The organism is Pseudomonas sp. 5Vm1k, assembly GCF_056161485.1.
In genome coordinates this window covers 1-115,343 of record NZ_JBSPCZ010000016.1, presented here as the reverse complement: position 1 = coordinate 115,343, position 115,343 = coordinate 1, and the positions used below count along the sequence as shown (strand labels likewise).

The 115,343-nt window shown below is 58.2% G+C and carries 97 protein-coding genes, 1 tRNA gene, 1 rRNA gene, 1 other RNA gene and 1 pseudogene (1 of these 101 running past the window's edge); 43 read left to right on the top strand and 58 right to left on the bottom strand.

Going from position 1 to position 115,343, the window contains the following annotated elements:
• From folP to rlmE, 3 genes are all read right to left on the bottom strand, one after another.
• Nucleotides 1-394: the 5' portion of a dihydropteroate synthase gene (gene folP, locus ACWIKB_RS26245; protein WP_475270395.1), read on the bottom strand. 458 nt of this gene lie to the left of the window's left edge; 394 of the gene's 852 nt are visible here — the first part of the coding sequence; its start codon is at nucleotides 392-394; the stop codon falls past the left edge of the window.
• A gap of 8 nt (nucleotides 395-402) precedes the next feature.
• A complete protein-coding gene (gene ftsH, locus ACWIKB_RS26240; RefSeq protein ID WP_054050044.1) occupies nucleotides 403-2,316 on the bottom strand; it encodes an ATP-dependent zinc metalloprotease FtsH in 1,914 nt (637 codons plus the stop codon).
• 202 nt (nucleotides 2,317-2,518) lie between these two features.
• Nucleotides 2,519-3,148, bottom strand: coding sequence for a 23S rRNA (uridine(2552)-2'-O)-methyltransferase RlmE (gene rlmE / locus ACWIKB_RS26235; protein WP_020299918.1), 630 nt, complete (start codon nucleotides 3,146-3,148; stop codon nucleotides 2,519-2,521).
• 105 nt (nucleotides 3,149-3,253) lie between these two features.
• On the opposite strand from rlmE, the gene ACWIKB_RS26230 reads away from it, so the two are divergent.
• Nucleotides 3,254-3,562 carry a YhbY family RNA-binding protein gene (locus tag ACWIKB_RS26230; protein ID WP_008005472.1) on the top strand — a complete coding sequence of 103 codons (309 nt, stop codon included), beginning with the start codon at nucleotides 3,254-3,256 and terminating at the stop codon, nucleotides 3,560-3,562.
• 9 nt (nucleotides 3,563-3,571) lie between these two features.
• Here ACWIKB_RS26230 and ACWIKB_RS26225 read toward each other — a convergent pair whose 3' ends face one another.
• The 8 genes from ACWIKB_RS26225 to grpE all read right to left on the bottom strand — a co-directional run bounded on the left by ACWIKB_RS26225 (nucleotide 3,572) and on the right by grpE (nucleotide 14,036).
• On the bottom strand, nucleotides 3,572-3,976 hold the full coding sequence (locus ACWIKB_RS26225) for an MFS transporter (RefSeq protein WP_475270393.1): 405 nt from the start codon (nucleotides 3,974-3,976) through the stop codon (nucleotides 3,572-3,574).
• A gap of 28 nt (nucleotides 3,977-4,004) precedes the next feature.
• Nucleotides 4,005-4,481, bottom strand: coding sequence for a transcription elongation factor GreA (greA, locus tag ACWIKB_RS26220; protein ID WP_054050053.1), 477 nt, complete (start codon nucleotides 4,479-4,481; stop codon nucleotides 4,005-4,007).
• Nucleotides 4,478-7,699, bottom strand: coding sequence for a carbamoyl-phosphate synthase large subunit (carB, locus tag ACWIKB_RS26215; RefSeq protein WP_475270392.1), 3,222 nt, complete (start codon nucleotides 7,697-7,699; stop codon nucleotides 4,478-4,480). Before carB ends, greA begins: the two co-directional genes overlap by 4 nt.
• A gap of 118 nt (nucleotides 7,700-7,817) precedes the next feature.
• A complete protein-coding gene (gene carA / locus ACWIKB_RS26210; protein ID WP_463259374.1) occupies nucleotides 7,818-8,954 on the bottom strand; it encodes a glutamine-hydrolyzing carbamoyl-phosphate synthase small subunit in 1,137 nt (378 codons plus the stop codon).
• Between the two features lie 258 nt (nucleotides 8,955-9,212).
• Nucleotides 9,213-10,019 carry a 4-hydroxy-tetrahydrodipicolinate reductase gene (dapB, locus tag ACWIKB_RS26205; protein WP_475270391.1) on the bottom strand — a complete coding sequence of 269 codons (807 nt, stop codon included), beginning with the start codon at nucleotides 10,017-10,019 and terminating at the stop codon, nucleotides 9,213-9,215.
• Nucleotides 10,020-10,028: 9 nt separating this feature from the next.
• A complete protein-coding gene (gene dnaJ / locus ACWIKB_RS26200) occupies nucleotides 10,029-11,153 on the bottom strand; it encodes a molecular chaperone DnaJ (RefSeq protein WP_007933514.1) in 1,125 nt (374 codons plus the stop codon).
• A 297-nt stretch (nucleotides 11,154-11,450) separates the two neighbouring features.
• The gene (gene dnaK / locus ACWIKB_RS26195; RefSeq protein ID WP_475270389.1) at nucleotides 11,451-13,367 is read right to left on the bottom strand and encodes a molecular chaperone DnaK; all 1,917 of its coding nucleotides are present in this window, start codon (nucleotides 13,365-13,367) and stop codon (nucleotides 11,451-11,453) included.
• 102 nt (nucleotides 13,368-13,469) lie between these two features.
• Nucleotides 13,470-14,036, bottom strand: coding sequence for a nucleotide exchange factor GrpE (gene grpE / locus ACWIKB_RS26190; protein ID WP_149657647.1), 567 nt, complete (start codon nucleotides 14,034-14,036; stop codon nucleotides 13,470-13,472).
• A gap of 241 nt (nucleotides 14,037-14,277) precedes the next feature.
• Between grpE and recN the strand changes: the two genes are divergently transcribed.
• Nucleotides 14,278-15,951, top strand: a complete 1,674-nt coding sequence (gene recN, locus ACWIKB_RS26185) for a DNA repair protein RecN (protein WP_475270388.1) — start codon at nucleotides 14,278-14,280, stop codon at nucleotides 15,949-15,951.
• A 75-nt stretch (nucleotides 15,952-16,026) separates the two neighbouring features.
• On the opposite strand, the gene fur is transcribed toward recN, so the two are convergent.
• Nucleotides 16,027-16,431 (bottom strand): ferric iron uptake transcriptional regulator, encoded by a 405-nt coding sequence (gene fur, locus ACWIKB_RS26180; protein WP_003197684.1) that lies wholly within the window; start codon nucleotides 16,429-16,431, stop codon nucleotides 16,027-16,029.
• 97 nt (nucleotides 16,432-16,528) lie between these two features.
• Between fur and ACWIKB_RS26175 the strand changes: the two genes are divergently transcribed.
• Nucleotides 16,529-17,056 carry an outer membrane protein assembly factor BamE gene (locus ACWIKB_RS26175; protein WP_475270387.1) on the top strand — a complete coding sequence of 176 codons (528 nt, stop codon included), beginning with the start codon at nucleotides 16,529-16,531 and terminating at the stop codon, nucleotides 17,054-17,056.
• A 61-nt stretch (nucleotides 17,057-17,117) separates the two neighbouring features.
• On the opposite strand, the gene ACWIKB_RS26170 is transcribed toward ACWIKB_RS26175, so the two are convergent.
• From ACWIKB_RS26170 to ACWIKB_RS26160, 3 genes are read right to left on the bottom strand one after another with little or no spacing between them, the layout of a single operon-like run.
• The gene (locus tag ACWIKB_RS26170; RefSeq protein ID WP_475270386.1) at nucleotides 17,118-17,432 is read right to left on the bottom strand and encodes an RnfH family protein; all 315 of its coding nucleotides are present in this window, start codon (nucleotides 17,430-17,432) and stop codon (nucleotides 17,118-17,120) included.
• Nucleotides 17,425-17,859, bottom strand: coding sequence for a type II toxin-antitoxin system RatA family toxin (locus ACWIKB_RS26165; protein WP_054050071.1), 435 nt, complete (start codon nucleotides 17,857-17,859; stop codon nucleotides 17,425-17,427). The genes ACWIKB_RS26170 and ACWIKB_RS26165 overlap by 8 nt, the downstream gene beginning before the upstream one ends.
• Nucleotides 17,860-17,866: 7 nt before the next feature.
• The gene (locus ACWIKB_RS26160) at nucleotides 17,867-19,270 is read right to left on the bottom strand and encodes a sodium-dependent transporter (RefSeq protein ID WP_475270385.1); all 1,404 of its coding nucleotides are present in this window, start codon (nucleotides 19,268-19,270) and stop codon (nucleotides 17,867-17,869) included.
• A 118-nt stretch (nucleotides 19,271-19,388) separates the two neighbouring features.
• Here ACWIKB_RS26160 and smpB point away from each other — a divergent pair, with 118 nt between their 5' ends.
• Complete coding sequence (smpB, locus tag ACWIKB_RS26155) at nucleotides 19,389-19,871, top strand: SsrA-binding protein SmpB (protein WP_007900551.1); 483 nt, start codon at nucleotides 19,389-19,391, stop codon at nucleotides 19,869-19,871.
• Nucleotides 19,872-20,026: 155 nt separating this feature from the next.
• Here the strand turns inward: smpB and ACWIKB_RS26150 are convergent, their stop codons facing one another.
• Nucleotides 20,027-20,794: an FCD domain-containing protein gene (locus tag ACWIKB_RS26150; RefSeq protein ID WP_475270384.1), complete on the bottom strand. Its 768-nt coding sequence runs from the start codon at nucleotides 20,792-20,794 to the stop codon at nucleotides 20,027-20,029.
• 261 nt (nucleotides 20,795-21,055) lie between these two features.
• On the opposite strand from ACWIKB_RS26150, the gene ACWIKB_RS26145 reads away from it, so the two are divergent.
• The 17 genes from ACWIKB_RS26145 (at nucleotide 21,056) to ACWIKB_RS26065 (ending at nucleotide 41,316) form a co-directional block, all read left to right on the top strand.
• A complete protein-coding gene (locus ACWIKB_RS26145) occupies nucleotides 21,056-22,750 on the top strand; it encodes a lactate permease LctP family transporter (RefSeq protein ID WP_475270383.1) in 1,695 nt (564 codons plus the stop codon).
• 150 nt (nucleotides 22,751-22,900) lie between these two features.
• The gene (locus ACWIKB_RS26140; protein WP_475270382.1) at nucleotides 22,901-23,725 is read left to right on the top strand and encodes a (Fe-S)-binding protein; all 825 of its coding nucleotides are present in this window, start codon (nucleotides 22,901-22,903) and stop codon (nucleotides 23,723-23,725) included.
• Complete coding sequence (locus ACWIKB_RS26135; protein ID WP_475270381.1) at nucleotides 23,722-25,176, top strand: LutB/LldF family L-lactate oxidation iron-sulfur protein; 1,455 nt, start codon at nucleotides 23,722-23,724, stop codon at nucleotides 25,174-25,176. The genes ACWIKB_RS26140 and ACWIKB_RS26135 overlap by 4 nt, the downstream gene beginning before the upstream one ends.
• The gene (locus ACWIKB_RS26130; protein ID WP_475270380.1) at nucleotides 25,176-25,847 is read left to right on the top strand and encodes a LutC/YkgG family protein; all 672 of its coding nucleotides are present in this window, start codon (nucleotides 25,176-25,178) and stop codon (nucleotides 25,845-25,847) included. The genes ACWIKB_RS26135 and ACWIKB_RS26130 overlap by 1 nt, the downstream gene beginning before the upstream one ends.
• Nucleotides 25,844-28,654: an FAD-binding and (Fe-S)-binding domain-containing protein gene (locus ACWIKB_RS26125; protein WP_475270379.1), complete on the top strand. Its 2,811-nt coding sequence runs from the start codon at nucleotides 25,844-25,846 to the stop codon at nucleotides 28,652-28,654. Before ACWIKB_RS26130 ends, ACWIKB_RS26125 begins: the two co-directional genes overlap by 4 nt.
• 214 nt (nucleotides 28,655-28,868) lie before the next feature.
• Entirely contained in the window at nucleotides 28,869-29,147 is a 279-nt protein-coding gene (locus ACWIKB_RS26120; RefSeq protein ID WP_475270378.1) for a hypothetical protein, read from the top strand.
• A gap of 95 nt (nucleotides 29,148-29,242) precedes the next feature.
• Nucleotides 29,243-29,636: a transfer-messenger RNA gene (gene ssrA, locus ACWIKB_RS26115) on the top strand.
• A gap of 187 nt (nucleotides 29,637-29,823) precedes the next feature.
• Nucleotides 29,824-31,080 carry an integrase domain-containing protein gene (locus ACWIKB_RS26110; RefSeq protein WP_475270438.1) on the top strand — a complete coding sequence of 419 codons (1,257 nt, stop codon included), beginning with the start codon at nucleotides 29,824-29,826 and terminating at the stop codon, nucleotides 31,078-31,080.
• 283 nt (nucleotides 31,081-31,363) lie between these two features.
• Nucleotides 31,364-31,864, top strand: coding sequence for a nucleotidyl transferase AbiEii/AbiGii toxin family protein (locus ACWIKB_RS26105; RefSeq protein ID WP_475270437.1), 501 nt, complete (start codon nucleotides 31,364-31,366; stop codon nucleotides 31,862-31,864).
• Between the two features lie 122 nt (nucleotides 31,865-31,986).
• Nucleotides 31,987-33,681 carry a DUF262 domain-containing protein gene (locus ACWIKB_RS26100; protein ID WP_224796872.1) on the top strand — a complete coding sequence of 565 codons (1,695 nt, stop codon included), beginning with the start codon at nucleotides 31,987-31,989 and terminating at the stop codon, nucleotides 33,679-33,681.
• 121 nt (nucleotides 33,682-33,802) lie between these two features.
• The gene (locus ACWIKB_RS26095; RefSeq protein WP_150705874.1) at nucleotides 33,803-34,342 is read left to right on the top strand and encodes a hypothetical protein; all 540 of its coding nucleotides are present in this window, start codon (nucleotides 33,803-33,805) and stop codon (nucleotides 34,340-34,342) included.
• Nucleotides 34,343-35,659: 1,317 nt separating this feature from the next.
• Nucleotides 35,660-37,060 carry a YfjI family protein gene (locus tag ACWIKB_RS26090; RefSeq protein WP_475270376.1) on the top strand — a complete coding sequence of 467 codons (1,401 nt, stop codon included), beginning with the start codon at nucleotides 35,660-35,662 and terminating at the stop codon, nucleotides 37,058-37,060.
• Nucleotides 37,044-37,403 carry a hypothetical protein gene (locus ACWIKB_RS26085; protein WP_475270375.1) on the top strand — a complete coding sequence of 120 codons (360 nt, stop codon included), beginning with the start codon at nucleotides 37,044-37,046 and terminating at the stop codon, nucleotides 37,401-37,403. The genes ACWIKB_RS26090 and ACWIKB_RS26085 overlap by 17 nt, the downstream gene beginning before the upstream one ends.
• On the top strand, nucleotides 37,381-38,361 hold the full coding sequence (locus ACWIKB_RS26080; RefSeq protein WP_475270436.1) for an integrase domain-containing protein: 981 nt from the start codon (nucleotides 37,381-37,383) through the stop codon (nucleotides 38,359-38,361). The genes ACWIKB_RS26085 and ACWIKB_RS26080 overlap by 23 nt, the downstream gene beginning before the upstream one ends.
• Nucleotides 38,358-38,633 (top strand): hypothetical protein, encoded by a 276-nt coding sequence (locus tag ACWIKB_RS26075; RefSeq protein ID WP_475270374.1) that lies wholly within the window; start codon nucleotides 38,358-38,360, stop codon nucleotides 38,631-38,633. The genes ACWIKB_RS26080 and ACWIKB_RS26075 overlap by 4 nt, the downstream gene beginning before the upstream one ends.
• Before the next feature lie 367 nt (nucleotides 38,634-39,000).
• A complete protein-coding gene (locus ACWIKB_RS26070; RefSeq protein WP_475270373.1) occupies nucleotides 39,001-40,113 on the top strand; it encodes a hypothetical protein in 1,113 nt (370 codons plus the stop codon).
• An 81-nt stretch (nucleotides 40,114-40,194) separates the two neighbouring features.
• Nucleotides 40,195-41,316, top strand: coding sequence for a hypothetical protein (locus ACWIKB_RS26065; RefSeq protein WP_475270372.1), 1,122 nt, complete (start codon nucleotides 40,195-40,197; stop codon nucleotides 41,314-41,316).
• Between the two features lie 175 nt (nucleotides 41,317-41,491).
• Here ACWIKB_RS26065 and ACWIKB_RS26060 read toward each other — a convergent pair.
• From ACWIKB_RS26060 to ACWIKB_RS26035, 6 genes are all read right to left on the bottom strand, one after another.
• Nucleotides 41,492-41,595 (bottom strand) — tRNA-OTHER (locus tag ACWIKB_RS26060).
• On the bottom strand, nucleotides 41,574-42,371 hold the full coding sequence (locus tag ACWIKB_RS26055; RefSeq protein ID WP_475270370.1) for a hypothetical protein: 798 nt from the start codon (nucleotides 42,369-42,371) through the stop codon (nucleotides 41,574-41,576). The genes ACWIKB_RS26060 and ACWIKB_RS26055 overlap by 22 nt, the downstream gene beginning before the upstream one ends.
• Nucleotides 42,372-42,405: 34 nt before the next feature.
• On the bottom strand, nucleotides 42,406-42,693 hold the full coding sequence (locus ACWIKB_RS26050; RefSeq protein WP_475270368.1) for a hypothetical protein: 288 nt from the start codon (nucleotides 42,691-42,693) through the stop codon (nucleotides 42,406-42,408).
• A 506-nt stretch (nucleotides 42,694-43,199) separates the two neighbouring features.
• Complete coding sequence (locus tag ACWIKB_RS26045; RefSeq protein ID WP_082343507.1) at nucleotides 43,200-44,372, bottom strand: reverse transcriptase family protein; 1,173 nt, start codon at nucleotides 44,370-44,372, stop codon at nucleotides 43,200-43,202.
• 187 nt (nucleotides 44,373-44,559) lie between these two features.
• Nucleotides 44,560-45,864, bottom strand: coding sequence for a phosphoribosyltransferase-like protein (locus tag ACWIKB_RS26040; RefSeq protein WP_475270367.1), 1,305 nt, complete (start codon nucleotides 45,862-45,864; stop codon nucleotides 44,560-44,562).
• Nucleotides 45,861-46,442: a hypothetical protein gene (locus ACWIKB_RS26035; protein ID WP_053118293.1), complete on the bottom strand. Its 582-nt coding sequence runs from the start codon at nucleotides 46,440-46,442 to the stop codon at nucleotides 45,861-45,863. Before ACWIKB_RS26035 ends, ACWIKB_RS26040 begins: the two co-directional genes overlap by 4 nt.
• A 166-nt stretch (nucleotides 46,443-46,608) precedes the next feature.
• Between ACWIKB_RS26035 and ACWIKB_RS26030 the strand changes: the two genes are divergently transcribed.
• The 3 genes from ACWIKB_RS26030 to ACWIKB_RS26020 all read left to right on the top strand — a co-directional run bounded on the left by ACWIKB_RS26030 (nucleotide 46,609) and on the right by ACWIKB_RS26020 (nucleotide 49,393).
• Nucleotides 46,609-47,793 carry a DUF5710 domain-containing protein gene (locus tag ACWIKB_RS26030; RefSeq protein ID WP_475270366.1) on the top strand — a complete coding sequence of 395 codons (1,185 nt, stop codon included), beginning with the start codon at nucleotides 46,609-46,611 and terminating at the stop codon, nucleotides 47,791-47,793.
• Nucleotides 47,794-48,249: 456 nt separating this feature from the next.
• On the top strand, nucleotides 48,250-48,786 hold the full coding sequence (locus ACWIKB_RS26025) for a sterol desaturase family protein (RefSeq protein WP_475270365.1): 537 nt from the start codon (nucleotides 48,250-48,252) through the stop codon (nucleotides 48,784-48,786).
• 145 nt (nucleotides 48,787-48,931) lie between these two features.
• The gene (locus ACWIKB_RS26020) at nucleotides 48,932-49,393 is read left to right on the top strand and encodes a cysteine hydrolase family protein (RefSeq protein WP_475270364.1); all 462 of its coding nucleotides are present in this window, start codon (nucleotides 48,932-48,934) and stop codon (nucleotides 49,391-49,393) included.
• Between the two features lie 153 nt (nucleotides 49,394-49,546).
• Here the strand turns inward: ACWIKB_RS26020 and ACWIKB_RS26015 are convergent, their stop codons facing one another.
• On the bottom strand, nucleotides 49,547-49,906 hold the full coding sequence (locus ACWIKB_RS26015; protein WP_475270363.1) for a hypothetical protein: 360 nt from the start codon (nucleotides 49,904-49,906) through the stop codon (nucleotides 49,547-49,549).
• A 215-nt stretch (nucleotides 49,907-50,121) separates the two neighbouring features.
• Here ACWIKB_RS26015 and ACWIKB_RS26010 point away from each other — a divergent pair, with 215 nt between their 5' ends.
• On the top strand, nucleotides 50,122-51,528 hold the full coding sequence (locus ACWIKB_RS26010) for a DUF2252 domain-containing protein (protein ID WP_475270362.1): 1,407 nt from the start codon (nucleotides 50,122-50,124) through the stop codon (nucleotides 51,526-51,528).
• A 174-nt stretch (nucleotides 51,529-51,702) separates the two neighbouring features.
• Here the strand turns inward: ACWIKB_RS26010 and ACWIKB_RS26005 are convergent, their stop codons facing one another.
• Complete coding sequence (locus ACWIKB_RS26005; RefSeq protein WP_475270361.1) at nucleotides 51,703-52,233, bottom strand: GNAT family N-acetyltransferase; 531 nt, start codon at nucleotides 52,231-52,233, stop codon at nucleotides 51,703-51,705.
• 190 nt (nucleotides 52,234-52,423) lie between these two features.
• On the opposite strand from ACWIKB_RS26005, the gene ACWIKB_RS26000 reads away from it, so the two are divergent.
• From ACWIKB_RS26000 to rimJ, 4 genes are read left to right on the top strand one after another with little or no spacing between them, the layout of a single operon-like run.
• Nucleotides 52,424-52,858 carry a hypothetical protein gene (locus ACWIKB_RS26000; protein WP_475270360.1) on the top strand — a complete coding sequence of 145 codons (435 nt, stop codon included), beginning with the start codon at nucleotides 52,424-52,426 and terminating at the stop codon, nucleotides 52,856-52,858.
• Nucleotides 52,855-54,315, top strand: a complete 1,461-nt coding sequence (locus ACWIKB_RS25995) for an ATPase domain-containing protein (protein ID WP_475270359.1) — start codon at nucleotides 52,855-52,857, stop codon at nucleotides 54,313-54,315. The genes ACWIKB_RS26000 and ACWIKB_RS25995 overlap by 4 nt, the downstream gene beginning before the upstream one ends.
• Nucleotides 54,316-54,324: 9 nt before the next feature.
• Nucleotides 54,325-55,347 carry a sensor histidine kinase gene (locus ACWIKB_RS25990; RefSeq protein ID WP_475270358.1) on the top strand — a complete coding sequence of 341 codons (1,023 nt, stop codon included), beginning with the start codon at nucleotides 54,325-54,327 and terminating at the stop codon, nucleotides 55,345-55,347.
• Between the two features lie 55 nt (nucleotides 55,348-55,402).
• Nucleotides 55,403-55,969 (top strand): ribosomal protein S5-alanine N-acetyltransferase, encoded by a 567-nt coding sequence (rimJ, locus tag ACWIKB_RS25985; RefSeq protein WP_475270357.1) that lies wholly within the window; start codon nucleotides 55,403-55,405, stop codon nucleotides 55,967-55,969.
• A 12-nt stretch (nucleotides 55,970-55,981) separates the two neighbouring features.
• On the opposite strand, the gene ACWIKB_RS25980 is transcribed toward rimJ, so the two are convergent.
• Nucleotides 55,982-56,956, bottom strand: a complete 975-nt coding sequence (locus tag ACWIKB_RS25980) for a metallophosphoesterase (protein ID WP_475270356.1) — start codon at nucleotides 56,954-56,956, stop codon at nucleotides 55,982-55,984.
• Nucleotides 56,957-57,200: 244 nt separating this feature from the next.
• On the opposite strand from ACWIKB_RS25980, the gene ACWIKB_RS25975 reads away from it, so the two are divergent.
• Entirely contained in the window at nucleotides 57,201-58,640 is a 1,440-nt protein-coding gene (locus ACWIKB_RS25975) for an ArnT family glycosyltransferase (protein WP_475270354.1), read from the top strand.
• Between the two features lie 175 nt (nucleotides 58,641-58,815).
• Here ACWIKB_RS25975 and ACWIKB_RS25970 read toward each other — a convergent pair whose 3' ends face one another.
• Nucleotides 58,816-59,649: a phosphatase PAP2 family protein gene (locus tag ACWIKB_RS25970; RefSeq protein WP_475270353.1), complete on the bottom strand. Its 834-nt coding sequence runs from the start codon at nucleotides 59,647-59,649 to the stop codon at nucleotides 58,816-58,818.
• A gap of 37 nt (nucleotides 59,650-59,686) precedes the next feature.
• Nucleotides 59,687-60,358 carry a lipopolysaccharide core heptose(II)-phosphate phosphatase PmrG gene (pmrG, locus tag ACWIKB_RS25965; protein WP_475270352.1) on the bottom strand — a complete coding sequence of 224 codons (672 nt, stop codon included), beginning with the start codon at nucleotides 60,356-60,358 and terminating at the stop codon, nucleotides 59,687-59,689.
• A gap of 260 nt (nucleotides 60,359-60,618) precedes the next feature.
• On the opposite strand from pmrG, the pseudogene ACWIKB_RS25960 reads away from it, so the two are divergent.
• From ACWIKB_RS25960 to ACWIKB_RS25950, 3 genes and pseudogenes are all read left to right on the top strand, one after another.
• Nucleotides 60,619-61,632: pseudogene (locus ACWIKB_RS25960) on the top strand (methyl-accepting chemotaxis protein); the annotation flags it as partial.
• A 42-nt stretch (nucleotides 61,633-61,674) separates the two neighbouring features.
• Nucleotides 61,675-62,538 (top strand): methyl-accepting chemotaxis protein, encoded by an 864-nt coding sequence (locus tag ACWIKB_RS25955; protein WP_475270434.1) that lies wholly within the window; start codon nucleotides 61,675-61,677, stop codon nucleotides 62,536-62,538.
• A gap of 189 nt (nucleotides 62,539-62,727) precedes the next feature.
• Nucleotides 62,728-63,192 carry a hypothetical protein gene (locus ACWIKB_RS25950; RefSeq protein WP_475270351.1) on the top strand — a complete coding sequence of 155 codons (465 nt, stop codon included), beginning with the start codon at nucleotides 62,728-62,730 and terminating at the stop codon, nucleotides 63,190-63,192.
• A gap of 96 nt (nucleotides 63,193-63,288) precedes the next feature.
• On the opposite strand, the gene ACWIKB_RS25945 is transcribed toward ACWIKB_RS25950, so the two are convergent.
• From ACWIKB_RS25945 to ACWIKB_RS25920, 6 genes are all read right to left on the bottom strand, one after another.
• Nucleotides 63,289-64,662 carry a DUF1329 domain-containing protein gene (locus tag ACWIKB_RS25945; protein ID WP_475270350.1) on the bottom strand — a complete coding sequence of 458 codons (1,374 nt, stop codon included), beginning with the start codon at nucleotides 64,660-64,662 and terminating at the stop codon, nucleotides 63,289-63,291.
• 187 nt (nucleotides 64,663-64,849) lie between these two features.
• On the bottom strand, nucleotides 64,850-66,805 hold the full coding sequence (locus tag ACWIKB_RS25940) for a DUF1302 domain-containing protein (protein ID WP_475270349.1): 1,956 nt from the start codon (nucleotides 66,803-66,805) through the stop codon (nucleotides 64,850-64,852).
• A 59-nt stretch (nucleotides 66,806-66,864) separates the two neighbouring features.
• Nucleotides 66,865-68,154 (bottom strand): phospholipase, encoded by a 1,290-nt coding sequence (locus tag ACWIKB_RS25935; RefSeq protein ID WP_475270348.1) that lies wholly within the window; start codon nucleotides 68,152-68,154, stop codon nucleotides 66,865-66,867.
• A gap of 276 nt (nucleotides 68,155-68,430) precedes the next feature.
• A complete protein-coding gene (locus tag ACWIKB_RS25930; RefSeq protein WP_475270433.1) occupies nucleotides 68,431-69,999 on the bottom strand; it encodes an FGGY-family carbohydrate kinase in 1,569 nt (522 codons plus the stop codon).
• 204 nt (nucleotides 70,000-70,203) lie between these two features.
• Entirely contained in the window at nucleotides 70,204-71,787 is a 1,584-nt protein-coding gene (locus ACWIKB_RS25925; RefSeq protein ID WP_475270347.1) for a glycerol-3-phosphate dehydrogenase/oxidase, read from the bottom strand.
• A 5-nt stretch (nucleotides 71,788-71,792) separates the two neighbouring features.
• Nucleotides 71,793-73,388, bottom strand: coding sequence for an FAD-binding oxidoreductase (locus ACWIKB_RS25920; RefSeq protein ID WP_475270346.1), 1,596 nt, complete (start codon nucleotides 73,386-73,388; stop codon nucleotides 71,793-71,795).
• A 210-nt stretch (nucleotides 73,389-73,598) separates the two neighbouring features.
• On the opposite strand from ACWIKB_RS25920, the gene gliR reads away from it, so the two are divergent.
• On the top strand, nucleotides 73,599-74,627 hold the full coding sequence (gene gliR / locus ACWIKB_RS25915) for an AraC family transcriptional regulator GliR (protein WP_475270345.1): 1,029 nt from the start codon (nucleotides 73,599-73,601) through the stop codon (nucleotides 74,625-74,627).
• A gap of 3 nt (nucleotides 74,628-74,630) precedes the next feature.
• Here the strand turns inward: gliR and ACWIKB_RS25910 are convergent, their stop codons facing one another.
• The 10 genes from ACWIKB_RS25910 to mdaB form a co-directional block, all read right to left on the bottom strand.
• Nucleotides 74,631-74,999 carry a glyoxalase superfamily protein gene (locus ACWIKB_RS25910; RefSeq protein WP_475270344.1) on the bottom strand — a complete coding sequence of 123 codons (369 nt, stop codon included), beginning with the start codon at nucleotides 74,997-74,999 and terminating at the stop codon, nucleotides 74,631-74,633.
• A 66-nt stretch (nucleotides 75,000-75,065) separates the two neighbouring features.
• Nucleotides 75,066-76,478, bottom strand: coding sequence for a hypothetical protein (locus tag ACWIKB_RS25905; RefSeq protein WP_475270343.1), 1,413 nt, complete (start codon nucleotides 76,476-76,478; stop codon nucleotides 75,066-75,068).
• 168 nt (nucleotides 76,479-76,646) lie between these two features.
• On the bottom strand, nucleotides 76,647-78,101 hold the full coding sequence (locus ACWIKB_RS25900; protein WP_475270341.1) for an N-acyl-D-amino-acid deacylase family protein: 1,455 nt from the start codon (nucleotides 78,099-78,101) through the stop codon (nucleotides 76,647-76,649).
• 26 nt (nucleotides 78,102-78,127) lie between these two features.
• Entirely contained in the window at nucleotides 78,128-78,766 is a 639-nt protein-coding gene (locus ACWIKB_RS25895) for a YdcF family protein (RefSeq protein WP_475270339.1), read from the bottom strand.
• Nucleotides 78,763-79,437 (bottom strand): HAD family hydrolase, encoded by a 675-nt coding sequence (locus ACWIKB_RS25890; RefSeq protein ID WP_475270432.1) that lies wholly within the window; start codon nucleotides 79,435-79,437, stop codon nucleotides 78,763-78,765. The genes ACWIKB_RS25895 and ACWIKB_RS25890 overlap by 4 nt, the downstream gene beginning before the upstream one ends.
• Before the next feature lies 1 nt (nucleotide 79,438).
• On the bottom strand, nucleotides 79,439-80,614 hold the full coding sequence (locus ACWIKB_RS25885) for an MFS transporter (protein WP_475270338.1): 1,176 nt from the start codon (nucleotides 80,612-80,614) through the stop codon (nucleotides 79,439-79,441).
• Nucleotides 80,615-80,692: 78 nt separating this feature from the next.
• Nucleotides 80,693-82,414, bottom strand: coding sequence for a carbamoyltransferase family protein (locus tag ACWIKB_RS25880; protein WP_475270337.1), 1,722 nt, complete (start codon nucleotides 82,412-82,414; stop codon nucleotides 80,693-80,695).
• Between the two features lie 517 nt (nucleotides 82,415-82,931).
• Nucleotides 82,932-83,825 carry an NAD-dependent epimerase/dehydratase family protein gene (locus tag ACWIKB_RS25875; protein WP_475270336.1) on the bottom strand — a complete coding sequence of 298 codons (894 nt, stop codon included), beginning with the start codon at nucleotides 83,823-83,825 and terminating at the stop codon, nucleotides 82,932-82,934.
• A gap of 103 nt (nucleotides 83,826-83,928) precedes the next feature.
• Nucleotides 83,929-84,840, bottom strand: coding sequence for a LysR substrate-binding domain-containing protein (locus tag ACWIKB_RS25870; protein WP_475270335.1), 912 nt, complete (start codon nucleotides 84,838-84,840; stop codon nucleotides 83,929-83,931).
• A gap of 213 nt (nucleotides 84,841-85,053) precedes the next feature.
• Nucleotides 85,054-85,644, bottom strand: coding sequence for an NADPH:quinone oxidoreductase MdaB (mdaB, locus tag ACWIKB_RS25865; RefSeq protein ID WP_475270334.1), 591 nt, complete (start codon nucleotides 85,642-85,644; stop codon nucleotides 85,054-85,056).
• A gap of 161 nt (nucleotides 85,645-85,805) precedes the next feature.
• On the opposite strand from mdaB, the gene ACWIKB_RS25860 reads away from it, so the two are divergent.
• Nucleotides 85,806-86,120: a putative quinol monooxygenase gene (locus ACWIKB_RS25860; RefSeq protein WP_475270333.1), complete on the top strand. Its 315-nt coding sequence runs from the start codon at nucleotides 85,806-85,808 to the stop codon at nucleotides 86,118-86,120.
• Here the strand turns inward: ACWIKB_RS25860 and ACWIKB_RS25855 are convergent.
• Complete coding sequence (locus ACWIKB_RS25855; protein WP_475270331.1) at nucleotides 86,110-86,874, bottom strand: sulfite exporter TauE/SafE family protein; 765 nt, start codon at nucleotides 86,872-86,874, stop codon at nucleotides 86,110-86,112. The genes ACWIKB_RS25860 and ACWIKB_RS25855 overlap by 11 nt on opposite strands.
• A gap of 208 nt (nucleotides 86,875-87,082) precedes the next feature.
• Between ACWIKB_RS25855 and ACWIKB_RS25850 the strand changes: the two genes are divergently transcribed.
• The gene (locus tag ACWIKB_RS25850; protein WP_475270330.1) at nucleotides 87,083-87,967 is read left to right on the top strand and encodes a LysR family transcriptional regulator; all 885 of its coding nucleotides are present in this window, start codon (nucleotides 87,083-87,085) and stop codon (nucleotides 87,965-87,967) included.
• Here the strand turns inward: ACWIKB_RS25850 and ACWIKB_RS25845 are convergent.
• Both ACWIKB_RS25845 and kynU read right to left on the bottom strand, forming a co-directional pair.
• A complete protein-coding gene (locus ACWIKB_RS25845; RefSeq protein ID WP_475270329.1) occupies nucleotides 87,908-89,347 on the bottom strand; it encodes an amino acid permease in 1,440 nt (479 codons plus the stop codon). The two genes, ACWIKB_RS25850 and ACWIKB_RS25845, sit on opposite strands and share 60 nt — an antisense overlap.
• A gap of 67 nt (nucleotides 89,348-89,414) precedes the next feature.
• Complete coding sequence (kynU, locus tag ACWIKB_RS25840; RefSeq protein ID WP_475270328.1) at nucleotides 89,415-90,665, bottom strand: kynureninase; 1,251 nt, start codon at nucleotides 90,663-90,665, stop codon at nucleotides 89,415-89,417.
• Nucleotides 90,666-90,839: 174 nt separating this feature from the next.
• Here kynU and ACWIKB_RS25835 point away from each other — a divergent pair, with 174 nt between their 5' ends.
• Entirely contained in the window at nucleotides 90,840-91,313 is a 474-nt protein-coding gene (locus ACWIKB_RS25835) for an Lrp/AsnC family transcriptional regulator (protein WP_475270327.1), read from the top strand.
• A 14-nt stretch (nucleotides 91,314-91,327) separates the two neighbouring features.
• Here ACWIKB_RS25835 and ACWIKB_RS25830 read toward each other — a convergent pair whose 3' ends face one another.
• Nucleotides 91,328-92,341: an AraC family transcriptional regulator gene (locus ACWIKB_RS25830; RefSeq protein WP_475270326.1), complete on the bottom strand. Its 1,014-nt coding sequence runs from the start codon at nucleotides 92,339-92,341 to the stop codon at nucleotides 91,328-91,330.
• A 500-nt stretch (nucleotides 92,342-92,841) separates the two neighbouring features.
• Between ACWIKB_RS25830 and antA the strand changes: the two genes are divergently transcribed.
• From antA to ACWIKB_RS25810, 4 genes are read left to right on the top strand one after another with little or no spacing between them, the layout of a single operon-like run.
• Nucleotides 92,842-94,230: an anthranilate 1,2-dioxygenase large subunit gene (antA, locus tag ACWIKB_RS25825; RefSeq protein ID WP_475270325.1), complete on the top strand. Its 1,389-nt coding sequence runs from the start codon at nucleotides 92,842-92,844 to the stop codon at nucleotides 94,228-94,230.
• Nucleotides 94,231-94,232: 2 nt separating this feature from the next.
• Nucleotides 94,233-94,724 carry an anthranilate 1,2-dioxygenase small subunit gene (antB, locus tag ACWIKB_RS25820; RefSeq protein WP_475270324.1) on the top strand — a complete coding sequence of 164 codons (492 nt, stop codon included), beginning with the start codon at nucleotides 94,233-94,235 and terminating at the stop codon, nucleotides 94,722-94,724.
• A 16-nt stretch (nucleotides 94,725-94,740) separates the two neighbouring features.
• Nucleotides 94,741-95,754: an anthranilate 1,2-dioxygenase electron transfer component AntC gene (gene antC, locus ACWIKB_RS25815; RefSeq protein ID WP_475270323.1), complete on the top strand. Its 1,014-nt coding sequence runs from the start codon at nucleotides 94,741-94,743 to the stop codon at nucleotides 95,752-95,754.
• Nucleotides 95,755-95,797: 43 nt separating this feature from the next.
• Nucleotides 95,798-97,201 (top strand): amino acid permease, encoded by a 1,404-nt coding sequence (locus ACWIKB_RS25810; RefSeq protein ID WP_475270321.1) that lies wholly within the window; start codon nucleotides 95,798-95,800, stop codon nucleotides 97,199-97,201.
• Between the two features lie 171 nt (nucleotides 97,202-97,372).
• Here ACWIKB_RS25810 and kynA read toward each other — a convergent pair whose 3' ends face one another.
• Together kynA and kynB are read right to left on the bottom strand one after the other, a co-directional pair.
• On the bottom strand, nucleotides 97,373-98,227 hold the full coding sequence (kynA, locus tag ACWIKB_RS25805; RefSeq protein WP_475270319.1) for a tryptophan 2,3-dioxygenase: 855 nt from the start codon (nucleotides 98,225-98,227) through the stop codon (nucleotides 97,373-97,375).
• Nucleotides 98,224-98,889, bottom strand: coding sequence for an arylformamidase (kynB, locus tag ACWIKB_RS25800; protein WP_475270317.1), 666 nt, complete (start codon nucleotides 98,887-98,889; stop codon nucleotides 98,224-98,226). The genes kynA and kynB overlap by 4 nt, the downstream gene beginning before the upstream one ends.
• A gap of 293 nt (nucleotides 98,890-99,182) precedes the next feature.
• Here kynB and ACWIKB_RS25795 point away from each other — a divergent pair, with 293 nt between their 5' ends.
• Nucleotides 99,183-99,527 (top strand): cupin domain-containing protein, encoded by a 345-nt coding sequence (locus ACWIKB_RS25795; RefSeq protein ID WP_007946320.1) that lies wholly within the window; start codon nucleotides 99,183-99,185, stop codon nucleotides 99,525-99,527.
• Between the two features lie 180 nt (nucleotides 99,528-99,707).
• On the opposite strand, the gene mmsB is transcribed toward ACWIKB_RS25795, so the two are convergent.
• Nucleotides 99,708-100,595 carry a 3-hydroxyisobutyrate dehydrogenase gene (gene mmsB, locus ACWIKB_RS25790; RefSeq protein ID WP_475270315.1) on the bottom strand — a complete coding sequence of 296 codons (888 nt, stop codon included), beginning with the start codon at nucleotides 100,593-100,595 and terminating at the stop codon, nucleotides 99,708-99,710.
• Nucleotides 100,596-100,605: 10 nt separating this feature from the next.
• Nucleotides 100,606-102,132 carry a CoA-acylating methylmalonate-semialdehyde dehydrogenase gene (locus ACWIKB_RS25785; protein WP_475270314.1) on the bottom strand — a complete coding sequence of 509 codons (1,527 nt, stop codon included), beginning with the start codon at nucleotides 102,130-102,132 and terminating at the stop codon, nucleotides 100,606-100,608.
• 149 nt (nucleotides 102,133-102,281) lie between these two features.
• Here ACWIKB_RS25785 and ACWIKB_RS25780 point away from each other — a divergent pair, with 149 nt between their 5' ends.
• Complete coding sequence (locus ACWIKB_RS25780; RefSeq protein ID WP_475270313.1) at nucleotides 102,282-103,229, top strand: LysR family transcriptional regulator; 948 nt, start codon at nucleotides 102,282-102,284, stop codon at nucleotides 103,227-103,229.
• Here ACWIKB_RS25780 and yfiB read toward each other — a convergent pair.
• From yfiB to rrf, 7 genes are all read right to left on the bottom strand, one after another.
• The gene (gene yfiB / locus ACWIKB_RS25775) at nucleotides 103,226-103,729 is read right to left on the bottom strand and encodes an outer membrane lipoprotein YfiB (RefSeq protein WP_475270312.1); all 504 of its coding nucleotides are present in this window, start codon (nucleotides 103,727-103,729) and stop codon (nucleotides 103,226-103,228) included. The two genes, ACWIKB_RS25780 and yfiB, sit on opposite strands and share 4 nt — an antisense overlap.
• A gap of 5 nt (nucleotides 103,730-103,734) precedes the next feature.
• Nucleotides 103,735-105,003 carry a diguanylate cyclase DgcN/YfiN gene (gene dgcN, locus ACWIKB_RS25770; protein ID WP_475270311.1) on the bottom strand — a complete coding sequence of 423 codons (1,269 nt, stop codon included), beginning with the start codon at nucleotides 105,001-105,003 and terminating at the stop codon, nucleotides 103,735-103,737.
• Nucleotides 105,000-105,575: a regulatory sequestration protein YfiR gene (yfiR, locus tag ACWIKB_RS25765; protein WP_475270310.1), complete on the bottom strand. Its 576-nt coding sequence runs from the start codon at nucleotides 105,573-105,575 to the stop codon at nucleotides 105,000-105,002. Before yfiR ends, dgcN begins: the two co-directional genes overlap by 4 nt.
• Nucleotides 105,576-105,695: 120 nt before the next feature.
• On the bottom strand, nucleotides 105,696-107,804 hold the full coding sequence (gene recD / locus ACWIKB_RS25760) for an exodeoxyribonuclease V subunit alpha (RefSeq protein ID WP_475270309.1): 2,109 nt from the start codon (nucleotides 107,802-107,804) through the stop codon (nucleotides 105,696-105,698).
• Nucleotides 107,801-111,490, bottom strand: coding sequence for an exodeoxyribonuclease V subunit beta (recB, locus tag ACWIKB_RS25755; protein WP_475270308.1), 3,690 nt, complete (start codon nucleotides 111,488-111,490; stop codon nucleotides 107,801-107,803). The genes recD and recB overlap by 4 nt, the downstream gene beginning before the upstream one ends.
• Nucleotides 111,487-114,939, bottom strand: coding sequence for an exodeoxyribonuclease V subunit gamma (gene recC / locus ACWIKB_RS25750; protein WP_475270307.1), 3,453 nt, complete (start codon nucleotides 114,937-114,939; stop codon nucleotides 111,487-111,489). The genes recB and recC overlap by 4 nt, the downstream gene beginning before the upstream one ends.
• Before the next feature lie 157 nt (nucleotides 114,940-115,096).
• Nucleotides 115,097-115,212: ribosomal RNA gene (gene rrf / locus ACWIKB_RS25745) — 5S ribosomal RNA — on the bottom strand.
• Nucleotides 115,213-115,343 lie beyond the last annotated feature (131 nt).

The following is a 115,343-nucleotide window of genomic DNA, read 5'->3' as shown; positions in this document are numbered from 1 at the left end:
CACCGTCACGCCGCAATGAGCGCACATCATTGATCAACCCCGCGCCCAGTCGTGCAGTTTCACGCATAACGGCTGGCGTGGAGGTATCAACAGAAATAATGACATCCAGCTCTTGATTAATTCGCTCGACGATCGGCGCAACACGCTCAAGCTCTTCGAGCGGCGAAACCGCCCTGGCGCCGGGCCGGGTGGACTCACCACCGACATCAATCAGCGTCGCGCCAGCCGCCACCATCGCTTCGGCGTGGCGTAATGCCGCATCGAGCTGACTGTAACGGCCGCCGTCAGAAAAGGAATCAGGAGTGACGTTGAGAATGCCCATGACATGCGTCTGGGCCAAATCAAGAACCCGGTTGCCGCAAGGCAACCGGGTCAGGGACTGAACAGAAGTCATTTCAAACCTTAAACGTCAGCAGCCGGGCCGCCGATCGGTGTTTCCGGACGCGGGTCCTGCGCCACCGGAGGTGTTCCGGAGGTACCAGCACCACCGCCCGACCAGTCGCGAGGTTCGCGAGGCGTACGGCCTGCCATGATGTCATCGATCTGATCAGCATCGATCGTCTCGTACTTCATCAAGGCATCAGCCATGGCGTCAAGCTTGTCACGGTTGTCCGTGAGGATCTGCTTAGCCGTGCCGTAGCACTGGTCAATGATGCTGCGCACCTCGGAATCGATCAGCTTGGCAGTCTCACCGGAGAAGCTTGCACTCTGACCGCCACCGCCACGACCGAGGAACACTTCACCCTCTTCTTCGGCATACATCAACGGACCGAGTTTTTCCGACAGGCCCCACTTGGTCACCATGTTCCGCGCAATCTGACTCGCACGCATGATGTCGTTCGACGCACCCGTGGTAACGCCATCAAAGCCCAACGTCATCTCTTCAGCAATACGACCGCCGTACAGCGAGCAGATCTGGCTGATCAACGCACGCTTGGACAGGCTGTAGCGATCTTCTTCCGGCAAGAACATGGTCACACCCAGCGCACGACCGCGCGGAATGATCGACACCTTGTAGACCGGATCATGCTCAGGCACGACGCGACCGACGATAGCGTGGCCAGCTTCATGGTAAGCAGTGTTCTGTTTTTCTTTCTCGGACATGACCATCGATTTGCGCTCGGCGCCCATCATGATCTTGTCTTTGGCCAGTTCGAATTCTTTCATCTCGACGATGCGCTTACCGGTACGGGCAGCGAACAACGACGCTTCGTTCACCAGGTTAGCAAGGTCAGCACCGGAGAACCCAGGCGTACCACGAGCGATCACAGCCGGAGCAACATCGTCACCCATTGGCACTTTGCGCATGTGGACCTTGAGAATCTGCTCACGACCACGGATGTCCGGCAGACCGACCACAACCTGACGGTCGAAACGGCCTGGACGTAGCAATGCAGGGTCCAGCACGTCAGGACGGTTGGTTGCGGCGATGACGATGATGCCGTCATTCATCTCGAAGCCGTCCATCTCTACCAGCAACTGGTTGAGAGTCTGCTCGCGCTCATCGTGACCACCGCCCATGCCGGCGCCACGATGGCGACCAACGGCGTCGATTTCATCGATGAAGATGATGCATGGCGCGTGCTTCTTGGCTTGTTCGAACATGTCGCGAACACGGCTGGCACCGACACCGACGAACATTTCGACGAAATCGGAACCGGAGATGGTGAAGAACGGCACCTTGGCTTCGCCGGCAATTGCCTTGGCGAGCAAGGTTTTACCGGTACCCGGAGGACCGACCATCAGCACGCCGCGAGGAATGCGGCCACCCAGGCGCTGGAACTTGCCCGGGTCACGCAGGAACTCGACCAGCTCACCAACTTCTTCCTTGGCTTCGTCGCAACCGGCAACGTCACCCAGGGTGGTTTTCACCTGATCTTCGGAGAGCAGACGTGCCTTGCTCTTGCCGAAGCTCATCGGCCCGCCCTTGCCACCGGCACCGCCCTGCATCTGCCGCATGAAGAACATGAACACGGCGATGATTACCAGGATCGGGAAGCTTGCGACCAGGAGTTGAGTCCAGATGCTTTGCTGTTCAGGCTGCTTGCCTTCGACTACGACGTGGTTATCCACCAGGTCGCCGATCAGGCCATTGTCCTGGATTGCCGGACGGATGGTCTTGAAGCTATCGCCATCGTTGCGCTTGCCGGTAATCACATAGCCGTCTACGGCTACGCGCTCGACCTTGCCATCCTTGACCTGCTGGATGAAGTCGGAATAGTTGAGGGTCTGCGGCTCGTTAGGGCTGGAGAAGTTGTTCATCACCGTCACGAGGACAGCCGCGATGATCAACCACAGGATCAGATTCTTTGCCATATCGTTCAATTAACTACCCTCTGAAGCAAGCTCCGCTACTGGCGCGCGCTTCGCATGATATTCACCGGCCTAACTTACTACATTACCTACGGCTCTGGCAGGCGCCGTCTGTAACCCTTTGTGAAACACTTTCTACACAATATTCGCTAATGCTCACGGGGCGAAATACGAAAAACCTATCGACCCGCTGAAAAACCTCGATTTACTCACTACGGCCGCGGTAGCCCCAAGCCAGCATGTATTGCTCGCGGGAGCTGCCACGGGAAGAGTCCGGCTTGATCATCTGAACCTTGTCGAATTTCTGACGAGCGTCCTTCACGTAAGCATCAAACCCTTCGCCTTGAAACACCTTGATCACGAAATTACCACCTGGCTTGAGTATGCGAGCTGCCAGATCAAGAGCCAGCTCACATAGAAACATGGCTTTTGGCATGTCCACCTCAGGCGTACCACTCATATTGGGGGCCATATCGGAAATCACAAGGTCCACCTGCGAATTACCCACGGCTTCTAGGATCTGAGCGAGCACGTCGTCCCGGGTGAAGTCACCCTGGATGAAAGTCACGTCCGGAATGCTGTCCATTTCCAGGATGTCCGAGGCGATCAGACGCCCCTGACCACCGATCAGCCGACTAGTGACCTGCGACCAGCCGCCGGGCGCCGCTCCCAGGTCGACAACGCTCATACCCGGACGGATCAGTTTGTATTTCTCCTGGACCTCCAGAAGCTTGTAACTCGCACGCGAACGGTAACCATCCTTCTGCGCCTGCTTCACATAGGGATCATTGACATGTCTTTGCAGCCACTTAAGGCTTGTCTTGGAACGGGCCACGGGCCACCTCAAAAATAAATCGGGTCGTGATTAACTGGGCGGTCCCGGACTCGCTCGGGTAAACTGGCCGCCGCTTTTTACAAGATCAGACGCAGGGGTCAGATTATGCCGCTCACTCAAGAGCAGAAGAAACAGTACAAATCCATTGGCCACCATCTGAAACCAGTTTTGACTGTGGCTGACAACGGTTTGACTGAAGGTGTGTTAGCCGAACTTGAACGCGCTTTGGCGGATCACGAGCTGATTAAAATCAAGCTCAACATCCTCGATCGCGAGTCTCGCCTGGCAAATATTGCAGAACTGTGCAAGGTCGGCAAAGCGGACCTTGTTCAGGTCATCGGCAAGATGGCACTGATTTACCGCAAGAACTTCAGCGTCAACAAGCAGCTGTCGAACGTCCATCGCTTCAAGTGATGGCAAGGGTCAAGGGTGTGCTTCGCGCACCCTGCCACTCCATCCAGGCACCGGCTGCAACACCAGCACCAGCCCGGAAAACCCCAGGACCAGATAGCTGAACGTTTCCCAGCGCACTGCCTGCGGCCAGCCAGAGCGTACGATGAAAAACATCGCGCAAGCATACAGCGCCATCATCAGCAGTTGCCCGCGAATATCGCGCCATAGACTGGCAAGGCCCTCAGCCTGAACCAGCACCAAAGCCTGAAAAATCACACACGCTGTGGCGAATCCCACCATCAGCGCATCCAGCATGCCTTCGATTTCGTCGATCAGCAGCGGCGCCAGGCCAATCTTGCCCAGCACCGGCAGCAGACCGATATGCAACAGCCACAGGCCGCCGACCCACAACATCTGAGTCAGTTGCCAAAGCATGGCGCCCGCACGGAGCGGGCGCCTTCTTTCAGATATGGCGGACTTCGACAATCTCATACTCGATAACGCCGCTAGGCGTTTTGACCGCAACCACGTCACCCTCTTCCTTGGCGATCAAGGCGCGAGCCAGTGGCGAACCCACCGAGATCTTGCCCAGTTTGAAGTCTGCCTCGTCCTCACCCACGATGTGGTAAGTGACAGTTTCGTCGGTTTCGACGTTGGCGATTTCAACGGTGGTGCCGAAAATCACTTTACCGGTGTGAGGGATGGTCGTGACATCGATGATCACCGCATTCTGCATGCGGCCTTCGATATCACGGATCCGCGCCTCGACCATACCCTGCTGCTCGCGAGCGGCGTGGTATTCGGCGTTTTCCTTCAGGTCACCCAACTCGCGGGCCGTACCAATGTCCTGGCTGAGCTTCGGACGGACGACCTTGGTCAGGTGAGCGTGTTCTTCTTCCAGGGCTTTTGCGCCCTGGACGGTCATTGGGTATTTGATCATGCCTTCAATCCTGCGTGTAGGTCCTGCAAGCGGCGCACGGTCTTCTCGGGACCGAACTTCAGCGCTTCGCAGATAGCTTCGCCAGCAGCAATGGTCGTGGTGCAGTAGATCTTGTGCTGCAAGGCATTACGACGAATGGAGTAGGAATCAGCGATCGACTGGCGACCTTCGGTGGTGTTGATGATCAGAGTGACTTCGTCATTCTTGATCATGTCGACCACGTGCGGACGACCTTCGGTCACCTTGTTCACACGACGCACTTTCAGGCCTGCGGCTTCGATCAGCTTGGCAGTGCCGGCAGTGGCGACCACTTCGAAGCCCAAGTTGATCAGATCACGGGCCACACCTGCAACCAGTGGTTTATCGTCGTCACGCACGCTGATGAACGCGGTACCACCGGTCGGCAGCACTTCGCTGGCACCCATCTGGGCCTTGGCAAAGGCTTCGCCGAAGGTGTCACCCACGCCCATCACTTCACCGGTGGACTTCATCTCTGGGCCCAGGATCGGGTCCACGCCAGGGAATTTGGCGAATGGGAACACCGCCTCTTTCACGCTGTAGAAGTTCGGAATGATTTCCTTGGTGAAGCCAATTTCTTTCAAGGTTTTACCGGCCATCACGCGAGCCGCGATCATGGCAAGGGAAACACCGATGCACTTGGACACGAACGGTACGGTACGGGAAGCGCGCGGGTTGACCTCAATGACGTAGATGTCTTCGCCTTGCAGCGCCAACTGCACGTTCATCAGGCCGACAACGCCCAGTTCCAGGGCCATTTTCTTGACCTGTTCGCGCATCTCGTCCTGGATATGCCCAGGCAGCGAGTACGGCGGCAGGGAGCACGCGGAGTCACCGGAGTGAACGCCAGCCTGCTCGATGTGCTGCATGATTGCGCCGATAACCACGTCGGTGCCGTCGCAAACTGCGTCCACGTCCATTTCGATGGCGCAGTTGAGGAAGTGGTCGAGCAGCACCGGGCTGTCGTTGGACACTTTCACCGCGTCACGCAGGTAGCGTTTCAGTTCTTCTTCTTCGTAGACGATTTCCATCGCGCGGCCGCCCAGTACGTAGGACGGACGAACCACCAGCGGGTAACCGATCTTGGCAGCGGCACGAATCGCTTCGTCTTCACTGCGCACAGTGGCGTTTGGCGGCTGACGCAGGTTCAGGCGCTCGACCATTTGCTGGAAGCGCTCACGGTCTTCCGCACGGTCGATGGCGTCAGGGCTGGTGCCGATGATCGGCACGCCGGCTTCTTCCAGGGCGCGAGCCAGTTTCAGCGGGGTTTGGCCGCCGTACTGGACGATCACGCCTTTTGGCTTCTCGACGCGGACGATTTCCAGCACGTCTTCCAGGGTCACTGGTTCGAAGTACAGGCGATCGGAGGTGTCGTAGTCGGTGGACACGGTTTCCGGGTTGCAGTTGACCATGATGGTCTCGTACCCGTCGGCGCGCAGGGCCAGTGCCGCGTGTACGCAGCAGTAGTCGAACTCGATGCCTTGGCCGATACGGTTAGGACCGCCGCCCAGGATCATGATCTTGTCGCGGCCCGACGGCGCAGCTTCGCACTCTTCCTCGTAGGTCGAGTACATGTAGGCGGTGTCAGTGGCGAATTCGGCCGCGCAGGTGTCAACGCGCTTGTAGACCGGGAACACTTCTAGCTTGTGGCGATGGCGACGCAGAGCCTTCTCGGTCACGCCCAGCAGCTTGGCCAGACGCATGTCGGAGAAGCCTTTGCGCTTGAGCTTGAACATCAGGTCGCGGTCGATGCTGGCCAGACCCAGGGTCTTGACCTTCTCTTCTTCCTTGATCAGATCTTCGATCTGCACCAGGAACCACGGGTCGATCATGTTCATGCCGAAGATGTCTTCGACCGACAGACCGGCGCGGAAGGCGTCAGCCACGTACCAGATGCGCTCGGCGCCCGGCACGGTCAGTTCGCGCTTGAGGATGCTCATGCTTTCCGGGTTGCTCAGGTCGAGCTTCTCGTCCAGGCCGCAAACGCCCACTTCCAGACCGCGCAAAGCTTTCTGCAGGGACTCCTGGAAGGTCCGGCCGATGGCCATGACTTCACCAACCGACTTCATTTGAGTAGTCAGGCGTGCGTCGGCTTTCGGGAATTTCTCGAAGGCGAAGCGCGGCAGCTTGGTCACGACGTAGTCGATGGACGGCTCGAAGGACGCAGGAGTAGCGCCGCCGGTGATTTCGTTCTGCAATTCGTCCAGGGTGTAGCCGATCGCCAGCTTGGCAGCGATACGCGCAATCGGGAAACCAGTGGCTTTCGAGGCCAGTGCCGAAGAGCGGGATACACGCGGGTTCATCTCGATCACGACCATACGGCCAGTGTCCGGGCAGATGCCGAACTGGACGTTGGAGCCACCGGTTTCAACGCCGATCTCACGCAGTACCGCCAGGGAGGCGTTACGCATGATCTGGTATTCCTTGTCCGTCAGGGTCTGTGCTGGCGCAACAGTGATCGAGTCACCGGTGTGCACACCCATCGGGTCAAAGTTTTCGATGGAGCAGACGATGATGCAGTTGTCCTTCTTATCGCGGACAACCTCCATCTCGTACTCTTTCCAGCCGATCAGGGATTCGTCGATCAGCAGCTCTTTAGTCGGCGACAGGTCCAGACCACGGGCGCAGATTTCTTCGAACTCTTCACGGTTGTAAGCGATACCGCCGCCAGTGCCGCCCATGGTGAAGGACGGACGGATGATGCACGGGAAGCCAAGCTTCTCGAGCACTGCGTTGGCCTCTTCCATGCTGTGGGCGATACCCGAACGCGGGCAGTCCAGGCCGATGGATTTCATCGCCTTGTCGAAACGCGAACGGTCTTCAGCCTTGTCGATGGTGTCAGCGTTGGCGCCGATCATCTCTACGCCGAACTTCTCCAGAACGCCTTCGCGCTCCAGGTCCAGTGCACAGTTCAGAGCGGTCTGGCCGCCCATCGTCGGCAGCAGCGCGTCCGGACGCTCTTTCTCGATGATCTTGGCAACGGTCTGCCACTTGATCGGCTCGATGTACGTGGCGTCAGCCATGTCCGGGTCGGTCATGATGGTCGCCGGGTTGGAGTTCACCAGGATGACGCGGTAACCCTCCTCGCGCAGGGCTTTGCAGGCCTGGGCGCCGGAGTAGTCGAATTCGCAGGCCTGGCCGATAACGATCGGGCCAGCGCCGAGAATCAGGATGCTTTTTATGTCTGTACGTTTTGGCATGGGTTTGTCACTCAAATCCGCAGGTCAGTCGGCAAGCCGTCTTGTTCAATCTGTGAAGCCTTGAGGGGGCCGCCGGTGTCGGGACCACCCTCAAGCTTTGCTGCATCAGGGCTAGCGATCAGCGTCGCTTGGCCATTTCGTTGATGAAGCGATCAAACAGAGGCGCTACGTCGTTCGGGCCAGGGCTGGCTTCAGGGTGACCCTGGAAGCTGAAGGCGCTCTTGTCGGTACGCTCGATCCCTTGCAGGGTGCCGTCGAACAGCGATTTGTGGATCGCCCGAACGTTGGCTGGCAGGGTCGCATCATCTACCGCAAAACCGTGGTTCTGGCTGGTGATCATCACAACGCCGGTGTCCAGATCCTGGACCGGGTGGTTGGCACCGTGGTGGCCGTGCCCCATTTTCAGGGTCTTGGCACCGGAGGCCAGGGCCAGCAGTTGGTGACCGAGGCAGATGCCAAATACCGGAATCTCGGTTTCGAGTACGTCCTTGATCGCCTGGATCGCATAGTCGCAAGGCTCTGGGTCACCCGGGCCGTTGGACAGGAACACACCGTCCGGCTTCAGCGCCAGAACGTCGGCGGCTGGCGTTTGAGCCGGCACCACGGTCACGCGGCAACCGCGCGCGACCAGCATGCGCAGGATGTTCAGCTTGACGCCGTAGTCGTAGGCAACCACATGGTACGGCAACTCGGAAGCGTCGATGGTCGCGTGGCTGTCGGTCTTCAAGTCCCAGACAGTCGAGCGCCACTCGTACTTCTCTTTGGTGCTGACGACTTTCGCCAAGTCCATGCCTTTGAGGCCAGGGAAGCCTTGCGCTGCGGCGATGGCAGCTTCTTCGGAGATGTTGTCGCCGGCCATGATGCAGCCGTTCTGCGCGCCTTTCTCACGCAGGATGCGTGTCAGGCGGCGAGTGTCGATACCCGCGATCGCCACAACGTTGTTGGCTTTCAGGTAGTCGGACAGGGACATCGTGTTACGCCAGTTACTCGCAACCAGAGGCAGGTCGCGGATGACCAGGCCAGCGGACCAGACGCGGTCGGACTCGGCGTCTTCCGGTGTAGTACCGGTGTTACCGATGTGCGGGTAAGTCAGGGTAACGATCTGTTGGGCGTAGGAAGGATCGGTAAGGATTTCCTGATAGCCGGTCATGGCGGTGTTGAACACCACCTCACCAACGGTTTGACCGTCGGCTCCAATTGCTTCGCCGCGAAAAATGCTGCCATCAGCAAGGGCGAGTATGGCTGGCTTAGTCAAGAAGACCTCCCGTAAATAAAGCCTGAAAGGGCGATCGCAGGTGTAAAAAAGCGGAGTGACGTATGGACACGTCACCCCGCTCATTCACTGAATTATTCTGCGCGCTTTTAGTGAACACACTAAAGCTGTAGCTTACAGAAAAAGGCTTTTTTGGTCTACCGCCAATGAGCCTGAAAGGCTATGGAATGCGACAGGACGTCGCTTGGCGGTGTAAAACCGGGCTCAAACACGCTGTTTGAACCCGATTTCGGGCGCATCTTAACGCAGGTCGAGCACGTCTTGCATGTCGTAGAGGCCAGCCTCGCGCCCATCAAGCCACAACGCAGCACGTACCGCGCCCTTGGCGAAGGTCATGCGACTGGATGCCTTGTGCGTGATCTCCAGGCGCTCACCCTCGCAGGCGAACAGCACCGTATGATCGCCCACCACATCACCACCACGAACAGTGGCGAAGCCGATGGTTTCGCGCTCGCGCACACCGGTATGGCCTTCACGACCGTAGACCGCGACCTTCTGCAGATCACGACCCAAAGCACCGGCGATCACTTCGCCCATACGCAGCGCTGTACCTGAAGGCGCATCGATCTTGTGCCGATGATGGGCCTCGATGATTTCGATATCCGCCTCATCGCCCAGCACCCGAGCAGCCATGTCGAGCAGCTTCAGCGACAGGTTCACACCCACACTGAAATTGGCCGCGAACACGATCGGAATATCCTTGCCCGCCTCGGCCAGCAACTGCTTCTGCGCAGCGTCCAACCCGGTAGTGCCGATCACCATGGCCTTGCCTGCCTTACGACAGAACGCCAGGTTTTTCAGCATGACTTCCGGGAGAGTGAAGTCGATCAACACATCGAACTCTTCAGCCACCGCTTCCACATGACCGGACAGCGGCACGCCAATTCGCCCCAGCGAAGCCAGCTCACCTGCATCCACGCCAATCAGCGTGCTGCCAGGGCGCACGATGGCCGCTGTCAGACCGGTCTGCGGCGCGCGTTGCTGCACCGCCTCAACCAGGATCTTGCCCATGCGCCCGGCAGCGCCCATCACCGCAATACGTCGCATGTTCACTCCTTACAAATCGCCGAAGAAGCGCTTCACGCCTTCGAACCAACCAGTGGTTTTCGGCGAATGGCTGTTGTCGTCCGCCAGGGAACTGCGGAACTCTTCGAGCAATTCGCGCTGACGACGCCCCAGATTAACCGGGGTTTCCACCGCGACACGACACATCAGGTCGCCAGCACCACCGCCACGCACGGGCGCAACACCCTTGCCGCGAACACGAAACTGCTTACCGGTCTGAGTCCCTTCCGGAATTTTCAGTTTGACCCGACCATCAAGGGTCGGAATCTCCAGCTCGCCGCCCAGCGCCGCATCGACAAAGCTGATCGGCACTTCGCAGAACAGGTGCTTGCCATCGCGCTGGAAGATCGCGTGCTCACGCACGTTGATCACCACGTACAAGTCGCCAGTTGGACCACCCTGGGCGCCCGCCTCGCCTTCGCCGGACAAGCGAATACGGTCACCGGTATCAACACCGGCCGGCACTTTCACGGATAGGGTTTTGTACTCTTCGACACGACCTTCGCCGTGGCACGAATCACACGGATCGGAAATGATCTTGCCCTGGCCATGGCAGCGCGGGCAGGTTTGCTGCACCGAGAAGAAGCCTTGCTGCATGCGAACCTGACCGATACCACCGCACGTTGGGCAAGTGATCGGCGAGGAGCCTTTCTTGGCACCCGAACCGTCGCACGGCTTGCAGTTGACCAGTGTCGGAACACGGATATTCACGGTCGTGCCGCGCACCGCTTCTTCCAGGTTCAGCTCCAGGGTGTAGCGCAGGTCGCTACCGCGCTGAGCGCCGCCACGGGAACCGCCGCGACCGCCACCGAAGAAGTCACTGAAGACATCACCAAAGATGTCGGAGAAGTTCTGACCGCCAAACCCGGCACCGCCGCCACCCATGCTCGGGTCGACACCGGCATGACCGTACTGGTCGTACGCCGCGCGCTTGCTGGAATCGGACAGCACCTCGTAGGCCTCGTTGGCCTCCTTGAACATCTCTTCCGACGCTTTGTCGTCAGGATTACGGTCCGGGTGATGCTTCATCGCCAGGCGCCGGTAGGCCTTTTTCAGGTCCGCTTCGCTTGAGCCGCGCTCAACACCCAACACTTCGTAATAGTCACGCTTTGCCATAAGTCTTTGCACTCTTAAGGACGTTCGGCAAACCCCTCCTGAGCTTTGCCAAACTCGTTGAGCCCCAATACAGGCCCGGACCCAACTCACGTCAATTCAACGATCCTGGTCTTTGATTCATTGCAGTACTTGCGGCTCGGAAAGCAGGAGCATTCCCGGCCATACCACCAACATCCGAACGCTGTCGCATGCTGTAAAAATTCGCTTACTCCAGACACGCCAACGCGGGAGCAAGCCCCCGCGCGGCGACATCCTACCAGTCACTGCCCAAAGGCAGTCAACTGGCCGACCAACAACTTACTTGTGGTCTTTGACTTCTTCGAACTCAGCATCGACAACGTCGTCAGCCTTTTCAGCTTTTTCGTCGTGCGGTGCAGCGCCTTCAGCTGGCTGAGCCTGCTCGGCGTACATTTTCTGAGCCACTGGCGCGGAGACTTTCGACAGCTCTTCAACCTTGGCGTCGATAGCAGCCTTGTCGTCGCCTTTGACGGCGGCTTCCAGGGCAACTACTGCAGCTTCGATTGCAGTCTTCTCTTCAGCGGTCACTTTGTCCCCAGCGTCAGCAACCATTTTGCGGGTCGAGTGAACCAGCGCATCACCCTGGTTACGGGCAGCGGCCAGCTCTTCGAACTGACGGTCAGCGTCGACGTTGGCTTCAGCATCGCGAATCATCTGCTGAATCTCTTCCTCGGACAGACCGGAGTTGGCCTTGATCACGATCGACTGAGTCTTGCCAGTAGCCTTGTCTTTGGCGCCTACGTGCAGGATGCCGTTGGCGTCGATGTCGAAGGTCACTTCAATTTGTGGCACGCCACGTGGTGCTGGTGGAATCTCGGCCAGGTCGAACTTGCCCAGGGACTTGTTCTGAGCCGCTTGCTTACGCTCACCTTGCAGCACGTGAATGGTCACAGCGCCTTGGTTGTCGTCGGCAGTCGAGAACACTTGCGATTTCTTGGTAGGAATCGTGGTGTTTTTCTCGATCAGCGCGGTCATCACGCCACCCATGGTTTCGATACCCAGGGTCAGCGGGCTAACGTCCAGCAGCAGAACGTCTTTCACGTCGCCGGCCAATACCGCGCCCTGGATAGCAGCACCCATGGCAACAGCTTCGTCTGGGTTCACGTCTTTACGAGCTTCTTTACCGAAGAACTCGGTGACCAGCTTCTGAACCAGTGGCATACGGGTCTGACCGCCAACCAGGATCACGTCGTTGATCGCGCCAACGTCGATACCGGAGTCTTTCAGAGCGATGCGGCAAGGTTCGATGGTGCGTTGAACCAGGTCTTCCACCAGCGCTTCAAGCTTGGCGCGGGAGATTTTCACGTTCAAGTGCTTAGGACCGGTAGCGTCTGCAGTGATGTACGGCAGGTTCACGTCGGTCGAATTGCTCGAAGACAGTTCGATCTTGGCTTTTTCAGCGGCTTCTTTCAGGCGCTGCATGGCCAGCGGGTCACCTTTAAGGTTCATGCCGCTTTCTTTCTTGAATTCGTCAACGAGGTAGTCGATCAGACGAATGTCAAAGTCTTCACCGCCCAGGAACGTGTCACCGTTGGTGGCCAACACTTCGAACTGGTGCTCGCCATCGACTTCAGCGATTTCGATCACGGAAACGTCGAAAGTACCGCCGCCCAAGTCGTAAACGATCACGGTGTGATCGCCCTTCGCCTTGTCCATACCGTAAGCCAGAGCGGCTGCGGTTGGTTCGTTGATGATACGTTTAACGTCCAGGCCCGCGATGCGACCGGCGTCTTTGGTCGCCTGGCGCTGGCTGTCGTTGAAGTAGGCCGGAACGGTGATCACCGCTTCAGTCACTGGCTCGCCGAGGTAGTCTTCGGCGGTCTTCTTCATTTTCTTCAGAATTTCAGCCGAGATCTGTGGCGGCGACATTTTCTGGCCGTTCACTTCAACCCATGCGTCGCCGTTATCAGCCTTGGCGATTTTGTACGGGACCATCTTGATGTCTTTCTGTACGACTTCTTCGTCGAACTTACGACCGATCAAACGCTTCACCGCGTACAGGGTGTTGTGCGGATTGGTCACAGCCTGACGCTTGGCCGACTGGCCAACGAGGATTTCGCCATCGTTGGCATACGCGATAATCGACGGCGTGGTACGCGCGCCTTCAGCGTTTTCAATAACTTTGGCTACGCCGTTTTCAAGCACGGAGACGCAGGAGTTGGTAGTCCCCAGGTCGATACCGATAATTTTGCCCATGTTAACTCTCCCGAAACTTTGGATTTGGTTGCCGCAGCAGTGGTGGCTAACTGCGGTAGCACTTAAACGCTTGACTTATAAATGGGGGCCTTGCGGCTGATTTCAAGCCTGCTCATCAATAGAAGGCGAAACCGGCGCAGGGGCCTTGCTGACCACGACCATGGCCGGGCGCAGCAGGCGACCATTGAGCTGGTAACCCTTCTGGAACACCTTGAGCACGCTGTTCGGCTCGACATCGGCGCTTTCTTGCATGGCCATCGCCTGATGATGAACGGCGTTGAACGGTTCGCCATGCGGATCGATCGCTTCCAGCTGATAACGCTTCAGGGTGTCCTGGAACATTTTCAGGGTCAGTTCGATGCCTTCGCGCATTGGGCGAATGCTTTCGTCATCCGGGTTGGACAACTCCAGGCCACGCTCCAGGCTGTCGATGATCGGCAGCAGGTCGCCGGCGAATTTTTCCAGCGCAAACTTGTGAGCCTTTTCGACATCCTGCTCGGCGCGACGGCGGACGTTCTGCAGATCAGCCGCTACACGCAAAGCCTGATCATGAGCACCAGCCAATTGCTCTTCGAGCACTTGTACACGAGCCGCCAGCTCATCACCCGAAACCTGGGCAGCCTGATCGGCGTCGAGATTTTGCGTATCCACTGTCTGTTCGTCAGCCATAGAATTTCTCCTTTCAATATCGTCCGCGAGCTCAACTCGCGCTTCTGCCCAGCTATATGGGGCCGCAAAATTCAGCTTCAAGGGGTACGGGAGGATTAACCCTACAAAAAGAGCAGCATTGTCATTCCCTCGCGCGCTAACGATTTCGTCGGACCAAGCAAATCGAGCTAAGCGAGGGCATTGTCAGGCGCAAATAAAACACTGTATAAATAACCAGACCTAAAGCCTGGGAGCGGCCTTTATGCTGGTGCACCTGTCCGTACATAACTACGCCATCGTTGAACATCTCGATCTCGAACTCGATCGCGGGATGAGCGTCATCACAGGGGAAACCGGCGCCGGCAAGTCGATCATGCTCGACGCCCTGGGCCTGACCCTGGGTGATCGCGCCGACAGCGGCGTGGTTCGCCCCGGCGCCGACAAGGCCGACATCCTGGCAACCTTCGACCTGGTCGACATCCCGGAAGCCAGTGCCTGGCTGGCCGAGCGCGACCTGGAAAGCGACGGTCCGTGCATCCTGCGCCGGGTGATTACCGCTGAAGGCCGTTCGCGCGGTTATATCAATGGCACGCCCTGCCCGCTTGGCGATCTCAAGGCCTTGGGCGAGTTGCTGATTGATATCCACAGCCAGCATGAACACCAATCCCTGCTCAAGACCGACACCCACCGCCGCCTGCTCGACGAGTACGCCGGCGCCACGGATCTCGCCCGCCAGGTGCAACTGGCCGCCCAGCGTTGGCGCCAGACCCGCCAGGAGCTGGAACGCCTGTCCAACTCCGGCGATGAGCAGCGCGCCCGCCATCAATTGCTGAGCTATCAACTCGAAGAGCTGGAAAACCTCGGCCTCGGCGAAAACGAGCTGGAGCAATTGGAACAGGAACACAAGAACCTGACCAACGCCGAAACCTTGCTCGGCATCTGCCGACAAGTGGTCGAGCAATGCAGCGAAAGTGATTCCGGCAATGTGCTGAACGCCCTGACCGCCAGCCTCAACCGCCTGTCGAGCGTAAACAACTCAATCGGTGCCTTGGGCGAAGCCAGCAGCCTGCTGACCAGCGCGCAGATTCAGGTTGAAGAAGCCGTTGGCGAACTGAACCGCTTCCTCGACAACTTCGATGCCGACCCGGCGCGCCTTCAATATTTGGAGGAGCGCCTCGATGCGATTTACACACTGGCGCGCAAACACCGCATCCAGCCAACCGACGTGGCCGAGATGCAGCAAAAGTTGCTGGATGAAATCGAAACCCTGAATGCCAACGACGAATCCATCGAGCGCCTGAGCGATGAACTGGCGTCTTACGCCCGTCATTACCAAGAGAAGGCCCGCGACCTGAGCGACTTGCGCCATCAGGCCTCGGGCAGCCTGGCCAGCGCCGTGGAACAGGAAATCCAGCGACTGGGCATGCCGGGGGGCCGCTTCACTATCGAACTGCGCCCCAATAGCAGCAATGAACTGCTGCCCAACGGCCTTGAACAGGTAGAACTGCTGGTCAGCGCCAACCCTGGGCAACCGATGAAAGCCCTGGCAAAAGTGGCTTCGGGTGGCGAGCTGTCGCGGATCAGTCTGGCGATCCAGGTCATCACCGCGCAGACCTCTCGGGTGCCGACCCTGGTATTCGACGAGGTGGACGTGGGCATTGGCGGCCCGACTGCCGAAATCGTCGGCCAGTTGCTACGCCGGCTCGGGGAGCGCGGGCAGGTGCTGACAGTCACTCACCTGCCGCAAGTGGCGGCGCAGGGTCACCAGCATCTGTTTGTTCACAAGGTACGCGGAGAGGATGCAACCCATACGGCCGTGTCCAAGCTGAGCAAGAATGATCGCGTCGAAGAAGTCGCGCGCATGCTCGGGGGTATCGATCTGACGAAGGAATCCCTGGCCCACGCGAAGAAAATGGTCATCACCGCCAAAATTTAAGATAAGCAGAAAGCACGAAGGCGACCCTTGGGTCGCCTTCGCTCGTTTCGCGAACATCCTGTTCGCGCGACATGCTTACTTTTTCTTGCGCACGTACAGCACGAGATTGTGATCCACCATCTCGAAACCATACTTGTCGACGATCGCCTTCTGAAGACGCTCGATTTCTTCGTCGAAGAACTCGATCACTTCACTGGTCTCGACGTTGACCATATGGTCGTGATGCTTGCCGTCGTCCAGTTCGAAGACTGCATGACCGCCGTCGAAGTTGTGTCGCACCACAAGCCCAGCTGCCTCGAACTGAGTCAGTACACGGTAAACCGTGGCCAGACCGACGTCCTCACCAGCCTCCATCAGCGCCTTGTAAACATCCTCGGCACTCATGTGGCGTTGCTCGGCGGAATCGAGCATTTGCAGAATTTTGACCCGTGGCAGGGTCACTTTGAGGCCGGCTTTGCGTAGTTCGCTATTTTCAACCATGGTCAGCTTTCTCGCGATGCTGCTTCGCAGCTTCTCTTAATGCGGGTATGATCGGCGTTTACGTTGTCCCAGCCAAGATAGTGGAAGTCGCCCACCGATGCAAAACACCAAGCTCTTGCTAACCAGTTTCACCTTCGTGGGACTGCTCGCACTCGCCGGTTGTTCATTCCCCGGGGTTTACAAAATCGACATCCAGCAGGGCAATGTCGTCACGCAGGACATGATAGACCAGTTACGCCCGGGAATGACCCGCCGGCAAGTACGGTTTATCATGGGTAACCCTCTGCTGACCGACACGTTCCATGCCGATCGCTGGGATTACCTGTATAGCCTGCAACCGGGTGGTGGTGAACGCCAACAGGAACGCATAAGCGTTATCTTCAACCCTAATGACCAGCTTGTCAGCCTGTCGGGTGATTTTATGCCTGGCGTGAGCCGCGACGAAGCCATTCTCGGCAAGGAACCCGGCACTCCCGTGACCGCTCCAGCAGAAAACGCCGAGAAGCCAAAACCGGAAAAACCGGTAAAACCAGGTTCGTTGCTGGACCAGATCCAGAAGGATGTCGACGGTGTAGAAACCGTTCCAGTCCCGACGCCAGCACCGCTGGACACCACGCCGCAATAATTTGCGACGCAATAAAAAACCCGGCATGTCCGGGTTTTTTATTGCCTGGCGATTGATCCGATCACTGATTGCGCGCTTTGGCCTCGGCAGCCTTGGCCGCGCGCAAGCGGCGGACTTCTTTCGGATCGGCGAGTAGCGGTCGATAAATTTCGATGCGATCACCCGCCTGAACCACACGAGTGTCGGGATCGGCGATCACCTTGCCGAAGATCCCCACCGGACAACCGCTCAAATCCAGCTCTGGAAACTCGGCACCTACGCCAGATTCGAGCAGCGCTGCCCGAACCGTCACGCCCGCCGGCACCGCCACGGTCAGCAGCACCTGACGATCAACGGCGGCATACACCACCTCAATCTCGATCACCGACTCAACCATGCATCTGCTTGGCGCGCTGACAGAACGCGTCCACCAGCGTGTTCGCCGCCTGATTGAACAATGGCCCCAGCGTGGCGCGCACGATCGGCCCGGCGTAATCGAACGACAGGTCCAGGCTGATCTTGCAGGCCTTCTCGCCCAATGGCTTGAACACCCAGACGCCGTGCAACTGGTTGAACGGGCCTTCTTCGAGGTTCATCTCGATCGAATGCCCGGGCACCAGCGTATTGCGCGTCACGAAATGCTGACTCAGGCCACCCTTGGCCACACCAACACTGGCGCGCATATGCTCAGGGGAGCTTTCCAGCACTTCGGCCGCGGAGCACCACGGCAGGAATTCCGGATAACGCGCCACGTCGTTGACCAGGTCATAGAGGGCTTGCGCCGGATACGGCAGCAAGGCCGAACGTTGAATATGTGTCGTCATGTCAGCGTCACTTCCACAGCTGGGCGGCAAACACTACGAGAATGCCGATGGGCGCCACATAGCGCATCAAGAACAGGGACAGGTTGAACAACATCGGGCTGCGGATCGACAACTCATCACGAACCGCTTCACGCCCCATGATCCAGCCTGCAAACACCACGAAACACAAACCACCGAGTGGCAACATGATCCGCGAGGTGAAGAAGTCGATCACACCAAAGAAGTCCAGGCCGCCGGTCGCGCCCCATTGGTAGAGATGGAACATCCCGCCTTCGTTCACGAAAAATTTGGCTTCCTTCCAGATATTGAAGGAAAACACCGTGCCCAGACCGACGAACCAGCAGGTAAATGCCAGCCAGAACGTCACCCAGGCGCGGCTGATTTTTGTGCGTTCCACCAGGTAAGCCACCATCGGCTCGAGCAAAGAAATAGCCGAACTCCAAGCGGCAACCGCGACCAGTACGAAGAACACTACGCCCATCAACTGGCCGAACGCTACGTTACCAAAGGCAAATGGCAGACTGACAAACATCAGGCCAGGGCCTTCGCTCGGGTTCAGGCCCGCGGCGAACACAATCGGAAACAATGCCAGGCCGGCCACCAGTGAAACGAAGGTATCCAGCAACGCCACGCCAACCACGGTGCCGGAGATCGAGGAGTTCTTCGGCATATAGGCGCCGTAGATCATGATCGAACCCACGCCGACGCTGAGGGAGAAAAACGCGTGCCCCATGGCAGGCAGCAAGCCGTCGAGGACTTTTTCCGGGTGGAAGTCGAACATGAAATGCACGCCTTCCATGAAATGCCCGGTGGTCATGCTGTAACCCAGCAGCACCAGAATCATCACGAACAGCAACGGCATCATGATTCGCAGGCTGCGCTCAAGTCCCGCGACCACGCCTTTGGCGATCACCACGGCGGACAACAGCATAAAAATCGTGTGCCAAAGTGTCAGGCGCCACGGATCGGCGATCACATTGCCGAAATAAGCACCGACCTTATCCGCCGTCACGCCCTGAAAGTCGCCCCGCCCCATGTCGATGATGTAATCCAGCGACCAACCGCCGACCACACTATAGAAAGAGAGGATCAGCAACGCCGTGATCATCCCGGCGAATGCGCCCCAGGACCACTTCCCGGAATGCCCCGCCTCTACCGCCAACACCTTCAAGGCGTTGGCCGGGCTTTGACGCGCGCGGCGACCAATCAGGGTTTCCGCCAGCATGACCGGCACACCGATCAACGCGATACAGACCAAAAACATCAACACGAAGGCGCCGCCGCCATAAACGCCGACCATGTACGGGAATTTCCAGATGCTACCCAGCCCCACGGCCGATCCGGTCGCGGCGAGTATGAAAACCCAGCGGCTAGCCCAACTGCCGTGGACAGAAACCTTGTCTGTCGACATCGTTATCACGCCCAACCGTTCAAAAAAGAGGCCGCATTGTCCGGGATTCAATCAACCTGCTCAAGCACGTAGCGATACCGTAGCCGACTTGCTTGCAACTCCCTATAATGCCGCCCCTATGGCTAAACAGAAGAAACACCCAACAGGGACCATCGCGCAAAATAAAAAGGCGCGACACGATTACTTCATCGAACATAAGTTCGAGGCTGGTCTGGTCCTGGCCGGCTGGGAAGTAAAAAGTCTGCGGGCAAGCAAGCTACAGCTTGTTGACAGTTATGTGCTGCTCAAGGATGGCGAAGCCTGGCTGCTCGGCAGTCACATTACGCCGCTGATGACCGCCAGCACTCACGTCATTGCAGACCCGACCCGCACCCGTAAATTGCTGCTCAACCGCCGCGAGCTGGAAAAACTCGCCGCCGCCGTGCAGCAAAAAGGCTATGCCTGTGTGTGCCTGTCCTGGTACTGGAGCAAGCACATGGTCAAGTGCGAGATCGCTCTGGGCAAGGGCAAGAAGGAATACGACAAGCGTGATACCGAACGCGAACGCGACGCTGGTCGTGAGTTGCAGCGTGCGGTGCGGAACAAGGGCAAGGAAGATTAATCTTTCGGCCTGATCGCGGCTCCTGTGGCGAGGGAGCTTGCTCCCGCTCGGCTACGAAGCAGTCGCCATCTATTTTCATGGCGACCTCGACAAGCGAAGGCCGCTTCGCGCCCCGGCGGGAGCAAGCTCCCTCGCCACAATGAACTGAAAACCAACTACATCCCCTTGCGCCGCTCCGCACGAGCCATGCGCTGCACTTCCTGACGCACTTCTTCCAGCACTTCCTGCACATACAAAATGTGTCGGCTGGAGACTTCACGCGCCTGCTCCGCCCGCCCTTCGATAATCGCCAGGTACAACTCCCGGTGCTGACTGATCAGCATGTCGCGAGTCTCGGTGCGCTGCTTGTACATCCCACCAATGTTGGTCACCACGTTGCGCTTGAGCAAATCGAACAACCCGCGAATGGTGTGCAGCAACACTGCGTTGTGACTGGCCTCGGCAATCGCCAAGTGGAATTTCGCGTCCGCCGCGCCCTCTTCCGCCCGACTCACTTCGTCGTGACGCGTGTAGCAATCCTGCAGCTCTTCGAACGCCGCCGTCAGCCGCTCGCGATCGACATCGGTGGCCCGCAATGCCGCGTAATAGGCGCAAGACGCTTCCAGAGTATGGCGAAACTCCAGCAGATCACGCTGGGCCTCGGGATTGCTTTCCAGCAGATGCAGCAGTGGATCGCTGAACGTCGAGCCCAAGGAATCCACCACATAATTTCCGCCGCCCTGGCGACTGACCAACAAGCCCTTGGCCGCCAGTTTCTGAATCGCTTCGCGCAACGAAGGGCGTGATACACCGAACTGCTCGGCCAACGCGCGTTCGGCCGGCAAACGCTCGCCGGACTTCAGCGTGCCCTCGAGAATCATCCCCTCGAGCCGCTCGACAATATCGTCAGACAAACGGCGCTGACGAATCTGATCAAACCCCATAACTCATTTCTCCACGATCCCGGCAGCTCGCCGGGGTCTCTATTCTGGCCTATCGGCGCTGTGGCAGCACCTACCAGACGACGTTTGATCGAACAGATCAGATGCGTTCTGCACCGCTTATTCGACAAAAGTTTTAGGGCGGCAAATTGACACACCACCTACAAGGCTTTTACCCTAGCCAACAGCGATTGTAAATTGGTATTACCAATTAACCAAGAACGCTGACAGTGCCTGACCAACAACAATTAGGGGCCACCCCATATGCAAACCTGGCAACAGCTCTACAGCCCGCTCGGCAGTCTCGGCGTGTCCGCACTCGCGGCCGTCATCCCCATCGTATTTTTCTTCCTGGCCTTGGCCGTGTTCCGCCTCAAAGGCCACGTGGCCGGCAGCATTACCCTCGCCTTGTCGATTGCCGTAGCAATCTTCGCTTTCCAGATGCCGGTGGATATGGCGTTCGCAGCAGCCGGGTATGGCTTCGCCTACGGCCTGTGGCCGATTGCCTGGATCATCGTCGCGGCAGTGTTCCTCTACAAACTGACGGTCAAGAGCGGCCAGTTCGAAGTAATCCGCAGCTCGGTGCTGTCGATCACTGATGACCAGCGCCTGCAAGTGCTGCTGATCGGCTTCTGCTTCGGTGCGTTCCTGGAAGGTGCAGCCGGTTTCGGTGCGCCGGTAGCGATTACCGCCGCACTGCTTGTAGGACTTGGCTTCAACCCGCTGTACGCCGCCGGCCTGTGCCTGATAGCCAACACCGCGCCCGTCGCGTTCGGTGCCTTGGGGATTCCGATCATTGTTGCCGGGCAAGTTACTGGCATCGACGCCTTCAAGATCGGCGCCATGACCGGTCGGCAACTGCCGCTGCTGTCGCTGTTCGTGCCGTTCTGGCTGGTGTTCATGATGGACGGTTTGCGCGGCGTTCGGGAAACCTGGCCGGCCGCACTGGTGGCGGGTTTGAGCTTTGCCATCACCCAGTACTTCACTTCGAACTTCATCGGTCCGGAACTGCCAGACATCACGTCAGCACTGGTCAGCCTGATTTCCCTGACGCTGTTCCTGAAAGTCTGGCAGCCAAAACGCGCCGCCGGCCAGCACATCGCCGGCGCCGTCTCGGCTTCCGTGGTCACCGCCAGTGTCGGCGGTTTCGGCCAGAAGCGCACAACCGTGGCTTCGCCCTACAGTCTTTTGGAAATTTTCAAAGCATGGTCGCCGTTCCTGATCCTCACCGTGCTGGTCACCATCTGGACCCTGAAACCGTTCAAGGCGATGTTTGCCGCTGGCGGTTCGATGTACAGCTGGGTGTTCAACTTCGCCATCCCGCACCTTGATCAAATGGTGATCAAGGTCGCGCCGATCGTGACGGTTCCGACTGCCATTCCAGCGGTGTTCAAACTTGATCCGATTTCCGCGACCGGCACGGCGATTTTCTTCTCGGCGCTGATCTCGATGCTGGTGCTTAAGATCAATTTCAAAATTGGTCTTACCACATTGAAAGAGACCTTCTACGAACTGCGCTGGCCAATTCTGTCCATTGGCATGGTGCTGGCGTTTGCCTTCGTCACCAACTACTCGGGCATGTCTTCGACCATGGCCTTGGTGCTGGCCGCGACGGGTGCGGCGTTCCCGTTCTTCTCACCATTCCTCGGCTGGCTGGGCGTGTTCCTGACCGGTTCCGATACGTCCTCGAACGCGTTGTTCAGCTCGTTACAAGCGACCACCGCGCACCAGATTGGTGTCAGCGATGTGTTGCTGGTGGCTGCGAACACCAGCGGCGGCGTGACCGGCAAGATGATCTCGCCGCAATCAATCGCCGTGGCTTGCGCCGCGACCGGGCTAGTCGGTAAGGAATCGGATCTGTTCCGCTTCACCCTCAAGCACAGCCTGTTCTTCGCCACGATCGTTGGCCTGATCACCTACGTCCAGGCTTATTGGCTTACCGGGATGCTGGTGCACTAAGACTACGCGCAACACCGAAAAAACCGACGCCGGACCACGATTCCGGCGTCAGCTATTCACTACCCGGTCTGTAAGGCTGCTGAAAGCTTGCCGCTCTATATTCAGCAGCCTCAACGGACGGATAACCGGGACAACCCGGAGACACGCCTGATGAGCGAGCTTTTTTACAACGCCGTGCCGAACGCGACCCGCGTCGCCCCGCAACTGCCCAAGCCTCGGCAATACCCCAGCGAAAAACCGTCACGGGTCTACTTGTTCGGGACCTGCGTGGTGGATTTGTTCTACCCCGAAGCCGGGATGGACGCGATTCACCTGCTGGAACGCGAAGGCATTCGTGTCGACTACCCGCAAGGGCAAAGCTGCTGCGGGCAACCGGCCTACACCTCGGGTTACACCGAGCAGGCCCGGACCGTGGCGCGCTCACAACTGGCATTGTTTGCCGGGGATTTTCCGGTGGTGGTGCCGTCGGGCTCTTGCGCAGGCATGTTGCGCGAACACTACGCCGACTTGTTCAAGGACGAGCCGGACACACTAAAACAGGTTCAAGCGCTCGCCGCCCGGACTTATGAATTGGCGGAGTTCCTGCTGTTTGTTTGCAAGGTGCAGCTCAAGGACAGCGGCGAACCGGTCAAAGTGGCTCTGCACACCTCGTGCTCGGCACGTCGCGAGATGAACACACACCTGCATGGCCGCGAGTTATTGGCGCAGTTGGGCAATGTGGAACGGGTCGAGCACAGCCACGAAAGTGAATGCTGTGGCTTTGGTGGGACTTTCAGCGTCCGTATGCCAGACATTTCCGGCGCGATGGTGGCTGACAAGACCCGCTCGTTGAAAGAATCCGGCGCGCACCAGGTACTAAGTGCCGATTGCGGCTGCCTGATGAACATCAATGGCTCGCTGGAGAAACAGAAGGAAGCGTTGCGCGGCCAACACCTGGCCAGTTTCCTTTGGCAGCGCACCGGAGGTGTTCAATGAACGCTTCCGCGATTATTCCTACGGTTGCCGTGGAAGAAGATTTTCGCGCCAGGGCTCACGAGGCTTTGGCTGACACGCAACTGCGAAACAACTTTCGCAGCGCGATGGATTCACTGATGACAAAACGGGCAGCGTCTTTCAGCGATGCCCACGAAAGAGAACATTTGCGTGTGCTGGGCAATGCTGTCCGCGCCCGTGCGTTATCCAAGTTGCCCGACCTGCTCGAGCAGCTTGAACAGAACCTGACCCGCAACGGTGTGACAGTGCACTGGGCGGAAACGGTGGACGAGGCCAATGGCATCGTCTTATCGATCATCCGCGCTCACGAGGGGCGGCAAGTGATCAAGGGCAAATCGATGGTCAGCGAAGAGATGGAAATGAATCATTTCCTCGCTGATCAGGGCATTGAATGCTTGGAATCGGACATGGGCGAGTACATCGTCCAGCTCGACCACGAGAAGCCTTCACACATTATTATGCCGGCGATCCACAAGAATGCCGGTCAGGTCGCGTCCTTGTTCCACGACAAACTTGGCGTGGAGTACACCAAGGACGTTGACCAACTTATTCAGATCGGTCGCAAAGTCTTGCGACAGAAATTCTTCGAAGCGGACATCGGCGTCTCCGGCGTCAACTTCGCCGTGGCCGAAACCGGCACTCTGCTGCTGGTGGAAAACGAAGGCAACGGGCGCATGACCACCACGGTTCCGCCGGTGCACATCGCGGTGACCGGCATCGAAAAAGTCGTTGAAAACCTGCGGGACGTGGTCCCGTTGCTGTCGCTGCTGACCCGCTCCGCGCTGGGCCAGCCGATCACCACTTACGTCAACATGATCTCCGGGCCGCGCAAAGAGCATGAACTCGACGGTCCTCAAGAAGTGCACCTGGTATTGCTCGACAACGGTCGCAGCCAAGCCTTTGCCGACAGCGAACTTCGCCAGACCCTGAACTGCATCCGCTGCGGCGCGTGTATGAATCATTGCCCGGTCTACACTCGAATCGGCGGCCACGCCTATGGGGAGGTTTACCCTGGGCCTATCGGAAAAATCATCACCCCGCACATGGTCGGTCTGGCGAAAGTCCCGGACCATCCGAGTGCCTCGTCGCTGTGCGGCGCCTGCGGTGAAGTCTGCCCGGTAAAAATTCCGATCCCGTCACTGCTGCGACGCCTGAGGGAAGAAAACGTCAAAGCCCCGGACAGTCCGCATAAAGTCATGCGCGGCCAAGGCAGCAAGTATTCGCGCAAGGAACGCTTTATCTGGAACGCCTGGGCGAAACTCAACAGCTCGCCGACGCTCTATCGTTTGTTCGGCTTCTTCGCCACACGGCTCCGCGCCCTCGCGCCAAGCAATGTTGGCCCATGGACGCAAAACCACAGCGCGCCAAAACCCGCTGCCCGCTCACTGCATGACATGGCCCGCGAGCATCTGGCCAAACAGGGAGACCGTTGATGAGCGCCAAGCAAAATATCCTCGCCAAATTGCGGAACAGTCTGACCGGCACTACACCGGTACCTGACGAGTTCGACGTCGAACTGCTGACCACGCCCTACACCTACACGCCTGAGCAACGCATCCCGCAACTGCGCAAACTGATGGAAGCGGTGCACACCGAAATACATCTGACCTCGGGCGAAGATTGGACCGAACTGTTGGCGCAACTTTTAAGGGATCGCCAGCTGCCGAGCCTGTTGATCGCGCCGACGACGCCCCACGGTCAACGCATCACGCAGCACTGGTCGAAAAATCCCGGCCTGCCAACGCTCAAATCCTACGACCGCCCGGTAGAGGAATGGAAAGCCGAATTGTTTAACGACACCCCGGCCAGCCTCACCACCACCCTAGGCGCAATCGCCGCGACGGGTAGTCTGATTCTCTGGCCGACGCGGGAAGAACCGCGCCTGATGAGCCTGGTGCCGCCGGTGCATTTCGCCCTGCTCAAGGCCAGTGAAATCCGCGACAACTTCTATCAAGTGCAGCAGGAATTCGAATGGGCCCAAGGTATGCCGACCAACGCCTTGTTGGTGTCCGGCCCGTCGAAGACGGCCGACATCGAACAGGTACTGGCTTACGGCGCCCACGGTCCGAAAGACTTGGTGGTGTTGATCCTGGAGGACCAATGACCTTACCGGCGGCTTTCCTGCGTGATGCGCAGCAACTGATTCCACAAGACCGGCGCTTCGACGATCCGCTGTCGACCTTGGCCTTCGGCACCGACGCCAGTTTCTATCGGCTGATTCCGCAACTGGTGATCCGCGTCGAGTCCGAAGACGAAGTGGTCTCCCTGCTGAAACTGGCACAACGTGATCAGGTCCCGGTGACGTTTCGCGCGGCCGGCACCAGCCTTTCCGGGCAGGCCATCAGCGATTCAGTATTGATCGTGTTGGGGGATAACTGGAACGGTCGCGAGATTCGTGGCAAAGGCACGCAAATCCGTCTGCAACCCGGCGTGATCGGCGCCCAGGCCAACGCCTGGCTGGCACCGTTCGGGCGCAAGATCGGTCCGGACCCGGCCTCGATCAATGCCTGCAAAATCGGCGGCATCGTCGCCAACAATGCCAGCGGCATGTGCTGCGGCACGGCGCAAAATACTTATCACACCCTGGCCGGAATTCGTCTGGTGCTGGCCGATGGCAGCCGTGTCGATACCGAAGATGCAGCCAGTGTTGCGGCGTTTCGCCAGAGCCACTCCGAACTGTTGGAGCGTCTGGCGACGTTAGGCCGCGAGACCCGCGCCAATTCCGAACTGGCTGCAAGAATCCGCCACAAATATCGTCTGAAAAATACCACCGGTTTGTCCCTCAATGCGCTGGTGGATTTCGATGAGCCAGTGGACATCTTGAGCCATTTGCTTGTGGGTTCCGAAGGCACTCTCGGCTTCATCAGCGCGGTGACTTACGACACGGTGATCGACCATCCGAACAAAGCATCGGCGCTGATCGTCTTCCCGGATGTGGAAACCTGCTGTAACGCCGTGACCGTGCTGAAAAGCCAACCGGTGTCTGCCGTGGAGCTGCTGGACCGCCGCAGTCTGCGTTCGGTGCAGGACAAACCCGGCATGCCCGCTTTCGTACAGCAGCTGTCGAACAATGCCTGCGCCTTGCTGATCGAATCCCGCGCCGCCTCGCCCACTTTGCTGCGCGAACAACTGGCTCAGATCATGACGTCCCTGGCCTCGTTCCCGGTGGAGAAGCAAGTCGACTTCACCGAAGACCCGGCGGAAAACGCCAAACTGTGGGCGATCCGCAAAGACACCTTTCCCGCGGTCGGCGCAGTACGCAAAACCGGCACCACGGTGATCATCGAAGACGTGACCTTCCCTGTGGAACAACTGGCCATCGGCGTGAACCGCTTGATCGAGTTGTTCGACAAACATCACTACGACGAAGCGATCCTTTTCGGACACGCACTGGAAGGCAATCTGCACTTCGTCTTCACCCAAGGCTTCAATAATCCGGAAGAAGTCGCACGCTACCAGGCGTTCATGGACGACGTGGCGCAACTGGTGGCTGTGGAGTTCGGTGGTTCGCTGAAGGCGGAACACGGCACTGGTCGCAACATGGCGCCCTTCGTCGAACTGGAATGGGGCAGCGATGCCTATCAGTTGATGTGGCAACTCAAACGCCTGCTCGACCCGAACGGCATTCTCAACCCCGACGTGGTGCTCAGCGACGATCCGCAGATTCACCTCAAACACCTGAAGCCGCTGCCAGCCGCCGACGAGATTGTGGATAAGTGCATCGAGTGCGGTTTCTGCGAGCCGGTCTGCCCGTCGAAAGGCCTGACCCTGAGCCCGCGCCAGCGCATCGTGATCTGGCGGGACATTCAGGCGAAGAAACGCGCCGGCGTAGATACCACCGAACTCGAAGCCGCTTACGAATATCAAGGCATCGACACCTGCGCCGCCACCGGGCTATGTGCACAACGTTGCCCCGTAGGAATCAACACCGGCGAGCTGGTGAAAAAGCTGCGCAGTCGTAAGGCTACGAACACGAAAACAGCCAATTGGCTTGAAGGAAATTTCGCCACTGCACTGCAAGGTGCGCGCTTCACCCTGCACGTCGCCAATGGTGCGCGGATGCTGCTCGGGGCGCCGCGCCTGGCGAAGCTCTCGGCAACGCTCACACGGTTATCCAAAGGCCAGGTCCCGCAATGGACCAACGCCATGCCGCAGCCGGAAAAAGCCATTCGCTTCAGCCCGGTTGTGTCGGACGAACGCCCTCGGGTGGTGTACTTGGCGGCTTGCGTGTCGCGGGCAATGGGCCCGGCGGCGGGTGATAAAGAGCAGATGTCGCTGTACGACAAAACCCGTGGGCTGCTGGAAAAGGCCGGTTACCAAGTCGTCTTTCCGGACAACCTGGACAACCTTTGCTGCGGTCAGCCGTTCGCCTCCAAGGGCTACGCCGAACAGGCCGAACACAAACGCCAGGAATTGATAGGCGCACTTCTGCACGCCAGTCGCGGGGGGCTCGATCCGATCTACTGCGACACCAGTCCCTGTACGTTGCGGCTGGTTCAAGACCTCGGCGAAGTGCGCCTGGACCTGTACGACCCGGTGCGTTTCATCCGTACGCATTTGATGGAGCGTCTGGATTTCACACCGCAGGAAGCGCCGATTGCAGTGCATGTCACCTGCAGCACTCAGCACTTGGGTGAGAGCCAGGCGTTGATCGATCTGGCGCGCAAGTGCAGCAAGAATGTGGTCATTCCTGAAGGCATTCATTGTTGTGGGTTTGCGGGTGACAAGGGCTTCACCACGCCGGAGTTGAATGCGCATTCGCTGCGCTCGTTGAAAGATGCGGTGCAGCATTGCAGTGAGGGGATTTCGACCAGTCGCACCTGCGAGATTGGTCTGACGCAACACGGTGGAATTGACTACCACGGGCTGGTTTATCTGGTGGACCGAGTCACTCGCGCCAAATCGGCTTGACGCATTTTCACTAGTTCAAAGGGGCAAATGCGCCCCTTTTTAGTGCTCTTTTCTCTGATCAACAGGGTTTTTCATAGCGCTTTTAAAAAAAACCGAATTCCTGCGCACGCCTGTAGTCATTTAGTTAAGCCCCAACGAACGTGGCTAATCAATACCTCGGCAGAGCCGCCAGATCGTTCGGCAGCACCGAGACCATCAGCTCAAGGAGATACCCATGAAACGTACCGCACTCGCTGGTCTGTTCATTTCCGCTGCAATGTTGGCCTCTCCGGTATTCGCTGCGGACAACGACCTCTGTACTGCCAAGTTGCAAGAGCTCAGAGACAAAGTCACCACGTTACCGGCGACGTCTGAAAACACCACGATGGAAATCAAAAGGCTACAGGCTAGCGCCGAAGCCTCCAAATCCGCCGGGGACGAAAAGAAATGCGTGACTGAGGCCACCCAGGCACTGGCTCGCGCCGACAAACTGTCCAGCGAACCCAATCCATAATCAGTCGAGGCCAACCTTCGGGTTGGCCTTCTGAGCTGCGTTGGCGTACACTGCGCAGGCTTGTTGCTCACCAAGATCCACAGAGCAACAGGCTCGGGGCCGTTTAGGATTCGACGCCGGTTGCGAAACTTTAGGTGCATGCCGAGTTGGTAACAGAACTCGTAAATCCACTGTTGCAACTTTCTATAGTTGCCAATGACGAAACCTACGGGGAATACGCTCTCGCTGCGTAAGCAGCCTTAGCCCTTCCCTCCTGGTACCTTCGGGTCCAGCAATCATCAGGGGATGTCTGTAAACCCAAAGTGATTGTCATATAGAACAGAATCGCCGTGCAGTACGTTGTGGACGAAGCGGCTAAAACTTACACAACTCGCCCAAAGCACCCTGCCCTTCGGGTCGCTGAGGGTTAACTTAATAGAAACGGCTACGCATGTAGTACCGACAGCGGAGTACTGGCGGACGGGGGTTCAAATCCCCCCGGCTCCACCACTTCATCATCTAAAGACGTCCACGGACGTCTTTTTTTGTGCCTGAAATCCAGTTAAATCAAGGGTTTCAGCGCTACTGGGCTCCTCAAAGGTTTTTTGAGTTCCAGCCGTTTGGGTATTCCAAATGGTATTCCAAGCTCTCCGGTGCTATTTTTTGGAATACCAAAACGGTGTCAGAGGTAGCTCTCATGCCTGCTCCAGCCCTCCGCCTCTCTGACCGCCAGCTCAAGGCAGTCAAGGCAAAAGACAAGGATTACGTCCTCAGCGATGGTGACGGCCTTCAGCTCCGGGTCAGGAGCAATGGCTCGATGCTGTGGAACTTCAATTACCGCGAGCCGGTAACAAAAAACCGTATCAATATGGGGCTGGGCACGTACCCAGAGCTCTCGCTAGCGAACGCCAGGAAGAAAGTGGTGGAAGCACGCGAGCTGCTTGCACAAGGCATTGATCCCAAAGTGCAACGCAATGCACAGGACGAAGCCAAACGAGCGGAGACGGAACACACGTTTGAAAACGTGGCCACCGCCTGGTTCGAGCTGAAGAAGGACTCCGTCACGCCGGCGTACGCCGAAGACATCTGGCGCTCGCTCACGCTGCATGTATTTCCGAGCCTGAAAACAACGCCACTCTCAAAAATCAGTGCACCTATGGTCATCGAACTGCTTCGCCCGATTGAGGCCAAAGGCAGCCTCGAAACAGTGAAGCGATTGAGCCAACGGCTCAACGAGATCATTACCTACGGGGTCAATTCAGGACTGATCTTTGCGAACCCCCTCAGTGGCATTCGCGCGGTATTCAAGAAACCCAAGAAACAGAACATGGCCGCTCTACGACCCGATGAGCTTTCCGAGCTCATGATCGAAATCGCGAACGCCAGCATCAAGCGGATCACCCGCTGCCTGATCGAATGGCAACTGCACACCATGACCCGTCCTGCCGAAGCGGCCACCACCCGATGGGCAGACATCGACTTCGACAAACGCATCTGGACCATCCCGCCGGAGCGCATGAAAAAGCGTCGTCCGCACACCATCCCGCTGACCGAACAGGCACTCGCGTTACTGGAGACGCTAAAGCCCCACAGCGGCCATAGGGAATACGTGTTCCCGGCAGATAGAAACCCTCGCACCCACGCCAACAGCCAGACCGCCAACATGGCGTTGAAACGCATGGGCTTCCAGGACCGCTTGGTCAGCCACGGCATGCGCTCCATGGCCAGCACCATCCTGAACGAGCATGGGTGGGATCCGGAGCTGATCGAAGTCGCGCTGGCGCATGTCGACAAGGACGAAGTCCGAAGCGCTTACAACCGAGCTGACTACATCGAGCGCCGGCGTCCGATGATGGCTTGGTGGAGTGAGCACATCCAGAAAGCGGCCACTGGCAACCTGTCGGCATCTGCGATCAATCAAACCAGGGACCACAACGTCGTGCCGATACGGTGAGCGCTCACCGGACGCCGCAGGTAACCGAGGATGACTCCCCAGATGGAGTGATGGATGATTTGGCGACAGCGGCGACAGCGGCGACAACCCACGTAATACCTGGTCTGCAGCATGGCGACAGAAGTGGCGACTGTCGCCGTTGCAAGCTTTGCTCTTGGGGCCTTTTGACTAAGCCCATGCGGGCGGGAAGGCTCCGCATTCCCACTCGCATGGGCTCTGCGTAATTGCATCTCACTTGACCACCTAATTGCATTGCCACTGACCAGTCGTTTGCAGTTGAAACATCATCGATCCGAATGCGGTCCACTCCATTCAGCCGGACATTGCTGAGCTATTCGAAGGCATTGCCTTCCCAAAGGCCGAGAAGGTAGTGGTTCTCTCGCCGGCCAGGACCTTCTGGGAGAAGGTCACTCTGATTCATGCGCAGTGCAACAAGCCCATTTCTGAGGGCAAGGACCGAATCTCGCGGCATTGGTACGACCTAGCAATGCTCCTACAGCATGACGTGGGCGCAACTGCCAAGAACGACCTCGAATTGCTCGATGACGTGATAGCGCTCAAGTCGGTCTTCTACAACAGTGCCACGGCGCACTACGGCCGGTGTGTCAGTGGTGAGCTGAATCTGATTCCAGACCAGGACAATTCTCCTCGACTGGAGGACGACTACTACGCCATGGAGCGCTCAGGCATGCTGAACGGGCATGTCTACCCACTGGGGCGCATCATGGAAGACCTCACCGCACTTCAAGAGCACGTCAACCAGCTGGCGCTAGGCAAGGGTTAGCCGTCTAGGGCTGCGTGGGGGGATGTTGACGGAGCCGAGCGAAATGTAGTGCTCAAGCATGCAAAAAATCTCGACTCAAGCGATGATGAGGCAAAACGCCACCGCTCATAAGGACATACCCCGTGGAAGCCTCGTCAACCATTCGCAGCATGCTGGCCAACAACCGCATCGTAGTGCCCGCGTACCAACGCGCCTATGCCTGGGACACGCCAGCCGAAGGTTCGAGCCGCGCCAGCCAGACACAGGTGTTTCTCTCCGACCTGGAAGCCTACCGCAGCAGTAATTCCCGCAGCCCTTATTACTTCGGCCATTTCCTGTTTGAACAGACGCAGGGAGAGTATCGGGTTATTGACGGCCAGCAGCGCCTGACCACGATCACGCTGTTTCTGGCGGCCTTGTTCGCGTGCCTGCAAGCAAAGCGCGCCCTGACCGAAGATGAGCAGGACCGCTACAAAGACATGATCAAACGGGAAAGTCAGATCCGCTTCAAGACGGTCGACTACGACAACCAGACCTTTGTCGATTATGTGATCAACCAGTCCAGAACGGCCGCCCCTGCTTCGCTGACCACATCCGCCCAACGACTCATCAATGCGTTCGACTTCTTCAAAAAGAAGCTGGGCGCTCAGCCTGAAGCCTACTTGACCGACATGCTGCGGATTGTGTCCCAGGCATCGTGCAGTACGCACCCGGTGCGAGACGAGGCTGAAGCCATCCAGATGTTCATCTTCCAGAACAACCGCGGCAAGCGCCCGTCCAACCTGGAGGTGGTGAAGGCGCAATTCATGTATGCCATCCATCTTCATGGCGAAGACCAACAAGCGAAAGACAGCCTGATCGAAGAGATCCAGAATCGCTTCGAGACCATCTACAAGTCGATCTCGGCGATTGAATACCGGATCAATGAAGACGACGTGCTGCAGTACACCTTGCGCGTTCACTTCAATTCCCTATGGGAAAGCGGCGCGCTGGACCGGATTGACAAGATGCTCGCAGCAGAGGCGCCTCTTGAATTTGTGAAAGATTTCACCAATTCACTGGCTATCAGTTTCGAGCATTTGTCGGTTTTCTTCGGCGATGACGAGCGAAACAGTTTTCCGATCCACTCACTGGTGACTTTGGGCGGGATCGCGGTTGTATTGCCATTTATTCTCAAGGCCTACCGCTTTGGCCTTCCCCTATCGGACAAGAACCAGCTTTGCGTCGCCTTTGAGAGCCTGATCATCCGCCATCGCTTGATTGGCACCCGTGCGGATATCACTTCCCGCATCAATGATGCTTACGAGGCGTTTACCAGCGACGCGCCGTCGATAGCTCCGGTCCTTGAACTCATCGACTACCTCAAGACTACAAAAAATTGGTGGTGGGCCTATTGGAACAACGAAAAGCTGGCGGAGGCGCTGGAAGTTGAAATCGGTCACCCGACCGCCAAGCACCTGCTATGGAAATATGAAGTGCACCTGAAAGGTCAGGGTCAACGCGGCTACGAGCCGCAGCGCTATAGCGACATCAAGCGTCCAGAGCTGGAACATATCGCTCCTTCCACCGAGCCCACAGCCCGCCCACATGGCTACGGTACCTACGACGAAATCTTCAAAGGCGAATACCTCAACTGCCTCGGCAATTACCTGCTGGTGTCCAAATCCCACAACTGTGCAGTGGGAAACATCCCGTTCGCCGAGAAACTGGCAACCTACCAGCACAACGCCCAACAACGGGAAATAGCGAAGTTTGCCAGCGCTGGTAGCGTTTGGGATCAAGATGCAATCCAGGTTCGTCACGATAAAATCGTCGCCGCGCTGATGGCTGAACTTTAAGTAAATTGCGCTCCGGCCCTGGTCTAAAAAACTGGGGCTGAGGCCGTCTAATGATGCGACGTCTAAAATGTGCAGCGTCATATTTTTGAAAGCCAACACAAAAGACATGGAGTTGTGAACAATGATTCAATGGCCAGCACACTCAAAGATAACCTGCTTAGATTCAAACGATAAAATCATTGCCGTATCTGCACGCAGCAGGCTGGACTTGTCGGACTCTCTAATGCTGAACCGTGACGAGAAAAAGCCATTATCTTGTCAAATTGAGGTTTTAACCAAGTCGGCAGACTGGACAACCTGGAATTCAATCAACGTAAAAAGGATTGAAGACCACATTGCCTATGACCTTGAGTTTGACGGTTACAAGGTAAAAATCGACCGTATCAGCAAGCCGAGTAGAACGTTGTGCAGCAAACCTTTCAAGTGGAAACTTGAGATAAGTGCTGACTACGACGACACAGAGCTTGGACTGGATAAAAAACCTATCGGCACTAGATTCAAGGTAGCTCGAAGTGATGCATCCGTTAAAACAATTCAATCAAACATTGAGAAGGTCTTTGGCCTACCTCGTGGATCCGTTTGTTTACTAACTCCTGAAGCCAAAAAGGCCAATTTGCGTTCCTCGATAAAAAGCCTCAGGAACAAATGGAAAAATAGCTAATTACTGATATTCGCTACTAATTCGCGTCGCCGCTCATTCTGGACTGGTGCCGGCGCCTTTGCCTCGCGCTAGAGCGTAAACGGAGGCGCATGCAACGCCGAATGTTACACGCCTTGAAATTCCCACTCGACGGACCACTCTCGACTTTCAGAAAGTCATTTGCTGCTTCTCGTAGATGCACAAAGACAATACAAGACAAGCAGAAACAGCAAAGCCCGCACGAGGCGGGCTTTGCTGGGTGTTCCACAGACAGCCACAACCATCTGGAAACCTGTATCTGGTGCAAGCTCAGATTTCGCGTAGCTGCGCGCAAAAAAGGCGTTTTCAGCAGTCAGTACGCCGGCAATTTGGAAGGACCGCCTTTTTCAACACAATCGGCCGTTCTCCGCCGGTCGTCACTACGGCGTGTGCTCGTCAATTCGAATGCAAACGGTTGATCAGCACGAATGCAATTGACTGGTCAGTGACAATGCAAATGGTCAAGTCCATGCAATTAAGCAGGCTCACATTAAAAACCGACGAACGACCACCCGGTCATGGAAATCCACCGGGCTCCAAGGTCTTCCAGCGCTACCGATTGGCGCAACAGTCGCCCCCAAAATACGGTTGACCGCGAGCAGAACGAGCGCTAAACCAGAACTGTACCAGCGCTGTCCTCGACAGCACTCAGGTAGCCAGAACCTTTGAGGCTACGCTACATCGTGGTGGTTCTCCCCTCAAGTGCGATTAGCGTCCGGCGGCTCGCACGGTCACAGCGATGTGATGGATGCCACTTCTTCCAGAATGCCCACTGCGGCAACTCATGCCCCCTCCTGGCTGCTCTGCAGCAATTTATCCGCTTGGCCATTTCTTGCGCCAAGTTTTTGCCCGTCTCTTTGCCCCCTAAAGAGACGGGCGCTCCTACCACTGCGGCAGCCCTGCTCGCACGGGTCTTTGCGGCTTTCCCCATCGTGACAATCGGCGTGACAAACACCGAATGCTCACTCGCCACAGCGATGCCGATGACGGTGCCGCAGCCCACGGAATGGACTGCACCTGACTGACAGTCAGGCATGCCCCAGTCATCAAATCACTGCCTTCACACGACTCAGGATCTCGCGGCGCTGGTTTCGTCAGCCAGTGCAGCCTCCACCCGCCCACCGCTATCGGTGTTCAGGAGGCCGGATCATGAGATGTCCAAGCTCCCGGTCGTAAGGAGCCGTCAGTCCCGCGTGAGTGGACAAACCTCACAGGTCGCAGGGGCCTTGATCCCTGATAACACTCAACAACCGTGGCGGGATGAGTGAGGACGAAGTCGATAATCTCAGGAGAATAGCGATGCAACTGTGCGAAGCGTTCGAGCCACCACAACCATTGCTGGAATGCCAGCAAGCGCCACTGCCCTACCCGGTCGAAGCACTCGGAGAACTGTTGGGCCCTGCGGTCGAACGACTGGCCGAGGTGATCGGCGTGCCTTGCGCCATGGCGGCGCAATCGGTGCTGGCCACTGCCGCCCTGGTGAGCCAGGGTCATGCCAATGTCCAACTCGACGGCCGAACCTATCCGCTGTCCCTCTACCTACTGACGGTGGCGTCCTCGGGTGATCGCAAAAGCGCAGTGGACCACCAGGCACTGAAGGCCGCGCGCGACTGGGAACGACAGCAGTGGACCCTGTATGCGGCAAAGCTCAAAGCCTATCGCGCAGCCACCAGCATCATGGCCAAACCCAAAACCTCAAAGAAACACGCGGAGGCGGAAGGCGGTGAGCTATCCGAGCCGGTACCGCCAAGACTGATCATTGCCGAGCCCACCATTGAGGCCCTGGTCAAAAGCCTGTGCCATGGCTTGCCCAGCATGGGCTTGTTCAATGATGAAGGTGGCCAGTTCTTGGGCAGCAGTACCATGAGCAAAGAGAATCTGCTCAAGGCGATCACCACCTTGTCGACATTGTGGGATGGCAGCCCGATCGACCGGGCCCGCTCCATGGCCGGAGAAAGCCTGCGTGCCTATGATCGCCGCCTCAGCCTGCATCTGATGCTGCAGCCCTACCTGGCGAACCAACTGTTCAAAGACCCGTTGATCAATGGCCAAGGCATCCTAGGCCGTTGCCTGATCAGTTGGCCCGAGCGCCTGGCCGGCCAGCGACTCTACAAGGCGATCGACCTGAGCCGGGATGCCAAAGTCCAGCGCTACCAACAGCGGATCACCGCCCTGCTGCAAAAGCCCTGGTCGCTTCACAAGGATGGGTCACTCAATCCCGCCACGCTAGAGCTTACTGCCCGTGCCCGCCGGGTCTGGATTGATATTCACGACACCATCGAGTGCCAGTCTGGCGAGTTCGGCGAGCTAGCCGGCGTCCAGCCTGTCGCGAGCAAGGCCGCGGCGAATGTACTGCGTATCGCGGGCGTGCTGGCCATGGTTGAAGAGGCCAGTGCGTTGGAGGAAGTACACATCCAGCGCGCCTCCACACTGATGGATTACTACCTGGCCGAGATTCAACGCCTGACCGAACAAGAGCCGGTCAATAGCCGACGCGAGGAAGCGGATCGGCTGCTGCGCTGGTTGGTGCAGAAAGGCTGGACCCACTTCACCGTCCGCGACGTCAATCGCAACGGTCCTCGTTTTGCCCGCAAGAGCGCTGACCATACCGCCTCTTTATTCGTCGAGCTGATCACTCATAGCTGGCTGAACAGCCGCGATGGAAGAACCTTCGAGGTCCGCCATGTTTCGTCTCAATGACGCGGTGCGCCGCTACCAAGCGCAACATCAACCACAACCTGAATCACGGCGTGTCGCCGCCGCTGTCGCCACCCTGTCGCCACGCGCCAGGCCAGAAACGACGCGGGTTGTCGCCACTGTCGCCGCTGTCGCCATACCACCCCTGGAGCCTGCCAACCTCGCCCTGCTGATCAAGCAACTGCGCGAAGAAGGGGCACTGCTGCAACACCAGGAGAACGCCCTCCTGATCCGCCCGACACACTGGCAGCAAGTGGACAGGCTCAGCCCCCACTGGAAAGCCCTGCTGCTCTATCTGCAAACAAACGAAAACGGTTATGACAATGGCACTGGTCGGTCGGCGTGATGGTCGCAACTTTGGCTACGGTCGTCAGCTGAGCTACGCCGGCCCACAAGCGCTCAAGGATATGTTTGCCGGCGGCCACTTCGCCACGGTCAAAGCGCATAGTGATCGCTGGCAAGCGTTCGTGCGTTGGTGTCGGTCAGAGGACGGCCCCGGTTACAACGATGCGCGCCAGATCGATCGACGGACGCTGCAGGACTACGCCGCTTACCTGCGCCAGCAGATCCAGCAAGGCGAACTCTGCATCGCTACCGCGCAGAACCGCCTGAGCAGCGTCAACCGCACCCTCGCTGCGCTGCGTGGTGATCAGGATGTGAGGATCGCCAGTCCGAGCCTGGCGTTAGGACAGCAGCGCTCGAGCGTACGCACCCGCGCGCCGGATGGCCAGGACCGCCAACAGGTTCAACGAGTCGTGGAGGTGCTGGGCGAACAGCATTACGAGCGGGTGGTCGCGATTGTCCTGTTAGCCCGAGAAACCGGTATGCGCCTGCGCGAGGCGATCCTGGCTGACCTGCCACGCTTGCACCGCGAAGCCGAACACTTCGGCCGCATCAACATCCAGGACGGCACCAAAGGTGGCCGCTCAGGGACTTCAGCGCCGCGATGGATCGCAGCCAATGAAGAGGTGAAGGCGGCGCTGCAGCTGGCTCTTCAGGCGTCGCCGACCGGCAGCCGCAACTTGCTGGCCCTAGACGAAAGCTACGCCGTGTTCCTGCAACAGACCGTGCTCCCCGCCCGCGAAACAATGCATGAACAAGGGCTGAAGGGTTTTCATGAACTGCGTGCGGCCTACGCCTGTGAGCGTTACGAGCAGCTCACGGGCCACGCCGCCCCGGTCAATGGCGGCCACTGCTATCGCATTGACCGCGACCTTGATCAACAAGCACGGCAACAGATCAGCCTTGAGCTCGGGCATTACCGGATCGATGTCGTGTCGGCCTACATTGGAGGTAGAGCATGACCAAACCCTTCGATATGGCGCTGTTCCTGAGCGGCGTACTGACCGGCTCGAAGGTCACGCAGCAACGCCACCTACGCCAAGCCCGAATCATGCAAGCAGCCATTCAACAGCGATGGCAACGCGATAATCCCTGGACCTGGCAGCTCAAGCATGTGCGCTGGTTTTTCACACAGCACCTGAAAGACCATTCCGACGCCACCCGGGATTACTATCGCCTCACTACCCTATTGATTTGGAAACGATTAGGGAATGAGCGAGAAATGCTGATTTAATTCTCGAATCGTGAATAGGCAACCCTCCAGACTCACTTACCATCCTTCATCTCTCAGCGTGGATATCTCTTGCGAAAACACCGCCGCAATGGCAAAACCCACAGCGGCCAGTCGTGCGTCTACGAATACAAGGGCGATTCAGTTGCGCAGGTGCGGCACGTCGCGAGCATCGTCGCGGCTGGAGGTGTTGGCCATCCTTGCTCAGAGTTCATAAAACACAATCCATTGATACTTCTGGCGGATAAGTTCTGACTTATGAGCGTGCCTACGGCTTCTGACTAGTGAAACAATGTCCATTAGAAGGTTGACGATATCTCGAACACCGCTTGAGGGCGTAGCGGAGGAGATCTATAGTGCCTTGTGAAGCATGAGCCCTAATAATGTCATCGCCTGGTTTGTCGACCTCATTGATTTTGGTAGTACTACTAATATGGAAAAAATAGCGTTATCGGGAATTTCGTTCGGCATCCTTGAAGCAGATGATTTATGGCGAGGAGTACTTTCAGAATTTTCAAAGGATTCGCGATCCAGCTCGGTTTATGAGTGTTATGCAAAGCACCCCAAATTGGCTGAATACACTTTAACGGCTCTGAAGCGTTCATTTGGCATTGCTGCGGACGCCGGGAAAGTTACTTTGATGTACCTAAATCATGATGAGGCCGAATTCCCCTGCTACCACGAAAGATACTTAACTTGTCCTGTTTCATTCTCTTCATTTGAGGTCTGGGCGCTAATTCAAGTTGCGCAAGAGGCGGAACTGGAATTCCTAGAGACATGTTCGCGCCCTAACAATGAAGTTCAACTTACTGGACACCTGATTCAATTATTGAGTTCAAAATCAAAACTTGTACAAGGTCGATACAGTCAATATCTATCAAAGTTGGGAGCTCAGCTCAACGTAAAAAAGCTAGAGCTTCAAGTCCAAAAAAGGGAAAAAATTACCGGCGGCGATTTTGCTTTGCTTTTCGAGTGGAAAGATAGCGATGGAAAACTGAAAGTCTGTCCAGTGGTATTTCAAGCTAAAAGATCGGTGGGCATAGATGTTGACATCAGCCAGAGAAACCACAGTTCGGGGCTGCAGTTGACTGTGCTATCAAAGTCGAAATGCAATCCGTCATATATTTTTTACAATTGTGATTCCCAAGGAGTTATACCCGCACCACGACTTCCTACCGTAAAACGCGTCAGAGATATACTTAGCGCAGGGGTTACACCTAAAACGGACTCAACTCAAAAGTCACTGAGCCTGTCAATGTTTATGCTGGATATTATGGCTGACAATGCCTACTTCGTAACTAGTTCTAGGAAGGAAGCCCTAAACGCCATTTTGCCGGGGGTAGAAGAGTTAGAGTTGGTCAGCATTACTACTTTCAGCTCTGACCCTGCAGCTTTGCCTGCATATAAATCTGTATATGAGACATACTTATCGGCAAAATCAAAACTTGCCCGAGACGCCGCAGATGATGGCCCCGGCAGATGAGTCGATTTTCGAATGATAGCCATTGCCATTGCCATTGCCCAATCTTTTTAAGTGCCCCCATAGTTTTAATGGATGAATATAATGGCTTTAGATTTGCAAAAAGTGACGCAAGCTATAGGCAAAACAGGGTTCAAGCTTGAATTTGAAATTGGTAATATCTTAAGATTGAATGGCTGGCACTTAATTAGCAATAGATGCTATATTGACGATTTAGAAGGCACCGTTCGTGAAATCGACCTATTGGCATATAAAGTCAACATTGTTGAAGGGATATCTGTATACACAGTGATCATCGTTAGTTGCAAAAAAAGCGAAGCGAACGCTTGGGCGCTACTATCTCGGCCTATCGAGCAGAATGATCCAAACGCTAACTGGAGGCCATTTAAAGGGTGGAGCAATCATCCAGCAATAGATTATTATTTGTCGAAAATGACTTGGGCAGCAGCCTATCATGAAAAACTTTCTAATATATGTCCCAGCCTTTTTTCTCCACCTAGCGTCGATGTCTTCGCGTTTCAAGAAATTAGCAAAGCTAATCATACGTGTCAAAATGATAAAAATATATTCTCATCTATCACTTCACTGATGAAAGCTCAAGCATATGAAATGAGTATCTTGGATAAGAGACAGGCAAATACAAAGAGATACTATCAGTTCAATTTGGTTTCAGTCATAGATAGCGAAATCGCCAGGATCTACTTTAATGGTGATTCAATCGAGACTAGTAGCATAAAATCTGAAGACTATCTGTGTCGTTATATTTTGAACGAGAGAGAGGAGGTCGCCAGAATAAAATTCGTTACCACCGAGGCTTTTTCTGGCGCCTTGGAAGAGTATTCAACGCTACATCAGGGGAACTGTAAAATAGTAGCTGAGCACTATCAGGACTTCTATGCGGACGCTTATAAGCAAGGTCCCAAAGCGCGCATGCTTTTGGGTGATTTTAATAAGTTAGTCAAGCCTGCAATAATAAGCTCTCTTCTGCGAAATCGTCGGTCCTTGGACGGCTTTGGCGACGTGAGTTTGTTTTGGTTTGGGAGCAGAAACTTATTGCAAATTGAGATCGACTATAAGTTTTCTGATTTTGAAACTCTAGAGCTTCTGAATTCTGATAAGCAGCTAAGCAAGAGGCTGGAAACGATCCTTGCTGATGTTTATCAATATCATGGGGATTTTGAAATTGACGAACACATACCATTTTAGTGCGCAGCATAGTATATCCTGCACAGCTTCTAGTTATAGATAAGCGCCCTGGGCAAAATATTGTATCGCGTCTCCCGACTGCCTCAGGCAACACTACACTTGAAATCAGTGAGGGGCGTACAGAAGGGATTGAAGCCTGTATTAAACCCTAAGCTTCTTATACTTCTGAAGGATATGGAGACTCATTCCAGATTCGAACTGGATCCTTCCCCTTCACAAGCGAACTGCATTTCCAATTCGCTTGTGAAGGGGGACGCTCAACCACTAAGCTTATGAGTCATAGAAATGATACGTTCCGCGCGATCGGAGTTTATTCCAAACTTTTCTGAAAGCCAACCTTTTTTTGCGTTATGACGGCGAGCCTCAGACTTCGGTAATTTTGCAAATTTTTCTGGAAGCAATCTGGAAAGTACTACATCTCCAGGGTCAAAATCCTTGTCTATAGCCACAGCCAAATCAAGGGAAACTCTAGCCATGTATTTTATGTCATGAAAGCTAAGCCCTGCAACCTCGCTAGGAGTTGACTTCATACCATAATCTGAGGCTGTCTGGATGAGTTGTTGGTTATTGCTATGGTAAAATTGTTCCGCTATAGCTACGGCTTCGTTACTTGGATGTGCGATTGCGTTTCGAGCAAGCCTATAATAATCCATCGTTAAAATACGGCCTGGGCCAAGTCTCTTTTCATGCGCCTGCTTTCCAGATGGAGTATTTCTCAGCAGCGCTTGGAAAGGCGTGTCCCCATCGTTTTGCGTCCAGCTTTTTCCATGGATTGCATAAAACTGCCCCCGAATATCTGAGATAAAAAGATCGAAGCCACTATAGAGACTCACAATATTGAGTCGAATTGCGCCGCTTGAAACCTTTTCGGAACGTAGGCCACTAACACGGATTCCGTGACGCTGCGCTGCGGACTCCCAAGGATCAGACTGATCGAGTTTACTAACATGAGAGATGGCTTCTTGAATCCCGACGTGGATTCCTGCCGCAACAGCTGTTAGCTCTCCTATGAATACTTTGAATGAGCGAAACGCAGGAGTTGAGTATGTATTCAAGATAGCTTCTAAGTTAACTATTGGGTTTGGCAATTTAAGCCAAGCTAATCAGCTGGCCTATATAAATCAGCTTGGATTTTAGAAGAATATCCAAAGATGTCACTTCGTCATTTTCAATCCAGAGCCCATTGAATGAAACGAATGAAACGGAGTTGTTCGCTTTCTGTTCAAAGGTCAACGCTGTTGGTTTTCCTAAGTCATCGAATAGCGCGTAAGCTTTGCCTTCGGTAGGTACAATGACTTTCACGAGGAAGCAGTGCTCCCGCCCTAGATCGTCTCGAACTACCGCCCTAAGGGTAGGATGAGCTTCCAAACCGTGCATAAAATTCCCCTATTGGCCATCCATTAGTCATATAGGTCCTTACAAAGCGACGCTGTATCAAGCGTACTGGTCTAGGCTTAAGACCGCAACTGCATCGCGCACAAACACTGCGTGTCGGATACCAGCAATCAAGGGGTTCAAGCCCGTAGGTTATTGAAACGACTGATCTGGTCAAATATGCCTCATAGAGCTCGCCACCACCCACCACGCGGTGCTTATCCCAAGCGGATGGAGCCCCCCCATTTCGCGCACATTGTGAACGGCAGGAGCCGTCGGTTTATACAGCTCGATAATTTGATTGCACGCTAAGATCTAAATGTTAGCTTTTTGGTGGCAGAATTTGCTCTGACCGACCGCTGTTGGCCGATTCCTGCCAGTCATGACAGGCAAAGATCGACCGCAAACGGTCATTGCGCCATCCACCTTTTCAGCGCAATCGATAACCAAAAGATGCGGCGTCTCTGATTACCAAGAGAGCTTCCTGCATCGAGAGCCAGTCGCCATGCTCAGTAGATGATCGGCCAGTGCACGGCCATCAATCTTGCCTTCACTGCATAGCCATACTCAGGCTCAATTTGAATAGCATAGGCGGCTAACCCTAGGAGATGATTGCGTAGACCAGCAACCGCCGAGAAGCCACGGCGCTGTGCATGCTTAATGGGGCCAACGTCGACATGCTCCAAGTAGTGAAGGTGCATGCGCAGCTTGCCTTTAAACTCCCTCGTCAGCCGCGGAGAAACTCCATCGGCCAACAACCCCAAGACAACTTTCCGCGCACGAGGTGACACTACCTGTGTCTTAGCAAGATTCGGCTGGAGGCCGAACCGCCCAAGCGTTTGATAGACCTTCCGAATGAGTGCACTCGCTGTGGTTCTGTCAAAATGGGCGCTGTTAGTCGAGAACGTTAGATCGTCTGCATAGCGTGTGTAGGTGATGCCGAAGGGTTCACTGAGCGCGGAAATTTCCGCGTCTGCCGCGCGCATTACTAGGTTGGCAATCATTGGACTTGTGGGCGCCCCTTGGGCCAAATAACCTAGCTGCTTTGCCGAGTAGTTCCGAATTGCGGCAACATGCAAAGGTGCCTTTCGACGCCACCGACGTGTCTTGCTCAGCCACGTTTTGTCGGACCCAATACGTGTGCAGATTCTAGCCAGCTCAAATGAGACAAGGGGTTGGTAGCCGAGACTCCTAAAAACGTTGTAAACAGAGATCTCTGAGATCGACTCAAAGAATCTCCGGACGTCGAGTTTGATTATCCAGCGACTGCCACAATGCGGTTGAACCGCGTCGATCAATTTTGCGCCTGGTGCGAAGGCCGTGCTGGCCGAGTGCGGTCGACCGTGGACCAAAATATGTCTGACTATCCACTGCTGAACGTCGCAAAGGCTGTGCTCGGGAACGCAAATTTCCCTGAAGCGAATACGACCATCAGGTTGAGGGCGCTTACGAATGCAGAACACTTTGTAGGTATGCGGATCCTCGCGACTCACATAACGCCGCAAATCCATATACCCAACGCCGCTTAGCCGAGACAGGTGCTTTAACGTCAATACTGGAGGAAGCTTTGGATGAACTGCGACCACGGCCTCGCTAGCTGCGAGTGCCGATCGAAGAACCGCATCTGATACGCCCAACTCTTGAGCGATACGACGGTAGGGTTGAGGCTTCCAGTCCTTCATCTACTTTGACACCCGCAGGGTGAGGGCTCCCGCCGCAGGCAGAAGACCTCGCCACGTCGAGTGTGGCGGGAGCGCTTGGCCGTAAGCAAGGGCTATATCATAGAGCGGCAGTAGTCTGCGCCCGGTTGATGAGCCGAAGCGCATCAATGGTGGTTGCGTTCTGTTCAACGCGCACCGAATCTAGATTTCAGACTGGTCGTCTCAACGATTGCGGATAGTACGGCTTTTGTTCTAATTCGCCAATGTCAGGCAGGGATTCTATAAATGCACTCATCTGCTTTCTGGCATGCCGAAGCTGGCCCGCTCCTGCGTCGGTCAATCGACGCTGGGAGTCGATCCATCCATAAGTGACCATTAGATGGCAGAGTCGAGCGACCCTATAGGTGGGTAAACCAGTTCGGCGTGACAGAACGCTGTCATTGAGCCTTGGAGGGCGGGAGAGCGCGCCGAGGATGAGATACACCTCGCCCGTTGGAATATCGGACTGTACCACTGCATTAGACCTAGCCAACGATGCGTGGCCGAAGCGCTCCAATCGAAGCTGTATCTTTTCGCTGGTCAAGCTCACACCAAAGGACTCACTGTCGATACCGGCAGTCACTCTAGAAGGAAAAAGCGGGATCCACTGGGGATCTTTGCGCTTTGAGGCCTTGTGAAACATCAGAGGCACATTGTTAGGCGCGCCATGAGCGAAAATAAGAAGCGCTCCAGTGCTGAGATACCCAAGGCTAGCGCTGCCCTGTGACCAAGGCGATATGCCGGGATCACCAATCGTAGGATCGTATGTTTCACATAGCAGCTTCATTTTGCTGACGCCTGCTTTCGACAGTGTGGTGTCAATCGTAGGACATGGCATCACGTGGATGACGTCTGGCCGGCATGGATGGCTTCGAACATATTGCTCGCCTTTGCCAGTGCTGGCATATGCGACAACTGCGAATCTCAGAAACTTGCCGGACCACCAACTGCGCACAGATCTGACAAGCCAGGCCGCCTCAAGATACCGACGAGCGCGGTGACCGCTACCTACAAGATCGGTCATAACCCAAAACGCCCGAACCCGCTTTCGGCGGATTTGCTCTGGCCCGGGATGACTAATGAACTTCTTGGGAAACTCACGGCACAGGTCTGTAATCAAACGAGCAACGACGCCTTCGCTTCCAACAGACGGATCGTACCCTTTCGTGGACTTCACTGCTGGTGGGCCAGCGGCCCCTAGTGCACGTCGATGCTTTCCCGGCGACTCTTTAAAAAGCCTGTGAGGCACCCCAAATCGGTGTCCAAGTTCACGCTCGGCATAGAGAGCAACAACCCCCTTAACCCTGTCAGCATGCTCAAGTGTGAGTGCTCGCAAGTGATCGTTGAAATCGTTCCGGGACACTAGGAGAAAAGATTCGAGCAACTCTTGCGCCAGAGGACGATCACCCATCGAAAACTGGTCAAGCCACTTTTGTGCTTGTTGTGTACCGGAAATGGGATGGGTTTTGATCATGTCGAATTCCGAGAGGGCGATTCTGTGCATTGACGACGGTATGATGCTGCAAGTTCTGCCCCACCTTCTCTGATGCCGTTCAGTTCCTCGTTGGCGTTGAACCCGCCTTCAGCAATTGGAACTCGCATTTCTGCGGGCACTGTGCTCGTACGCATGCGCGTTACAACGTAGTGATGCAGCGTAACTCGACTTAAGATTTTAGCCTCATCTTCGGACAGCATGGGAACCAACGCGGACGCACGCTTCTCATACGCCAGTTGTTCACTCGCAAGCGTCAAATTTTGTTTCCCTTGCGCGCCGACCGCGTCCGAGAGCAAATCAGCGAGCCTCAGCGCATCCGGATAGCCTCTGTCGGCGCTGAACTCTATCTCTGCGGCTAGCGAAGCACCCTCCCGAAGTTTTTCGCAATGCAGTTCAGCGCCCTTCGCTCTTCTGGCAATCTCAGACCTGTCTGACTCCTCCTGATTTTTCACGGACAGGAGCAGGTAGGAAGATCCCAGGTTGCCGATGCCCGTGGCGAATGCCATTACGACAGTCAGCAACGCGGCGACATGCCATCGCTTATTTTCAAACTCCAAATCTACAGCTCCTGGTAATGGGCAAGAAATTGCTATCCGCCCTGGACTCAAGTCTGATCATGGCAATGCACGCCGGATAGTGGTTCCCCGAAAGCACAAAGGTAAAATACCGTTATATAGCCCTCGTCACTCATTTTGGGGGGTACAACCTAGCAGGATCATGGAAATGTCCAAGCGTATAGATTTAGCGGTCCCCTTCGAAGAAAAGGATGAGGCAAAGCAGTTCTATGTTGAGTGGGACGATGAAAAGCGCGTCTGGTGGACCACTGAAGAGTTCATGTGCGAAGGCCTTGAGCGCTGGCTACCGTTCCGGCCAACACCCGAGGATGTTGTTGAATCGTTACCTCCCTTCACATCGACGGATGCCGATAGGAAGTACGTGGAGCTGGTGTCACAGACTTGCGAGTTCCGAGAGTGGATGCTGTTAATGCTTCCAAGCGGCCTGTGGGGCGCTTTTCTGCGGGCTGACCTAGAGGGCCGTGCTGCCTCGGCCGTTGTAGAGGGTAACTACACGGAGGGATGTCGCTACGTATCAAGCAAGCCCGCCGATACCCTTGCCTTCATGCGCGAAAACCGTATCTATCAGGGCGCGCTCCGGGAGGAAGAGAACAGCTGGTCCACTGGATCCGCTAGTCATGATGACGTCGATGATACGACTCCCTTGTACTGTGTCGGCCAACTCATCGTAGGTAACCAGACCCTCGAGATCCAGCTCCCTCTGGGCTGCGAAAGGCTAATGGCTCATCTGGCCGACAACGCCCCGGTGCCTGCAAAAAATAGCGAGCTGTCCCTGGAAGTGTTTGCTTACCTGGATAGGTACACCCCCGACTCGGTGAAGTATCCCCTCAGGAAGCAGCTGGACTTGGCACGCGAAATTTCACAAAAGTTACGCATCCCGATGTCCACGTTCCAGCGTGAGAACCGCGCTGCTTGCTTGACCTTCATTGACCAGCACAAAGCAGACCTCACCATGTACCGCGCGATCTTCAAAGAGCTGGACGTAGGATCATGGCCCTTGGCGAAGCGCATCAACAACTACGTTAAGTGGTCCACGGCCAAGACGTTGCTTTCCAACGGTGTACCGTGGGAGTCCATCGCAGAATCGCTTGGGGTAAAAACAAAGGCGACCATCGAAAAATATGTGGTTCTGGCCACTGAAGCAGAGGATGAGATGCCCGAACTACTGACTGTGCCTTTTTTCCAAGACTTGATTCGACTGGGGAGGAATGGCGGAAGCGTAGATCTGACGTTGCGGGAAATGGCAGAAGCCCAGGCATGGGAGAGCTTCAGTCGGGAGCGCTTGGTTAGGACCGCACTGCGAAAGCAATCGACCACCGAAGTGGTTATCTAAACTGAGAGACTTGGGCCGGCCGGCTCCATAATCGTGTTCTAGGAAGGTCTTTAATACGACTGCTATTAGGTGATTTCTGCCTATCGCCACCGGCAGCTATGGGCAGTTCACTAGCAATCACGGTGACGAAGCGTGCCGATCTACTCTGATGCAATCGGTGGTCAGATCGAATGCAAATGGGTGGTAAAGTGGAGTGCAATTTCGCACGGCATTCCAATTGGTATTCCAACTAAAAATAAAAATAGATATTAATACTATAAATCAATGTCTTGCTGAGCCAATTCAAATTACCCCGGCCCAAATAAGCGTTACAAAAAGGCACTTGCCGATTATCGCAAGTGCCTTTTTTGTGTCTGAACCGAAAGATTTAATCAATCGCTTGTGCTAGCGTCGCTGCGCTTTTCCAGATCAACTCATAAAATCAAGCCCATCGGGCACACCAGGGAATTCCTGCGCATGGCTGCGTCCAATAAATGGCTGATGTCATCAGTCGCCTACTACCTCGACTTTTTCACCGCTCCGCTGTTTGTCATTCTTGCCCTCTGCATCGCCCCCTTCCATCTTGGCCAAGCGCTCGCCGGTCTGCTGGCCTGGTCGCTGGTCGAGTATCTGGTTCACCGCTTCTTGTTCCACTCGCTGTATCGCCGGGAGCATTGGACCCATCATCTCGATGTGCTCGCTTACATTGGCATTTCCAGTTGGAAGACCAGTTCCGCGTATGCCGGTCTCTTTTTGCTCGCCTGGTCAGTCGGCCTGACCTCGGTGTTCGCCGGAGTGATGGTCGGCTACTTCTGCTACATCTCCCTGCATTTCGTGATGCACCGCCCGCAACATTGGGCCCATCGTTTTATTTTGGGGCTGGTGGTCAATCACGACTTGCATCATCGCAAGGGCATCGAGAAGAATTTCGGCGTGTCTTCGCCACTTTGGGACCACGTGTTCGGCACCTACGTGCGAGCCGAAGCGCTGAGCCCGGTCCGGGAACGTACATAGAGGGCAAATCACCCATAACGTCTGGGTTTTCATCGCCTCCATAGTTGGCTTTAGCAACGACATACCCCGGTGTCCGACGGGCATTCGGGGTATGGCATTTATCGGCGTTCACCCTATAACCACCACGCCCCACTTGGAGACGCCAATGAACCAAGCCCTCCTCATCATCGACGTCCAACCCAGCTTCGCCCCGCCCCAATGGCTCATCGACGGCATCCAGACACTCATCGGCACCCTGCCCAGCGTCGCCACCGTCGAACGCCACGACGAATCCAAAACCCCGTTCCACAAACAACTCGGCTGGCACCCTGCGCCGGACGACGACAGCTTGATCCAGGCCGATCGCATCTTCATCAAGCACGGTTATGCACCGTCGCTGGAAACCATCAACTACCTGAAAAGCCTGGAAGTGGGTCGCGTGTTGGTCTGTGGACTGCAAACCGAGACATGTTGCCTGGCAGCGGGGTTTGCGTTGTTCGATGCGGGGTTGCAGCCGACGTTGATTACGGATTTGACGGTGGGATCATCGCTGGATCGGACGGGAAGGCTGGGGGTGCGGCTTTGGGAGCATCATTTCAAACATACGGTGAAATCGACAGCGTTGTAATCGAGGTCGCCATCGGTGGCTCAACGGTTTGGTCGACCTGGGCGATGCGGACAAAAGTAAGCCAATGCCGTCGCCCTGTTCTCTTGATGTGAGTCCGCATACCGATTGAATCTTACCGGGTACTGTTGGGCATCACAGGAAGCTGAACGCAGCTTACGCTGAAGCATTCCGATGATAGAAGTACAGGTATACGAGCCCGACAGGAGCGATGAAAATCGCAAAAGCCCAGCACATGGCCATCGTCCAAAGCTTGACGATCAACATGAGCCACATATTGACGAAGAACACATTCTCGCCCATGAGAAATCCAATGACCCGCTCATAGACAAAACGCGAGTAGGGATAAAGCAGGGTACAAATCGCAGTCAGAACAATCACCTCAATTCTGACCGGTCCCTTACCTTGAACCATCGTCCATACGATGAGCGCAAAGAACAGCGAACCGAAGAACAGGTGACGCAAGTAATACGGCGCGGAAAGCCCGCCAAAGGTTTTACGGATAAAATCCTGCATCTGATTTCCTTGATAATTTTGATCTGGCTTCCTGCCTGACAGCACGCCAGGAATGCACTGCGTTACGGATGGCGGCGCAATGCTACTACCTGGCACGCGGAGTATCTACGTACCTGAGTGAATATCGATGTTCGTTGCAAACGAACACTACGCCTACTCAAGCCCCTTCTACACTCACTTCGCACATGCCCTCAAAGCAGACCGAACGAGCCCCCATGACCACCCTCAAAGATCGCCTGAAGCAAGGCAAGGACGCGCGAAAATCCTGCCCTCGCAACGCCCAATCGTCCCTAGGCAATATCGACCGCGACCCACTGCCGCTGATCAAGGCGTCCAGCGAAGGCCGTATCAAGTCGCTGGTCGAGTTGCGCTACGGCCGCATGCTGGTCTCCCCTTTCACCTTCTATCGCGGCAACGCCCTGCTTCAGGCCCACGACCTGGCAGGCACTTCCAGCATGGGTCTGGTATCGCCGATCTGCGGCGACAGTCATCTGATGAACTTCGGTGGTTTCGCCACGCCCGAGCGCAATCTTCTGTTCAGCGTCAACGACTTCGATGAAGCGCACCCGGGGCCGTGGGAGTGGGATCTGAAACGGTTGGTGGCAAGTTTTCTGATTGCGGCACGCGATCTGCGTCATGGGGAAACGGTCGAGGAAGATGTCTGTCGCCAAGTGGTCGCGGCCTATCAGAAGACCATGAACGAATGCGCCGAACAAAGCGCGCTGGAAACCTGGTACGAGTCCATCAGTTACGACGATTTGCTGGAGCAAGCGAGCAAAGCCACGCTGGAACACGTGGAACGGGCCATCGAGAAAGCCGAGCGGCGTACCCATGCCGAGTTGCTGCCCAAGATCTGCGAACGCGACGCCAATGGCCGTCTGACCATTCGCGATGACTTGCCGGAAATCTTCCACCTGCACAACACCACGACGCTACTGGACGCGGACGACGACTGGCTGCGTCTCTCGGACTGGAAGCCGCTTTACGACACGTTCATGGGCGATTACCGAGGCACACTGCAAGCTGATCGCCGTGAGCTGTTGTCGCGGTTTCACGCCCACGACATGGCCTTCAAGGTGGTGGGCGTCGGCAGTGTCGGCACCCGTTGCCTGGTGGCACTGTTGACCGACGAACAGGAGAACCCGCTGTTCCTGCAATTCAAGGAAGCGCGGCGCTCGGTGCTCGCCGGTTACGTCAAGACCAAGTCACGGGTGCAACACAACGGGCAGCGTGTGGTAAACGGTCAACGGCTGATGCAATCGGCCAGCGACCTGTTCCTCGGCTGGACCACAGGGCCCAGCGGTCGACAGTTTTATGTGCGCCAGCTGCGCGACATGAAAGTCTCGGCCGAGATCGAGACGTTCGATGCAGAGACCTTCGCCGCCTACGGACGCACCTGCGGCCGCGCCCTGGCCCGGGCCCACGCTAAATCCTCGGGGCAAGCCGCGCAGATCAGCGGTTACATCGGCAAAAGCGCTGCGCTGGCCGATGCACTCTTCAAGTATGCCCAAGGCTACACCAAACAAAACGAGCAGGATTTCGAGCGCTTCCAGCAGGCGTGTCGCAAGGGGCGCTTGCGGGCGCGTTCGGAAGCGGATTTCGCGGCGGATCATTTGCCTTAGGCACTGCACGGGCCGGGCGAGCTGAAGCAGATGAATTTTTCTTCACCCTATCGCCCCGCGCCAACCGGTACATTGCCCTCGCTCATTCAAGAAACTACGGTTTGCCCGCCCTCCCGCGGGCTTTTTTTTGCCTGTTGTTTCAGTAGATCAAAAGATCGCAGCCTTCGGCAGCGCCTACAGGTGTTTCAAGCGATATAAGTAAGTGCCCTGAATGCCGTGCCGTTCCGTATTGCGCGCTCGCGCAAACACCCTGATCAACTGGAACCCAGCCGCCACGGCCAGTCGCTGACTGGGCAGGTTGGCCGAGGATGTCGTCAGGTAAAACGTCTGGTCAGGCAGGCTTTTGACCAACGCTTCCAGCGCCCGGCGCATGTGACCTTTGCCCGAATACTCGGTGTTGGCCCAATACCCCACCTCATGGCGATTGCGCCCCCGAGGCTTCAGGCCAATGCAGCCAATGATCGCCGCGCCCTGATCCGCGACGATAAAAAACCGCCGCTCGCCTGTTTCGCTGTTGAAGTCATCGACCGATCGCAGCATGAACGCCCGCGCTTCGTCCTTGCTGGTATAGGGCTTGGCCCAGGGCAGAAACTCGGAATGCGCTGCAAAACTGACATTCAGCGCATCTTGAAGCGCTGTACACAAGATAGGGTCCGGCGCCTGCAAACTCATAAAGGGCAGGTCCGTTGGTAACGAAAACTCCATATTTCATCCTTAAAACAGCGTCCGTCATCAGCGACGTTTAGATATTTGTGCAGTAAGCCATGAAAGTTTGTAGACCCGACATGCTTGAAAGCCCCTGTTTGCGGGGCGTGATTTTATCGTTGATGCAAATCACGTCCATCCACCCCATAGGGTGTACCATCAAGATCTGTCAATCAGATATCAGTTAGCCATGTCCACGCTGAGCGAAGAGAGCCGCCAGATCGTAGCTTCTCTGGCGCACCGTGTTGGTCCCAACGCTGACACCGCAAGGATTGCCGAGGCGATCGTTACCACCTTGCAGGATATGAACGCAGCCCTCACGCCGATCATCGGCCAGCAAGGGGTTGTAGCGCTATATCGCCGCAGTCTTCATCTGTGTACCTCCACTCATCCGCGCCTGGCCGGCACTTTTGGCAGTATTCAGGCCGCGCTGGATCTGATTGCCCTCAAATCCGTACTCGCCGAGCAAAACGAAGTCGATGCGCTGTTTTTCGGTGAAGTGCTGCTGACTACGTTTTACGAGTTGCTGACCACGCTGATCGGGCCCTCGCTCACCGCACGTTTGCTTCGTGGCTGGTGGGAACCTTCCTTGAGCGACACCCCTTCGCAGGAAACTTTGCCATGAGCACCAAAGTGACTATCAACCGTCTGGCCACCGGCGTGCCAGGCCTGGACGAGGTGCTGGGCGGAGGTTTGCCGGAATTTTCGTTCAACCTGATCGCTGGCCCTCCCGGCTGCGGCAAAACCACGCTGGCGCATCAAATGATGTTCGCCCTGGCAACGCCTGAACGCCCGGCGTTGTTCTTTACCGTACTCGGCGAGCCGCCGCTGAAGATGCTGCGTTATCAGCAGCAATTCGACTTTTTCGACAGCGAAGCGATCAACCAGTCGATCCGTTATGTCAACCTGGCCGACGATACGCTAGCCGGGGATCTGGATGAGGTGCTGAGGCGAATCGTCAGCGAGGTGGAGGCTCACTCGCCGTCGCTGGTGTTTGTCGATTCGTTCCGCTCCGTGGTCCTGGCCAGCCAGACCCAGGACAACCCCAACAACAACCTGCCACAGTTCGTTCAGCAACTGGGCATGTTGATGACCACCTGGCAGGCGACGACCTTCCTGATCGGCGAATACTTCACCGAAACCGACACCAACCCGATTTTCACCGTGGCCGACGGCCTGATCTGGCTACGCCAGAGCGTCGAGCGCAACTCGATGGTGCGCAAGATGGAAATCATGAAGATGCGCGGCCAGCCGACATTGCCGGGGCTGCACACCTTCCGCATTGCCACCTCCGGGATCAACGTCTTCGCGCCCGCCCCAATCAACCCGGTTGAAGCACCGCTGGAATTCCCAATCAAACGTTTGAAAATGGGCGTGCCGCAGCTCGACGAAATGCTCGGTGGCGGTCTGCCCCGAGGCTATTCGTTGCTGGTCGCCGGGCCCTCGGGCTCGGGCAAAAGCATTTTGGCGGCAACCTTCCTGGCCGAAGGCGCGCGCAACGGCGAAACCGGTGTAATCGCGGTGTTCGAACAACGGCCCAACCACTCGCAGAACGCCACACTGGCCAGCCTGATCCAGAAAGGTCAGGTAGGCCTGGTGGACAGCCGAGCGCCGGACCTGTCCATCGACGAAATCGTCCAGTTGCTGCTCAGTGAGATCCGCCGACTGAACGCCACCCGGGTGGTGATCGATTCGTTGTCAGGCTTCGAGCTGGCGCTGGCACCTACCTTCCGCGGAGACTTCCGCGAGTCGCTGTCGCGCATGGTCACCGCACTAACCAGCGCCGGGGTCAGTGTGTTGATGACCTCCGAGCTGGAAGACCGCTACACAGACCTGCGTTTCAGTCCCTACGGCACAGCGTTCCTCACCGACGCCATCATCGTCCAGCGCTACATTGAAGTGCAGAGCCGTTTGCTGCGCATCATGGCCGTGGTCAAAGTCCGCGCCAGCGCGCATTCCGATGAATTGCGCCAGTATCACATCGACAATAACGGCCTGCATATCGGCGAGATGTTGCCGGATCAGGAAGGATTACTCGGTGGCCGTCCGACCCGGCGACTCGCCCGCCAGGACAAGGTGTAAGCCAGGATCATGACTGAGGCTAATGGCACGAACGCACAAACGATGGCTACTGCCGCTCGTGAGTTGTTCTTGCTCGGCCAGAAAACCGTAGAAGCGCGCGCGGTGCTGGCGGCGCTTCAAAAGGAATTGAACGACACCAACAATCGGTTGGTGGACGCCCAGCAAATCGAACAACTGGTCGAAGCCAATCAGCAATTGGTGCTGGCGATTCTGCTGGCGCAATCGGACGCAGAAAAACCCCAGCGCTCGAAAGAAGAACAGCGACTGTTCCTGGAGATGCGCGAGGCCAACTCACAGTTGGTGATCGCAGCCCTCAGCGCACAAAACCTGCAAGCCTCGGCAGAACACACGCTGGCGCAGCAACGTAACATCCTCACCCTGGTCGCCCATGAACTGCGCAATCCGCTGACGCCCATCAGCATGATCGCCGGCCGCCTGGTGCGAGTGCCCAGCGACGAGCTGCCGCGCATGCAGGCGCTGATCGAGGGCCAGGTGGCGCACATGTCGCGGCTGGTGGACGATTTGCTCGACGTGTCCCGCGCCAGCACCGGCAAGTTGCGCCTCGATTGCCAGATCGTCGACATGGTGCAGCTCATCCAGGGCGCCATTGATGTGTGCGGCCCGGTGATGAACACCCGACACCTGCACTTCAGTGCCGAACTGCCCTCCTGTGCACTGTCGGTGGACGGCGACCCGGTGCGCCTCACGCAGATCCTCGGCAACCTGCTGGGCAACGCGGCCAAATACACCCCGGCCGAGGGCAATGTCACGCTGTCGGTCACGGCCAAGGATGACATGCTGGAGATGAGCATTCGCGATGACGGCATCGGCATTTCCGCCCAGGCCCTGCCGTTTATCTTCGAGCCGTTTGTGCAGGACGTTCATGCCATCGGCTTTAACGGTGCAGGTCTGGGCATTGGCCTGACCGTGGTCCGCGAACTGGTGGAGGCCCATGGCGGTACCGTCGTCGGCCTGAGCGATGGCGATGGCCTGGGCAGTACCTTTATCGTGACATTGCCGCTGGTGGTTTGAGTTTTTCCGCTGGCCACGCAATGCTTGCGCTTCGATCCCGCCACCTGGAGCGCCCATGCCGCTGCTGACCCTGCCCTGCAAACGTCTGACGCTGGCGGTGCTTGACCCCGAACAGGCGACGCTGGAAAGCGACTTCTACCGACGCAACCAAAGGCATCTGGCCCGCTGGTCACCCATCCGCCCCGTCGACTACCACAGCGCAGAACGCATCCGCCCACGCCTTGAAGTACAAGCCAGCGCTTTTGCCGCCGGCCTGGCGGTGCATTTCGCCTTGCTGGACCCGGACAACGGCCAGATGATCGGCGCGTGCAACTTCAGCGGCATTACGCGCGGGGCGTTCCAGGCCTGCTATCTCGGTTATCACATCGACGAAGCGCATCAGGGCCAGGGCTTGATGCAAGAAGCACTGGAAACCGGAATTCGCTACATGTTCGAGGAACAGCAACTGCACCGAATCATGGCCAACTACATCCCTGGCAATGAACGCAGTGCGCGGTTGCTGGAGCGTCTGGGGTTTGAACGTGAGGGTTACGCCAAGGCCTATCTGAGCATCGCCGGACGCTGGCAGGATCATGTACTGACGTCGTTGATCAACTCGGCGCCGAGTGCCGGGTTCCGCTAAACGCTGGTCGTGTTATTGCGCGACGACCTGTTGCGCAACATCGGGCAACAGGCAGCCTTTGGCCATCCACTGACATTCCCGGGCCCAGTGGTAACCGGTTTCCAGGTTGCCTCGGTCGTCGTAGTAAGTCAGTCGCAGTTGGCTGGCACTCAAATCAAGTTTGGCAAACCCGGCACGCGCGGTGGCAAACGAGGTGTCCTGCGCGCCAGCACCCACGGCGTAGAGTTTCTGGCCGCCGGCCCCCGAAACCACCCAGGCCGGCTCTGCGGCGCGTAACAGCAGCTGCTGATTGTGATCGTGCCCGGCCAGGAACACGTCGACCTTGTTGCGTTGCAGTACGGGCAAGAGCCTGGTGACCAGTTCTGAGTCCTCACCGTGTTCACCATGATTGCGCACAGGGTGATGAGCGGCGGCGATTCTCCACACCGGTTCCGGCCCCGGCTGCTGAAAGGCCCAATCGAGCAGGTCGATCTGCTGTTGAAATGTTTCGCGCGGCGCCGAGGTGTCGAGGAACACCATTCGCACCAAGGGGTGTCCATCGACGCTGCCGAAATCCTTGACGTAGAAATTGCTTGGCATCTGCCAGCGACCCGAGCCCTTGTGCCGCTGGCCATACTCAAGTTCGACCTTTTGCGACAGCGGATAGTCGTGATTGCCCAGCACCGCATAGAACGGCACATGACTTAACCACTGCCCCCAATAGACACGCTCAAATTTCATTTGCCAGCCAAGGTCATGGGTACTGGTCAGCGATTTGCCGTAGAAGTTGTCGCCCAACAACACGACCATATCCAGCCGCCCGTCTTTAGACGCGACCCGCTCCATGGCCTGCCCCACCCGCCACTGCTGCAGATCACCGCTGCCCTGATCACCCAAGGCAATCATCGAAACGACTGAAGGGTCCAGGCCACCCAACGAAACATACGGTGCTGGCGGTGTGAACATCCAGTAACCGACCATCACTGTGGCGATCAGCAGGATGACCACGGCAACACTTGATCTGCGAATGGCTTTTCCAGGAACGACGCGCCTTGCGGCGGGTGATGGAGCTGCGGGGTGTTTCAATCGAGGGCTCACTTGGCATGGCCAACAGGCATAAGGGGGAAACAAGGGTCAACATTTGCCATTAATAGATCACAGCAGTTGTTCACACTTTGTTAAGAATTCGCCCCGTATACTTTTTCCAGCCCGTTTTTTTTTACGGCCCCCTTTCTTCGGTAGCCAGAACCTTATGTCGCGTCCTGCCCCGTTGCTTTTCCTGCTTGGCTGTCTGCTGTTTTTCTTCGCACTTGGCAATCATCAACTGCAAGGTTCTACCGAAGCCCGGGTCGCCGGGATCGCCATGGAAATGCACCTGGATGACGACTGGGTGACGCCTCGCCTGTTTGGCGAACCCTTTCTGGAGAAACCTCCCCTGAGCCTGTGGCTGGATGCCGGAGCCATCCGCGTGTTTGGCGGCACGCCGTGGGCTGTGCGGTTGGCGTCGGCATTTGCCGGGTTGTTCAGCGTGATGGTGTTGTACGGGATGTTGCGGCGATTCGGCCGGCCGAAGGCCGTGGCCTGGACCGCCGGGATCTTGCTGGCAACCATGGCCAGTTACTGGAGCAATGTACGCGGCGTCGGTGAAGACGCCTTGCTCGCCCTTGGCGTGACCATGGCGCTGTTGGCCTTTTTTCAGGGCCTACGGCATTCCACGGCCGGCAATGCGTTGCTGTTCGTCGCGGGGATTGCCATTGCAACCCTGAGCAAAGGCGTTTTGGGCCTGGCGATGCCTGGCGTGGTGATCTTCGCGTTTCTGCTGGCCGAGAGCCTGATGGACAAACGCCTGAAAATCACCGACTGGCTGCGCCCGGGCCTGTTGACGCTGGTGGGGTTGATCCCGCTAATGATCTGGCTTGGCGTGCTGTATCAACGCGGCGGCGCGCATGCCGTGGGCGAAGTCCTGTTGACCAACAGCGTCGGCCGTTTCAGCGGTTCCTTCGTCGAAGCCGGGCATTACGAACCGTTCTACTACTATCTGGCCAAGCTGCCGCAAGCGTTCCTGCCGTGGAATATTCTGGTGTATCTGGGGTTATGGCACTTCCGTAAAAGTCTGATGGCCAATCGTTACTTGCTGTTCTTCAGCCTGTGGATTCTGGCGCAGTTCCTCATGCTGACCCTGGCATCGAGCAAGCGCACGGTGTACCTGATGTCGATGACGCCTGCCGCTGCGGTGATTGCGGCGGAATATGCCCGCGTCCTGTTCGAACGACTGAAAGCCCGCGAAGGTGCCTCGACCCTGATCGGCCGTATCGCCAGGCACCGACAAGGTTTGGCCGCAGATTTACTCGCTGTGGTGATCGCCAGCTACCTGGCTGCCGCGCAATGGGCCATGCCACGGGCCGACGTCGAGCTGTCCTTCCTGCCGTTGACCGAGCAGATTCAGACGCTGCAAGCCAATGGCCAGGAGGTCGCTCTGTTCCAGGCCAATGAACGGGTCGGCGGTGCCACTGTGTTCTATACCCGCCGGGTGCTCAAGGGCTTGGACACCGAGGCGCAGTTGGACGGGTTTCTGAAAGCGTCACCGAGCAATGTGGCAGTGATGTCTGGTGAAAGTGAGCCTGTGGCGCCGTTGAAGGTGCTCAAGGTCATGATGGTGGGAAGGCAGGCTTACTACTTCGTTGGGGAGTGATACCTCGTTATCGTTCTTCGCGGGCAAGCCTCGCGCCTACAGATCCGATGGTCCCCTGTAGGAGCGAGGCTTGCCCGCGAAGGCAATCTCCCAGCACCATAAGCCCCAAACCAGACAACAAAAAACCCGCCAACCTCGATCAGAGGTTGGCGGGTTTTGTCATTCAAGCTCTATGTCAGCCAGCAGTTTGTGCCTGCGCAACCCGTTGAGCCCGCTCATGCCTCTGCAGCACCGGCACTTCCAGCCGCGCCCGCCCGTAAAACGCCAGCGCCGTCAGCAAACACGCCAGCCACACGAAGATCCCGGCCCAGAACGTGTGGGACATGTAGTGCCAACCCTGCAGGACCCGCGTGGTGCCGTAGATGAAACCCAGCAACAACGAACCCCACATCAGCGCTTTCGAAAAGCGCCAGCGATAACGGCGAGCCACGAAGTACAACGCCAGCATGGTGAACCCGCCCGAGGCATGGCCGCCCGGCCAGCAGCGACCGTCGCCGGCTTCCTTGAATAACTGGAAGTTGTTGTACCACTCCACGTGGGCGAGTTTGCCGCCGTAGAGGGTGGTTTCGATCGGGCAATAAACGCTGGTATGAGCCTTGAGGAAATGGATCACGCCGGTGCAAATGGCAAATGCGAACACCACAAACAGAAAATCCCGACGGTGCCCATGGGCAAACCGCAGAACCGGTGCGACCTTGCTGCGCTCCAGAAAGCCACCGAGTCGCGGGTGCTTTTGCGGGTTGACCAACGGCCAGACAAACGACAGCAGCGCGCCGATCAGGGCGATTTCCGCCGTCCAGTTCGGAATGATCCGCGCCCACTTGTGGGTCAGTTTCTCGAAGAAGTGAACCTTGTCGAGCGGGAACGTCTGGCTAACCGGGTCAAACAGCAGATTGCTGAAGGCGATGTCGATTTTTGTCATGTCGAACATCAGGAACACCACGGCCGCACAGGCCAGTGGAATACCGAAGTTCACCCAGTAAAAACGGGAAGGGGAAGCAGTCTGCATTGTCAGTCCTGAACCAAAGAAATTTGAGCCAAAGAAATTATCGGGTCGTCACTGAGCGCCAGTCAGAGGCCTCGATGTAACCGAGAATGGAGGGCGCTTGAGGGGTTTCGGTAGAAACGAACAGCGAAGCACCATAACCCAGCGTGTCTGTCGAAACGTTCATGCTTTTTTCCAGTTCCGTCATGCATTCGCTATGGGTCACCAGGATCAGGTTGCGCCCCGGCACTTTGTGCGCCAGCGCGTCGCGCAGCATAGTGCCCTTGCAACTGATCAACCAGTCTTCACCGACACCCACCGAGTTGAACATATAACCGGCGGTCTGTGCCGTGCGCAGCATCGGGCTGTTATAGATGTCGGCCTTGGCCAGGCCCAGGCGTTCGAAGTGAGAACCGACGGCCACGGCGACGCCGCGCGAACGGTCGGTAATGCCGTCGTTGCCACTCAGGCACGCGGCCTTGGAGTGATCGCAACGCTCGACGTGGCGTACCAGCACGATCATGTCGCCCTTGGCCCAGCCGGACAACAACGCCTTCGCACCAGCGACATTGCCATGGGCCAGGTCCGGCACGGAGGCGGGCGCCAACAGCCAGAGGGTCAAGGGAATGACCAGCAGTGCCGCGGCAATCACGACCGCAGCATTGCGATAACGGGCATTACGGCTCAGATCGATCGAGCGTTTTATCCCGAACAGACTCAGTCTCAATTCCACATCAGGCCGCCTCACCGGCACGTACCACACATCAGGATGCGGCGAGGGTAAAGAGGCAGGCGTCGCCAACAAGTGAAACCCATGTGAAAAAAAGCTTAAGACCTGCCACAAACCTTGTTACAGGATCTGTCCTACAAAAACCTTTCAGCTCTCGGGATTGCTGCCGATACAGGTCTGCAACACACCTTGCTGGCACCTAAAAACAACAATCTTCCAGCCAACTGACGATAAAGAAACACAACGTTCCTGGAGGAATTGTGATGAATAGCTGGTTCGGCAATATCAGCGTTAACCTGAAACTCGGCCTGGGATTCGGCCTGGTCCTGGCACTGACTTGCGTCCTGGCCCTTACGGGCTGGACAAGCCTGGGCGGCTTGATTGACCGCAGCAACTGGATGAGCGACATCACCCAGCTCAACGCCGGCCTGACCAAGCTGCGCGTGGTTCGCCTGCAATACATGCTGACCAACGGCGACGAAACCGCCGCACAGACCGTGCAGACCACCCTCGACAGTTTTGTCGCGCAGCAAACCGCTTTGCTGGGCAGCTTCAAAAACCCTGAAAACGTCAAAATGCTCAAAGAGCAGGCCGCGACCATCGCCGCTTACCAAACGTCCCTGAACAAAATGCGCAGCGCCTACCGCACCGGTAACAGCGCCCGCGACGCCATGGGCGCCAACGCCGAAAACGCCAGCGCGCTGATTAACACCATCAGCACCCGCGTGCAGGACATGCCCCTGAGCGATCAGCGTTTCGAACAGTTCCAGGCCATCACGGCGGCCAAGGAAGCGTTCATGCTGGCCCGCTACGAAGTGCGCGGCTACACCGCCAGCACCAACGCCGAGACCGAGCAAAAAGCCGTCGGCCAATTGGACGCAGCCATTGCCAGCCTGAAGCCGCTGAACGTGCATTTCGCCGATACCCAGCAAGACGCCCTGCGTCAGCTGGACACCGCGCTGACCAACTACCGCAGTGCCTTGCAGGCTTACAAAGCCGCGAACAACGAGGCTGTGCAGGCGCGCAAGGAAATGACCGATCAGGGCACCGCAATCGTTGACCTGAGCGACAAGCTGTATCAATTCCAGATCGACCGTCGTGACATCGAAAGCGCCCAGGCCCGCACCCTGCAGTTGATCAGCACCTTGCTGGCGTTGCTGGTCGGCGTGATCGCTGCCGTGGTCATCACCCGCCAGATCACCGGCCCGCTGCGCGAGACCATGACCGTAGTCGACCGTATCGCCAGCGGCGACCTGACCCAAGACGTCAAAGTTACCCGCCGCGACGAACTCGGTGTATTGCAGCAAGGTATCGGTCGCATGGGCGTGACCCTGCGGGACCTGATCAGCGGCATCCGCGACGGCGTCACCCAGATCGCCAGCGCCGCCGAAGAGTTGTCGGCCGTGACCGAGCAGACCAGCGCCGGGGTCAATAGCCAGAAGATCGAAACCGATCAGGTGGCCACCGCGATGCACGAGATGACCGCCACTGTGCAGGAAGTCGCGCGTAACGCCGAAGAAGCCTCCCAGGCAGCCGCCGCCGCTGACGGCGAAGCCCGCGAAGGCGATAAGGTTGTCAACGAAGCCATCGCCCAGATCGAACGCCTGGCCACCGAAGTGGCGCGTTCTACTGAAGCCATGAGCGTGCTGCAACAGGAAAGCGACAAAATCGGCAGCGTCATGGACGTGATCAAGGCTGTGGCCGAACAGACCAACCTGCTGGCGCTTAACGCCGCGATCGAAGCGGCCCGTGCCGGTGAAGCCGGCCGTGGTTTTGCCGTGGTGGCTGACGAAGTCCGTGGCCTGGCCCAGCGCACGCAGAAATCCACCGAAGAAATCGAAGGCCTGGTGGCCGGCCTGCAGAACGGCACCCAACAAGTGTCGGCGGTGATGAACAACAGCCGCGCCCTGACCGACAGCAGCGTCGCTCTGACGCGCAAGGCTGGCGTCTCCCTGGAAAACATCACCCGCACGGTGTCCAACATCCAGTCGATGAACCAGCAGATCGCCGCTGCCGCCGAAGAGCAAAGTGCCGTGGCCGAAGAGATCAGCCGCAGCATCATCAATGTGCGCGACGTGTCCGAACAGACCGCCGCCGCCAGCGACGAAACCGCGGCGTCCAGCGTTGAACTGGCACGCTTGGGTGGTCAGTTGCAGCAGATGGTTAGCCACTTCCGCGTTTGACATTCACTGTGCGCTGAATGAAAGACCCTTCGCGGGCAAGCCTCGCTCCTACAGGTGTCGTCATCACCCTGTAGGAGCGAGGCTTGCCCGCGAAGGGGCCCTGACAGCCAACATCAAACCCCACGATGCCTCCCCGCCCGACACCCGCTACGCTCGAAGAAAATACCGAGGCGCGTCATGACAAAAAGAATGTCTACCAATAAGCGATTGTTTCTAGGGTTGGCCGTGTTGGTACTGGTTAATGCGGCCGTGCTGGCAGCTGTTGTGCTAAGTAACGTATCGAGCGCCTATGGCCGGCAAATGATCAAAACCACAGAGCCTCTTCTTATTGAAGGGCCCAACGGCGATGAACATGACTACGTGCTGCCCCTCGGAACAACGCTCTATCACGATAAAAGCTTCCCCGAAGGGTTTGACCGTTATCTGATTTATTTAAATCACAAAGGCGCTATCGCACACGAAGAGGTGCCGATGAAACCGGAATACGGTGGCGCTTTTGTTGATCCGCTTTGGCTCTCGAATATCGATGCAGATACCTTGAAGGACATGTTCAAACGCTTCCCCCTGTCTAAGGAAGATGTCGCTGCCGCCATAAAGGCCAATGAAATCACCAAGGACGATTTGGCGGACATCATCCGCTCGATGCCGGAGTGACACCGCCATCGCGAGCAGCAATCGAGGCGCCGTGGCTTCGGTAAATGGCAGCACTTGGCGTACCGGCCCAGGGCGCCGCTGGCAACTCAACCCCAATCAGCGCGTCCCGCGCTGACGCAACGCAGACGGCATGAAATATGCCTCTTCCGGCACCGGCTGGGCGAAGTCCACGGTGGCAGGCTCTTCGTTATCCAGGTTCTGCACGTAGTATCGGCGCGCCTGTAAATCGTGGAATACGTCCAGCGCGCTCCAGGTAGTGGGCAGGTCGTAGAAATTCTTCAGGTACGCCATCGACACCCGCCACAACTCCCCTCGCCCGTCATATTGATCTACCAGTGCGGCGCCCCAACTGTCCTCGTCCAGAAACAGCACGCGCTTGGAATAGATATGCCGCGAGCCCGGCTTGAGTGTGCCTTCGACCACCCAGACCCGATGCAGCTCATAACGGGTGTATTGCGGGTTGAGGTGACCCGGTGTGAGCAACTGCGCGTACTTCACTTCAGGGCTGCCGACTTTGTAGCTGTTGTAGGGAATGTAGATCTCTTGCTTGCCCTTGAGCTTCCAGTCGTAGCGGTCCGGCGAACCGTTGAACAGGTCGGTATCGTCCGCCGTGCGCAGGCCGTCCGAGGAGGCAATCGGTGTGTCATAGGCAAGGTTCGGCGCCCGGCGTACACGGCGTTGACCGGCGTCGTAGACCCAGGCCTGACGCGGGTCCTTGAGTTGGTCCAGGGTCTCGTGGATCAACGCCGCACCGCCGGCCAGCCGGGCCGGGCTCTTCACGAATGCCAGGTAGTAGAACAGGATGTTTTTCAGGTCGGCAAACTGCCCGCCGGGGCGGTAATAGTTGAACAGCCCCTCCTGCTGCGAAGTCACCAGCGCAAAGCTGCCGTTACGCTGTACCGGCGCTTCAGAGGCGCGACGCACCACATAGATCCCGCGATAACGGGTGATGTGGTTCCACAGCGCCTCGATCCCGTCCTTGGGCACCGGAAACGGCACACCGCCGTAGGCGTCGGCAAACCCGGTGCCACCGTCGAGCAGCTTGGCCGAGGTGGCATTTTTGAAGGTGTTGTCGTACAGCCACTGCGGCGCCGAGCCCGAGCGACGACTGACATACACCGGCATCTGGAAGGTGTCAGGGTAGCTGTTGAAGAGCGCGATCTGGCCCGGGCTAAGTTGCGCCTTGTATTGCTCAAGGTTGGCTTTGGTGATGGTGAACAGCGGCTTATCCGCCGCATACGGGTCCAAGTGATGTTGGCCAGGCGTATACCCCTTGGGCGCCAGGGTGATGCCGCCGTCCCACGCCGGAATGGTCCCGGCCGCGTTGCCGGCGCGCTCGGCCCCCAGCGGCGTCAACGTGGTTTTCAGTTGTTGGGCCTGCTGGGGCGTGATGGCGGCCAGCGCATTGCCGGCGGCGAGACCAAGAACCAGCGCCAGCGAGATTTTGGTCAGTCGTGAAGTATGAAACATGATCATTCTCCGAAATAGAAGCCGAAGTTAGGGAATGCGGTCTGCGCAACACAGCAGATCCACTGTGGGAGCGAGCTTGCTCGCGATAGCGGTGGGTCAGACGACATCTATGTTGGATGTGCTGCCCTCATCGCGAGCAAGCTCGCTCCCACAAGGGCAGCACTTGCACAGGGGTTGTTCTGGGCAATCAAAGGAAGTACTTGATGTTGAAGCCGACGTTGTCACGGTCGCGCAGACCGTTGTCCTGCCCACCGCCGTAGAAATTGGTGTATTGCAGTTCGGCCTCCAGCTTGTTCTGGTAGTTGGCCTTGACGCCCAGGGTGTAGGCCTTGCGGCCCTCGATGGTGTTGCCTGCCTGATAGCTGTTGCCCTTGAAGTCATCCTTGTAGACGACATAGGGCGAGACATTGACCCCGGCAAATACGTCGTTCCAGGTGCCATTGAACATCGCGGTGTAGCTGTAGGAATTGCGGTTGACCTGATCGCCGCGATCGCCGCCGGACACATAGGAAAAGTTACCGGTGCCGGCGTAATAACGGGTGCTGCCGTCATAGGCGGTGTATTGCAAGCTGCTGCCGCGCAGATGTTCGGACGCCAGTTCGAACACGCCGAACATCGAGTCGAACGACAGGCTCGGGCCAAAGTTGTAGATGGTGCCCAGGGACGTATTGAACGCTTCCACCCGCTCGGCGTTGTTGATCTGGCTGTCGAGCGTGACGCTCTGCCCGCCGATGTTGATGGTCTTGCCGGCCGCCGCCGCAGCAGCGCCGTTGGCCAGGTCGCCAATCAGATCGTTGGTGGCCGCGACCCCGATGGGCAGGTTCGGCCGATAGGCCACTTCACCAAACACCGAGGCCTGTCCCAGGGTGGTGTTGAAGCTGAAACCGTACATGCGGATGTCTTCGGCGTAACGACGATGCGCCTGAATATTGCCCAGCACATCTGCGGTCGCCAGGCCGTTGGCCAATTGCCCCGCCTGACTGCCGGCGACACCGGTCAACAGATTGGTCAAGGAGGCCATGTCGATACCCTTGTAACCGCCCAGGTCAGCGGAGATGGTCGGTTCCTTGGCGTGGTAATTGACCATGTACAGCCCGAACTCGGTGCTGTTGAGTTGTTCTGCGATGTAGCGAAAGGCGAAGCCGAACTGGCCGTCGTTACGTGCGTTGTAATCCTTGCCGACCGAGGCCACTTTGAGGGTGTTGCCGAAGGCCGGGGTCACCCCGTTGGCGTACAGGCCGGTGGTGCCGAGCGCCTGTTTGAGTAACGGGTTGTTGCCCAGCGCGCTGTATAGACCGATCACGTTGCCGAAGCCGGGCACCGGGGTGTCCAGCGCGGTGCCGGTGAAGTTGTTGTAAGCGGTGTTGCCGCCGTCGGCGAACAGGTCCGTCTGCGAGTAGAACGTGCCGACCGGATCGATGCGTGTTTCTTTCCAGTTCATCTGGTAGAAGCTTTCCATGGTCAGGGTGTCGGTCAAGCCGATGTTGAAGCTGAGCGCTTCCACCGGCACCAGCACTTCCTTGACCTCCGCCCCGGGCAATCGGTACTTGGCCGCGTCCACCGGGTTGGTGGTGTTGATCCCGCCACGGTAGAAAATCCCCTCGCCCCAGTTGAACACCTGGCGCCCGAGGCGAGCAGTGACCGGCATCTGTGCGACGTCCCAGCTCCCATGGACGTAGGCGTCGAGCATCTCCACCCGACTACCGGCAATGTCGCGGGTCTGGCCGGTAAAGTGGTCGTCTTGCGGGTAACTCTGGCTCGGTTGCGACGGGCTGTTGTTGCGGTAGTAATCGTTGCGCTTGTCCATCAACTGGGTGTCATAGAACGCGGTGCCGCGCATGAACAGTCCGTAGTTCTGATAGTTGGCCTCAAGCTCCGAAGTGATTTTGTACACCTCGGAAACCAGCCCGGTATCGAAGTTGCGATTGCCGTCGTTGGTGTTGACGTCGTCGTTGTTCTTGTCCCGACCCTGAACCCGCCACAAGCGGCCATAAGACAAGGTGCTGTCAAACGAACCGGTGACCTGTTTGTCCAGCACGCTGAACTCCACGGCCTGCACTCCGTCGACCACGCACAGTTGCAGCAGCCCGGCCAGGCCGACTCCCGGTAGCGCCGCGCCAGAGAGGCGCAATCGAATCCTCATGGTCTGTTTCTCCTTCCTTATTTTTTTGTTTTTGTATCCGGACGACGTTGTCGCGATGCCTATGGCGCCAAGCCTGCACTGACATAAATTCGGCTGTGCGCGCCGAAATGCCCCAGCAGCTTGAACAGCTGCTGATTCAAAGCGCGATGGTCATAGTCTTCACGCTGCACCTGATTGCCGGTGCTGAAATCGTTGGTGATCGGTGCCGTCTCCAGCCACTGTCCGATGGCGTCGTCGAACGCTGCGGACTCGTCGGCGGACTCGGCACTCACCACATCGCGCAGGTAATCCACCGAATACGCGGGGTAACGGGCGTCTTGTGCGAGATAGACGTACGCCTCGAGCATCGGATGTGCCCGACCGGCGCGCAGCAGGCGACGAAGCCAGGTCGACTGATATTTCTCCACTTCCATGTGGCGGGTGGCGACCCGTTCGATGGCTGCATGTTTGTCCGCGTCGAATCCGGCAAGCGCTTTGCCTTCGATCAGCAGCAGAGCGGCCAGCTCGACGCCGGGCAGCGGTTTGGCGTGATAAGGCTGGGTCAGGTCCTGGATGTGGTGCAGGCCCCAACCAAGAAATCGATAACCCCAGTAGGGATGACCACTGGCAAACGCCAGGCGCGCCAAACCCATGTACTGGTAAGCGCGCCAGTCTGGCCAACTGCGCTGAAGAAATCCGGCGGCGGCATACACCACCGCGCTTTCATGGAAGAAGCCCATGTGGAACGGCGCCTGGGAGCTGTACTGAAACCGCGCATCACCGAAAGGCTGCGGGCCGAAGCCGTACAGCGCGCCGACCTCGCCGGGGTTGTCGCTGAACAGGTTGATGTCGTGGCCGTAGTCGGGCTCGTCGGCGGCGCTGGCGAGCACGGCCAGGGGCGCTACTTTTTCGCCGTCGACCACGCGGATGAACCGCTGGCGATTCCACGGCGAGAGGGTCTGCTCGACCATCACCTGCTCGGCCTTGAGGTGTTCACGCTCGGGCACATCCTTGCCCGGCAGCGGCTGGATGACCATGGCCAGATGAATCAGGGGATTGATCCGCAACGCGGTGAGGAAATCGTGCCGCAGATTGTCCCCAGGCTTGGCTGGCAGTTGCAGGTTGTCGGGACGTGGCGGGTACTGGGCAAAGTGCTGACGGGCGAAGCGTTCCTGCTCTTCCAGCAGCGCGGTCACGGCTACGTATTGTTGCGCGAGAAATTGCTCCAGTGGCTCGACTTCGACCTGAGGTGCTTCGCGCAAGGCCGGCAAATCCTGCAAGGCCAGGTAGCTGCCTACCGTATGGTTGGACCAACCCCAGGCCGTCGGGACCGCTCCACACAGCAACAGCAGGAGAAATGTCAGCTTCATTGCTTTGGTTCTTATTGGATGTGCAGTGGGGTTGAGCCTAACAACCGACCCCGGCCCTGACACTGTCCAATCTCACCAGAAAAGTTCTCCGATAGCGCCACGCCGCGATGGCGTCCTCGTGTGCTCACCCACGGTTTTAACGACACCCGTAGGAGCTGCCGAAGGCTGCGATCTTTTGATTTTGGCGATATCGAAGATCAAAAGATCGCAGCCTTCGGCAGCTCCTACAGGGATTGAGTCGTACGCAAAAGGGCTGCGTCGTGTGCGAAGCAAGCGTCAGGCCGGGTAACCGGTGATCTTGCGAATGCTTTGGTACAACGGTTTAAGCTGCCGGTACATGCGCAGATAGACCTCTTTGTACAGTCGCTCATAGACCTGCTGCGCCTCGGGCTGCGGCATGAAGACCGCGCCGACCCGGGTCATGGCCGCTATCGCCGTGGAAAAATCGGCGTGCAACCCAAGCCCGACCGCGCAACAAATGGCCGCCCCCAGACCGGAGGCTTCGTAGACATGCGGACGCTCCGCCGGCAGGCCGAAAATGTCCGCCGTGAGCTGCATCGCGGCATCACTCTGAGAGCCACCGCCAGCGACTCGCAAGCGCTTGATCGAAACCTTCGAACGCTTCTCGATGCTCTCCATGCCCTGACGCAAGGCATACGCCAAACCTTCAAGGATCGCTCGATAGATATGCGCGCGGGTATGCACGTCGCCGAAGCCGATCATCGCGCCCTTGGCTTCCACACCCGGCTCTCGAATGCCGGGCGACCAGTAGGGTTGCAGCATCAGGCCCATGGAACCCGCAGGCACCGCATTGACCAGCGCATCAAACAATTGCTCAGGTTCAACGCCCTGCGCTTTGGCCTGCTGCATTTCCCGCAGCCCGAACTCGTTCTTGAACCAGCTGACCATCCAGTAGCCGCGATAAATCATCACCTCGCAGTTGTATTGATCCGGCACCGCAGACGGGTAAGGCGGAATCAACGGGACGATTTCCAGGTAGCGTGAGCGGGTGCTGGTGATCGTCGCCGTAGTGCCGTAGGACAGGCACACCGTATCCGCGTCGACCACGCCGGAACCCAATACTTCACAGGCCTTGTCGGCACCGGCGGCGATCAGCGGCAGGCCCTCGGGAATGCCGGTGTGGCGGCTGGCCTCGGCGCTGATGTGGCCCAGGGTTTCACCGGGTTTGTGCAGCGTGGGCAATTGCTCGGGACGCACCGCCAGCGCCTGCCATTTCCAGTCGCCGGGAGCAGCCCAGCGCAGGCGTTTGAAGTCGAACGGCAGGTAGCCGACGCAACAACCCACCGAGTCGACAAAGCGCCCGCACAGACGATGGGTGAGAAACCCCGAGAGCAGCAAAAACTTGTCGGTCGCTGCCCACACTTCAGGCTGATGGCGCGCGATCCAGTTGGCCTCGGCCTGGGCGCGAAAATAATCCACGGTGGCTTGCGCCCCCACCAGTTTGAACAGCCAGCCCCACGGCCCCTTGATCTGGCCTTCGACTTCGGCCTGGCGCTGATCGAGCCACAGGATCGCCGGGCGCAGCGGCTTGCCTTGCGCATCAACGTTAATCACGGTACCGCGCTGAGTAGTCAGGGACACGCCGGCAATCTGTGAACGGTCGATGCCGGTTTGCTGCCATAACTGCTGGCAGGCCTCCCCCAGTTTCGCCCAGTAATATTCCGGGTCCTGCTCGGCCCAGCCAGGTTGTGTCGAGTAATAGGCCTGCAGCTCGACCTTGCCTTTGCCCAGCAGATTGCCTTGCAGGTCGAAGAGCAGCGCACGCACGCTCTGGGTTCCATTGTCGATGGCCAGCAGGTAACGCTTGTTCGGGTGGTTATCCATGGAGCTCTCTTCAATGGGCATGGGCATGCGCTTATCTTGAATCTTGAAAACACGCTAGAAACTTGTAGCAGCTGTCGAGCGGAGCGAGGCAGCGTTCGACTGCGAAGCAGTCGTGAATTCGTGATTGCGAGGACTTCGTCCTCGGACGCAGCCTCGTTTCACTCGACAGCTGCTACGGCGGCTACGGCGGCTACACAGCGAGAACTATGGCAACCCATGATGGCGCTGCCACAACGCCCGATAACGTTGCAGCTCCTGTTGCCAATACTCATCGTCCCAGCCCAGTCGTGGCTGGCAGAGTCGGCGTATGGCCGGCCAATAATCCTCGGCGCCACGAGGCAGCAATAGGCCCAGACGAGTGCGACGCAGCAGCAGGTCATCCAGATGCAGGACCATTTCCGTGTCACAGGCGAAGGCCAGTTCCGCCCACAAGGTGTCAGTGGCGCCGACGCGGTCATGGCCCAACTCTGCGATCAGTTGCGCCAGCCTAGGCAAGTCACGGCCATGCCTCCCGGCCAAACGACGCCATTGGCTGCCACTGAGCCCCGCAATCGCCAGCGGCGGCACGACGGCAAACACCGGTGCGCCGTCGTCACTCAAGGGGCGCCCGAGCATTGCCGCGCAGGCCTTGAGCACTTCGATGGCCTGCGGGCGAAAGGTGGTCAGCTTGCCGCCGGCCAGGGTCACGCAGCCGGGCTCCTGCCACAGCACATGTTCACGGGTTTCATTGGACGGCTTGCCCTGGTGCTCACCCGCAGCGCGGCCCACCACCGGACGCACGCCTGACCAGGTCGATAGCACATCAGCGGCAACCACATCGGCCTCAGGGAACTGCTGGGCGCACGCGGCCAGCAGATAGTCGAGTTCTTCGGCGCTGATGCTCGCGCTCTGGTCCAGATCCTCTTGATGATCGAGGTCCGTGGTGCCGACCACCGTGGCGCCTTCCCAGGGGAAAACAAACACCGGTCGACGGTCGCGCTCGTGCAGGAAGGTGAAGGCCTGCGCCACCGGCAAACGCCAGCCCGGCAGCAACAAATGACTGCCACGCAAGGGGCGCAATTGGCGCGGAGCATCGGACGGCCGCAAGCGTTCAGCCCAGGCGCCGGTGGCCACGGCCAAAACGCGACAACGCAATGGCAGTGACGAACCACCTTCGCAGTCGTCGACCTGAACCCCGCAAACGCGCCCCTCCTCACGCAGCAATTGCTGCACACGCATCCCGTTGAACACCACCGCGCCATCGGCCCGGGCTTCACCCAAAACACGCATCACCAGGCGAGCATCATCGGTCAGTGCGTCGACAAAACAGGTGCCGCCCAGCAGGTCATTTTGCTTCACCCCCGGCGCGAGATAACCCAGTTGCTGCGCGTCGTGGAAGCGATGATTGCGTCTCCCGGCCAAGGCGTCATAGACGCTCAACAAACCGCCCAGTACTCGCGGGCCGGGAAAGCCACCGCGGTAGTGCGGCATCAAGAAACTCATCGGCTCCACCAGCCCCGGCGCTTCATCGAGCAGGCGCTGGCGTTCGCGGACTGAATCGCGGGTCAGGCGCCATTGGCCCTTGGCGATGTAACGCAAGCCGCCATGGACCATTTTCGAAGAACGACTGGACGTGCCCCAGGCAAAATCACGCTGTTCCAGCAGCAGGCAACGCCAGCCACGCCGTGCCGCTTCGCGCAGGATGCCGGCGCCGCTGATGCCGCCGCCGATGACGATCAGGTCCCAGGTTTCATCCGCCAGCGTCGGCAGAACGTGCTGTCGCCATGTCGCGTTCCAGTCGGGGCTCATGGCCGTCACTCCTGCAACAGCGTGCCAGGGTTCAGTCGCCCGGCCGGATCGAAATGCCGGCTCAGCGCCTGCAAGGTGTCGATTGCCAGGGCGCCCTTCTCCCGCAGCAAGTACGGCGCATGGTCCTTGCCCACGCCATGCTGGTGACTGATGGTGCCGTGGTTGTCGACGATGGTCTGGCTGGCCGCCTGCTTGAGCGCCTGCCAGCGAACCAGCGTGGCGGCGTAGTCCGCTGCCGGGCGAAACACATAGGTGGTGTAGATGCTCGAACCTTCGCCATAGACATGGGACAAGTGGGTGAACACATGCACCCGCTCGCCCTCAGCGGCCAGAGCATCGCGCAGGCTGTTTTCGATCAGGCTGAGCAGGTTGTCGACATTGCTCCAATCGGTGGCGGTTTCCAGGGTGTCGACCACATAACCGGCGTTCCACAGGTTCTCGCGCAGGTATGGAAAACGAAAGCGGTTCTGCGCCCACTTCTTGCCGAGCAAGGTGCCGGTGAACACCCCGCCAAAAGCCTTGAGGTGCTGCCGGGCCTGACTCAGCGACAGTGCATTTTGCCGACGATTACCCGTCACGCCGAACGTCAGCAGGCATTTTCCCGCTCTGGCGCCACGCAAGGCCAGGTACTTTTCCAGCCAGGCGATCTGCTGCGGATGACCGGCCAGCGCCAGCTGGGTTTCGGTTTCCACCGCGTTGGACAAGCGCAGCATCGACAGTGGCACGCGGGCCTGAGCCAATTGGCGGATCGCTCGCAGCGCCTGCGACCAATCGGGCAGAAACACCCCATAAAAACGCTCATCGGCCGGTAGCGCGCTGACCCGCACTTTGACTTCGGAAATGATCCCGAAACGACCTTCACAACCCAACACCACTTCTCGCAGATCAGGCCCGGCGGCCGAGGCCGGGAAGGTGGCGATTTCCAGAGGTCCGGCAAAGGTTTCCAGGGTACCGCCGGCGAACAGTTGCTCGATTCGCCCGTAACGCAGTGACTGCTGGCCACTGGAGCGGCTGGCGACCCAACCGCCAAGGGTCGACAGCTCCCACGATTGCGGGAAATGGCCCAAGGTGTAACCACGCGCGCGCAGCTGACTTTCCACCTGCGGCCCCGTCGCGCCGGGGCCGAAGGTGGCCAGCAGGCTCTGTTCGTCGAGGTCCAGCAGGCGATTCATGCGGGCCAGGGACACTGTCACCACCGGCCGCGCAGAACTCGGTGGGTTGATGTGCCCGGCCACCGAGGTGCCGCCACCGTAAGGAATCAGGCAAAGGTCCTGCGCCTGGGCGAGCGCCAGCAACTGGCGGATCTGTTCGGCGCTCTCGGGAAAGGCCACGGCGTCGGGATAAATTCCCGGTGCACCTTCGCGCAACGCCAGCCAGTCCGGCAGGCTCTGTCCCCGCGCATGCAGCAGACGATCATGCGCTGTCACGCTGTACGAGGGATGTTCCGGCAACCGCGAGGCGGGCACACGGGCCAATGCCGTCTCAAGCGTTGCATCGGGCAGCGCTCGGCCGGCACCTAGCCGATCAGCGAGAAATCCCGCGCCCTGAGCCGGCAGCTCGACCACCGTGGTTGCATCTCCCCAGCCGTTCCAGCGTCGCATGCGTGTGTCCTTTTGCGGTTCTGATCAGTGATATTTCAGGGCTCCATACTAGTCAGCTGCCGAAAAGTGTCACGGTCGCATCCGGCCAGTTCGAGTAGCCAATTGAGTCAAACGTCGCGCAAACGTCAGCCATTTACTTTAGCTGTGGTTTCAACTTACCTTTCAGGGCATTCATCCGCGCACGCGGGTTTTGATCAAAGGACTTCGATCATGCAATCCCTGGGCTTCACCTCCGTTCCTCCGCTGCTCAAATACCTGCGCCACGCCGAACAATTGGGCGTAGCCATCGAGCCTGCGTTGGCGGCGGCCGGGTTGCAGGCGCAGCAGTTGAGTGACAACAGCCTGCGATTGCCGGGTGAGGCCCATGAACGGTTGCTCGATTATTTCTGTGAACATTCGGGCGATCCGTTGTTCGGCCTCAACGCCGCGCGTTTTGTGTTGCCCAACTCCTGGAGCGTGTTGGGTTACATCACCATGAACTGCGCAACGCTGGGCGATGCCATGAGCCGCATCATGCCGTTCGAGAAGCTGGTGGGAGATATGGGGGTCAGTCGCGCCGAGGTGCAGGACAGCGACGTGCACCTGATCTGGACATGCCGTCATCAACGACCGCGAATCCGCCGGCACCTGGTGGAAAACGTGCTTGGTTCCTGGCTGCAATACGCGCGCTGGATCGCCGACACCCAACTGTCGCCGGCCGCCGTCTGGCTCGAACATGCCCGCCCGGCCGACACGACACTGGCGCAGTACGAACAGTTCTTCGACTGCCCGGTGCTGTTTGATCAGCCTTACTCGGCACTGATTGTTCCGTTGCCGTATCTGCAGTTGCCCTTGCGCCAGGCCGACGCGCAATTGCTGCGCACCCTGGAAGAACATGCCATGGGCCTGATGGCGACGCTGGAGGATGCGTCGCTGGAGCAACGGGTCAAAGGCATCCTGCGCCAGTTACTCAAGGAAGGACTGCCGCGCAAGGAGCAGGTGGCCGAGCAGTGCGCCGTGTCGGTGCGCACACTGCAACGTCAGTTGCATCAGGCCGGGACTTCGTACCAGCAGATTCTCGATGACCTGCGCCAGGAGCTTGCCGAGCATTACCTGCTAAACAGCAATTTGCCGATTCAGGACATTGCCCAGTACCTGGGTTTTACCGAACCACGGTCGTTTCACCGCACGTTCAAAAGCCGGCGCGGGATGCCGCCCGGCGAGTTTCGCCAGACCCACCGTTCGCCTGACGAAGGCTGAAACTCAAGCACAAATCGCGTTGGTAAACACCAACCGATTCCCGAACGGGTCGGTCACGGTCAAGTCCTGGCTGCCCCAAGGCATGGCCTGGATCTGTGGCTTGGCGTAGGTGTAATCCTTGGCGGTCAATTGCTCCTGGAACGCTTCCAGTTCATCGGTCTCAATCCGCAGTGCCGAACCCGGTGTGGCGTCGCCGTGGTGTTCGGACAGGTGCAGCACGCATTCGCCGCGAGAGATTTGCAGATACAACGGGAAATTGGCTTCGAAGCGATGCTGCCAGTCGATCTTGAAGCCCAGGAAGTCGACGTAAAACTCCACGGCTTTGCGCTCGTCGAAAATCCGCAGGATCGGAGTTGTTTTGCCAAAGCTCATAGGAGTGTTCTCGCCAGTGGGAAGGGCCCGTGTTCAACGGGCCATGTGTCTGGTTCAAATTATGGATCAACGCAGCGTCTTGAGCGCGAGATCACTGTAGTAGAAGCGGTTCTTGTCCGTACGCGCAAAGAAGAAGTAACCATAGTCCGACAAGTAATAGTAGGTATTGAGCCGTTTGTACTCATCGTCTTTTTTACTGCACGTCAACTCTTTGGCTGAACCGCTCAAAGTGACATTGAGTTCGCTTGCCGACAGCTCGCGAATGACCGTGCAATCGCTACTGTCCTGACGCTCCTCGACCTTGCCGAACAACGTGTTGGTGCTGCGGATCGTCGCGCTGTAGTTCAGCCGCCCGTTGATCGGCATATGCTGCCAGTCGCCAGTGAAGCTCAAGTTGATGACACTGGAACTGTCTTTCATCGAGGGCCCCTTCGAAACGCCGAATCGACTCAATTTCGCCAGATCGAACAGACCGCGAAAGGACACTGCATCGCTCTCGTAATTGGCACCTGACAAACGCAGGGTCATCTGCTGCGAGGCGCTATCGATACCGATGAAACGCTCTTCACGCATGTCTGTGGTCTTGGCCTTGTAAGTCGACTGCCCTGCAGCTTCCACATAGCTGAGCGGTTTAACGGCAACCGGCATGTTCAGATTTTTGATTGCCGATCCCACAGCAGGGGAAAGCGGCGGCAGGGTCACTGGCGCGGTTTTCTTCGCACGGGCAACGAACTTTGGAAGTTGCGCTGCCGACTCTGGTTTATCGCAGGCCAGTTTGAACAGCCGTTCGTATTCATCGTTGCTGCCGCTCATCGCGGTGGACGTCAGTGGCACTGCATCCTGGCCATCTGTGACTGTGTTGTTGGCATCCAGATCGTATCCCGCCACCACGCGATAAGTTTGCTTGCCACAATCGACCGCGTACCGCTCGCGTTTCTGGGCATAGGGAGCGTCGTAGGGCGCATCGAAACCAATCAACGGGTTGTCGTAGGCCGCCCAGAATCTCAGTTCGGAACCGTCCGTCTTCAGACTGTTGCGATCAAACAATACCCATTGATCCTCGCCGCTGCCTTTGACTACACGCCAATCCGACGATGGAGTATTGGCACACGCCTTGATGAAGTCCGGGTTATTTTTCAACACCCCGAGCACATTGGCCGGAACCGCTCTGCCCGTCGAATACTGGCGACCATTGACACCTGGATACATCCGACCGCCACCGCCAAGGTAGAGCAAGTTGGCCCGATCGGATGTACAGGAAGCTTCCATTTGAAAAACCAGACCTGCCGCCGCCTGGGCATTGCCGGAATGGCTGATCTGGAAACTCAGGACATCGCCTTCACGCATGATCGAATCACTGACCAGCGGCTTCGACAGAACGCCATTGAACATCGTCTCGGCTTCCGCCGCCCGGCGTGCCTGCGGGCTGACACAACCAGCCAATAACGTGACGGCAACAAGCAAACAAACGCGGTACATGAAACTCCCTGGGCGACTGACGCCAAATCCACTGAATGTCAGCGCTTCGGCTTGGCGATGGCTTTCTTTAATCTCAGAGTGCCATCACGCCGTAAAAATCAAAAGATCGCAGCCTTCGGCGGCGCCCACAGGCGCGTAGGAGCTGCCGAAGGCTGCGATCTTTTGATCTTAAAACCCCAAACGCAAATCCCCCTCCCGCGCCAAAAACCGCCCTTCCCTGCGCCCGTTCGCCTGCCCATCCACATAGCTCAGTACACCGTTGACCCAAACCCCATCAATCCCTTCCGCCGCCCGTTGCGGATCATGGAAATCCGCCACGTCGCGAATGGTCAGCGGATCAAACAACACCAAGTCCGCCCAATGCCCTTCTCGAATTTCGCCCCGCGCCTTCAAGCCAAAACGTGCCGCCGACAACCCGGTCATTTTGTGCACGGCTGTGTGCAGTGGAAACAGCCCGACATCACGGCTGAAATGTCCGAGAACCCGTGGAAACGCGCCCCACAAGCGTGGGTGCGGAAACGGGTCTTCCGGCAAACCGTCGGAGCCGACCATCGACAATGGATGCGCAAGAATCCGCCGCACATCCGCCTCGTCCATCCCGTAATACACCGCCCCTGCCGGTTGCAGTCGGCGGGCAGCGTCGAGCAACGGCATGCCCCACTCAGCGGCGATGTCGATCAAATCGCGGCCACTTATCTCCGGATGTGGCGTGGACCAAGTGATGGTGATGCGATGGGCATCGGTGACTTGCTTGAGGTCCAGGGTCGAAGAACTCGCCGCGTAGGGATAACAATCGCAGCCCACCGGGTGGGTTTTCGCGGCGTGCTCAAGGGATGCCAACAGGTGCGGACTGCGGCCCCAGTTGGCGACGCCGGCACACTTGAGGTGGGAAACGATCACCGGGGATTTGGCGTGACGGCCGATCCGGAACGCTTCGTCCATGGCCTCCAGTACCGGTTCAAATTCACTGCGCAAATGGGTGGTGTAGACCGCGCCGAACTCGGTCAGCTCTTCGGTCAGTTGCATAACTTCATCGGTGGACGCCGAGAACGCACTCGCATACGCCAGGCCTGTGGATAAACCCAACGCGCCGGCTTCAAGGCTTTCGCGCAGTTGCTCGCGCATCGCGCTGATTTCATCGGCGGTGGCGGTGCGAAACAGGTCGTCGAGGTGATTGCTGCGCAGCGCGGTATGGCCGACCAACGCCGCCACATTCAGCGTGGTGTTCGCCGCTTCGACCGCGGCGCGGTAATCGCGGAACGTCGGATAAACAAACGCAGCGCGAGTGCCGAGCAGGTTCATCGGGTCTGGCGGATCGCCGCGCAAACTGACCGGCGACGCGCTGATCCCGCAGTTGCCGACGATCACCGTGGTCACGCCTTGGCTGAGCTTGGGCAGCATCTGCGGCTGGCGAATCACCACCGTGTCGTCGTGGGTGTGCACGTCGATAAAACCCGGCGCCAACACCCGGCCAGCGGCGTCGATTTCTTCGGAGGCCCGGGCGTCGAGCAAGTCGCCGATACGCTCGATGCGGCCATTCAGAATCGCCACGTCGGCGGGATAACCCGGGCTGTTGCTGCCGTCGATGACCAGAGCGTTGCGAATCAGCGTGTCGTACAACATGTCAGTCTCCCGGCAGCAGCGAAACGTCAGCTCCTGCCCTTGATCAAATGGTGATCGAAGCCTTGCTCCACCAGATAACGCCAGGCCACCTGGACGTCTTCGGGGATCACCTGCTCGGCTTGAAAGCCCAGCGAAGGGTAAACCATGATGCGGTGCACATCACCGACCATCTCGTCGATCAACCCCAGCACCCCGATCAAGTTGCTCACCTCACCAGGAAAACCGAACGACGGCGCATCCACGCAAGCCTCCAGCTCGGGCCACTGAACGGGTAAGGTCAAGGCCACGCGCCGGATCGAGTTCGGCTTGGTCAGGAAGGTCGCCCGGCGCACCAGTGGAAATAACGCCTTGGCGAATGCGATGTTCTCGGCAAAGTTGGTGGCGCAAGACTCCAGGGTGAATTGATCTGCCGTCACCCCCAGCGCCAGCGCCCGCTGCGCGAAAATATCGGCTTCGGTCTGTTCCCACAAATGCTTCGTCCAGTTTCCGGTATTGCCGGTAAACAGCAGATGTGGCGCAACGCGTTTTTTCAGCAATTCGCAGGCGTAATCGCAAACCCGCAGATCATAAGACCCGCAGACCACAATCAGTTCACAGGCGCGGTGTTGGCGCCCGGCACCCAGGAAGTCCCACAGGACGGTGGCGGATTGCAGTGTCGGCGTCATGAGCGGGCAAACCTCTGAGCCATCTGCCCACTGATGAACAGACCGCCATCGGCATAGGCGTGTGTCCCCAACTCGGTCAGCGAGACCGGGAGCGCCGTGAAGTCCGCGTACACACGCATGGCGCCATGGGCGGGTAGCGTCGGGTCGTCGCCGATACCGATACACAGCGCGCCGCTGCTGATCGCCGACTGCACACCGCTGACGGAGTCTTCGAACACCAGGCATTCATCGCTCTGACGCTCCAGTTGTGCGGCCGCCAAGCGATAGGCATCGGGCGCCGGTTTGCCACTGCGCACATCATCCCGGCAGATGATGCTGTCGAACACCGACGTCAGATTGTGTTGTTGCAAGACATGCTCGACACGCTCGCGCCAACTGCTGGTCACCAGGGCCAACGGCACGGCGCAATCCTTCAGTTGTGCAATGAACGTGGCGACGCCCGGCACCAGCGCACAGGTCGAAACCTGCTCGATGGCATCGACTTCTTGCTTGATCGCCAGACGCTGCTGCTCGTCAAACTGACCAAACAGGGCCTCCATGGTATGGCCGCCCGGACGACCGTGAATGTGATCGGTGATAAACGCCTGGTCGACGGCAATACCGTAGTTGCGCGCAACCGTGGTCCAGGCGAACTCAATGACCTCGCGAGACTGGATAAGCACGCCATCCATATCAAAGCAGACGGCTGTAAACGTTCGTTGTGTCATGAGTTGAACTTCGCATCCTCTGATGAGCAATAAAGGCCAGCACTGTGCCGATCAAGGCAAACAGCGCCATCACGTAGTAGGACCACTGCGGCTGCGTTTCGTACAGATAGCCGGCAAAAGGTGTGGCCAGGCCCATGGGCAGTGCAACCGCAAGGGAGTAGTAAACGCCCTGAGTAAAGACCTGAATATCTTGCGGCGCATGGTCGCGAATAAACCGCATGATCGCCGAGTGATACGCGGCAAAACTCAAGGCGTGCAGGCACTGCCCCAGCAGGATCACCGACACCGCGTCACTGTTGGAAAACAACGCCCAGCGCAGCGCTGCACAGACGCTGGAAAAGATCACGATGGCCAGGGGCGAACATACGGCCAGGACTTTGTTGGAGAGCGCGAAGTAGGTGATTTCCGCCATCACCGCCACCGACCAGAACACCCCGATAGAGGCCGAAGAGTAGCCCTTCACGCCCCAACCGATAGAGGACGTGGAAAAGTACAGCGTGTGGCTCAGTTGAATAAAACTCGCCGCAGCAATCGCGATCAACAGACTTTTTTGCGCAAACAGGCCTTTCCAGTCCGGCCGCTTGATCGTGCGGCTGATCGGTTGCAGATGCGCCCTGGACACCTGGCGCTTCAACCGCAAACACGCCAGCGCGGTGAATAACATGCTCGCCGCAATCACGATCGGCACCCAGGATTGGCTGTACCGCGCGAACAACAAACCGCCGAGGGTCGAGGTCAGGATAAACGCCGAAGAGCCCACCGCCCGGACCCAGCCATAGTTCTGCAGCGCTTGCTTGTCACGCTTGAGCAGATAGGACTCGGACAAGGGCAAGACCACCATCCACAGCCCGCCAAACAGAACGCTCAGGCACACAAATATCCACAGGTGCGCCGGCATGAAATAAAACAGCAACGTACAGAACGCTGCCGAGAAACCGAGAAAAGCGGCAAGACGCAGTTGGTCCACGCGCCAATCGGCCACGTAAGTAATAAACACCCCGGTAAACACCTGAGGCCAATAAGCCGCCGCAATCAGCAGCCCGATCTGACTGGCGCTGAAACCCAACGAATCCAGCCACGTTGGCCAGAACGGATAGATGATCCCTTCTGCCGCAAAGAATCCGAAAAAGATTAAATACATTCGTCGACCATACGCTCGCCACTCCCCAAAAAGAGTTCCCAATCAGGGCTCCACAGGAGCCCTGAAAACATCCATCCATTACTCGAAGCGTTGCTGAGTGAAGCTGTTTTTGCCTTTGCGCCAGACGATCAGCGCCTCGCTCATCACCACCAGATCGACCATGCCCTCCTTCAACGCAGCCAGTGCATCTTGGGAAGAACACACGATCGGCTCCTCATGGCGGTTGAACGAGGTGTTGATCAGTGCAGCCTGGCCGGTCTTGTCGTACCAGGCATTCAACAGGCGATGCATGAACGCGTCGCCTTGCGGGCGAATGATCTGCGGCCGGGCCGTCCCATCGATGTGCACCACCGCCGGGCTCGCTTCGCGAAACTGCGGATGACAATCGTAGGTCATGGTCATGGTGTCCGCCGCCACCTGATCCTCTTCCCAACCTACGTAACACGCCGGTGCCTGCTCAATGGCCGTGACCGGGCCGAAGGGCATGAACTCTGTGCGGTGCATGCGCTTGTTGAGCCAATCGTTCACATCGGCGTCCTGGGCGTGATAAACGATGCTGCGGTTGCACAGCGAACGCGGTCCGAATTCCATCTTGCCCTTGAACATCCCCAAAACCTGATTCTCCGTCAGTGCGTCGGTGAGGACCTCGATGAGGTTCGACGGCGTGTGATAACCGAGTTCAGGGTAGTCGCGAATGATCAGGTTGATGTTCTGCGAAACGCTGCGTGATTCTGGCCCGAGGGTCATCGCCGGGTTCTTGAAGCGGGTGCCGTTCTCCAGATAAGCCGCCCCGACCGCAGCGGCCAGCGCCAGACCGCCATCGCCCATGCACGGCAGCACGTAGACGTTTTTCACACCCGGAATTTCGCGCAGGCGCTGATTGAGTTTCACGTTGCCGAACACACCACCGGCCAGGCACAGATTGGTGCTGCCCCGTTGGGCCAGGTGATGCGTGACCGTCGCCACCAGCAGGTCTTCGGTATGACGCTGTACAGCTGCGGCGATATCTTCCGGGGTTTCCCGGGCAAACAGGGTTTCCAATGGCTCGCTGTAGTGGTTGTAGGACGGCAGGAACAGATCACCGCAGCAGGCCTTGATGCGCCCGTCTTCAAAACGGATCATCTGCTGCATCACCCCCAGCAGTTTTTGCGGATCGCCAAACGCCGCCAGGCCCGTGACTTTGCCTTCATGCCGATTGGGTTTGTAACCCAGCAAGTGGGTAATCCGGCCGTAGAAATAACCCAGGCTGTCGATACTGGTTTCGCGCTGCAACACCGTGGTTTCCGTCGGGCTGTACCAGGTGACCGTCAGGGACTGGAAATCACCGCGTCCGTCGCAGGTCAGGGTCAGTGCTTCGTCAAACGGTGAACAGACATAAGCGCCGAGTGCATGGCACTCATGGTGATCAATGTAATAAGCCTTGCCGACCAAACCATTGGCTGAAATAAACTCGTCAAACTCGGCGCGTTTTTCTTTATCGTTTTTTACTTCGTCGGTTACTCGCTGGCGAAACTGCGCAAGGCCTTGTGGATTATTCCGGGCCTCTTCAACGATTCGATCGAAGTACAACTCAAGGTGCTTATCGGCACTGAAACCGGCGTTCCATCCATAAGCAACATAATTGACATCTTCCAGTGATAAGCCCGCTTGGCTCAACACAAATTCAATGGACTTTGCAGGCCAGATCTTATGATCCTTTATGCGGGTAAAACGCTCTTCACTGACCGCTGAAAGAATCTGACCATCACGTACCAGGCAGGCACCCGACAAATCATTGTTAGTAATGCCTAAAATGATCATAACTATTCCTTGTTCTTGCCAATTTCAGTGATGACTGTGCCCACACTCGAAGAGTAGAGGCTCTAGCCTGGGTTTATGAACGGATTTCAGGCATCAATGGCCGAACGTCATAAATAGTGAGGAGGCGAAGCTATAGGGTTCGCCGGGACATGCCTTTACGAGAAGACATCAAGAGTGTTTATTGCCATCGCAAATTCCTTTTGCAAAAAAACTCCACGAGCAATTACCTGTTTCCCCGGCCTCATGCCTGGGCAACAAGTTGCTGCTGGATAGGCCATGTATTCGCCATTAGCGCTGGCTATGTTTATCCGGATAAAAGCCTAGTATGAATTTTCTGAATAACCTCATACGGCATCAACTAAAAATTAAATACCACATTCGCCCCCCCTGTTTCCGGGGACTTCAGCACCTTAAAAAAACATATTGAATCGTCAGACAAAAAAAGCCCGCCGAGGAGCGCATTGCTCATCGGCGGGCCATTTAGTGAACGCTAAAACTGAATCAGCCAGCGTTCATCTCAGACCATTTCGTGCAAGATCCACTCGGTCACCGACGTACGCTTCGGCGCCCATCCCAGCAATTCCCGCGCATGTTTGCCGCGAACCCGGCTGTTGGAGCCCAGGCCATAGTTGGCCATTTCATAACCCCACTCGGCTTCGGCGTCTTTGAGCGGCCAGTCATGTGGCTCGCCAAGCTTCAGTGCTTTGGCCATCGCCGTGGTCATGTCGATAAACGACGATTCACCGCTTTCGACGAAGTAGAACGTGCCCGGTACGTTTTTGGTCAGCGCCAGCAGGTACAGGGCGACCACGTCTTCGATGTGCACGTTGGACCAGATGTTCTGGCCCGTGCCGACGTGGCGCACCACCCCACTTTTGCGTGCCTGTTTCAGCAAACGCGGCAACTGCACGCTGTCGCGCTTGACGCCCAGGCTGTGGCCGTAGATCAGGGTGTTGCAGATGACGGCCGAGTTCACTCCGTCCTTCGCAGCGGCGAGGATCAGGTTGTCGATGGCCACGCGGGCGGCCTTGTCGACGGTGGGTTCCGGCAGATTGTCTTCGTAGTAAATGACGTCGCTGGACTTACCGCCCGACGCATCGCCGACGATGCTTGAACCGCTGGTGTGCAGGAACACTTTGTTGGAACCGCGCAGCGCATTGAGCAAGGCTTCCACGGCGGCGCGATGGTCGCTGCTGGCGGCATTGATCACGGCGTCGGCGGCGCGAGCCTGTTCGGCCAGCAGTGCGCTGTCGTCCAGCGTGCCGATCACTGGTGTGATGCCCAGCGCGGTGAGCTCATTGGCTTGTTCGGCGCTGCGCACCAGACCGGTGACTTTATGACCCGCCTGGACCAGGCCCGTGGCGATGGAGCCGCCGATAAAACCGGCGGCGCCGGTAACGAATACGTTCATGGAGAAACTCCCTGCGTTAATAAGTGATGCAACGAGTATCAACGACCGATCCGTGTCGAAAAATCCCCAGTGGCCCAATTCACTCTTGCGCAGGGATCACGAATCAGCCTTTGAAATCCGAGTTCGCGTACACCGCCAATTTGCCCTGGATGAAGTCCAGGAAGCACTGAATGCGCAGGGCCAGTTGCGAGTTGCGGTAGTACACCGCGTTGATCGGTTGGCGATAACCGCTGTTGAAGTCCGCCAGCACCACTTTCAGACGCCCGGCGCGAATGTCTTCGATGGTCATGAAGTGCGACAGGCACGCAATGCCCTGGCCTTCCAGCGCCAGGTGCCGCACGGTCTCGCCGCTGGAGGCGTTGATCGCCGCGTTGATCGGCCAGCGATCACCGTGCACATGCCGCAGTGGCCATTGGTTAAGGCCTTCGTTCTGAGTAAAACCGAGCAGCGTGTGGCCATTGAGGTCGGCAACGGCGGTGGGTGTGCCGTGCTGCTCGAGATAGGCCGGACTGGCGAGGATGTGCAACGGGCTGCACCCCAGGGAACGCGCATGCAAAGTGGAATCCGCCAGCGTGCCAATACGGATGGCGATGTCAGTGCTTTGTTCCAGCAGGTCAATGATCAGGTCGTTGCTGTTGAGTTCGAGTTGGATGTCCGGGTAGAGACGGCGGAACTCATCGATGTACGGCACGATGGCGTGCAGCATGAAGGGCGACGCGGCGTTGATCCGCAGGCGCCCGGACGGGGTTTGCTGGCGGGAATTGAGGCGTTCTTCAAGCTCGTCCATCTGATCGAGAATCAGCTTGGCGTGCTCGAAGAAATACTTGCCCTCTTCGGTCAGGTCCATTCGCCGCGTGGTGCGATTGATCAGCGTGGTGTCGAGCTTGGCTTCCAGGCGCGACAACGTGCGGCTGACCGCCGACGGCGTTTGCCCGACCTGCTCGGCCGCAGCCGAGATCGACCCGCATTCAATCACGCAGACGAAAATCTGCAATTCATCGGATCTGGCTTTCACGTGGGTCCCTTTATCGATTGTCCTGCGCGATTCTACTGGCAACACCCGTCAGCCAAGGCACCAAAAACCTTGTGGGAGCGGGCTTGCTCGCGAAAGCGGTCTTACAGTCGACCTGGATGTTGAATGTGATGGCCTCTTCGCGAGCAAGCCCGCTCCCACAGGATGGGTGTCTGGCTCAAGTCAACGATAGTAGCCCGCAGTGCACTCAAACGCTTATGCCTTGAGACCAAACACCTCAGTCAAATGCTGCTCATACCGCGCCACGTCGCGTTCGACGTCCGGGCGTTTCATCACGTCCACGCACAGGAAGGTCGGCAAACCGGTCATGCCGAGGAAGGTGTTGGCCTTGTGGAACGGGAAGTACACCGCGTCCACGCCTTTGGCTTCGAAGAAGTCGGTCGGGTCGTCGAAGGCTTGCTGCGGTGCGTTCCAGGTCAGGGACAACATGTATTGCTTACCCTGCAACAACCCACCACTGCCGTACTTTTGCGACGTATCGGAACGGGTGCGGCCATCGCTCGCATAGAGGCTGCCGTGGCCTTCGGTGAAGACTTCGTCGATGTACTTCTTCACGGTCCACGGCGCGCCCATCCACCAGCCCGGCATCTGGTAAATGATCACGTCGGCCCAGACAAACTTGGCGACTTCTTCAGCGAGGTCGTAGCCCTCGTCAATGAACGTGGTCTTCACATCCAGACCGCCGCGATCCAGCACGCTGAGTGCGGTGTCGTGCAGGGTGGTGTTGTAGCGGCCATCGGAGTGGGCGAACTTTTTGCCGCCATTGAGCAAGAGGACTTTTTTCATGAGAGGTCTCAGAAGGTGGGAATTCGATGGCGGCAGAGTAGCGATCCGCCTCGCGCGGAATAAGCGCTGAATTCACAAAATTCATTTGACCAAAACGCACGAATCGACAGGTGATTGTTGCCATAAACTTGCGCCGATTCTTAACGTTGACGGAGATTTTGATGAGTGAAGTGCAAGGTTTCATCCTGATGGCCAAGACCCGTCCGGAAAAAGCCGAGGCCTTCGAAGCGTTCTTTCGCGCTTACGTCGAGCCTAGCCGCGCGGAACCCGGTTGCATCGAGTACCACATGCTGCGCGACAAGCAGGACCCGACATTGTTTATCTTTTATGAGATCTGGGCATCCCAGGCGCATCTGGATGTGCACTCGAACCTGCCGCATATGAAGCTGTTCCGCGATCAGCGCATGGACTATCTGGAGCGGGATTTCGACATCCGCTCCATCGACATGCTCAGCCCGTCGTCCGCTAGCCGCTGATCAGCAAGTGGCCGCCGAGCACGCCGAGGCCAATAAAAAACACTCGCTTGAACAACACGGCGCTGATCCGCTGACGTAACCATTGCCCCAGCAACATGCCCAACACCGCCGGGATCAGCGCCAGCAGCGACGCGCTCAACTCGCCACCGCCGAGCGCACCGCGCCAGAACAGACCGGCGGCGAGCGCCAGGGTTGAGACGGTGAACGACAGCCCCAGAGCCTGAACCAGTTCATCCTTGTTCAAACCCAGCGCTTGCAGATACGGCACCGCCGGGATCACGAACACGCCGGTGGCCGAGGTGATCACGCCCGTCAGCACGCCGCAGACCGGTCCGAGCCAACGCTCAGAGCGACTGCCCACCCGTAAGGTCGGCAGAAACAGACCGCTCAAGGCGTACAGCAACAACGCCGCCCCCAATCCCCGCACCACCCAATGACCGCCAGCCATGCCGATCCACAACGTGCCGGCACCGGTGCCGATGAAAATAGCCAATAGCATGGGCCACAGGCGTTTGATCAGCCCTCGCAAGTGGCCACCGAACGCCAGTTGCCAGACGTTGGTCAGGGTTGCCGGGATGATCAACAGCGCGGCAGCCTGCGTCGGCGCCATAGCCAGACCGAGCAGGCCCATGGCGATGGTCGGCAACCCGAGGCCGATCACACCCTTGATCATCCCGGCCAGCAGGAATGTGGCGATGACCAGTATCGACAGGGCCAGACCGAGGTTTTGATAGAACGTGGCGAGAGTATTCATGGGGCTATCCTGCGCCCGGGCGGTGGGGTTGGAAATCTGCCATATACTGAGGGTGCCTCTTGTTTTGCGATAGGCTTGAGAAGTTCGTCACGGCCACTGGCGCCTTCGCGAGCAAGCCCGCTCCCACAAGGGGACCGCATTCCCATGTGGGAGCGGGCTTGCTCGCGAAGGCTTCCGTCCAGACACCCCACATCCATAGGCTGCCACGATGCACTTCGACCTCACCGACCTGCGTCTTTACCTGAACATCCTCGACACCGGCAACATCACCGCCGGCGCCAGCCGCAGTCACCTGTCCCTAGCCGCCGCTAGCGCACGCATCCGCGCCATGGAAGCCTCGCTGGGCATCGATTTTCTCGAACGCGGCCGTCGCGGCGTCACGCCAACGCCGGCCGGCAAAGCCCTGGCGCAGCACGCCAGGGTGTTGCTGCAACAAGCCGAGCGCATGCAACAGGACCTCGCCGACTACGCCAAAGGCGTCAAAGGCCAAGTGCGGTTGCTGTGCAACACCACGGCGATCACCGAATACCTGCCGGAGTTGCTCGCAGACTTCCTGCACGAACACCCCAACCTCGACATCGACCTGCAAGAACTGCCCAGCACCCGCATCACCCACGCCTTGCGCCAAGGGGCGGCGGACCTGGGTATTGTGTCCGACGCCGTGGACACCGATGACCTGCAAACCCGTCCCTTCCGCGACGATCCGCTGGTACTGATCTTGCCCAATGACCACCCTTTGGCCGACGCAAGCGAAGTCAGTTTCAGCGACACCCTGCACCACGATTACGTCGGCCTCGGCGCCAATAGCGCATTGGCGGTGTACCTGGAAGAACAAGCCCTGCACGCGGGCCTGCGCATGCAAATCCGCATCCGCGCCGACGGCTTCGATGGCGTGATGCGCATGGTCGCCCACGGCGCCGGGCTGGCAATTGTGCCGCTGGCAGCGGTCCAGCGCCGGGCCGGCGATCAATCGTTCAAAAGCGTTGCCCTGAAAGACCACTGGGCCCAGCGAAAACTGCTGCTGTGTGCTCGCTCATTCACCCATCTGCCCGGTTACGCCAGAGCCTTGCTCGAGGCCTTGCTCGCGGTGTGAAGCAGGTCGGGTTTTTCTGAAGAACAGGCCATAGACCACCGAGAGAATCAGCAGGAACGGCACACCAAACACCAGCGTCATCTTGAAGGCTTCGGTGAAGTAGGTGGTGATCATCACCGCCCCCATCAGCACCAGCCCCAACAAGGTGCTGTAGGGGAACAGGTGCATGCGAAAAGACAGTTTTCGCTCACCGTGGCGCTGGTGATAACGACGGAAACAGTAGTGAGTCAGGAAGATCATGAACCAGGTGAAAATGGCGCCGAACATCGAGATCGCCATCATCAAGGTGAAGGAGCTTTCCGGGTACAGAATGTTGAGCAAAGTGGCCAGGGCGATGCCCGAACTCGACAGCAACAAGGCATTCAACGGGATGCCGCTTTTGCTCAACACGCCCATCGACTTCGGCGCATAGCCGCCACGAGAGAGGCTGAACATCATGCGCGTGGTGATGTAGAGCTGGCTGTTCATCGCCGACAATGCCGCGATCAGAATCACGAAATTCATCACCCCGGTAGCACCGGGAATCCCGATGGTTTGCATCACCGTCACGAACGGGCTCTGGGCGTGACCGGCCTGGACCCACGGCACGATGGCCAGCATCAGCGCCAGGGTCAGCAGGTAAAACACCACCAGCCGCACGATGGTCGCGCGAAAGGCCTTCTTCACGGCTTGCTCCGGGTCCTGCGCTTCACCCGCCGCCACCGCGATCATTTCCACGCTCAGGTAGCTGAAGATCGACACGATCACCGCCACCCACATGCCTTGCAGGCCATTGGGGAAAAACCCGCCGTGGTCGGTGTAGTTGTGGATGCCGTAATCGGCGTTACCAGAGCCGAACACCACATACACTGCGAGGATGATAAAGCCGACAATCGCGCCGATCTTGATGGTCGAAAACCAGTATTCGAAGGTGCCAAACGTCTTCACGCTGATCGCGTTAAGCACAATCAAGATGCTGGAGAACGACACAATCCAGATCCATTCCGGCACGTTGGCAAACCAGTACTCCATGTACATCGCCACCGCCGTCACTTCCGTGCCGACCGCCAGCACAATCGCGGCCCAATAGGCGTAGCGCACCAGAAACCCGGCCAACGGGCTGACATAGAATTCGGCATAGGCGCCGAACGAACCCGAGGTCGAATGGGCCACGGTCATCTCTGCCAGGCACCCCATCAACAGCAAGGTGATCACGGCCCCAATGGCATAGCTGAGCAGCACGCTCGGCCCGGCATAACCGATGGCGTAGGCACTGCCCATGAACAGCCCGGTGCCAATCGCGCCACCGATGGCGATCATGCTCATCTGGCCCGAAGTGAGTTGACGCCGCAGGCCCTGCTCACGTTTGGAGATGCTTTCAAAACCGCTTTTATCGGTCATTTTTTTCCAGTCTCTGGATATTGTTTTTATTGATGGAACGAGTCACGGGGAAAGCAGGCCGGACGTATCAGGTGACGCTGTGGCGAACCTGGAATTGCGCTTGCGACCAGGTTTTCTGATCAAGGATTTCGCCAAGAATCTGCACCGCATCCCAGACTTCGGTGAAGGTGATGTACAGCGGGGTAAAACCGAAACGCATGATCCGCGGCTCGCGGTAGTCACCGATCACTCCACGGGCGATCAACGCCTGAATCACCGCATAACCTTCGGGATGTTCGAAGCTGACATGACTGCCACGCTTGGCATGTTCACGCGGGGTGATCAGGGTCAGCTCGTGAGCAGCGCAGCGCTGCTCGACCAGCTCGATGAACAGGTCAGTCAGGGCCAGGGATTTGTGGCGCAGGCTGGCCATGTTGGTCTGCGCAAAAATATCCAGACCGCATTCGATCATCGCCAACGAGGTGATCGGTTGCGTGCCGCACAAGTACCGCGCGATGCCGCTGCTCGGCTCGTAGCCAGGCTCCATGGCGAACTGTCGCGAATGCCCGAACCAGCCAGACAACGGCTGCGCCACCAGATCACACAACTCGGGCGAAACCCAGACAAACGCCTGGGAACCGGGGCCGCCATTGAGGTATTTGTAGGTGCAGCCAATCGCGTAATCAGCGTGGGCCTGATGCAGATCAACCGGCACCGCGCCCGCCGAATGCGCCAGGTCCCAGATCGCCAGCGCGCCGCATTCGTGGGTCAGCGCGGTCAGGGCCTGCATGTCGTGCATGTAGCCGGTCTTATAGTTGACGTGGGTGAGCATGACCACGGCAGTGTCCTGGCCAATCGCTTGCGGCAACTCTTCCGGGCTGTCGACCAGGCGCAAGGTGTAACCCTGTTGCAGCATGTCCGCCAGGCCTTCGGCGATGTACAGGTCGGTGGGGAAGTTGCTGGATTCGGTGACGATTACACGCCGTGTCGGCGACCGGGTCGCCTGCACCCGCAGGGCGGCGCTGAGCACTTTGAACAGGTTGATCGAGGTCGTGTCGGTGACCACCACTTCGCCGTCACGCGCACCAATCAGCCCGGCCAATCGATTGCCCAGATGTTCGCTAAGATCGCGCCAGCCAGCGCTGTTCCAACTGCGAATCAGGCCATTACCCCATTCCTCGGCGATCACCTGTTGAGCACGCGCCAACGCGGCCACCGGCCGCGCACCCAGCGAGTTACCGTCCAGATAAATCACATCTTCGGGCAGCGCAAATTGCTGACGCAGCGGTGCGAGGGTGTCCTGGGCATCAAGGGCCAGGCAATCGTTTCTTGTCGTCATTGGGTGTCCTGTTTTTTCAAAGAGGTGCCGTCCAGGAAGGTCGTCAGCGCACCTTCGCGATGCAGAAATAATGAACGAAGCCCTGGAGAATTTTCGTGCAAAGTGGGCGACCGTAAGGTAGTTATCTCGCAGAAAATTCGAATTCCACCCCATAAAACGCGGATTTCTTCAATCATGAATCTCGACCCCACAGACCTGCGGATCCTGCATCACCTGCAACAGGACGGCCGTATCAGCAATCAGGAATTGGCCGAGAAAGTCGCCCTCTCGCCGTCGGCCTGTCTGCGCCGTTTGCGCCTGCTGGAAAGTGAGGGAATCATCACCGGTTATCGCGCGGTGCTGAGTGCCGAACGGCTGGGAATTGAGCTGGAAGCCATCGTCCATGTGTCGTTGCGCCAGGACGTCGAGGACTGGCACGAAACGTTTATCAAGAAGGTCCAGCTGTGGCCCGAAGTGGTCACCGCCTATGTGATTACCGGGGCGAGCAACTATGTGTTGCGGGTCCAGGCGCGCAACCTCAAGCACTTCTCCGATTTCATCGTCAACCAGCTGAATCGCACCGCAGGCGTCACCGATATTCGCTCTGAAATCGTCCTGCAAAAAATCAAGGAACGAGAGGAGCTGCTGGATCTGGTGGTGCGCAAGTAAGGTCCGCGCGGCCCTCAGAAACCGCGCATGCGGCGGGCTTCGTTACGTTGCAAGGTCATACTCGGGGATTCGTCGAACAGCTTGCGGTACTCGACCGAAAAACGCCCAAGGTGCGTGAAACCCCAGCTCAGGGCGATTTCGGAAATATTACGCGCAGAACCAAGCTCGAGAATGTCCTGGCGCACGGCGTTCAAACGGTACTTTTTCAAGTAAACCATCGGCGGCAGTGCGAAGTACTTCTTGAAGGCGTCGAACAACTTGAAGCGCGACACCCCGGCCGCCGCTTCGATGTCCTCAAGGTGCAGCGCTTCCCGGGCATTGTCGTGGATGTATTGCCTGGCCCGGATCAAGTAGTGCGGCAACTTCACGCCCAGCACGTTGCGCAGTTCTTCGGAGTAATTGTTCGGCTGGGCGAGGATCAAGCCTTTGATCAGGGAGCTCTCGATATCCCGGGTGAACGCCACCTGCTCATACAGTTCACTGCTGCGCTCCAGTTCGGCGATGAAGTAACGCGCCATCCGCCACCACGAGGCCGATGCCCCGTCGACCGCGTCCATCACCGATTCGAAACGCAGCGGCGCATCCAATGGTCGCTGCAGCATGCCCTCCAGGGATTCACTCATGGCGGCGCGGGTGATCACCACCTGGACTTTGCGGCAATCGCCGGAGATCGCCAGCACCTGGTTTTCGTTCGGTGAAATGATCACGCCTTGATCGCGATTGGACTTCAACACGCAGCCGTTCTTGCTCAACTCCTGCTCGCCCACCAGCGGCAAACTCAGGCTGTAGCTGCTGAAGTGTTCGGCGTCTTCGATGTCGACGGTGACATCGGTGCCGTATTCGATGGTGCCCAACGTGGTAGCCATCGATTTGAATACATTGGCGCTGTGATGAAAGCGGATCCGCTCGGGGGTCGCGGTCACGAGACGATGGGGCCCGCAGATGCCGGACATCCAGGTCCTCGCACCCTCAAGGTCAAAATGATCGATACGAATATCGCGAAACTGCGAATCAGTTTTGCTATTCATCACGGTGCACTCACGGCCATATTTTTTTGCGCGCTCTAACGGCGCGTATCCGGCTTGAAAACAGCAAGTTCCAAGCCACAAAACAGCGGGTCCAACCCAGCGGATAGCAATCGCCGACTAAGTGGATAAAGCCATCGCTTTACACCTTGCCCGCGTCCTCGCTCAGCACACCACGCCCCACAAACAGTACCTCAATGCTGCAAACAGGTGCGGCCGTTTATCGCCTGGGCCGGGATTTGGGTAGGCGCTGCACGGCTTGATACGTGGGCCTGTTACCCGGCGCGTACGGATTGCCAAGATCGCAGCCTTCGGCAGCGCCTACAGAGGAATGCGTACTCCCGCAGGAGCTGCCGAAGGCTGCGATCTTTTAGAGCCCCCGCCTATGGCTGGCCATCAGATTTTATGGACTGCCTTCGCCGACTAACCGGATAGACCCCTGCCCGCCTCACTCCCTCTAATGAACGCCACCGATTGGCCCGAATAAAAAGAGGTACTGACCCATGAGTGGCGAAAAAAACGTCGAGCAGTGGAAAGCGTTTATTGAAGGCTGCGTGGACTTCCGTCCGGCAGACGGCGTGTTCCGGATCGCCCGGGACATCTTCACCGAGCCGCAGTTGTTCGATCTGGAGATGGAACTGATCTTCGAGAAGAACTGGATTTACGCCTGCCATGAAAGCGAGCTGGCCAACAATCACGACTTCGTCACGATGCGCGCCGGCCGCCAGCCCATGATCATTACTCGCGACGGCGACGGCCAGCTCAATGCACTGATCAACGCTTGCCAACATCGCGGCACGACGTTGACCCGCGTCGGTAAGGGTAATCAGTCGACCTTTACCTGCCCGTTCCATGCCTGGTGCTACAAGAGCGACGGCCGCCTGGTGAAGGTCAAGGCGCCTGGCGAATACCCCGAAGGTTTCGACAAGGCCACACGCGGCCTGAAAAAAGCGCGCATCCAGAGCTACAAGGGTTTTGTGTTTATCAGCCTGGATGTGCACGCCGATAACAGCCTCGAAGACTTCCTCGGCGATGCCAAGGTGTTCTTCGACATGATGGTTGCCCAGTCGCCGACCGGTGAGCTGGAAGTGTTGCCCGGCAAGTCGGCGTACACCTACGACGGCAACTGGAAACTGCAGAACGAAAACGGCCTGGACGGCTATCACGTCAGCACCGTCCACTATAACTACGTGGCCACCGTGCAGCACCGCCAGCAGGTCAACAGCGAGAATGGCACCACTGCCAGCGGCACCCTGGACTACAGCAAACTCGGCGCCGGCGACGCCAACACCGATGACGGCTGGTTTGCGTTCAACAATGGCCACAGCCTGCTGTTCAGCGACATGCCCAACCCCGCCGTGCGTTCCGGCTACGCCACGATCATGCCGCGCCTGATCGAAGAGCACGGCCAGGAAAAAGCCGAATGGATGATGCATCGACTGCGCAACCTGAACATCTATCCAAGCCTGTTTTTCCTCGATCAGATCAGCTCGCAACTGCGCATCATCCGCCCGGTGGCCTGGAACAAAACCGAGATCATTAGCCAGTGCCTGGGGGTCAAGAACGAATCGGACGCGGATCGGGAAAACCGCATTCGTCAATTCGAAGACTTCTTCAACGTGTCGGGCCTCGGCACGCCGGATGACCTGGTGGAGTTCCGCGAAGCCCAGCGTGGTTTCCAGGCACGCCTGGAGCGTTGGAGCGATATTTCCCGTGGTAGCCACCGCTGGGCCACCGGCGCCACGCCCAACAGCGAATCCATCGGCATCGCCCCCGCCATGACCGGCACCGAATTCACTCACGAAGGGCTTTACGTCAACCAGCACAGCAACTGGCAGAAGTTCCTGCTGGATGGCTTGGAAGCGAAATCCCTGAAACTGCGTGAGGTGTGAACATGAATGCGCAATTGCAGTACCAGATCGAGCAGTTTTTCTACCGCAAATCCGAACTGTGCGATGCCCAGGAGTGGGACGCCTATATCAACCTGTTCGACGAACACAGTGAGTTTCACCTGCCGCAATGGGACTCGGAGCACGCCTACACCCGCGACCCAAAACGCGAAATGTCGCTGATCTACTACCCCAACCGTTCGGGGCTGGAAGACCGGGTATTCCGCCTGCGTACCGGCAAGTCCGCCTCATCGACGCCGATGCCGCGCACCTTGCACCTGATCAACAACGTGCGAATCAGCGAACTCGACGACGGTGAACTGGAGGTGCGCCTGAACTGGCACACCCTGTTCTATCGCCTGGCCACGTCCGAGCAGTTCTACGGCCGCGCGACCTATCACCTCAAGCCCCACGCCGACAGCTGGCTGATCACCCGCAAGCATGTGCTGTTGCTCAACGACACCATCAATTCGGTGCTCGATTTTTACCACCTCTGACATCTGGAGACCGGGCATGAACCATAAGGTCGCGTTCAGCTTTGCCGACGGCAAAACGCTGTTCTTTCCCGTACAGCCCAACGAAATACTGCTCGACGCCGCCCTGCGCAACGGCATCAACATTCCTCTGGATTGCCGCGAAGGCGTCTGCGGAACGTGTCAGGGCCGCTGTGAATCGGGGGATTACAGTCAGGATTATGTAGATGAAGAAGCGCTGTCCAGCCAGGACCTGCAACAGCGCAAAATGCTCACCTGCCAGACGCGGGTGAAATCCGATGCGGCGTTTTATTTCGACTTCGCTTCCAGCCTGTGCAATGCCGCGGGCCCCGCGCAGCTCAGTGGAACGGTCACGGAAGTCCGGCAAGTCTCGGCCAGCACCGCGATCCTGCATTTGGATCTTGGCCCGACCAACCCGCTGGATTTTCTGCCGGGCCAATACGCCCGATTGCTGATCCCGGGGACCGAAAGCAAACGCTCCTATTCGTTCGCCAACCGGCCGGGCAATCACCTGCAATTCCTGATTCGCCTGTTACCCGACGGCGTGATGAGTAACTACATCCGCGAACGCTGCCAGGTGGGGGACAGCATCGGGCTGGAAGCTCCGCTGGGCGCCTTTTACCTTCGTCATGTAGCCAAACCGCTGATCCTGGTGGCGGGTGGTACCGGGCTCTCCGCGCTGCTGGGCATGCTCGACGAACTGGCCGAGCGTGAGTGCCCGCAACCGGTGCATTTGTACTACGGCGTACGAGACGCCGCCGATTTGTGCGAACAGGCACGCATCGAGGCCTATGCCGAACGCATTCCAGGGTTTCGCTACACCGAAGTGGTGAGCAATCCGTCGCCGCAATGGACGGGCAAGCGCGGCTACATTGCCGAACATTTCGATACCAGTGAACTACGCGACGCACCGGCCGATATGTATGTCTGCGGGCCACCGCCGATGGTCGAATCGATCAAGAGCTGGCTGCAATCCCAGGCACTGGACAGCGTTCACCTGTATTACGAAAAATTTACCGAGAGTAATATCTGACGCTTCAAATCAGGCCTGACAACAATAACGAGAAGGGAACGAGATGGCGGATGAAATCTTGCAACAAGGCACGCTCAAGCGGGGGTTGAAAAATCGCCATATTCAACTGATCGCCCTGGGCGGAGCGATCGGTACCGGGCTGTTCCTGGGCTCGGCCGGCGTACTCAAGTCGGCGGGGCCGTCGATGATTCTCGGCTACGCGATTGCCGGCTTCATTGCCTTTTTGATCATGCGCCAGCTGGGCGAGATGATTGTCGAAGAGCCGGTGGCCGGTTCCTTCAGTCACTTCGCCCACAAATACTGGGGCGGTTATGCCGGATTTCTGTCCGGCTGGAACTACTGGGTGCTGTATGTGCTGGTCGGCATGGCAGAGCTGACGGCCGTCGGCAAATACGTGCAGTTCTGGTGGCCGGAGATCCCCACCTGGGTCAGCGCAGCGGTGTTCTTCGTGCTGGTCAACCTGATCAATACGATGAACGTCAAAATCTTCGGCGAGATGGAATTCTGGTTTGCGATCATCAAGGTCGTGGCCATCATCGGCATGATCGTCCTGGGTTGCTACATGCTGTTCAGCGGCTCGGGCGGCCCGCAAGCCTCGGTGAGCAACCTGTGGAGCCACGGTGGTTTCTTCCCCAACGGCACTAACGGTCTGCTGATGTCGATGGCGTTCATCATGTTCTCCTTCGGCGGCCTGGAGCTGGTCGGTATCACCGCGGCTGAAGCCAGCGAACCGAGAAAGGTCATCCCGAAAGCGATCAACCAGGTGGTTTATCGCGTGTTGATCTTCTACGTCGGGGCGCTCACCGTCCTGCTTTCGCTGTACCCGTGGGATCAACTGCTGCAAACCCTCGGCGCGTCCGGCGATGCCTACAGCGGCAGCCCATTCGTGCAGATTTTCTCCCTGATCGGCAGCGACACGGCGGCGCAAATCCTCAACTTCGTGGTGCTGACGGCAGCACTTTCGGTCTACAACAGCGGCGTCTACTGCAACAGCCGCATGCTCTACGGCCTGGCCGAACAGGGCGATGCACCGAAGTCGCTGATGAAGTTGAACAAGCAAGGCGTGCCATTGCGCGCGTTGGGTATCTCGGCGCTGATCACGATGTTGTCGGTGCTGGTCAACTACCTCGCGCCGCATGAAGCGCTGGAGCTGCTGTTCGCCCTGGTGGTCGCCTCGCTGATGATCAACTGGACGCTGATCAGCCTGACCCACCTGAAGTTTCGCAAAGTCATGGGCCAGCAAGGCATCGTCCCCAGCTTCAAGTCGTTCTGGTTCCCCTTCAGCAACTACCTGTGCCTGGCGTTCATGGCCGTGATCATCTGGGTGATGTGGATGATTCCGGGCATACGCGCCTCGGTTATCGCCATTCCGGTGTGGGTGTTGATCATCTACGTGTTCTACCGGATACGTGTGGCGCGCGATCGCGGTTTGCCAGCCATTCAGTAGCGTCAGCAGCGCCTGCAGGGATCGGCGTATGCCCTGTAGGAGCTGCCGCAGGCTGCGATCTTGGCGATCCGGTCTGCACTGAAAATCTTTGGCTATCACGCAGCAAAAAGCCCCGGCACTCGATGAATGCCGGGGCTTTTTGCTTTTTTGAGGGAAGGGGGGGGGACGGGATTACAGCGTCGAACGCACGCGCCACAACTCCGGGAACAGTACGGTGTCGAGCATCTTGCGCAAGTAACCCACCCCTTCCGTGCCGCCGGTGCCCGGCTGAAAACCGATGATCCGTTCAACCGTGGTGACATGGCGGAAGCGCCACTGGCGGAACGAGTCTTCGAGGTCGATGAATTTTTCCGCCAGTTGATAGAGATCCCAATACCGCGACGGGTCCTTGTAGACCACCCGCCACGCCGCTTCGACGGAAGCGTCATGCTGCGTTGGACTGGTCGGGTCACGTTCGAAACGCTGCGGATCAATCGCCAGGCCGGCGCTGGCCATCAAGCGAATCGCTTCGTCATACAGCGACGGTGTCGCGATGGCTTTTTCGAGTTCCTGCAACAGCTCCGGGCGATGGGCATGGGGGCGCAATAACGTCGCGCTTTTGTTGCCCAGGATGAACTCGATCTCGCGGTACTGAAATGACTGGAAGCCCGACGACTGCCCCAGAAATGGCCGAATCGAGTGGTACTCAGTCGGGGTCATGGTGGCGAGCACGGTCCAGGCGTGCACCAGTTGATCAAAGATCCGCGAGACCCGCGCCAGCATCTTGAAGGCCGGCGGCAACTCGCCCAGGCGCAGGTGTTCGCGGGCAGCCTTGAGCTCGTGCAACATCAGTTTCATCCACAGTTCGGAGGTCTGGTGCTGGATGATGAACAGCATCTCGTTATGGTCCGGCGACAGCGGATGCTGGGCACTGAGAATGCGCCCAAGGTCCAGGTAGTCGCCATAGCTCATGGAGTCGGAAAAATTCAGCTCGGCGTTATGCCAATCCTCGGTCGGGTTACCCGGTGAATACGGACATTGGCTCATTGCGCAGGCTCCTTATGTGGCGGTGAATTCAGTGGACGCAAAATGGCCCTGACCGGGCTGGCGTCGAGATTGGCAAAGCGCAGCGGCAGTGCAATCAGTTCGTAGTCCCCTTCCGGAACGTCATCGAGCACGATGCCTTCAAGGATGGCCATGCCGTGACGGGCAACGGCGTTGTGCGAATCCATGGTCTTGGATTGCTGCGGGTCCAGCGATGGCGTATCGATGCCGATCAAGCGCACGCCAAGGCTGGCCAGCAGGTCGACGGTTTCCTTGGCGACTGCGGTGAAGTCTGCATCCCAGGTCGTTAGTGGCGCCTGACGATAGGTGCGCAACAGGACGCGTTCGGGCAGGTTGTCCAGGCGACCTTCCAATTGCTCGGGCTGCACCAGTCTGCCGCTGTCCAGGCAATGCAATACGCGACAAGGCCCCATGTAAACGTCCAGCGACACCTCGCCAATCGGCGCGCCGTCAGCGCTGTAATGCAGCGGTGCGTCGACATGGGCGCCGGTGTGCGGCGACAGGGTAATGCGTCCGACATTCACCGGACACTCGGGCCCGAAGGTCCAGACGCGTTCTTCCTGAAAAGGCGTATCACCCGGCCAGGTCGGTGTGGCCGTGCTCAAGGGAGGGCTGATGTCCCACCACGTTTTTATTTTGTTCATTACACAACTCTCGGCATGTCCCGAAACGAATGATACGAGTGATACCCGTGAATATTCTTGCGAAAAGCTTCAGAAACGTCGGTTTCTTTCGCATGAACTGCCAGGAATCGGGGGTTTATCGACAGGAAGTTTCAACGAAAGAAAGCAGATAACCCTCATCCGCCGAATGTTGCCTGAACAGACGATGGCGGCTGCGTTTCTGGATACCTCGATGTCGAGCACAGACAACTGATGCCGGACCAAGCGCTATAGGGTGGCGACTTCAGTTCTTCAGCCCGCTGCCCGGAGTCCACATGACCGCACCTATCACCGTTCTTCGCGACACTCATCCGCTGCCGGTGCTCGACGCCTGCAAATGGGAAAAACTCGAAGGCGACCCGCACACCGTCAACCTCAACGCCTACACCAGCGAAGACGGCAGCAAGATCATGGGCACCTGGATCTGCACGCCCGGCAAGTGGTACGTGGAATACGTGAAGTGGGAATACTGCGATTTCCGCGAGGGCTACTGCATCATCACCCCTGAGGGCAAAGAGCCGATCCACCTGCGCGCCGGGGATATCTTCGTCATCGAGCCGGGGATGAAAGGCACGTGGGAAGTGGTTGAGACTGTGCGTAAGTATTTTGTGTTTGCCTGATGCAAAAAAACCGGGAAATCACCCGACGTGATTCCCGGTAAATGTCGAGAGGTTCATGCAGTACCTGTGGGAGCGAGCTTGCTCGCGATGGCGGTGGGTCAATCAACATCAATGTTGAATGTACCGGCCTCATCGCGAGCAAGCTCGCTCCCACAGGGATTCAGTCTGATATGAAGGGTTTTACTGAGGTTTGCGATAGCTGTTGATGATCGCCGAGAAGTCCTTGCCACCCTCCCCGCGCTGGCTCATCGCCTGATACAACTGCTGGGCCACCGCGCCGAGCACCACTGGTTGGTGCGCCTGACGTGCCGCTTCCGTGGCCAGCCCCAGATCCTTGAGCATCAGCTCGGCACCGAAACCGCCGGTATAGCCGCGCGAGGCTGGCGCCGTTTCGACGATGCCCGGCCACGGGTTGTACATCTCCGAACTCCAGCAACGCCCGGTCGAGCTGTTGATGATCCCGGCCAACACGCCCGTGTCGATCCCCAACGCATCGCCCAACGCCATGGCTTCACTGACGCCGACCATGGAGATCGCCAGCAGCAGGTTATTGCAGATCTTGGCGATTTGCCCGGTGCCGACTTCGCCGCAATGGACGATGTTGCGGCCCATCTGCGCCAACACCGGTTGCAGGGTGGCGAACAGTTCAGGAGTGGCGCCAACCATAAAGGTCAGCGTCCCCGCCGCTGCACCGCCAGTACCGCCGGAAACCGGTGCATCCGCCACCGCCACGCCTTGTTTCGCCGCAGCGGCCGCCACATCGCGCGCGGTTTGCGGATCAATGGTGCTGCAATCAACCGCTGGCACGCCTTTGCCGATACCGGCGAGCACGCCGTCCTCACCGAGCCACACGCTGCGCACATGCACAGCGGCGGGCAGCATGGTGATCACCAGTTCTGCACCTTGTGCGGCCTCGCGGGCCGAAGCGCTGATGCTGCCGCCCAGTTGCTCCAGTTCGGCCAGCACGGTTTTGTTCAGATCGACCAGGTTCAGCGAATGGCCAGCCTTGATCAGGTTGCGCGCCATCGGCGCGCCCATGTTGCCGAGACCGATAAAAGCGATTTTCATGTCCGGCTCCTTAACGCAAGTTGATGGTGGTGTTCACACCGTCGTTGACGCTGTCGTCATCGAACCAGCGACTGGTGACAGTCTTGGTCTGAGTGTAGAACTGCACCACTTGCTTGCCATACGGGCCGAGGTCGCCGAGTTTCGAACCACGGGAACCGGTGAAGCTGAAGAACGGGACTGGCACCGGAATCGGGATGTTGATACCGACCTGGCCGACGTCGATTTCGCTCTGGAATTTACGCGCCGCCGCACCGCTCTGAGTGAACAGGCCCGTGCCGTTGCCGAACGGGTTGGCGTTGACCAGGGCAATCGCCTGATCGAGGGTGTCGACTTCCAGCACCACCAGCACTGGGCCGAAGATTTCCTGGGTGTAGATCTGCATCTCGGTGGTCACGCCGGAGAACAGGGTCGGGCCGACAAAGTTGCCTTTCTCGAAGCCTGGAACGCTGATTTCGCGACCATCCAGTTCCAGTTTGGCGCCTTCCTTGATGCCGCTTTCGATCAGATCGAGAATCCGCGCCTTGGCCTTTTTCGAGATAACCGGACCGACATCAGTGCCCGCCTCGCTACCCGCGTTCACGGTGAGTTTCTGCGCCAGCGCTTTCAGGTCCGGCAGCCATTGCTTGGCCGCGCCCACCAGCACCACCACCGAAGTGGCCATGCAACGCTGACCGGCCGCACCGAAACCGGCGCCAACCAGGGCATTGAGGGTTTGTTCGCGATTGGCGTCCGGCAGCACCACGGCGTGGTTCTTCGCGCCCATCATCGATTGCACGCGCTTGCCGTGTTTGCCGGCCAGGTCGTAGACGTGCGTGCCGACGGCGGTCGAACCGACGAAGGAAACTGCCTTGATGTCCTTGTGGGTGCAGAGCGCGTCCACCACGTCTTTGCCGCCGTGAACCACGTTCAGCACGCCCGCCGGAACGCCGGCCTCGATCGCCAGCTCCACCAGCAGCATGGTCGACATCGGGTCCTGTTCGGACGGCTTGAGCACGAAGGTGTTGCCGCAGGCGATGGCCATCGGGAACATCCACAGCGGAATCATCGCCGGGAAGTTGAACGGGGTGATGCCAGCGCAGACACCGATTGGCTGACGCAGGGTGTAAGTGTCGACGCCGCCAGCGACGTTCTCGGCGAACTCGCCCATTTGCAGGGTGCCGATGGAGCACGCATGCTCGACCACTTCCAGGCCACGGAAAATATCGCCTTCAGCGTCGGCAATGGTTTTGCCCTGCTCGGCACTCAGGACCACGGCGATGCGTTTGGAGTGTTCGCGAATCAACGCCTGGAGCTTGAGCATGATGCGCATCCGCGCGCCGATCGGCGTCAGCTTCCAGGTCTGGAAGGCGCAGTGGGCGGCACTGATGGCGGCATCGACTTCCTGCGCGGTGGCAAACGGAACCCTGGCCAGCACTTGCTGGGTCGCCGGGTTGATGATGTCGTGCCATTCGGTGGTCTGGGACTCGACCCACTCGCCGTTGATCAACAGCTTGACGTTCTGGACGGTGGTTTCGTTAGGCGTGAGCGATGCGTTCATGCTGGTCTCCAATACTTATTGTTATGCAGGGAGCCAAGGCGGATAAGTCGCCTTGAGATGAGGCGTGTGTCGCGAATTGGTTGTCGGACTGTTTTTGGAGTATAGATGTGCAAACTTCTAATAAGAACGCACATAAAAGCCGGTCCAACATGCAAAAAAACATCACGTCTTTAGGTTCGTTGAACTGGGATGACCTCAAGTTTTTCCTTGAAGTCGCCCGCACCCGCAAGGCCAGCACCGCGGCCAAGCGCCTGGCGGTGGACTACACCACCGTGTCGCGACGCATCAGTTCGCTGGAAGCGGCATTGGGCACATTGCTGTTCGAAAAGTCCCGGACCAGCGGCTTCGTCCTGACCGCCGAAGGCCAGCGTTTGCTGGGTTACGCCGAGTCGATTGAAAGCACGCTGCACATGGCTTGCGAGCAGGTTTCCGGCTCCGGCGTGGCGTTGTCGGGCCATGTGCGCATGGGCTGCACCGAAGGCTTCGGCAGTTTCTTCATCACCCCGCAGCTCAGCCACTTCGTCGACGCCTACCCCGCCATCTCGGTGGACATCCTGCCGCTGCCGCACTTCATCAGCCTGTCCAAGCGCGAAGCGGACATCGTCATCGCCCTGGAACGTCCGGAACACGGACCGTACGTCTGCTGCAAACTCTGTGACTACAAATTGCAGCTGTACGCGACCCAGGACTACCTCGACAAACACCCACCGATCCGCCGCCCGGCCGACTTGGGTAAACATTCATTCATCAGTTATGTGGACGATCTGGCGTTCAGCTCGGAGCTGCTGTACCTGGCAAACGTACTGCCCGGCGCCAGTGCGAATCTGCGCAGCACCAGCGTGATCGCGCAGTTCGTGGCGGCGCAGCAAGGGCGCTCGCTAGCGATTCTGCCGTGTTTCCTGGCGGCCCAGGACCCGCGACTGCTGCCGGTGTTGCCGGCCGAGATCAACATCACCCGGCAGTTCTGGATGTACTGCCGCGAGGACCTGAGGAAGCTCAAGCGGATCACCCTGTTGTGGGATTACATCCGCGAAGTCACTGAGCAAAATCAGAGCCTGTTGATGGGGGACAGTCGGGAGATGTTGTTCGCCGATTAGTCGGCGATCACCACAATCGACACCCGGCGATTCTCGGTACGGCCAGCTGGAGTGTCGTTGGAGGCAACCGGCTCTTTGCTGCCAAGCCCTTGAAGCTTGATGTTCTCTTCTTTCATCCCGACAGCGGTCAGGACTTTGCCGACACTTTTCGCCCGACGCAGTGACAGCTGTTGGTTGTAGGTTTCCTTGCCCGAAGCATCGGTGTGGCCATCGACCCGCACGCGCTCGATCCCGACGCCCAGCAGGGCCTTGCCGATGCGCTGCACGATTTCTGTGCTCTGGGGATTGAGACTTTCGACGTCGCTGCCAAACAGTACTTTACCGGACAGGCCAAAGGCCCAGCCCTCGTCGGTCAATTCGAAGCCTTGCTGTTTGAGCACCGCGACCTGCGCCGGGGTCAGGCCTTTTTGAGGCGCGGTTTGGCACCCGGTCAATGCCAACAGGGCCATGAACAGGGTAATGGTGAAAAATCGTACGGTACGCTGAGGAATTGAGAACACAGAAATTAGCTCCTGGTTTGAACGTGGACGACAGGGTGCTCCGACCCTGCCGTTTGCTGTGCCCCTCGGGACAAGCGCTTGGCTTGATACATCGCCGCATCGGCGGCGTTGAGCAAGGCGCCCGGAGTGGCACCGTGGTCGGGATAGACGGCGATGCCGATACTGAGCGAGGTCAACACTGTCGTGTTGCCCGGCAATGTGATTGGCACTTCCATGCTGGCAATGATTTTGTCGGCAATCCGCTCGGCGTCTTCGGTCTTGTGCAGTGGCGTCAGCAGCACTGCGAACTCATCGCCGCCCAGACGCGCCACCAGGTCCTCTTCGCGCAATTGCGCACGAACCCTTGTCGCCACCGCGACCAGCACCGCATCACCGGCGGCATGGCCGAAGTTGTCGTTGATTTCCTTGAACCGGTCGCTGTCGAGAAACAACACCGCCACTCGCTCGTCGTGCTTATTGGCATTGCGCAGTGCGCGAATCAATCGACCTTCGAAAAACGCCCGGTTCGGTAACCCGGTGAGGCTGTCATGGCTGGCCTGGTGCGCCAGGGTTTCGTTCTCGCTTTGCAGATGGGTCTGCCAGGATTCGAGTTCATCGAGCAAGGCATTGAAGTCGTTGCCCAGGTTGTTCAGCTCGGCAATGGCAGCGGGCGGCACGCGCTGGTCGAAGGCCCGTTCGCTGCGGGCGGCGTGGGCCACGAAGGCCAGGCTGCGCAATGGGCGGGTGATTGCGCGAAGCTGCCGGCGCGCCAGATACAGCGCCACCCAGGCACTGATGGCCGTACACACCACGATCCCCATCAGGCCACTGAGCAAAAAGCGCATCAGGCTGCCACCCTGACCGGTGAGCTGGATGCTGCCGATTTCCAGGCCCTGATGAACGATAGGCATGCTGATGGGTTCTTCCAGGAAGGCCTTGGCGATCTGCATTTCCAGATCGGAGAGCAATCCGGTTTCCGGTCGCTGCCAGCGGGCGAGCAAAGCGCCCTGCGCATTGTGCACCTGGGCATCGGCGACTTCTTCGGTGGACGCGATCAATGCCAGCGCTTCGGTGGCGGCGGCCTTGTCGTTGAACACCACCGCCGCTTCCACGGTGTAGTTGATCGAGCGCGCGATCAGGTGCAGGTTGTGGTCGGCATACACCCGCAACGCCAGCACCCCGAGCAAGGTCAGCGACACGCTGGCCATCGCCACGCCGACCAGCGCGACGATCAAATGGCCGCGACCGATAACCGAGCGCAACGTGGGGCGAGTATCCGATTTGAATAGACTCATGGCGCCGCCGGCTTACGGCGCGACAGTTGCAACACGCTCGGGTGAATGCGCACGCCACTGCGGGCGACGGAGTCGAGGTTGACCTCGAAGGACACCTGGTCGTCGCTGACCCGCAGACAGAAAAGGCTGCCGACGGTGCACTGATCGCTGCTTTCGCTGATGCTCAACACTGGCTGACCAATCAGCGAGGCGAACAAGCGACTGCGTTCATCGGCGGTCAACTTGCCGATGTAGACCGCATCACACTCACCGGTAATCGCCGGATTGTCGGCCAGCAGGCGTCGTACGGTGACAGGACGACCGGTGGCTTGAGTGGAACCCTTGACCAGATCGTCGGTGTATTCGGTCGGGCCGACCACACACAGACGCAACTGCGCAGGCTCCACGGGCCAGCGGGCATAACTGAGAATCCCGAGCACCACCTGGGTGACCGCTTTGGCCCGTTGATCGGCCATGCTGACGGCAGTTTCAGGTTGAGCGAACGCGATGCCGGTCAGCAAACAGAGGAGGCCGACAAGCAATACTCGCTTGCAGCCAATGACGCACTCTGTCGCCCGGACAGCCAACTTCATGCAGGGATTCTCTTCGATCTTAACGGAATGATGCCGCAACGATAGCACAGCACCGAAACACCCGCGAGGCCGCAGAACACGGCACTTCGGACAGATTTACGTCGTCAACCGATTGGCATATTAAGGGCTAAACTCAATGCCCTCTTCCAACTCCAGCATCAGCCCGCTCAAACGTTTCACTTTGCGTTGCACCGCCTCTTCGAACACCCCGGCACGAGGTTCGATCAGAGTGAACCAGTCCTTGGCCCGGGTGATGCCGGTGTAGATCAATTCCTTGGTCAGTACCGGGTTCAGAGCGTCCGGCAGGATCAACGCCGTATGGGCAAATTCCGAGCCCTGGGATTTATGCACCGTCATCGCGTAGACCGTCTCGACATCGTTGAGCCGGCTCGGCAGTACAAAACGCACGCCGCCCTGGCCGTCGTTGCGCGGAAAGGCTACGCGTAGCACATGCTTGCCGGCATCAGGGCCGTCGCGTTCCGGCAGCTTGAGCGCAATGCCGATGTCGCCGTTCATCAAGCCGAGGCCATAGTCGTTGCGGGTCATCAGCACGGGCCGACCTTCGTACCACTGCTGATCGCTGTCGATCAGCCGTGCCTTGAGCAACGCGTCAGTCACTCGCTGATTCAGGCCTTCCACGCCCCACGGTCCTTTGCGTACGGCGCACAACAACTGGAAGGTGTCGAAAGCATTCAGCACCTGCCGCGCCCATTCGATCCAACGCTTGTCATCGAGGGGGCTGTCGAGGGGAGGCCGCTGCTTGCGCAACAGGCTCAGGTAATGCCGATAACCGTGTGGCCCTTCGTTGTGCCCGTCGAGCAGCAAGCGCTCCAGCGCTTTGTCCTGCTCACCTTTGAGGGGCAGGGAAAACACGTCTTTAAAGCTGCGTTCGGCCAGAAGCTTGCGAGCTTCGTCGGGGTGTTGCTGATTGACCCAACGGGCCAACTGACCAATGCCACTGCCTTCGCCGAATCGACGGGAGTGACGCAGCATCACCACTTGCTGAGCCAAGGGATGAGTGCCCTCGGTGTCCTCGTGCAAACCGCTGGCCTCCAGGCTTTCACCGCTGACGGTCTCCAGCCACTGGCGGGTCTGCGGGCTGTACCAACCGGCCTCGGCGTCGCGACACAGATCCCCCAGCACGGCGCCCGCTTCCACAGAAGCCAATTGGTCTTTGTCACCGAGCAGCACCAGACGCGCATGGGCCGGTAGCGCGTCGAGCAAATTGGCCATCATTTCCAGGTCGATCATCGACGCTTCATCGACCACCAGCACATCCAGCGGCAAGCGATTACCGGCATGGTGACGAAAATGTCGGGTGCCGGGACGACTGCCCAGCAGACGGTGCACGGTGGTGACGTCGGATGGAATCTTGTCCCGTACCGCTCCGGCAACGGTCAGGGTTTGTACTTGCTGACTGATGGATTCCGTCAGTCGAGCGGCAGCCTTGCCGGTAGGCGCGGCCAAGCGAATACGCAACGGTTTACCGGCCTCCACGGCGGGTGCCTGGAGCAGCGCCAACAACCGCACCACGGTGGTGGTTTTGCCGGTCCCCGGGCCGCCGGTAACGATACTGAACGCACTGCGGGTGGCCAGGGCACAGGCGAGTTTTTGCCAGTCGATCACCTCGCCAGGCTTGGCGGGACCGAACAGACCGGTCAGGCGCTGGAGCAAATCTGTTGGCGTGGCTTCATGTTCTGACAGGCGCTGGCGCAAGGCATTGTCGATACGCCGTTCGTAGGCCCAGTAGCGGCGCAGGTACAGGCGTTTGCCCGATAACACCAAAGGTCGATGCTGAGCCGCCTCACGGCCATCCACCGCCAGCGCCACCAGACTGCTGGCAGCCAGCACCTTGCACCAGTGGGCGCCGTCCAGCGCTTCGAGCAATTGCGACGGCAGCAACATCGCGCCACTTTGCACATCACCTTCCGGCGGCAGCGACAGGGCGAAGTCCGGCGCCTTGAGCGTCTCGAACAGGTCCAGGCACACATGGCCATGGCCGAGCTGGTGGCTGGTCAACGCCGCCGCCAGCAACACCAGTGGATCATCACCGGGGGCGAGTTCATGGAGAAAGGCAACGAACGCCTTGTCCAGCGCCCGTAGCCAACCGCGTTCGACCCAGCGAGTGAGCAGCAGCAATAGATCGTCGGCACGGGTCAACGGCGCCAGGTCAGCCAGGCTTTCCGCGGCCAGTGGCGTGGGCAACAAATCGGCGAAGGTGCGGCTCATAGCAGTACTCCCTGTTCCCAGGCGGGCTCGGCCTTGGGTTCCGGCTTGCCCTGGAACAGACGGTCCAGACGCTCGATCAATTCCCGTGGTGGGCGGGCAAAATACACGCCTTGGCTGGCGGCTCTCGTGCCACGCAGGAACAGGTACAACGCGCCACCGACATGCCGGTCGTAATCGTAGTCGGGCAGCCGTGCCTTGAGCTGGCGATGTAAGGCCAACAGGTACAACACGTATTGCAGGTCATAGCGGTTATCGAGGATCGACTGCTCCATGGCCAGCTCGGTGTAGGCCGTGTCGTCAACGCCGAGCCAGTTGGATTTGTAGTCGGCGACGTAATAGCGGCCGTCGTGTTCGAACGTCAGGTCGATAAAGCCTTTGAACATGCCATTGAGCAGCACCGGTTCGGCAGACACTCGGGCCACGCCGTTGTGGGTGTATTGGCGCACCAGTTCATCAAGCTTGAGCACATCGACTTTATGGCTGGCGAACCAGAACTCCATTTCGACGCGGTAATGGGTCAGTCGCTCGAAGACCACCGGAGGCTGCCCGCCGCCAATGTGCAATGGCGATTTGAGCAGGTGCTGCAGCCAGTCGCTCAACGTGATGATCCAGCCTTCCCAGCCGCGACGATTGCAGCGCCGGCCAACCGCGTCTTCCACGGCTTTGGGCGTCGCGTTGAAGCCTTCGTCACCGGCCCACTCCAGCAAACCGTGGAGAAAGGTGCCGGGGTTCGGACCACGGGGAAAGCGATGAATATCCGCGCCGCCGGTCACCACCTCCCGTGGTGCCTCGGGGTCAAGACGTTCATCGTCGAAAAGCTTTTGCGCCTGCGGGCTCTCCGGCGCCTCGTCACTGCCCACGCTCATGCTGTCGCCAATTCGCAAGGCGCTATAGGAAGCGATCCACCAGTTTTCGCTGGCCTTGCGCTTGGGGATCAACGGCGCGAGCAAGGTCGCTTCATTACGCGGCGGATGGTAGTGCTCGACGGTTGCCTCAGGCATCTCGCCATAGTTGAGTGCCGGGCAATCTTGTTGCAGATCTTCCAGCCAACGCTTCAGGCCGGCGGACTCGGTCAATGCTGCGCCACCGCCCAACAGATAACCCAATGCCGACAGATGCAGCACCGAACTGTTGTTATTGCCGCGCTTGAGGTCGGTCACACCGAGCCAGCACGCGTGTTGTGCGCGCGTCAGAGCCACGTAGAGCAACCGCAAATCCTCGGCCAGACGTTCGTCATCGGCCAGGGCGATCAACTCGGCCGTCGGTTTCAACGTCACCTGGGCCTTGCCCGTGGCGTCGTGGTAATGCAGCGGCAAACGACTGCCATCCACCGGTTTCGCCGAGCAAATGAAAGGCAGAAACACCAAGGGATACTCAAGGCCCTTGGACTTGTGAATGGTTACGACCTTGACCAGTTGCTCGTCGCTTTCGAGGCGCAGGATCTGTTCTTCGCCGGCTTGACCAGACAACGCCAGGTGCTCGGACAAATGGCGGATCAGGGCTTGCTCGCCATCGAGCTCGGCGGCTGCTTGTTGCAGCAACTCGGACAGGTGCAGCAGGTTGGTCAAGACGCGCTCGCCATCGCTGCGAGTGATCAATGCCTGAGGCAACTGGAAGTCGTGCAGCAAGCGTCGCAGCATCGGCAGCACGCCCTGCTTGCGCCATATCTCGCGATACTTGCGGAACTGCATGACCCGAGCTTCCCAAGCCAATTCGTCCTGATTCAGTCGCTCAAGCTCAGCCAGTGAGAGGTTCAGCGTAATGCAGGCCAACGCGGCCCGCAGTGGACGCTCGACGTCGGGCTCGGCGCAGGCCTTGAGCCAGGTCAGCAGGTCATGCGCTTCCTGGGCGGCGAACACCGAATCCTTGTCCGATAGGTAAACGCTGCGCACGCCACGGGCAGAAAGTTCGCCACGCACGGCCTGGGCCTCTTTGCCATCGCGTACAAGAATGGCGATGTCCGCCGGCAACAGACCTCTGAAGTCCTTGCCGTCCTGTTTGAAACCCGCCCGGCCTTGTTGCCCGCCGTTAAGCAATGCAGTGATTTGACTGGCGCAGGCAGCGGCCAATTGTTGTCGGTACACCACGCCGGACAGTGGCTGCTCGGCAGGCAGATGCCAGATGTTCAGCGCCGGAACATTCTGACCATCGATTTGCAAAACTTCTTTGCGCCCCTGAGATTCGACGGGCAGGAACGGTACAGGGTTATCGCCATTTTTTTCGCGGAAGAGGAATGCACCGCGCCCGGCCTCACGAGACTCGGCACGCTCGAAAACATGGTTCACCGCGTTAACCATGCCATGGCTGGAACGGAAGTTAGTGCCCAGCGTATGCAAGCGGCCGGTGGTGGCCTGACGGGCGCGCAAGTAGGTGTAGATGTCGGCGCCACGAAAGGCATAAATCGCTTGCTTCGGGTCGCCGATCAGGAACAGGCCGCACTCGGGGTTGTTGTCTTCGATGCGATAGATGCTTTCGAAGATGCGGTACTGCACCGGGTCGGTGTCCTGGAATTCATCGATCAACGCCACCGGGAATTGCTCGCGAATCAGCGTGGCCAGGCGTTCGCCGCCATCGGACTGCAAGGCTGCATCGAGGCGCAGCAACATGTCGTCGAAACCCATTTCTGCGCGGCGACGTTTTTCCTCTTCGAACCGCGCGCCGACCCACTGAGCGGCGTGTTGCAGGACGGCAGCATCAGGAGTCGGCAAACCATCGAGACTGGCCTTGAGGCCAGGCATCGCATCCAGACCGGGATGATGAGGGACTTCGCCTTTCCAGGCTTCCGCCATACCGTCAGGGGTCAACCGGGTGAACCCGGTGCCGATGTCCAGTTGCTCAAGGGATTCGTCTTCTGCCCAGGCTTTGATCTTTTCGAACCAAGGCTCGAAGTAGCGCGCCTGCATTTTGCGCCCATCGACACTTTTGCTCGACACGCCCTGATGACAGATCACAAGCAATTCGTCTGCCCATTGGCGCCACGGCATTTTGAGTTCGAGCAGGGCTGTGCGTCGTTCGTGCAGGCACTCGGCAATGAGTTCGGCAGGCTCTTTTCCTTCAACGCTATCGCGCTCGCTGGCGAACAAGCCGCGCACTCGCGGCAGCAACGCTGCGGGGCCACCCCAGTTGCCACGAACCCAGTTCAGCGCATCGCCTTGCATCGGGTAGCAGAACAGCCGCCAGTAATCGCGCAGGACCTCGCCCAGTAGATCGCTGTGATCGGTTTCCAGGGTTTGGGTAAACAGACTGCCACTGTCGAAGGCATGCTCACGCAGCATGCGCTGACACCAACTGTGGATGGTCGAGACAGCCGCTTCGTCCATCCATTGAGCGGCGATGTCCAGGCGGTTTGCGCAACCGGACCATTGCTCCGCAAGGAATTGATCTCGCAAATCTGCAATCAGGCTATCTGGCGCCGGAATCTCATCCCGGAAGAACCGCGCGGCTTCGGCCAGACGGGTGCGAATACGCTCGCGCAGTTCTTTGGTGGCGGCATCGGTGAAGGTCACAACGAGGATTTGTGGCGGCAACAGTTCGCGCCCGAAACCAGTCGACTCGCCGCCATGCCCCAGGACCAGGCGCAAGTAAAGTGCAGAAATAGTGAAGGTCTTGCCGGTGCCGGCGCTGGCTTCGATCAACTGGCTGCCGCGCAGGGGGAACGCCAGGGCCAACGGTGTCTTCGTGGTCATGAGCGCGCGCCTTCGCTGGTCAGTGAACGCCAAGGGGCTTCGAGTAGTGGCCTGTACAAAGCGTCGCACCAGCCGGGGAAGGTTTCATCGGCGATCAGGCTGTCGTAATCCGAGTATTGCCGGGCGAGTGCCGGGCTTTCGCGACGCTCGCCGTCAGTGGTCTGAGCGTCGCCTTCGTAGGCTTTTCGCGCGGCGGCATCGGCCTTGATCGGGTCGGTTTGGCCGAGCCAGGCGAAGGCGGTTTTTACCGCGATCGGCAGCGGTTGGCGCATGCCTGCTTGCCAGGCCAGCAGTAGGTTGCCAAGCGTTTTAAGCGCCGCCTCTTTCGCCAGTGGCTCCAGCAGCAGCGTGTCATCACTGGCGACCAGTGCGGTGGTCATTGACAAGCCGCTGGCACACGCAACCAGGTGATTGACCCACGGTCGCGTCAGGCGATGCCACTTGCGGGTCTTGATCGAGCCGATGCTGTTGGGAATCGTGGTGATCGACAGCATGCCTTCGTCCGCGCGTTGATGCAGGCCACTGAGCCAGCCTTCAAGGCGCAAGCCGTGCAGTTCCAGACTCACCGGCAAGGCGCTGGTCAGCGGTGTTGGCCATAGCGTCAGGAGTTGTTGATAGCGTTGCAGCAGATCCGGCAGCGGTTCGATCAACTCTCGTTGAAGGCATTCACCGAAACCAGCCATGGGCAACAGGCCGCTGTTTTGCAGGCGTATGGCCTGAGCTTCCAGTGCCTGATCGGAGTGTTCCAGTTGGCTCAGTGCCGCCTCGAGCAAACTGTCGCTGAGGCTGTAGCGCTGCAGCGCGTCGAGCACGAAAGGCTCTTCATCGGCCAACGGCACTTCAGCTGCTTCAAAGAACACCTTGAGCCGTTGGCTGAAGAAATGTCGTACGGGGTTTCGCAGGAAATCCTGCAACTGGCCCAGCCCCAGCGGCTCGTCTTGAATGTAGGGTTCGAGAATCTCGATATCAGTCGTTTGCTCATTGGACTGATGAAGCACCTGCCATTCGCTGGCATAGCTGAACAGCGCATCGCCTTCGTGGAAGTAGCGGGCACTGAACGGTTGCAGGGGGTGTTCCTGGGTCATCGCTTCAAGCAGTGGATTGTGCTCTTCATCCAGTCGCCAACCGCTGGCCAGATGATCGCGCAACTGCCCGATCAAAACCGATGCCGGACGCTCGCTATTGTCGCGAATGCTACGGCCTACCCAGCTGATATAAAGCTGATTACGGGCGGACAACAGCGCTTCGAGCAGCAGATAGCGATCATCTTCACGCCGGGAGCGATCACCTGGGCGGTAGTCACTGCCCATCAGGTCAAAGTCCAGCGGCGGCTGTGCACGAGGGTAATCCCCGTCGTTCATGCCCAGCAGACAAACCAGCTTGAACGGTATCGCACGCATCGGCATCAACGTGCAAAAGTTCACGGCTCCAGCCAGGAAGCGCTGAGACAGACGGCCCTGATCGAGACCGGCCAGCCACGCCTCGCGGACGACGGTTAGTGGCAACTCGTCCTGCAACCCTACTGAGTCGCAGGTATCAAGCCAGGTTTCACGCAGCTCTTCGAGTTGAGCCAGCAAGTAATCGTCGTGCTCGTTGCTAGCCTTGAAAAACAACTGAACAAGGCCTTGCAACCGTGTACCCCACTCTTTGGGTGGCGCGGGTTGCGTGAGTTCCTGATGCGCAATCTCCAACGCGTCCAGCAGTGCGACCAAAGGACCGATGAGCGCCGCATCCAGACCTCCGATCTCGTCATAGGGTTCTATACCTTCGCAGGCACTGGCACTGCCGACCGCGTAACCGAGCAACATCCGTCGCAGGCCGAAACGCCAGCTGTTTTGCTCCAGTTCTTCCGGCAGACCGAGGGCTGCCCGTTGTTCGGCATTCATTCCCCAGCGGATGCCGGCACCTTCAATCCAGCGGTGCAGGGTTGGCAGGTCAGGTTCTTCAACGCCGAAGCGAGCCCGGAGTGCGGGTACGTCCAGCAGATCGAGAATCTCGCTGACCGGGAAACGACTGTCCGGCAGCTTGAGCAGATGTTCGACAGCGATCAGTAGCGGATCGCGACCGCGCTGGCCCTGGTCCGCCAGGGTAAAGGGAATAAAGCGCGGGTCATTGCGTTCCAGCTGGCCAAATACCGCGCGGATGTGCGGCGCATAACTGTCGATATCCGGCACCATCACGATCACGTCGCGCGGTCTCAGATCCGGGTTGGCGCTGAAGCGTTCGAGCAATTGATCGTGGAGGATTTCCACTTCCCGCTGGGCGCTATGGGCAATGTGAAAACGGATCGATTTATCGTTCTTTGGATCGACCGCAGGCCAATATTCACGCGTTTCGCTCAAAGGACGCAGTTCCAGGATGTCGTCCTGCAACTGATTGAGCATGTTTTGCGGCTGGCTGTCGCTGAATAGATCGATACGACCATCGCGAAATGCTGCACGGTAGCTGCCGGGATCGTCGTAGCTGTCGAGCAGGTTAATGTAGTCCCGCCCCTGCTTGCCCCATGCGGCCAATAGAGGATGAGCGTGTTGGTGAAGGGTTTGCGGATCGAGGACAACTGGCATGCCGCTTTTGCGGGCCTGGCGTTTGTATTGGTGCCGCAACAGGTCTTTATCGGCGACGATGTCGGCCCAATGGTGACGACATGGGTTGTGAACGCAAAGCAGCACTTGGCTGAATCGAGCCAGTCCAGCGAGTGCTTCCAGCGCTTGAGCGGGCAGCGAAGAAATCCCGAAAACGATCACTCTGGACGGCAACCCGCTTGGTGCCACGTCGAGACTGTTGATGCGTTCGATGAACCGTTGGTGGACGCCGGCCCGGCTCTGGGCCATGCCTTGTTCCCCCACATCCAGAAGCAGTGCACGCCACAATTCTGCTTGCCAGCAATTGGCCGGGGTCAGGGCCTTGGCTTCGCCTCTGCCGTTTCGCAATTGATGTCGGCCTTCGGCCCAATCTTCGAGCCAGTCGGCCCGGTACACCTGATATTGATCGAACAGATCCGCCAGACGCTCAGACAACTGATAGCGTTTACGCAAATCGGTGTCGTGGGTAAGGAAGCGTTGCAGGGGTTCGAAATGCGGCTGGTCGATCAGCTGCGGCAGCAGGCGCATCAGACGCCAGGTCAACGGTGCTTTATCGAGTAGGGACTTGGCCGGGATTTCATCACGGCCCAGGACCATGCGATAGAGCTGCCACATGAAACTGCCGGGCAATTGCACATCTATTGCGGCCGCAATTCCGCAACCACCCATATCGTCATCTTGAGGGTCTTCGGCCAGTGCGAGCTTGAGCCATTGAGCAATGCCGTTGCTCTGTACCAAGGCGATTTCATTTTCCAAGGGAGCCAGCGGGTAGTGCCGCATTACGCTGATCACCAGGCTACGCAGTTCATCCAGACTGTTGCTTTGAACCACCATAAAACCGGCATTGAGGGACGCGGCGTCCGGCATAAAGGCTTCCTTGGGAAAATACAAAAGCTAGGGCCGAACCTTAGCACTGTCGGGAGACTGTGACAGCCGGAAGCCGTCTGAAGATGCTGTACGAACTTTCCTGCGGGCAAAAACAAAACCCCTACCTGCATACGCAGATAGGGGTTTCGGAATTTAATCTTGACGATGACCTACTCTCACATGGGGAAACCCCACACTACCATCGGCGATGCATCGTTTCACTGCTGAGTTCGGGATGGGATCAGGTGGTTCCAATGCTCTATGGTCGTCAAGAAATTCGTGAGCCAGGTCGTTTGCCCTTGCGGGTTCACGCTCCAGCGAATGGGTATGTGATAGATCTCGGTGTTTGTGAGCAGCTCGAACTTTCGGTTCGTTTCGTCTTCACACACCGCAATCTGATGCTC

Excerpts from the sequence above, each read along its gene's own strand:
- ACWIKB_RS26140 (WP_475270382.1), top strand. The coding sequence starts at position 22,901 with ATGAGCGAGCTTTTTTACAACGCCGTGCCGAACGCGACCCGCGTCGCC.
- ACWIKB_RS26175 (WP_475270387.1), top strand. The coding sequence starts at position 16,529 with ATGCAAAACACCAAGCTCTTGCTAACCAGTTTCACCTTCGTGGGACTG.
- ACWIKB_RS26130 (WP_475270380.1), top strand. The coding sequence starts at position 25,176 with ATGAGCGCCAAGCAAAATATCCTCGCCAAATTGCGGAACAGTCTGACC.
- ACWIKB_RS26015 (WP_475270363.1), bottom strand. The coding sequence starts at position 49,906 with ATGCAGGATTTTATCCGTAAAACCTTTGGCGGGCTTTCCGCGCCGTAT.
- mmsB (WP_475270315.1), bottom strand. The coding sequence starts at position 100,595 with ATGAAAATCGCTTTTATCGGTCTCGGCAACATGGGCGCGCCGATGGCG.
- antC (WP_475270323.1), top strand. The coding sequence starts at position 94,741 with ATGAACCATAAGGTCGCGTTCAGCTTTGCCGACGGCAAAACGCTGTTC.
- ACWIKB_RS25885 (WP_475270338.1), bottom strand. The coding sequence starts at position 80,614 with ATGTATTTAATCTTTTTCGGATTCTTTGCGGCAGAAGGGATCATCTAT.
- ACWIKB_RS25785 (WP_475270314.1), bottom strand. The coding sequence starts at position 102,132 with ATGAACGCATCGCTCACGCCTAACGAAACCACCGTCCAGAACGTCAAG.
- ACWIKB_RS25875 (WP_475270336.1), bottom strand. The coding sequence starts at position 83,825 with ATGAACGTATTCGTTACCGGCGCCGCCGGTTTTATCGGCGGCTCCATC.
- ACWIKB_RS26085 (WP_475270375.1), top strand. The coding sequence starts at position 37,044 with ATGTTTCGTCTCAATGACGCGGTGCGCCGCTACCAAGCGCAACATCAA.
- ACWIKB_RS26050 (WP_475270368.1), bottom strand. The coding sequence starts at position 42,693 with ATGCACGGTTTGGAAGCTCATCCTACCCTTAGGGCGGTAGTTCGAGAC.
- ACWIKB_RS26030 (WP_475270366.1), top strand. The coding sequence starts at position 46,609 with ATGTCCAAGCGTATAGATTTAGCGGTCCCCTTCGAAGAAAAGGATGAG.
- ACWIKB_RS25910 (WP_475270344.1), bottom strand. The coding sequence starts at position 74,999 with ATGAGCTTTGGCAAAACAACTCCGATCCTGCGGATTTTCGACGAGCGC.
- ACWIKB_RS25925 (WP_475270347.1), bottom strand. The coding sequence starts at position 71,787 with ATGAGCCCCGACTGGAACGCGACATGGCGACAGCACGTTCTGCCGACG.
- carB (WP_475270392.1), bottom strand. The coding sequence starts at position 7,699 with ATGCCAAAACGTACAGACATAAAAAGCATCCTGATTCTCGGCGCTGGC.
- ACWIKB_RS26075 (WP_475270374.1), top strand. The coding sequence starts at position 38,358 with ATGACCAAACCCTTCGATATGGCGCTGTTCCTGAGCGGCGTACTGACC.
- ACWIKB_RS26025 (WP_475270365.1), top strand. The coding sequence starts at position 48,250 with ATGGCTGCGTCCAATAAATGGCTGATGTCATCAGTCGCCTACTACCTC.
- dnaJ (WP_007933514.1), bottom strand. The coding sequence starts at position 11,153 with ATGGCAAAGCGTGACTATTACGAAGTGTTGGGTGTTGAGCGCGGCTCA.
- ACWIKB_RS25955 (WP_475270434.1), top strand. The coding sequence starts at position 61,675 with ATGGGCGTGACCCTGCGGGACCTGATCAGCGGCATCCGCGACGGCGTC.
- ACWIKB_RS26090 (WP_475270376.1), top strand. The coding sequence starts at position 35,660 with ATGCAACTGTGCGAAGCGTTCGAGCCACCACAACCATTGCTGGAATGC.
- ACWIKB_RS25995 (WP_475270359.1), top strand. The coding sequence starts at position 52,855 with ATGAGCACCAAAGTGACTATCAACCGTCTGGCCACCGGCGTGCCAGGC.
- kynB (WP_475270317.1), bottom strand. The coding sequence starts at position 98,889 with ATGAACAAAATAAAAACGTGGTGGGACATCAGCCCTCCCTTGAGCACG.
- mdaB (WP_475270334.1), bottom strand. The coding sequence starts at position 85,644 with ATGAAAAAAGTCCTCTTGCTCAATGGCGGCAAAAAGTTCGCCCACTCC.
- ACWIKB_RS25935 (WP_475270348.1), bottom strand. The coding sequence starts at position 68,154 with ATGAAGCTGACATTTCTCCTGCTGTTGCTGTGTGGAGCGGTCCCGACG.
- dgcN (WP_475270311.1), bottom strand. The coding sequence starts at position 105,003 with ATGAGTCTATTCAAATCGGATACTCGCCCCACGTTGCGCTCGGTTATC.
- ACWIKB_RS26120 (WP_475270378.1), top strand. The coding sequence starts at position 28,869 with ATGAAACGTACCGCACTCGCTGGTCTGTTCATTTCCGCTGCAATGTTG.
- ACWIKB_RS25970 (WP_475270353.1), bottom strand. The coding sequence starts at position 59,649 with ATGCAGACTGCTTCCCCTTCCCGTTTTTACTGGGTGAACTTCGGTATT.
- dapB (WP_475270391.1), bottom strand. The coding sequence starts at position 10,019 with ATGCGACGTATTGCGGTGATGGGCGCTGCCGGGCGCATGGGCAAGATC.
- ACWIKB_RS26095 (WP_150705874.1), top strand. The coding sequence starts at position 33,803 with ATGATTCAATGGCCAGCACACTCAAAGATAACCTGCTTAGATTCAAAC.
- ACWIKB_RS25795 (WP_007946320.1), top strand. The coding sequence starts at position 99,183 with ATGACCGCACCTATCACCGTTCTTCGCGACACTCATCCGCTGCCGGTG.
- ACWIKB_RS25830 (WP_475270326.1), bottom strand. The coding sequence starts at position 92,341 with ATGAATAGCAAAACTGATTCGCAGTTTCGCGATATTCGTATCGATCAT.
- ACWIKB_RS26225 (WP_475270393.1), bottom strand. The coding sequence starts at position 3,976 with ATGCTTTGGCAACTGACTCAGATGTTGTGGGTCGGCGGCCTGTGGCTG.
- smpB (WP_007900551.1), top strand. The coding sequence starts at position 19,389 with ATGGCTAAACAGAAGAAACACCCAACAGGGACCATCGCGCAAAATAAA.
- ACWIKB_RS26080 (WP_475270436.1), top strand. The coding sequence starts at position 37,381 with ATGGCACTGGTCGGTCGGCGTGATGGTCGCAACTTTGGCTACGGTCGT.
- ACWIKB_RS26230 (WP_008005472.1), top strand. The coding sequence starts at position 3,254 with ATGCCGCTCACTCAAGAGCAGAAGAAACAGTACAAATCCATTGGCCAC.
- ACWIKB_RS26145 (WP_475270383.1), top strand. The coding sequence starts at position 21,056 with ATGCAAACCTGGCAACAGCTCTACAGCCCGCTCGGCAGTCTCGGCGTG.
- recB (WP_475270308.1), bottom strand. The coding sequence starts at position 111,490 with ATGACCACGAAGACACCGTTGGCCCTGGCGTTCCCCCTGCGCGGCAGC.
- ACWIKB_RS25855 (WP_475270331.1), bottom strand. The coding sequence starts at position 86,874 with ATGAATACTCTCGCCACGTTCTATCAAAACCTCGGTCTGGCCCTGTCG.
- ACWIKB_RS26160 (WP_475270385.1), bottom strand. The coding sequence starts at position 19,270 with ATGTCGACAGACAAGGTTTCTGTCCACGGCAGTTGGGCTAGCCGCTGG.
- gliR (WP_475270345.1), top strand. The coding sequence starts at position 73,599 with ATGCAATCCCTGGGCTTCACCTCCGTTCCTCCGCTGCTCAAATACCTG.
- ACWIKB_RS25780 (WP_475270313.1), top strand. The coding sequence starts at position 102,282 with ATGCAAAAAAACATCACGTCTTTAGGTTCGTTGAACTGGGATGACCTC.
- dnaK (WP_475270389.1), bottom strand. The coding sequence starts at position 13,367 with ATGGGCAAAATTATCGGTATCGACCTGGGGACTACCAACTCCTGCGTC.
- recD (WP_475270309.1), bottom strand. The coding sequence starts at position 107,804 with ATGAGCCGCACCTTCGCCGATTTGTTGCCCACGCCACTGGCCGCGGAA.
- ACWIKB_RS26020 (WP_475270364.1), top strand. The coding sequence starts at position 48,932 with ATGAACCAAGCCCTCCTCATCATCGACGTCCAACCCAGCTTCGCCCCG.
- ACWIKB_RS25880 (WP_475270337.1), bottom strand. The coding sequence starts at position 82,414 with ATGATCATTTTAGGCATTACTAACAATGATTTGTCGGGTGCCTGCCTG.
- ACWIKB_RS26000 (WP_475270360.1), top strand. The coding sequence starts at position 52,424 with ATGTCCACGCTGAGCGAAGAGAGCCGCCAGATCGTAGCTTCTCTGGCG.
- ACWIKB_RS25975 (WP_475270354.1), top strand. The coding sequence starts at position 57,201 with ATGTCGCGTCCTGCCCCGTTGCTTTTCCTGCTTGGCTGTCTGCTGTTT.
- ACWIKB_RS26135 (WP_475270381.1), top strand. The coding sequence starts at position 23,722 with ATGAACGCTTCCGCGATTATTCCTACGGTTGCCGTGGAAGAAGATTTT.
- ACWIKB_RS26110 (WP_475270438.1), top strand. The coding sequence starts at position 29,824 with ATGCCTGCTCCAGCCCTCCGCCTCTCTGACCGCCAGCTCAAGGCAGTC.
- ACWIKB_RS25895 (WP_475270339.1), bottom strand. The coding sequence starts at position 78,766 with ATGACGCCGACACTGCAATCCGCCACCGTCCTGTGGGACTTCCTGGGT.
- ACWIKB_RS26170 (WP_475270386.1), bottom strand. The coding sequence starts at position 17,432 with ATGGTTGAGTCGGTGATCGAGATTGAGGTGGTGTATGCCGCCGTTGAT.
- ACWIKB_RS25850 (WP_475270330.1), top strand. The coding sequence starts at position 87,083 with ATGCACTTCGACCTCACCGACCTGCGTCTTTACCTGAACATCCTCGAC.
- ACWIKB_RS25890 (WP_475270432.1), bottom strand. The coding sequence starts at position 79,437 with ATGGATGGCGTGCTTATCCAGTCTCGCGAGGTCATTGAGTTCGCCTGG.
- antB (WP_475270324.1), top strand. The coding sequence starts at position 94,233 with ATGAATGCGCAATTGCAGTACCAGATCGAGCAGTTTTTCTACCGCAAA.
- antA (WP_475270325.1), top strand. The coding sequence starts at position 92,842 with ATGAGTGGCGAAAAAAACGTCGAGCAGTGGAAAGCGTTTATTGAAGGC.
- rimJ (WP_475270357.1), top strand. The coding sequence starts at position 55,403 with ATGCCGCTGCTGACCCTGCCCTGCAAACGTCTGACGCTGGCGGTGCTT.
- grpE (WP_149657647.1), bottom strand. The coding sequence starts at position 14,036 with ATGGCTGACGAACAGACAGTGGATACGCAAAATCTCGACGCCGATCAG.
- yfiR (WP_475270310.1), bottom strand. The coding sequence starts at position 105,575 with ATGAAGTTGGCTGTCCGGGCGACAGAGTGCGTCATTGGCTGCAAGCGA.
- ACWIKB_RS25940 (WP_475270349.1), bottom strand. The coding sequence starts at position 66,805 with ATGAGGATTCGATTGCGCCTCTCTGGCGCGGCGCTACCGGGAGTCGGC.
- ACWIKB_RS26165 (WP_054050071.1), bottom strand. The coding sequence starts at position 17,859 with ATGACGACACATATTCAACGTTCGGCCTTGCTGCCGTATCCGGCGCAA.
- ACWIKB_RS26065 (WP_475270372.1), top strand. The coding sequence starts at position 40,195 with ATGGCTTTAGATTTGCAAAAAGTGACGCAAGCTATAGGCAAAACAGGG.
- ACWIKB_RS26010 (WP_475270362.1), top strand. The coding sequence starts at position 50,122 with ATGACCACCCTCAAAGATCGCCTGAAGCAAGGCAAGGACGCGCGAAAA.
- ACWIKB_RS25810 (WP_475270321.1), top strand. The coding sequence starts at position 95,798 with ATGGCGGATGAAATCTTGCAACAAGGCACGCTCAAGCGGGGGTTGAAA.
- kynA (WP_475270319.1), bottom strand. The coding sequence starts at position 98,227 with ATGAGCCAATGTCCGTATTCACCGGGTAACCCGACCGAGGATTGGCAT.
- kynU (WP_475270328.1), bottom strand. The coding sequence starts at position 90,665 with ATGACGACAAGAAACGATTGCCTGGCCCTTGATGCCCAGGACACCCTC.
- recN (WP_475270388.1), top strand. The coding sequence starts at position 14,278 with ATGCTGGTGCACCTGTCCGTACATAACTACGCCATCGTTGAACATCTC.
- ACWIKB_RS25845 (WP_475270329.1), bottom strand. The coding sequence starts at position 89,347 with ATGACCGATAAAAGCGGTTTTGAAAGCATCTCCAAACGTGAGCAGGGC.
- fur (WP_003197684.1), bottom strand. The coding sequence starts at position 16,431 with ATGGTTGAAAATAGCGAACTACGCAAAGCCGGCCTCAAAGTGACCCTG.
- ACWIKB_RS25860 (WP_475270333.1), top strand. The coding sequence starts at position 85,806 with ATGAGTGAAGTGCAAGGTTTCATCCTGATGGCCAAGACCCGTCCGGAA.
- ACWIKB_RS25920 (WP_475270346.1), bottom strand. The coding sequence starts at position 73,388 with ATGCGACGCTGGAACGGCTGGGGAGATGCAACCACGGTGGTCGAGCTG.
- ACWIKB_RS26125 (WP_475270379.1), top strand. The coding sequence starts at position 25,844 with ATGACCTTACCGGCGGCTTTCCTGCGTGATGCGCAGCAACTGATTCCA.
- ACWIKB_RS26045 (WP_082343507.1), bottom strand. The coding sequence starts at position 44,372 with ATGAAGGACTGGAAGCCTCAACCCTACCGTCGTATCGCTCAAGAGTTG.
- ACWIKB_RS26040 (WP_475270367.1), bottom strand. The coding sequence starts at position 45,864 with ATGATCAAAACCCATCCCATTTCCGGTACACAACAAGCACAAAAGTGG.
- greA (WP_054050053.1), bottom strand. The coding sequence starts at position 4,481 with ATGATCAAATACCCAATGACCGTCCAGGGCGCAAAAGCCCTGGAAGAA.
- ACWIKB_RS25950 (WP_475270351.1), top strand. The coding sequence starts at position 62,728 with ATGTCTACCAATAAGCGATTGTTTCTAGGGTTGGCCGTGTTGGTACTG.
- ACWIKB_RS25905 (WP_475270343.1), bottom strand. The coding sequence starts at position 76,478 with ATGTACCGCGTTTGTTTGCTTGTTGCCGTCACGTTATTGGCTGGTTGT.
- ftsH (WP_054050044.1), bottom strand. The coding sequence starts at position 2,316 with ATGGCAAAGAATCTGATCCTGTGGTTGATCATCGCGGCTGTCCTCGTG.
- ACWIKB_RS25900 (WP_475270341.1), bottom strand. The coding sequence starts at position 78,101 with ATGTTGTACGACACGCTGATTCGCAACGCTCTGGTCATCGACGGCAGC.
- recC (WP_475270307.1), bottom strand. The coding sequence starts at position 114,939 with ATGCCGGACGCCGCGTCCCTCAATGCCGGTTTTATGGTGGTTCAAAGC.
- ACWIKB_RS25945 (WP_475270350.1), bottom strand. The coding sequence starts at position 64,662 with ATGTTTCATACTTCACGACTGACCAAAATCTCGCTGGCGCTGGTTCTT.
- ACWIKB_RS25930 (WP_475270433.1), bottom strand. The coding sequence starts at position 69,999 with ATGGATAACCACCCGAACAAGCGTTACCTGCTGGCCATCGACAATGGA.
- ACWIKB_RS26070 (WP_475270373.1), top strand. The coding sequence starts at position 39,001 with ATGAGCCCTAATAATGTCATCGCCTGGTTTGTCGACCTCATTGATTTT.
- ACWIKB_RS26005 (WP_475270361.1), bottom strand. The coding sequence starts at position 52,233 with ATGGAGTTTTCGTTACCAACGGACCTGCCCTTTATGAGTTTGCAGGCG.
- ACWIKB_RS26150 (WP_475270384.1), bottom strand. The coding sequence starts at position 20,794 with ATGGGGTTTGATCAGATTCGTCAGCGCCGTTTGTCTGACGATATTGTC.
- ACWIKB_RS25835 (WP_475270327.1), top strand. The coding sequence starts at position 90,840 with ATGAATCTCGACCCCACAGACCTGCGGATCCTGCATCACCTGCAACAG.
- ACWIKB_RS25990 (WP_475270358.1), top strand. The coding sequence starts at position 54,325 with ATGACTGAGGCTAATGGCACGAACGCACAAACGATGGCTACTGCCGCT.